Source organism: Pseudomonas sp. GNP012, from assembly GCF_054343835.1.
This window is the reverse complement of the sequence record NZ_JBTGUU010000001.1, coordinates 2842360-2957702: the sequence shown is the minus strand read 5'-3', so window position 1 is coordinate 2957702 and position 115343 is coordinate 2842360. Positions and strand designations below refer to the sequence as shown.

Here is a 115343-nt window from a genome sequence, read left to right as displayed (position 1 = left end):
GGTCGCCTGCATGCGCTCGCTGAACGAGGCGAGGCGTTGCTTCATCGGTTGGTCGGCCAGCAGTTGTTCGAGGGCGCCGGGCAGGGCGGCCAAGGGATCGGCGAAGCGCGGCAGGTAGCGGCCGACGCCGACTTCCTCGGCGCGGGCGGCATTGTCGTGACCGTCCCAGCAATACGGAATGATCAGCGACGGCAAGCCGAAGTACAGCGCCTCGCAGAAGCTGTTGTTGCCGCCGTGATGGATGAACGCATCGCATTCCTTGAGCACGGCCGGCTGGGCAAACCAGCTGTCGAGGTACACGTTGTCCGGCACGGTGGTGTACATGTCGCGGTAGGCACCGACGTTGACCAGGAAGCGATAGGGCAAGGTTTCGATCGTGCTGATCAGGCGCTTCATCATCCCGGTGTCGGCGGCGCCGAGGCTGCCGAAGCTGAGGTAGATCAGCGGTGCGTCGTTGTGCCGGGGAAAGTCGGGGACGATGTAAGGCGCTTCGCGGCGTACGCAGCCGTCGAGGTAGACGTAGCGCTGCGGATCGAGCGGCTGCCGGCGTTCATAGCGCACCGGCGTCGGCGACAGCAGCAGGTTGAGCCAGGGTGAATCGGTGAGGAACTGCCCCGCCGGACAGGGCGCCGTATGGTTGCCCAGGAGAAACTGCGAAAAGCGTTCATGGGCCGGTGCGACAGCTTTCAGGTACTGCCCGGAGTAACGCTCGCAAGCCTCGGTGTCACTGGCCAGGCAGCCGGAGAGGTACGGCGGAACGGCAGCATCCGGCAGTTCGGTCTCGGCGCAGGACACCACCCGCACCCACGGGCAACCGGCGTTGGCGATGGCCGGGAACATCACCACGTTGTCGAGCACGATCACGTCGGGCTTGAGGCGGCCGAGCAGCTGCTGCAAGGGTTTTTCCGCTTCGATGGCGGTGTCGATGATGGCTTCCCAGGCGGGCGCGACGTAGCTGTCGATCTGCGCCAGCGGGGTCTGGTCGAAGTAGGGAATGCTGCGCTCGATGAAGCGTTCCCAGTAGTGCTGGTGTTCCGCCGCCGACAATGGGCTCACTTGCGGAATCGGGTATTCGTCGAAGCCGTACTCGGCGAACAGCCCCTGGAAATGCTCGTGGCAGATGAACACCGGCCTGGCGCCCAGTTCACGCAGCGACTGGGCAATACCAATGCAGTTCAAGGCCGCGCCGAAACTGGCTTCCGGAAACAGGGCGATCAGTTTTTGTTTTTGCATGGCGAGGACGGTCCATGGCGGGTCAGACCCGCCGCTCCTGAAGGTGTTTTTGATGCTGTCTTATTTTCAAAAAAAAATCATCATGTTTTTGCGTGGTGCTTAACGACGCCCGAACAGATGGCTTTGCGGAATGCCCCGGTTAGCGGTTTGCGGTCGTTGCGCGGCGCTCAGGCGCAGGTGCAGGCGCAGCAGGTCGGCGGCGATCTCCATCTGCCCGCGTTCGATCTGCGCGATGATTTGCAGGTGTTCGCGCAGGGCCTCCTGCAGGCGGTGCACGCTGACCGATGGCAGCAGGTTCGGCAAACGGCGCAAGCTTTGATGCTGGAGCAGGGCGTCGCTGATGAAGCGGTTACCGCAGCTCTGGGCCAGCAGTTCATGGAAGCTGATGTCCAGCTCGCGAAACTGCTGCAGATCGAAGTCTTCCACGGGGCGGGCGAGCAGGCTTTGCATGGCGCTGCGCAACAGTGCAAGGCGTTGCGGGTCGGCGTTGAAGCTCGGGCTGAGCAAGGCTTCGGGCTCGAGGATCAGGCGGAATTTCAGGCTTTCTTCGAGGGCGGCCAGGCTGTTCAGTGACGGACGAAACAGCCAGGACTGGCCGGGGCCGCGCTCGATGGCCTGGCTTTCGCTCAGTTGCTGCAGGGCCTTTTGTGCCGCCGGCCGGCCGATGTCGTAGCGGCGCATCAGTTCGCTGATGCTGATGCTGTCGCCCAGGCGCCCGGCCATGCGGTCACGCAGCACCGAGGCAGCCAGTTCTTCTTCCTCGGCCTGGGGCAGGGCGGCGTTGAACGCCTGGCCCGCCGGCGATGCCAGCAATCGGTAGCCCTTGCCGGCTTCGTGGCTCAGCAGGTTTTCTTCCAATAGCACTTTCAGCGCACCGCGAATCAGCGTGCGCGACACCTGGAACGTGCGGGCCAGGGCCTGTTCGGCCACCGGGTCGCCGGCCATCAGGCCGCTTTCCTGGGTGTGCTCGAGGATGCGCCGGGCCAGTTCCAGGTGATTGGTGCGCGGTTTTTTTTCGGCTGTCGTGCTCAAGCGTCTTTTCTCGTTGTGATCCGCTGCGGGACTCAGTTGCCCATCTTATGTCATGCGCTGGCCAGTCGTCAGGCCGTAAAAAAGCGTTGACATCTTTTGATACTGGTCCTAATTTCTAAAAAAAAACACAAGCAATCGTTTCTCGTTTTGCCGTACTGCCTTCGAACACAACAATAAACAATCGTCGGGTGAGTATTTATGAGCAAGCTGAATGATCTTCTGTGCGCGGGATTGGCCGTTTCCCTGGCGATCGCCTCACAGGCTGCAAGTGCGAAAGACATGGTGATTTCCATCTGGGACGGCTACATGGCCCCCGATGCGCTGGAGAAGTTCAAGGCGGCCAGCGGTGTGGACGTCGACAAGGCGCTGCACGCCACCAACGAAGAAATCATGGGCAAGCTGATGGCGTCCGGTGGTGAGGGCTATGACGTGGTGTTCGTCTCCTCGCCCTTCGCCGAAGTCCTGCACAAGCAGGGGCTGCTGGCGGACATCGATCTGGTCAAAGTCCCCAACCTGAAAAACCTCTACCCTGAAGCCACTCACCTGGAATATGACCAGGGCAACCAGTTCTCCGTGCCTTACACCTGGGGCACCACGGGCATCTGCTATCGCTCCGACAAGGTGACGCCGGCGCCGCAGAGCTGGAACGAGCTGCTCAATCCGAGCGATGCCCTCAAAGGCAAGGTGACGATGCTCGCCACCGACCGCTGGATGCTCGGCGCCGGTTTCCTCGCCAGGGGCTGGTCGGTCAACGACAGTGACCCGGCACAAATCGCCGCGGTTCGCGACCAGTTGATCGCCACCAAAAAACGCATTCTGTCCTTCGACGACACCACCTTCTATTCCAAGCTCGCTTCCGGCGAATCGCTGATGGCCCACGCCTGGGACGGCTGGTGCAACTACGGCACCCAGGCCAACGCGGCGATCAAGTTCGTGGTGCCCAAGGAAGGTTCCGACCTGTGGGTGGACACCATGGTGGTGCTCAAGAGTTCGAAGCACCAGGACCAGGCCTTCAAGTTCATCAACTTCATGCTGGCCAAGGAAAACCACGCCTGGGTCGCTGAAAACATCCTCTACAAAGTCCCCAATCAGGCGGCCATGGCCGGGTTGTCCGCGGACCTGCTCAAGCAATACCCCAACCTGACCATCGCCCCCGCCGAGCTGCTGAAAATGGAGCAATTGCGCGACCTGGGCGGCACCACGCAAAAGGCCTACACCCGCGCCGTCACCGAAATCATGGCGGCGCAGAACTAACGCCACGTCGATCCGAGGCATGCCCGGCATGCCTCGCCACGCTCGCAAGCCGCCTCTGTCCTGAGGCGGGAGGATAGGGTTAATGAGTGCTTTGCATGCTGACAGGCGTCTGTCGGCCTGGCTTCTTGCGCCCGGCTTTGGCTGGCTGCTGATGTTCCTGGTGATTCCGTGCCTGCTGGTGCTGGTCTACAGCTTCGTCGAACGCGGTGCCTACGGTGGCATCGACTGGTTGTTCACCTGGGAAAACTATCAGCGCGCGTTCGATCCGCTGTACCTGGGCATCCTGCTCAAGTCGGCGAAAATCGCCGGGCTGGCCACGGTGTTCGCGGTGTTGATCGGCTACCCGGCGGCCTATGCGATTGCCCGGGCGCCACGGCGGCGCCAGGCGGTGTACCTGTTCCTGGTGATGCTGCCGTTCTGGAGCAACTACCTGATCCGCACCTACGCCTGGATCGTCCTGCTCAACCGCGAAGGCCTGATCAACCGCCTGCTGCAAGTGTTCGGCTACAGCGGCGAACCCATCAGCCTGCTGTACACCGAGTCGTCCGTGGTGTTGGGGCTGGTCTACAACTACATCCCCTTTGTGATCCTGGCGATCTTCTCGTCGCTGTCGCGGATCAACAACGAACTGTGGGACGCCTCGAAAGACCTCGGCGCCTCGGGCTGGATGACCTTTCGCCGGATCATCCTGCCGCTGAGCGTGCCGGGGATTGCCGCCGGTGCGGTGTTTGTCTTCGTCCTCAGCATCGGCAACTTCATCACCGCCGACCTGCTGGGTGGCAAGCAGGTGCAGATGGTCGGCAACCTGATCTATTCGCAATTCCTCACGGCGCGGGACTGGCCGTTCGGCGCCGCACTGAGCTTTTTCCTGATCGCGATCATGCTGATCCTGTTGTTCATCCAGGCCCTGGTGGCCCGTCGTGCAGAAGGGGCGCGCTCATGAGTCAGCCACGTTCTGTCAGCACCACCGTGCTGGGTTCGCACCTGGGGCTGGTGTACGCCTTCCTTTATATACCGATCCTGGTGTTGATCCTGCTGTCGTTCAACAAGTCCGGGTTGCCCACTGCCTGGGGCGGCGTGTCGCTGAAGTGGTATGCGGCACTGGCGCACAACACGGCGATCCTGTCGGCGGCGCTCAACACCTTGATCGTCGCCTTGTCGGCGACCTTCATTGCCTGCGTGCTCGGCACGTTCCTCGCGCTGGGCATCGAGTTGCGCCGCAAGGGCAATGACAAGGGCCAGGTGGTCGATACCTTGCTGATGGCGCCGATGATCATTCCCGACATCGTGCTGGCGATTGCGCTGCTGAGCTTCTTCAACCTGCTCAAGGTTGGCCTGGGCCTGCACTCGATCATCATCAGCCACGCAGTGTTCAACATCGCCTTCGTCTGCGCGGTGGTGCGCACGCGGCTCAAGCACTTCGACTATTCGATTCTCGAAGCCTCGATCGACCTCGGTGCGAGCTGGTTCACCACCTTGCGCCGGGTGCTGTTGCCGGTGATCTTCCCCGGCGTGCTGGCCGGTGGATTGCTCTCGTTCACCCTGTCGGTGGACGAATTCATCATCGCCTTTTTCAACTCCGGCTCCGGCCAGGCTTCGACCACGTTGCCCATGCAGATCTACGCCATGATCCGCTTCGGCGTCACCCCGGAAATCAACGCTCTGGCGACGCTGGTGATGCTGGTCAGCATCACCGCGCTGCTGGCTTCGCAGCGTCTCAACAAGGCTCCTCGCACCCATGAATAATTCATCTGCGGTACTGATCCTGGACAAGGTCAGCAAGTCTTATGGCAACGGCCTGGCGGTCAACGAGGTGTCGCTGAGCATCCGCGAGAACGAGTTCTTCGCGCTGCTCGGGCCGTCCGGCTGCGGCAAGACCACGCTGCTGCGCATGCTCGCCGGTTTCGAGACCCCCAGCGGTGGCTGCATCTACCTGGACGGCAATGACATCTCGCCGTTGCCGGCCAACAAGCGTCCGCTGAACCTGATGTTCCAGTCCTATGCGCTGTTCCCCAACATGACCGTGCGCAAGAACATCGCCTACGGCCTGGAAATGGAGCGCCTGCCGGAAAGCGAAATCCGCCGGCGGGTCGATGAAGTGCTGAGCACCGCGCAACTGGGTGAGCTTGCCGAGCGCAAACCCGATCAGCTTTCCGGCGGCCAGCGTCAGCGCGTGGCATTGGCTCGGGCATTGGTCAAACGGCCACGGGTTTTATTGCTCGATGAGCCTTTGGGCGCCCTCGACAAGAAGCTGCGGGAAAAGATGCAGCTGGAACTCAAGCGCCTGCAACACGAGAGCGGCATCACCTTCATCATCGTCACCCACGATCAGGAAGAAGCGCTGGTGATGTCCGACCGCATGGCGGTGCTCGACGGCGGCAAGGTGTGCCAGTGCGGCAGTCCGTCGGAGCTGTACGAGAACCCCAACAGCCGGTTTGTCGCCAACTTCATCGGCGTCAGCAACCTGCTCGAAGGCGTGCGCTCGGGCCAGCACTCGGTGCGCGTGAATGGCCAGGAGTTGAGCGTGGAAACCGACGCGCCGTTGGTGTCCGGCCAGTCCGTCGCCGTGGTGGTGCGCCCCGAACGCCTGCAAGTGCTCACGGAGCAGGGCAGCGATTGCCCGAATCAGGTCAGCGGAAAAATCGTCGAAGTCGCCTACCACGGCCTCGACACCAACCTGCACGTGCAGACAGCCCTCAGCGACAAACCGTTGATCGTGCGCGTGCCGTCCTCACAGTTTGAATTCGCCCATTTTGCAATCGACACGACCATCCGGCTGGGCTGGCAAGCCCGGCATGCCCGCGTATTGACACGCTGAACAATAAAAAGACCAGGCAGGAGCAGCACTCGATGAAACAGAAAGTGATCGCATTCTTTCCCGAAGCCGCCTACGGCCCGGCGCTGAACTCAGTGGGTATCGCCCAGGCCTGTGAAGCCCTGGGCCATAAAGCGGTGTTCCTCACCGACCCGGGCATGAGCGGTGTCTACGCCGGGTATGGTTTCGAGGAGCACATGGTCAACATGTCGGCACCGATGCCGGCCGAAGAGATGGCCCGCTACTGGGTCGACTTCATCAACGGCCACATCCCGAATTTTCGCAAGTCGCCGCTGGAGCAGATCGACAATTACGTCAAGGAATGCTGGGCAGCCATCGTCGAAACCGCCAAGTGGGCGCAAAAGGATCTGCCGGCGGTGCTGGACAAGGTCAAGCCCGACCTGATCTGCGTCGACAACGTGATCCTGTTCCCGGCGATCAAGCAATACGGCAAGCCGTGGGTGCGGATCATTTCCTGCTCGGAAAACGAGATCGAAGACCCGGATATCCCGCCGCACCTGTCGGGCATGAGCATCGATGACAAGGCCGGCCACGCGCAATTTCGCCAGCGCTTCGAGGAAGTGGTGGGGCCGATCCACGAGGACTTCAACCAGTTCCTCCAGGCCCACGGTGAAGCGCCTTATCCGCTGGGGACCTTCTTTGAAGCCTCGCCCTTCATGAACCTGCTGCTGTACCCGGATGCGGTCAAGTTCGACCGCCGCCATCCGCTGCCGGCGGAGCGTTTCCATTACCTGCAAGGCTGCGTGCGTCACGACACGCCGTACGAGATTCCACCGTTCCGTGCCCACAACGACAAGCCGCTGCTGTACGCCAGCTTCGGCAGCCTCGGTTCCGGCGATGTCGAGTTGCTCAAGCGCCTGATCGAGGCGGTGGGCAAGCTGCCTTACCGGGCGTTGTTCAACGTCGGCGAGCACCTGGACGAATACACCGACCTGCCGGACAACGTGCAGATTTCCAACTGGTTCCCTCAGCCGTCGGTGATCGCCCAGGTCGACGCGGTGATCCACCACGGCGGCAACAACAGCTTCACCGAGTGCCTGTTCTTCGGCAAACCGGCGATCGTCATGTCCTACGTCTGGGACGGCCACGACAACGCCATGCGCGCCGAAGAAAGCGGCCACGGTTTCAAGCTCGACCGCTACGAATGGAGCGAAGAGCAGCTCGCAGAAAAACTCCACGCCTGCCTCAACGACGAGGCCATGCGCCAACGCCTGCAGCGCACCAGCGCGCAGATGCAATCTCGCAAAGGACCGCAAGACGCGGCCGCGATTCTCGACAAGGTGCTCAACGATGCCTGATTCATCCACCACGGCGGGTATCACGCCGTACCTCGAAGCCGTCAGCAGCCGCACCGACCTGGTGGACTGGGGCGTGCAGAGCGACGCCGTCGAAGGCGTCTCGCATTCCAGCGGCCGCTTGCTGTTCAAGGGCCCGAACAACAGCCCGGAAACCGGACTGTGGGTGTGCACCCCCGGGCGCTGGCGGTTGTCGATTCCCCGGGACGAGCTGTGCCATTTCATTGCCGGGCACGCCACTTACCGTAACGACAATGGCGAGGTGATCGAAGTGCGCCCGAACACCCTGGTGCTGTTCCCGGCCGGCTGGACCGGTGAATGCGACGTCCGGGAAACCCTGCGCAACGTGTACATGCTGGCTTGAGCCTGACACCGGATTTGAACCTGACACTGACACTGGACCTGACACTGAACCTGTGGCGAGGGAGCTTGCTCCCGTTGGGCAGCGAAGCTGCCCCCCAGCTCTTACCCTGAAAAGCAGGGCCTGCTGCGCAGTCCAGCGGGAGCAAGCTCCCTCGCCACAGGCTTTTTGATCGTTCATTTGAATTGATTTATTGGAGAGCAACACATGACTACCCCGTTTCTGTACGACCCGCTGAGCATCACCGACGTCAAGGATTGGGGCGTGATCCCGACCATGCTCGAAGGTGAATCCCGCGTTTCCGGCGTGGTGCTGCACAAAGGCCCCGAAGGCCAGTCCGAATGCGGCATCTGGATCTGCACCCCGGGCAAATGGTTTTGCCATGTCACCAGCGACGAGTTCTGCCACTTCCTCGAAGGCCGCTGCACGTATGTCCACGAGTCCGGCGAAGTGATCGAGATCAAGCCCGACACCGCCGCCTTCTTCGGCAAGGACTGGAAGGGTGTGTGCACCGTCCACGAGACCATCAAAAAGGTCTACATGATCCGGTGACTGCCATGACTGATGCACTGGCGTCATTGCCAACCCGTGAAGACCAGCGCGCCGCCTTTCTGGCACGCGCCGGTTTCGCCGGGGCCCCGCTGGTGGCCTTGCCGGCGGATGCTTCGACCCGGCGTTATTTCCGCCTGGACGGCGCCGGCCTGTTGCTGATGGATTCGCCACCCCATAGCGAACCCATCGGCCCGTTTGTTCGGATCGCCCGGCAGTTGCAAGGGCTGGGCCTGTCTGCGCCGGCCTTGCTGGAAGTAGATGAAGAGGCGGGGCTGGCGCTGATCGAGGATTTCGGTCACGACACCTACACCCGGCTGCTGTTGGCCGGGCATTCGGAGTCGGCGTTGTATCACCTGGCGGTCGATACGCTGGTGGCCTTGCATCGCGCAGCGCCCGCGGCGGAACTGGCGCCTTATGACGAGCAGCGACTGGCGGACGAGTGCGCGCTGTTTATCGACTGGTACGTGCCGCTGTTGATCGGCAAAGAGGCGGCACAGGGCCGGCGCCATGAGTATCTGGCGTTGTTCGCCGAGGCTTGTGGTGACGTCGCCCAGCGCCGCGAAGCCCTGGTGTTGCGCGACTTTCACGTCGACAACCTGATGCTGCTGCAAGGCCGCGAAGGGGTCGCCGCCTGCGGCTTGCTGGATTTCCAGGACGCCCTGGCCGGGGCGGCGGCCTATGACCTGATGTCGCTGCTCGAGGATGCCCGACGCGATGTGCCCGAGGCGTTGCGTGAGGCACTGATCAGCCATTATCTGTTGCAGCGCCCGGAGCTGGACGCGTTGCGTTTTCTCGAAGACTACCGGCGCCTGGCCGCCCAGCGTCACGCCAAGGTGCTGGGGATTTTCGTGCGCCTGGCCGGCCGCGACGGCAAGCACGGTTACCTGGCGCACCTGCCGCGCACCCTGGGTCTGTTTGTCCGTGCGCTGGACGCGGAGGCCTTTGCACCCCTGCGCCAGTGGCTCGACCGGCACGTGCCGGGCTGGCGAGAAGAACTGCCCGCCACGACCCTGGCGACATTGCGTCAAACCCCTTATCGATTGGTTCAAGGATCATCCCATGGCCACGTTTAACTGCGATTCTGCCTTGCGTTTCATCAACCCCGAGTTCCTGCCGCTGAGCGATGGCCGCGTGCGCCAGGTGCTCGATCCGGCGACCCTGCAACCGGTCGGGCAAGTCGGCGTGTGTGGCGAAGCCGATGTGCAAGCCGCCATCAATGCCGCCACCGCCGCGCAAAAGCAATGGCGCCTGGTGGATGCGAAAAGCCGCGCCGCGCGCCTGCATCAACTGGCCAATGCCATCGAACAGAACCTGGCGTGCAACCGCGAAGTCGCACGCCTGATGACCCTGGAGATGGGCAAGCCGTTTCCCGAGGCCATGGGCGAACTGGCCAACTGCGCGCCGATCTTTCGCTACTACGCGGAAATGGCCCGGGACGATGCCGGCAAGGTCGCCGGCACCACGCAGATCGGTTCCTTCCAGCATGTGCGCTACGAGCCCTATGGCGTCAGCGTGCACATCATGCCGTTCAACTTTCCGATCCTGCTGATGTGCTGGACGGTCGCCGCGTCGCTGGCGGCGGGCAATGCCTGCATCATCAAGCCGGCGGAAGCCACGACCCTGTGCACCCTGAAGTTCATGGAACATTTCAGCGCGTTGTTGCCGGGACTGGTTTCGTGTGTGCCGGGCGATGCGGTGACCGCGCAGTTGCTGGTGCAGTCGGCGCAGACCCACGCGGTGGCCTTCACCGGCAGTGTCGCGGCGGGCAAGGCGGTGGCCGTGGCCTGTGCCGAACGGATGAAGCCTTGCGTCATCGAAGCCGGTGGCAGCGATCCGTTGATCATCTCCAGACATGCACCGCTGGATGTCGCGGCGGCGGGTGCAGTGACGGCTGCATTCCATCTCAGTGGGCAGATCTGCACCTCGGCCGAGCGCTTGTATGTCGTGGACGAGGTGCATGACGAATTTGTCGCGAAGTTCGCTGAACGCACCCGCGCCCTGCGCATCGGCCATGGCCTGGAACGTTCGGAGATCGGGCCGATGGTCAGCGAAGCGGCCCGCAACAAAGTCATGCGCCTGGTCGATGACGCCGTGGCCAAGGGCGCGAAAGTGGTGTGTGGCGGGCGGATTCCACCCCAGCAGACGGTCGGCTGGTTCTATGAGCCGACCATCCTCACCGGCGTGACCGCTGACATGGCGATTCTTCAGGAAGAGTGCTTTGGCCCGGTGGCGGCGATCTGCCGGGTCAGCGATTTCGATGAGGCGGTGCGGCTGGCCAACGACTCGCCATTCGGCCTAGGGGCCTCGCTGTTTTCCACGGACCTGGCCGAAGCCATGGAGGCCGCCGAGCGCCTGGAAGCGGGGATGGTCTGGGTCAACAACCCGCTGATCGACAACGATGCGCTGCCGTTCGGCGGCTGGAAGATGTCCGGCCTTGGGCGTGAACTCGGGCGTCAGGGGCTGGAAGCGTTCCGCCGCTCGAAAATGGTCATCATCGATCACCAGCCGAAGATTCAGGACTGGTGGTATCCGTATGCCGACGATGTGTTCTATCGCGATCCGGCCTGAAACCCGGATGCACACAGGAGGATCGTGATGACCGACAACATGGGCGGGTCGACGCTGGCGGTGATTCTTGCGGCCGGGCAGGGCAAGCGGATGCAGTCGCTGCTGCCCAAGGTCTTGCACCCGGTGGGCAACCGGCCGCTGCTCGGCCATGTGCTGGCGGCGGTGGAGGCTGCCGGTATCGAGCAACGGGCGGTGGTGGTGGTGGGCGCGGGCGGCGGGCAGGTGGCTGAGTACCTGCAGCAAGTCGCACCGACGGCACAGGTGTTTACCCAGCACGAACAAAGGGGCACGGCCCACGCGGTACTTGCCGCCCGGCCGGCCTTGCAGGCGCAGCAACAGGGCTGTGTGTTGGTGCTGTTTGGCGACTCCCCCCTGATCACCCCGCAGACCTTGAATCGCTTGCGCAGGGCGTTGATGAACGGCGCGGCGGTGGCGGTGGCGGGTTTTCACACCCAGCGGCCGGGACCCTACGGGCGGCTGCTGGTGGAGCAGGGGCGGTTGCGGGCGATCCGCGAAGCCAGGGATGCGAGCCCCCAGGAGCTGGACATCAACTTCTGCAATGGCGGCGTCATGGGCCTGCGGGCAGATACCTGCCTGTGGTTGCTGGAGCGTATCGGCAACCGCAACGCCCAGGGCGAGTACTACCTCACCGATGCGGTGTCGCTGGCCAACGAGGCGGGGCTGATGGTGACTGCCGTGGAAGTGGAGGAAACCGACGTGCTCGGGGTCAATGACCGCGAGCAATTGCAGGCCGCCCAACAGCTGTACCAGCAGCGTCGGCAGCGCAGTATCAAGGAGTGCCCCATGGGTGACTATCAACGGTTGTACATCGGCGGTGAGTGGGTTGCCCCGGTTCAACGCGGTGTTTTCGATACGCTCGATCCGAGTGACGAATCGGTGCTGGCGCGGGTTGCCTCTGCCACGTTCGAGGACGTCGACCGGGCGGTGGCGGCCGCGCGTTCGGCGTTTGATGAGGGGGACTGGCCACGCTGGTCGGGCGCGCAACGGGCCGAGGTTCTGCGCCGTATCGCCGAGGGCATTCGCCATCGTCAGGACGAACTGGCCGCCATCGAAGTGCGCGACAACGGCAAGCCATTGCCGGAAGCGTTATGGGACATCGCCGACACTGCCGGTTGCTTCGATTTCTATGCCGGGTTGGCCGAGCAGTCGGATCAACAGGGTGAACAGGCGATCGATGTGCCGGATGCGCGCTTCACGTCATCGGTGATCAAGGAACCGGTCGGTGTGGTCGCGGCGATCATCCCGTGGAATTTCCCGATGCTGATGGCCTCGTGGAAAGTTGCCCCGGCGCTGGCGGCGGGTTGCACCGTAGTGCTCAAACCATCGGAGCTGACCCCGTTGACCGCCCTCGAACTGGCCGGCATCGCCGACAAGGCAGGCCTGCCGGCCGGGGTACTGAACGTGATCACGGGCCTGGGACGCGAGGCGGGCGCGCCGCTGGCCAAACACCCGTATGTCGACAAAGTCGCCTTCACCGGCAGCGTACCGACCGGGCGCAAGATCATGCAGGCGGCTGCCAACGATATCAAAAACATCAGCCTGGAACTGGGCGGCAAATCACCCTTCGTGATCTTCGCCGACAGCGACATCGAAGCCGCCGTGGAGTGGATTCTGTTCGGGATCTTCTGGAACCAGGGCCAGGTCTGTTCAGCCACTTCGCGGGTGCTGGTGGAGCGCGGGTTGTACCCGGCGTTGCTCGAACGCCTGATTGCCGCGACCGAGCAGATTCAGATCGGCCAGGGTTTCGAGGAGGGGGTGAAACTCGGGCCACTGGTCAGTCAGGGGCAACTGGACAAGGTGCTGGCGGCCATTGCAGCCGGTCAGCAAGAGGGCGCTCGTCTGGTGTCGGGCGGTGGGCGGCCGGGCAATCTGGAAAAGGGTTACTACCTGACGCCGGCGATTTTCGCCGATGTCCCCGAAGACAGCTCGGTATGGCGTGAGGAGATCTTCGGACCGGTGGTGTGCCTGCGCGCCTTCGACACGGAAGCCGAAGCGATCCGATTGGCCAATGACTCGCCGTTCGGCCTGGCGGCAGCGGTCATGTCCCGGGATATGCCGCGTTGCGAACGGGTCGCTCGCGAATTTCGCGCCGGTATCGTGTGGGTCAACTGCTCGCAGCCGACCTTCGTCGAAGCGCCGTGGGGCGGCTACAAGCAGAGCGGCATCGGTCGCGAGCTGGGTGAGTGGGGCTACAACAGCTACCTGGAAACCAAGCAGATCACCCGCTACAACGGCGAACCCTGGGGGTGGTACCTGAAGTGAACGCCGGTTGGCAGGTGCCCCGCAGGGGGTATCGGCCACAAAACCCTGTAGGAGCGAGCCTGAACTGGCCTAATGATTTTGGACACTTCAATCGGGCGCTATGATGGCGCCCAAATCTGAGGTGTTTGGATATGCGTAAATCTTATTCCAGTGAGTTCAAACTCAAGGCCGCCAGCATGGTGCTGGACGAGGGCCAGTCAGTTCCCGATGTTTGTGCCAGTTTGGATATTGGCCCTACGGCCTTGCGCCGTTGGGTCGACCAGGTTCGCAAAGAACGCTTGGGTTCGACCCCGTTGGGGGCCAAGGCAATCACCGCCGATCAGCGGGAGATTCAGCAGCTCAAAGCGTTGCTCAGGCAAAAAGACCTGGACATTGAAATCCTAAAAAAGGCCAGTGCTCTCCTGCTTTTGGACTCCAAAGATCATTCTCGCTGATCAATGAGCTGGACGAGCAGTACGGCGTTAACAATTGCTGTCGGGCGTTTGGAGTCACCCGCAGCAGCTTTTACGCCTGGCGTCAGCGCCAGGGCAAGGTGAATCCTGAACGGGAGAAACTTAAGGCCGTGCTGGTCAAGCATCATAAGGAATCCAGAGCGTCCGCCGGGTCTCGCACCCTGTCCAAGGAACTGCAAGCCAAGGGGCACCGTGTCGGGCGCCATATGGCTCGTAGCTTGATGCGCGAAGCCGGTGTTGCCAGTCATCAACGGCGGCGGCACAAGTACAAATCTTCCGGCGTTGAGGCGCTGGTGGCGCCGCATGTGCTCAAGCGCAAGTTTGATGTCACGGCGGTTAACCAAGTGTGGTGCGGCGATGTGACCTACATCAAAGTCGGCACGCGCTGGATGTATTTCGCGGCGGTGCTGGATCTGTTTGCCCGCAGGATCGTGGGCTGGTCGTTTTCGATGATTTCCGATGCCACGCTGACCTGCGAAGCGTTGCGGATGGCGGTCGACCTGCGAGGCCGGCCAAAAGAGGTGCTGTTTCACTCTGACCAGGGCTGCCAATACACCAGTCATAAATTCAGGAAAGAAATGCGCAAACATGGCCTCCTGCAAAGCATGAGTCGCAAAGGTGAGTGCTGGGACAACGCTCCGATGGAGCGTTTCTTTGGAAGCCTCAAGTCAGAGTGGGTACCAGAAGATGGCTACCGCTCGGAACATGAGGCGCGGGTGGATGTGCAGCGTTATGTGATGCGTTACAACAACGTCAGGCTCCATAGCTACAACGACTACCGGTCGCCGGTAGCTATGGAGAAGCTGGCGGCATGAAACCGTAACTGGTGTCCAAAATTAGTTGACCAGTTCAGCCTGCTCGCGATGGTCGTCAACGATAACGCGGGTTGCCGGGTACCCCGCGGCGCTCTCGGGTTTATCGCGAGCAAGCTCGCTCCTACAGATGGCATTGGCCACCGGCGAAAACACAAACCCTGTAGGAGCGAGCTCGCTCGCGATGGTCGTCAACGATAACGCGGGGTTGGCAGGTTCCCCGCGGTGCTTTCGGGTTTATCGCGAGCAAGCTCGCTCCTACAGATGGCATTGGCCGCCGGCGAAAACACAAACCCTGTGGGAGCGAGCTTGCTCGCGATGGTCGTCAACGATAACGCGGGTTGGCAGGTGCCCCGTGGCGCTCTCGGGTTTATCGCGAGCAGGCTCGCTCCTACAGATGGTATTGGCCGCCGGCGAAAACACAAACCCTGTGGGAGCGAGCTTGCTCGCGATGGTCGTCAACGATAACTCGGGTTGGCAGGTGCCCCGCGGCGCTCTCGGGTTTATCGCGAGCAAACTCGCTCCTACAGAAATAGGGCCGCGGATATCCCCACACATGGGTTATTACACCCACCTGACTGGGCCTTTTTCACCAAACTTGCGTCTCGCCTGGCACACCGTTAAACAGCTTGTTCATTAATTTGGACTTTTTCTTGGCCCTCTAGTGATGGCTCATTCGTTGCTTAACCCCTTGGTACCCGCAACAGTTTTCGTCCCGGACATCATGGAGACGGCGGGGCTCGCCTGATTCGGTATGACGCGAGGGGTGAAAAATGAAGCCAGCGACGCCAGCATGCAACGCCATCGCCTTACTGCTCAGGTCAAGCCCGCCCTGCACGATGCTCCTTCCCGGAACACGTCACGGGCTGATAACGCGCTTGCACCCAACGTGCAGACATCATTCAGGTCGCCACCGACGGCCAGCCCAGCCAATTGTTCGCGAGAGCTATTACATGTACGGCGGCAAAGGGAGAACTGGTGATGGCTTCCACGACTAAATCCATTGCTCTAACCACGAAAAGATCGACACACATTTATAAGCAGTTCGCTCAGTTGAGTCTGATGTTTATCGCGTTGCTGATGATGCTGGCGTTGTCCGCCGTACTGACGATGGAGTTGACCCTTTGAGCGCTCTGACCTGTCGATGACGGGTCAGGTCGAATGCAAACGGGTGAGCAAGCCTGTGAATTACCCGGCCTATGGAACTGCACACCATTCGGGCGATCGAATCCTTTACGGGTGAGACGCGCATCGTAATGGTTACGCATTCGCATTGAACGCCCGGTATGGCTGTAAAGCCGGGAGGGCTGCATGGGAAACCGCGCGATGTTCAAGTTCTTTGCGGGCTACCTGTTCGTGTGCGCACTGCTGGCATGGGCGGTGACTCAGGCGTCGCCCTGGATTGCCTCGCACCTGCTGCTCAACTGGATTCTCTAGCGTCGTATCCCCTCAAGCACCGCGATCCGCAGCCTGCTCGATCAGTCGTTGCAACTGCGCGACCAGGCCGGTTCGCTGAACCGGCAACTGACCCCATTCAAGGGAGCCAGTTGCCGACGCTAGCGGGTTAGTGGAACGGAAAGATGTAGTTCATCCAGGCAGCCATGCGCAGGAGGATCTTGCGCATCATCGCGATGTGATGGAAATGCTGGCTGTACAACGCCGCCTGGCCGTAGGCACCACCGGGCATCAGGTCGGCGTACTGGGCATAGTCGGGGTCGGTGATTTCAATGATCACCGGTACCCGGCCGGCCGGTGGTGAACCGGTGAAACCGATCAGCGTGCCCGAAGGTTGAATCTGGCCTTCGGCGATGACCGAAACCACGGTTTTGACCTTGCCTTCGAACACCCTCCCGGGAATGCCGTCAAAAGCGACTTCGGCCTCATCACCCTCGGTCAGGCGCAACAGGCTGTTCTGCCGCATCCACGCCGAGAGGTAATGCCCCTCGGCGGGAATGAACACCATCGAAGGGCGCAGCGGCAATTTGGTCGCCATCATGCCCGGACGCAGCGAAACATGGGTGACGAAGCCTTTGCTCGGTGCGCGCACCGTGGTGTTGTCGAGTTCGTACTGCGCGTTGTCCAGTTGTGCCTTCAGGTCGTCGGTCCGGGCAACCACCATATCCAGTTCCCGTTGAGTGCTGAAATTACGCTTGATCAACTCGGTGATCCGCACACGATCGGCCTGGGCGGCAATCAGCTGTGCCTTGAGGGATTTGACCCGGTACTCGAAAGGCGCGGGGTCGATGCGAAACAGCACATCGCCTTTTTCCAGGGGCTGGTTGGTCTTGACCGGAACGTCGATCACCTGGCCACTGACCACGGGAATCACCGGAACCGATACGAAATAGGAACGCGCCACCTCGGAGTAGGGGTGGTTGTAGTTCATGGTGAAAATCAGCGCGCCGATAATCAAGATCCCGCCCAGCACCGCCGTGGGCACCGTCCATTTGTTCAGGGGGATGCGGAAGATCTTGAAGATGGCAACGCAGAGTGCCGCATACGTCAGTATGAGTAAGAGATCCATGGCTCAAATGCCCTCGCCGAGATTGTCCGTTGGCCGTCTGCTCTGTGCCGTACCCGTTGCTGCCTCGAGGCGCTCGATCCGGTCTTGCAGTTCGGCGACCTGTTGTTCGAGGTGAACCACATGGCTCTTGGGTGAGTGTCCGTCACTGAAACCCCAGCCCCGGTCCTCCCGATAGGCCATCGCCCAGATCCACAGGAACGGCCAGAGCGCGTGCAGGGTGAACAGGCTGACCCAGCCGGTGGCGTGGATTGCATCCTGGTGAGGGTGGTTGCGGTGGACGGCAATTTCATAGGGGATGTCGTGGAGCAGGATGATCCCGTAGAACAAGACGAGCCCGACAAAGATCAGCAGGCCCAGCGCGAAGTAATCAAGCATGAACCACTCCTCTTGAAGCAGGTAACGTGTGCGCATGAGTGTAGCCGTTCAATCTACACTTGACGGGGATGCGGATATCCAGCCCGGGCAACCGGTGCCTGGCCGAAGCGTCGACCGGTATCGTGCAGGCAGCCCAGGGGGAGGTGAATTCATGCCAGGCAATGATCAATTCGAGAGGGCGCCTGTACTTGACCCTGTCGAGCGCATTACCGAGGTGATCTTCGGCCTGCTGATGGCCATGACGTTCACCGGCACCATCAGCGTGGCCACGGCAGACCAGGCCGCCGAACGCACGATGATGATCGCTGCGCTCGGCTGCAATCTCGCCTGGGGACTGGCCGATGCGGTCATGTACCTGTTGCGCGCACTGGTCGAGCGCACGCGCAGGATCAAGCTGTACCTGGCCCTGCGCAATGGCGCGGACGCCGCGGCCGGTCAGGCGCTGGTGGCGCAGGTGTTGCCTTTGCAATTCGCGACGGCGGCCGGCAGCGAGGGCCTGGAGCTGTTGCGCCGACGGCTGCTCGAACAGCCGCCCTTGCCGATCAGGGCCGGCCTCGGCTGGAACGACTTCAGGGGCGCGTTCGGTGTTTTCCTGCTGGTGGTGGGCTCGACCTTTCCGCTGGTGGTGCCGTTCATACTGCTCGACCAGACGGCGCTCGCCATCCGCTTGTCCAACCTGATCGGCCTCGTGGTGCTGTTCATCGCAGGCTGGATGCTCGCCAGATACGCTGGCGCCACGCAGTGGCAGGGAGGGGTGATCATGGCCGCTACGGGAGGTGTGTTGATCCTTGCGATCATTGCGCTGGGCGGCTGATAACGGGACATAATTCAGCACACTAAAGACTCATTCTCATTTACAATCGCCCTTCCATTTACGTCGGGCAGTCCGGTATGGATGTTCTTGCCGCAATCCATCTTTATTTATCCCAGTGGGTCATCGAGCCGGTCACCCGGCAGTTCCTGGGCATTTTCGACTTCAACGGCAGACTCGGTCTATCCTTTCTCTGCATGTCTTACAGCGTTGCTTATTGCCTGTTCCGGTACCGTAAATCCAGGGGTTTGACCGACGCGCGCTCCTTCGTTCAGTTCATCGGCGGCCGCCGGGTTTACCTGCACCGCTCGGCGTTGCTCGACTACCGCTATTACTTCGTACTCGCCATCCTCAAGGTTGCCCTGGTACTCCCCATCGTCGGTCTGGTCGATCCGTACGTGCTGCGCTCGGCGGACTACATCGCCTTCTTCACCCGGCTGTGGGGCGCGCGCACGCAAGTGGAGGAGCACCTGGCGCTGACCCTGCTCTATGGGCTGGGCGTTTTTCTGGTCAAGGATTTCAGCCATTACTGGGGCCATCGCGCGTTTCATTCGCGGTATCTGTGGGCCTTCCACAAAGTCCATCATTCGGCGCCCGTGCTGGTGCCGGCGACGGCCAGTCGCGTGCACTTCCTGGAAGAAGTGGTCGAAAAGCTCACGGACATCATCTGTATCGGCGCCTTTGCCGGTGTCTTCTGGTACGCCTGCGGGGGAGAGATCAGCCGCTATACATTGTTTGGCGTGACCTACATGGTGTTCATCTTCAATTGCCTGGCGGCCAACCTGCGTCACAGCCACGTCTGGTTGTCCTTCGGGCCGGTGCTCGAACGGGTGCTGAGCAGCCCGGCGCAACACCAGATTCATCACAGCGACGCGCCACGACACTTCAACAAGAACTTCGGCATCAACCTGTCGCTGTGGGACTGGATGTTCGGCACGCTGTACGTCACCCGGTCCACGCCCGAGGTCATCGCCTTCGGCACCGGGGAACAGGATCACGAGCGTTACCTGACGATGAAGGGTTTGATCGTCACGCCCTTTGTGGACATCGCCCGCAAACTTCTCTGTGCAAAACGCCCGAAAGCACAGCCTGAAAGCGCATCTGATCCGTATTTTTCGGTGCAATCTGCCTCTGTAACGGATACAGCCACCAGCCCACAATAAATCTCCGGTACGGCAGCACTCGGCGCCCGCTGTACCGCCAATTCATAGTGTGGGAGGCCGCATGGCCAAGATGACGATTTTTCTCGGCGGTTTTCTGCTGTTGACCATTTTGATCGGTATGTTGGCGACGATTCCTCCGGCGTGATCATTCCGGGGCCCTGTTTAATTGCACCCCCCTGGACGCGCGGTCGAGCCATTGGTACATGCTCCACAACCCGTCCAGGCCTCCCGCGTTTTGTGCGTGTTCATCGCTGTACGCTCCTGGTGAAAGGTCGTGAATTAGACTAAACCCGGGTATCGAACGGTGGGAGTGACAAGCGTGGCGGGATTTCGATGGACTCGATGATCACGGCCGCCGCCCAGGCGCTGGCGGCGGGCAATCCGCTGGGGGCACTGGACCGCGTGGCCTTGCGCGACGATGCGCCGGCGCTGGCCCTGCGCGGTATCGCCATGGCGCAACTGGGCGATCTGGTGCGCGCCCGGGCGCTGGTCAAGCGCGCGCACCGAGCCTTTGCGCCCAGGGAAGTGCTGGCCCGTGCCCGATGCGTGGTGGCCGAGGCCGAAATCGCCCTGGCTTCGCGGGATCTCGGCTGGCCGGTCAAGGCGCTCGAGGCAGCGCGGGTCACCCTTGAAAATCACGGTGACCGGGTCAATGCCGCTCATGCGCGGCATCTGCAGATCCGCCGTTTGCTGTTGATCGGCCAGCTCGATGAGGCGCAGCAGTTGCTGGCCAGTCTCGACCCCGGCCCCTTGCCGCCGGCCTTGCGCGCCACCCATGAACTGGTGCTGGCGGGGATCGCCATTCGCCGCCTGCAATCGAACGCGGCACGGGACGCGTTGACGCGAGCCGGGCTGGCTGCCGGTCAGTCGGGGATTGCCGCGCTGATCGCTGAAGTCGAACAGGTTGCGCGCCTGCTCGACGCACCCGCGGCACGCCTGATTGCCCAGGGTGAGGAACGCGCGCTGCTGCTCGATGAAGTCGAAGCCTTGCTCGGTTCAACGTCGCTGGTGGTGGACGCCTGCCGGTATGTTGTGCGGGGCTGCGGCATGTCGGTGTCGCTCGCGACGCGGCCGATCCTGTTCATGCTCGCCCGCGCATTGGCCGAAGCCTGGCCCGCCGATGTTGCGCGGGAAACGCTGATCGCCCGGGCGTTCCGTCTGAAGCTCTCGGATGAGTCCCATCGTGCCCGGCTTCGCGTGGAAATCGGCCGGCTGCGTAAAGCGCTCAAGCCGTTGGCCGGCGTCATCGCGACGCCCCGGGGTTTTGCCTTGCAAACGTCCGTGTGCACGGAGGTGGTGACACTGGCGCAACCGGTCGAGGAAAAATATGCCGCGGTATTTGCCTGCCTCGCCGATGGCGAGTCGTGGTCGAGTTCCGCCCTGGCCCTGGCGCTGGGTACCAGCCAGCGCACGGTGCAGCGTGCGCTCGATACGCTGGCGGAGCAGGGCAAGGTGCAGTGGTTTGGTCGAGGCCGCGCGCGGCGCTGGATGACGCCGCCCGTGCCGGGATTCGCGACAACCTTGTTACTCCCGGCGCCGCTGCCCGGTGGCTAGGATGAACGCCACCAACCCCCGTTGAGGATTGCCAGATGAAACACGCAACTGCTGAAGTCATTCGTGAATATGGCCCGTTTGCCGAGGTCGATCATGTGTGCGGCGTCACCTGGGACGGCGAAAAGGTCTGGTTCGCCAGCAACAGCAAAATCAACGCCCTGGACCCGGAAAGCGGCAAGCTGCTGGGCGCGATCGATGTCGCTGCCCATGCCGGCACCGCGTTCGATGGCAAGCATCTGTTCCAGATCGCCGACGATCGCATCCACAAGATCGACCCTCGCACCGGCCGCGTCCTCTCGACGATTCCGGCCCCCGGCGCCGGCGCTGATTCGGGGCTGACCTGGGCCGAAGGGACGTTGTGGGTGGGCCAGTACCGCGAACGCAAGATCCACCAGATCGACCCCGAGACCGGCAAGATCCTGCGCACCCTCGAATCCAACCGTTTCGTCACCGGCGTGACCTGGGTGCAAGGTTCGCTGTGGCATGGCACCTGGGAGGGCGACGAGAGTGAGTTGCGGCGCATCGACTCGCAAACCGGTGAAGTACTCGAGAGCCTCAGGCTGCCGGAAGGCGTCGGCGTGTCGGGACTGGAGTCCGACGGCGGCGAGCGGTTGTTCTGCGGTGGCGGCGAAAGCGGCAAGGTGAGGGTGGTGCGTCGGCCTTCGTGAAGCACGGATCTGTTTACACCCACTTACCCTGTGGGAGCGGGCTTGCTCGCGAAGGCGGCGTGTCAGACGACATTGATGCTACCTGACACACCGCCTTCGCGAGCAAGCCCGCTCCCACCACTCAGTCCGTCTGTGGATGCTGATCGCTGATCTCGTACCAATCCGCTTTCGAGCCGACGCAAACATGTTTTTGCTTGCGTGTCCGTAGCGGCGTATCCAGCGAGCCGAGGGCAATCGAAACCCACTCGGAAAACGCGCCTGTCGAGTCAGTCCAGAACAGCGAAGATCCGCAGCGGCAACAGAACTGCCGCGTGACACCTTTGGACGATTGATACGCCATCAGCGAGTCAGTGCCGGTCATGATCGACAGCGCCGAGGCGGGCGCGCTCGCGTAGGTCGCAAACGCAGCTCCATGGCTCTTTCGGCACTGGCTGCAATGGCAATGGGTGACAGCTTTCAACTCGCTCGACACGCGAAATTTGACGGCGCCGCAGAGGCAACTGCCTCGGTGAAACTCATCCATGAAATGCCATCTCCTTTTCGATAGTATTTTTCCGTCCTGCCATGTTTTCTGCTGGTCGAAATCGGTCTAAAAGCCCGGTTGGCAATCGTCCCTGTTTTGCTATCCTCAACCTTGTAGGTGAAGACGCAGACTGATGCGCAAAAGGATAGCAAGGAGACGTGGGGCGCGTTCCGAAGGGTACACGGTTAGAAAGATCCCCGCGCTGGGATCCAGCCCTTATGCCGTGTGAAGCAGAAGAGTTCCATTACGGTTTCACGACTCTTTTGTGGGAGGCCTGATAAACCTTGTAAGCCGGAGACCAGCACCGGCCACCTACTTGTACTCACCCACGAAGCCCGCCCAGTGCGGGCTTTTTAATGCCTTGGTTTTTTCACGATGTAGGAGCCGGCTTGCTGGCGATGGTCGTTAACGATAACGCGTGTGAACCGGATAAACGCGGCGCACTGGAGTCCATCGCCAGCAGGCTGGCTCCTACAGTTTCAGCGTGGGCATGGCCCCTTGTGGGAGCTGGCTTGCCAGCGATGGTCGTTAACGATAACGCGTGTGATCTGGATGAACGCGGCGCACTTGAGTCCATCGCCAGCAGGCTGGCTCCTACAGTTTCCCGTCGAGAACCTTTTCTATGCCCGCAAAGTGGGTCTGGCCGGCGGATCAAGGCGCGCCGAACAGCATCGTCCAGTAAACACCGTTGTCGCTGCGGGCGTTGGCGGCGTACGCGGCACCGACCTGGGTGAACATCGGGTTCATCAGGTTGGCGCAGTGCCCGGGACTGGCGAGCCAACCGGCCATGGCCTTGCTCGGCGAACCTTGCCCGGCGGCGATGTTTTCACCGATCTGGCGGCCACGGTAGCCGGCAGCCCTGGCGCGGTCGGCGGGCATGTCACCGTCGCGGTCCTGGTGGGCGAAGTAGTTGCCGTAGGCCATGTCCTTGCTGTGATTTTGTGCTGCGGAACCCAAGGCCGCACTCCAGGACAGCGGCCGCGCGGCGGCGAAGCGCTGGCGACCACACAGGCGCGGCCTGGCCCGGGCCGCGTTGACCTGCGCCAGCAACGCCTGGGCGGCGCTGCGAGGATCGGCGGTTTGCCGGTCGAGCACCGGCCGCGCCAGCACCACTTGCCACTCGCTCCCGGCGCGACTGACGCCGATATCGGCGTATTGGTTGTCGAGCAGTGCGGCGCAGTGTTCGTCCTGGAACATATCGAAGGCTTCTTCGGCGTCCCGTGCACCCACCACGCGGATAGAACGCACCATGGTCGCCTGATAGCCGGAAGCTTTTAACCGATCCCGCAACCCACCGCCATAGCCAACGGGCAAGGCCAGGTTCGATTTGAGCGTCAGGGGTGACAAGCGTTGCGCGGGGCGCCGGTCGCAACGTTGCGGATGGGCGCGGTAGTCGTTGATGGCGTCGACCAGTTGCCGTTGCCCATCGGCGTGGGCGGGGCTTGCAAAAACGGGGAGCAGGGGAAGCAGGCACAGCGAAGAAAAGCGCAAGGCAACGACGGTTTGGCGCATGAACGGACAACTCGAATGAGATGACGACGAAAGGAGTGGGGAAAAACGCAGGGTATGACTGGTGTCTCGACACAAGGTTCACGGCGGACAAGCAGTGCCTGTCATCCCGCCGAGGCGTCCGACGAAGGGTAGGGCGGGGTGCGCTGTTTAAACGGGATCCTGGTGCTCGCTCGGTCGCAGCCTGAAGCGACCATGCACTCGCTGTGCTGGACTTCGCCGCCGCCCAACGCGCCGATCAAGGCCAGGTCCAGTTCGCGGCCCATACTGCGCATCAGCGAGGCCAGGGCTTCGGGGCCGATGATGGCGGCGACTTCATCGATCAGCACGCTGGCCAGTAGCTGATAGTGGCGAGGGGGCTTGTCGAAACGCCGCATCGCCCTGTTGGGTCGCGAAGCGGCCCCAAACCCTGCAATCGCGGTTACTCAGGCAAATGCATTGTTCGGGTTTGCGACTGCTGCGCAGCCGAACGGGGGCGAGCCCCCTCGCCACAAAGACCGGTGTGGCCGTTACAACCCATCCCCCAGCGCCTTTAAGTATTCAGGACTTTCGCTGATCGAGTTATGCCCCGTACCCGGTATCACCTGCAACGACGCCACGCCTTTGGTGAAATGACTCAACAGGCGCTCGGTGCTCGAACGCGGAATCACTTCATCATGCTCGGCGGCAATCAGGCGAGTCGGCACCGTGATGCGGGCGGCGTACTGCCAGGACGGGTATTTGTCCTTCAGCAACCAGCGCACCGGAAACCAGCCAAACTGACGAGCGGCCAGCCCCGCGAGGCTGTTGTAGGGCGTGATCAATACCAATCGTGCGGCCGGGCGCTGGCTGGCAAGGCGCACGGCGACACCCGAGCCCAGGCTGCGTCCGACCACCGCCACATGCGAGTGGCTGGCATACACCTGGTCGAACAAGGTCAAGGCATCGCGGGCGATGGCCTCTTCGGAGGGCGAGCCGGAACTGCCGCCAAAGCCCCGGTAATGCAGCAGATACAGCGCGTAGTCAGGGAACGCCTGGGTGAACCCGGGCAAGTTGCGCGAGACGTCTTCGGCATTGCCGCCAAAGTAGATCAGCGCATTCGGGCCTTGGTGCGGCCGGATGGACACCAGCACCCGTGCGTCGGCGACCGGCAGGGTGAGCAGCGTCCCGGCTGCGCCGACGGCGCGCGGTTGCGGGTAATAGATCAGCGCCCGCTGAAACACGAACAGCGTCACGCACAGCGTCAGGTACAACGCAGCGACGATGACGACGAGCAACACCAGGGTGCGCGACATTCGACTAACGTTAGTGGGCGGCATTGACGGCTCGGTGTTTGAAAGTGGCTGGCGCCGCAGGGCTTTGTGAGTGTAGTCAATCGACCCTGGGCGCGGGTTATCCGCGGTGTCGGTGCAACAGGCCGAACCCGAACGACTGGTGAGAAGCGTTTTATGAGCCATCCTGAGGGTTACACCCGTAGAGCAATACTCACGCTGGCTGCCGGTGCTTCGGCGGTCTTCACGTTCGGTCCGGTGGGCGCGCAACCCGCGCCGTCGACGGGAACAGGAGGCAAGACCATGCAGACTCGCGCCATTCCTTCCAGCAACGAGTCCTTGCCGATCGTAGGCTTGGGCACTTATCGCGGATTCGACGTCGAGCCCTCGCAACCGGCCTACAAGGACTTGCCCGCGGTACTGGATGCGTTGTTCGACAAGGGTGGCAAGCTGATCGACAGCTCGCCGATGTATGGTCGCGCCGAACAGACCACCGGCGAACTGCTGTCGATCCATGAGCCGCGCTCGCCGGCGTTCCTGGCCACCAAGGTGTGGACCCGCGGGCGCGAAGAAGGCATCGCGCAGATGGAACAATCCTTCGCCCTGTTGCAGACCGACCGGATCGACCTGATGCAGATCCACAACCTGCTGGACTGGCAGACGCACTTGCCGACGCTGCGCCACTGGAAAGAACAGGGGCGCATCCGCTACATCGGCATCACCCATTACACCGCGTCGGCCTACGACGAAGTGGAAGCGGTACTCAAGGCCGAGCCTGTGGATTTCCTGCAGATCAACTACGCCCTGGATGATCGCGGCGCCGAGAAACGCTTGCTGCCGTTGTGCCGTGAACGGGGCGTGGCGGTGATCTGCAATCGGCCGTTCGGCGGTGGCGGCCTGCTGGCCAGACTGAAAGGCCAAACGCTGCCAGGCTGGGCGGCGCAAGTCGGGGTCAAGAGCTGGCCGCAACTGGCACTGAAGTTCCTGTTGTCGCATACGGCGGTGACCTGCGTGATTCCGGGCACCGGCAACCCGCGCTACATGGCGGAAAATGCCCGGGCCGGTTTCGGCCCGATGCTGACCGATGCCCAGCGTCAGCAGCTGATTGCGCTGGTGGACTAGCGCAGCCGGCGAGTTGCGCAACCTCTCCTATACTGTCCGCGTCCATGCCGTTGAAAGCGCATTCGTTGCCCTGACGGCGTCCCTGTCCATCACTGCAAGGAGATCGAACATGGCTATCCGCATTGGCGATGAAGCACCGGATTTCACCGCCGAAACCACCGAAGGCACGCTCAATTTTCACCAATGGATCGGCGACGGGTGGGCCATCCTGTTTTCCCACCCCAAGGATTTCACCCCGGTGTGCACCACTGAACTGGGCTACCTGGCCAAACTCAAGCCCGAATTCGACAAGCGCAACACCAAGGTCATCGGCCTCAGCGTCGACCCGGTCAGCGACCACAACCGTTGGGTCGGCGACATCGCCGAGACTCAGGGCTGTGCGGTCAACTATCCGCTGATCGGCGATGAAAACCTGGTGGTGGCCAAGCTTTACGACATGATCCACCCCAATGCCAGCGGCGGCGCGCGCACGGCAGTGGACAACGCCACGGTGCGCTCGGTGTTCATCGTCGGCCCGGACAAGAAGGTCAAGGCCATGCTGATCTACCCGATGAGCGCCGGGCGCAATTTCGATGAAGTGCTGCGTCTGCTCGACTCTCTGCAACTGAATGCCAGGCACACCGTTGCCACGCCAGTGAACTGGCGGCCGGGTGAGGATGTGATCATCCCGACTTCAGTGTCTGATGAAGATGCGAAGAAGAAATACCCGGATGGCTTCAAGACACTGAAGCCGTATTTGCGGACGGTGGCTCAGCCGAAGTAACCTCGGCAGCCCTGAAACCGCCTTCGCGAGCAAGCTCGCGAAGAGGCCGGCCCTGCTGGCCCAGGACTTCAAACCAGATACTTTTTAAACCACCCCAACGTCCGCTCCCACGCCAACTTCGCCGCCGCCTCGTCATAACGCGGCGTCGAGTCGTTGTGGAAACCATGATTGGCGCCCGGATAAATGTAGGCCTCATAGGTCTTGCCCCCGGCCTTCAACGCTTTCTCATAGGCTGGCCAGCCCTCGTTGATCCGCGTATCCAGCTCGCCGTAGTGCAGCATCACCGGTGCCTTGATCCGGGGCACTTCCTCGGCCGTAGGCTGACGACCATAAAACGACACGGCGGCGCCCAGTTCCGGATAGGCCACGGCGGCGGCATTGGTCACGCCACCGCCGTAGCAGAACCCGGTGATGCCGACTTTTCCGGTGGCGGCAGGGTGTTTCATCATCCATTCGACGGCGGCGAAAAAGTCGTTCATCAGCTTTTGCGGGTCGACCGTGGCCTGAAGCTCGCGGCCCTTGTCGTCATTGCCGGGATAACCGCCGACTGAGGTCAGGCCATCCGGGGCCAGGGCGATGAAACCGGCCTTGGCCACACGCCGGGCCACGTCTTCGATGTACGGGTTGAGCCCGCGGTTTTCATGCACGACCACCACCGCCGGCACCTTGCCGGTGGCCTTGGCCGGGCGCACCAGATAAGCCCGTACCTGGCCGTGGCCCTTGGGCGAAGGGTAAGTGACGTACTCGGCAATGATGTCCGGGTCGGTGAACTCGACTTGCTCGGCCAGTGCGTAGTTGGGGCTTAGCGCGGCAAGCAGGGCGCCGGCGGTCATGCTGCCGAAGGTGAACAACGCCGCGCGGTCGAGAAACTCCCGGCGGTTGATCTTGCCGTGGGCGTAGTAGTCGTATAACTCAAGCAGTTGCGGGGAAAAGTCTTTGGCAGTTAGACGGGTCATCGGTGCAACTCCTCTCGGCTGGTTGAACACGAAACCTGTGGGAGCGAGCCTGCTCGCGAAGACGGCGTCAGGTTCAGTATCCAGGTTTCTGACACACCGCTTTCGCGAGCAGGCTCGCTCCCACAGGGGGTAAAGGGTGAGGCTAAAACCTCATTTCAGGCACTGCGCACCGGCTTTCGCCACCTGCGTATCCTGTTCGGCCTTGACGCCTGACACCCCGACAGCCCCAATCACCTGGCCATCGAACACAATCGGCACGCCACCCTCGAGCGAAGTCAGCAGCGGTGCAGACAGGAAAGCGTAGCGTCCACCATTGACCATGTCCTCATAGCTTTTCGATTCGCGCCGCCCGAGGGCTGAGGTGCGGGCCTTTTCGGTGGCGATATACGCACTGCCCGGTGCGCAACCGTCGAGGCGTTCGAGGGCCAGCGGGTGACCGCCGTCATCGACCACCACTATGGTCACCGCCCATTGATTGGCCTGTGCTTCGGCACGGGCGGCGGCAAGGATCTGCTGGACTTCGGTCTGGCTCAGCACGGCTTTGCGGTTCATGGGCATCTCCGGGATTCGGTTAAGGCAGGGCGGCTTCGACCAGTTCGATCCAGTGCCGCACCGGGGTCCGGCCCGCGCCGTCGAGGTGCGACTGGCAGCCGATGTTGGCCGTGACGATGATCTCGGGATGGCCGCTTTCCAGGGCATTGAGCTTGTTGTCGCGCAGTTGTCGCGACAGCTCGGGCTGGGTCAGTGAATAGGTGCCTGCCGAGCCGCAGCACAGGTGCCCGTCGGGCACGGACGTCAGGTTGAAACCGAGTCCGCTCAGCAGCGCTTCCACGGCGCCGCCGAGTTTCTGCCCGTGCTGCAAGGTGCAGGGGCAATGGAAGGCCAGGCGCTGCGAGGCGTGGATCCCGAGTTTTTCCAGTGGCTCGTCGCGCAACACCTCCACCAGGTCCCGGGCCAGTTCGCTGACCTTTTTCGCCTTGTCGGCATAGGCCGGGTCGCTGGCGAGCAGATGGCCGTAGTCCTTGATGAAGGCGCCGCAACCGCTGGCGGTCTGCACAATCGCCTCGGCGCCTTTTTCGATGCCCGGCCACCATGCGTCGATGTTGCGCCGGGCGCGTTCGAGGCCGGCGTCCTGGGCGTCCAGGTGGTAGTCCACGGCACCACAACAACCGGCTTCGCGGGTCGCGATGACGCTGATTCCCAACCGGTCCAGCACCCGCGCCGCCGCGGCATTGGTGTTGGGCGACAGGGCGGGCTGCACGCAGCCTTCGAGCATCAGCACCTGACGCTCGCGCAGGGTCATGGGGCGCGGCTTGGCCGGCGGTGCATGGCGCGGCAATTTGCTTTGCAGGGTGCCCGGCAGCAGTGCGCGGAACACCTGGCCGCCATTGACCAGGCTCTTGAACAGGTCCGGATGCGGCACGGTCTGGCGCAATCCCTCGCGCAACAGGCGCTGCCCGAGCGGGCGCGGCACCGCCGCATCGACCACCGCGCGACCGATGTCCAGCAGGTTGTGGTAGTCGACGCCCGACGGGCAGGTGGTTTCGCAGTTGCGGCACGACAGGCAGCGATCCAGGTGTTGCTGGGTCTTTTGCGTGACGTCATTGCCTTCCAGCACTTGCTTGATCAGGTAGATGCGGCCCCGCGGTCCGTCCAGTTCATCGCCGAGCAATTGATAGGTCGGGCAGGTGGCATTGCAGAAGCCGCAGTGCACGCAGGTGCGCAGGATGCTTTCGGCTTCTGCGGCGCGGGGCAGTTGGCTGGCGCGTTCACTCAGGGTCGTCTGCATGGTTCAAAGCTCCGCGTACAGGCGTCCGGGGTTGAAGATGCCCCGTGGATCGAGCTGTTGTTTCAGGTTGCGGTGATAGCGCATGAGGGCCGGGGGCAGCGGCTGAAACGGGGTGTCGGTGAGGCCGTGGCTGAAGCAGGTGACATGCCCGCCGACTTCATCGACGACCTGGCGGATGAACGCCGCTTCGGCATCGGATTTCAACCAGCGCTGGGCGCCGCCCCAGTCGATCAACTGACGCCCCGGCAGCGACAGGCGCGGTGTGTTGTGCGGCAGTGACAGGCGCCAAAGCGGCTGGTCCTCGTCGAAGAAACTCAAGCGCTGTTCGTTGAGATCTTCCCAGTACGAAGCGTCCAGCCGTTCGCCACCGAGGCGCTCGTGGGCCGCCGCCACTGAACCTTCACCGCCCTCGAGCCGCAGGTGCAGGCGTGTACCGTCGTGACAGGCTGCGCTGATCGGCAACGGTTGCTGGCCCCATTGTGCCAGACGCAGCAAGGCGCGTTCAGGGTCCATTTCCAGGCTGATACTCAGGACTTTCCGGGGTTTTGGCAGCACTTTGAGCGAGACTTCGGCGATCAGCCCGAGGCAGCCGTAACTGCCGGTCATCAGGCGTGACAGGTCGTAGCCGGCGACGTTTTTCATCACCTCGCCACCGAAGCGCAACAGCTTGCCTTGCCCGGTGATGACTCGCGTGCCGAGGACGAAATCGCGCACCGAGCCGGACCACGGGCGCCGCGGGCCGGACAGCCCGCAGGCGATCATGCCGCCGACCGTGGCGCCGTCGCCAAAGGACGGCGGCTCGCAGGGCAGCATCTGTTGCGCGGCATCCAGCGCCTGCGCCAGCTCCGCCAGCGGCGTGCCGCAACGGGCGGTGATCACCAGTTCGGTCGGGTCGTAACTGATGATGCCCCGGTGCGCGCGGGTATCGAGAATTTCCCCGGCCGTGGTGCGGCCAAGAAAACCTTTGCTGTTGGAACCCTGGATGCGCAACGGCGTAGCGTTTTCCAGCGCCTGATTGACCTGTTCCAGGAGCAGTTGGCTGTCATCGAAGTCTGCAGGGCCGTGCATCAGAAACGCTCCAGCTCGGGGAAGGGCAATTGACCGTCATGTATGTGCATGGCGCCGAATTCGGCGCAGCGATGCAGGGTCGGAATGTTCTTGCCGGGGTTGAGCAGGCCGCTCGGGTCGAAGGCGGCTTTGATGGCATGGAACAGGGTCAGCTCATCGCTGTTGAACTGCGCGCACATCTGGTTGATCTTCTCGCGGCCCACACCGTGCTCACCGGTGATGCTGCCGCCGACCTTCACGCACAGCTCCAGAATCTTGCCGCCCAGGTTTTCCGCGCGCTCAAGTTCACCGGGTTGATTGGCGTCGAACAGAATCAACGGATGCATGTTGCCGTCGCCGGCGTGGAATACGTTGGCCACCCGCAGGCCGTATTCGTTCGACAGTTCGGCGATGGCATGCAGCACGCCGGGCAATTCGCGACGGGGGATGGTGCCGTCCATGCAGTAATAATCCGGCGAGAGGCGGCCCACCGCCGGGAAGGCGTTCTTGCGCCCGGCCCAGAAACGCACGCGCTCGGCTTCGTCTTTGGCCTGGCGCACCTCGTTCGCACCGGCCTGCTGCAGTACCTGGCGCACCCGGTCGCAGTCATCCGAGACATCGGCTTCAACACCATCGAGCTCGCACAGCAGAATGGCCTGGGCCTCCACCGGATAACCGGCGTGGATGAAGTCCTCGGCGGCGCGGATGGCCAGGTTGTCCATCATTTCCAGGCCCCCGGGGATGATGCCGGCGGCAATGATGTCGCCGACGGCGCGCCCGGCTTTTTCCACGGAGTCGAACGCCGCCAGCAATACCTTGGCGGTCTGCGGTTTGGGCAGCAGCTTGACCGTGACCTCGGTGATCACCCCGAGCAGGCCTTCGGAGCCGGTGAACAGTGCCAGCAGATCGAAACCGGGGGCGTCGAGGGCGTTGGAGCCCAGGCTCAAATGCTCGCCATCGACCGTGAGGATGTCGACCTTGAGCACGTTGTGCACGGTCAGGCCGTACTTCAGGCAATGCACGCCACCGGCATTTTCCGCGACGTTGCCGCCGATGGAGCAGGCAATTTGCGAGGACGGATCCGGCGCGTAATACAGGCCGAACGGTGCCGCCGCCTGGGAAATCGCCAGATTGCGCACACCCGGCTGAACCCGCGCGGTACGGGCGGCGGGGTCGATGCCCAGGATGTTGTTGAAGCGCGCCATCACCAGCAGCACGCCTTTCTCAAGGGGCAGCGCGCCGCCGGACAAACCGGTGCCGGCGCCACGGGCGACGACCGGGACGTGCAGCTCATGACAGACGCGCAGCACCCCTTGCACTTCGTCGATGTGCCGGGGCAGCACCACCAGCATCGGCGTGGTGCGATAGGCCGACAGTCCATCGCATTCGTAGGGCCTGAGTTCCTCCTGCTGATGCAGGATTTCCAGGCCCGGCAAGCGGCTCTGCAGGGCCTGCAACAGTGCGTGTCTGTCGACGTCGGGCAAGGCGCCGTCAACGCGTTCATCGTAGAGAATGTTCATCGGCGCTCGACACTCGTTTTGTTGATGCGTGAGGTCTGTTTTTGCGGTCCACTGTCTTAATCATTGGCCCGCCAGACTCAGCTGTCCATGTGATCTTTGTCTGCTCGACGGACCAATCATTCAATAAAAACCACCGTCCACTGTGGGAGCGAGCTTGCTCGCGATAGCGGTGTCACGTTCAACAGAGATGTCGACTGTGCCACCGTCATCGCGAGCAAGCCCGCTCCCACAGTTCGATTCAATGTCCGCCCACCACCATATGGCTGAACGGCGCGACGTAGGCCTGCAACGTCACCAGCCCGCCGACCAGAATCGCCAGCACAATCGAGTGGAAGAACACGTAGCGCAGGATTTCCCCTTCATGGCCGTACCAGCGGGTGGCGGTGGAGGCGACCACGATCGACTGGGCGTCGACCATCTTGCCCATGACCCCGCCGGAACTGTTGGCGGCGGCCATCAACACCGGGCTGATTCCCAGTTGCTCGGACGTCACCCGTTGCAGGCCGCCGAACAGCACGTTGGACGCGGTGTCCGAGCCGGTCAGCGCCACGCCGAGCCAGCCGAGCAGGGTGCCGAACATCGGGTAGAAAATGCCCGTCGCGGCGAAGGCCAGGCCCATGGTCGCATCCAGGCCCGAGTAGCGCGTGAGAAAGCCCAGGGCGAGCATCGCCACAATGGTGATCAGCGAGTAACGCACTACCCACAAAGTGCGCAGGTACTGGTGAATCAGTTGCGGGATCGAGTACCCCATCAGCAAGCCGCCGACAATCGCCGCCAGCAGAATGCCGCTGCCGGTGGAGGTGAACCAGGTGAACTTGTACACCGCCTCCTCGGTTTTCGGCGCGGCCACCACGGGCGGGACTTTCTCGATCTGCAAATGCAGGGTGTTGAAGGTCACGACCGGCGCAAACAGCGGGTTGGCTTCGCGCATCGGCTTGCCCTGCGGATCGAGCTTGACGGCACTGGTTTGCGGGTCGATGGCAGGGCGGGTGTCGAAGGTGTTCTTGAAACCCTGGGTGCCCCAGATGAACACGAAGACCGTCAGGATGATCCACGGCATCCACGCCCGCATCACCGCCGGTTTCGCCTCGCTGGCAAAGGTTGCAGTGGGTACGGGCTTTTCGTCGTGCTCGACATCGATCTTCGAGTTGTCGACCCGGCCGGACAGGGCGGCGGAGGTGTGCACGGTGGCCGGTTTCCAGACCTTGAGGAAACCGGTCAGGCAGGCCATGGAAATCAGCGCGGCGATCACATCCACCAGCATGGGCCCGTGATAGTTCGACACGAGGAACTGCGGAATGGCAAAACTGACCCCGGCCACCAGGATCGCCGGCCAGATCTCCAGCATCTTGCGCCAGCCGGCAAAGGCCCAGATCAGCCAGAACGGCACCAGCACCGAGAAGAAGGGCAACTGCCGACCGACCATCATCGACAGCTCCATCTCATCCAGCCCCGTGACCTTGGCCAGGGTGATGATCGGCGTGCCGAGGGCGCCGAATGCCACCGGCGCGGTGTTGGCGATCAGCGCCAGCCCCGAGGCGGCAAGCGGAGAGAAGCCGAGCCCGATGAGAATCGCCCCGGTCACTGCCACCGGCGTACCGAAACCGGCCGCGCCTTCGAAAAACGCACCGAAGCAGAAGGCGATCAGGAGCAATTGCAGACGCCGGTCATCGGTGATGCGCGCCAGGGAGTCTTGCAGCACCTTGAACGAACCGTTCTCGGTGGTCAGGCGGTGCAGGAAGATGATGTTCAACACGATCCAGCCAATCGGCAGCAAACCGTTGGCTGCACCGAACAGCGCCGCGGAACCGGCCATGTTCGCCGGCATGCCGAAGGCGAAGATCGAGATCAGCAAGGCCGAGACCAGGGCGAGCAGCGCCGCCAGGTGCGCCTTGATATGGAAAAACGCGAGGGACGCCAGCATCACCACCACCGGCACAGCCGCCATGAGCGTTGAAAGCACCGGGTTACCGAACGGATCGTAGACTTGCTGCCAGACCATGTTCCACCTCTGCTTTTTATTGTTGGACGTGCAGATCCCCTGGAGGGGAGGTGGCCTTGAGTATAGGAGGCATTGCGCCGCTGTCAGGCCAGGCCCTCCGGTCCAGCGGGGCGGCGCATTCCAGAGGCCTGAGCTAGCATGGCCAGTAGGGTTTGAATCCAGTCAGGGGAGGAATGCAGTCATGACCGAGCGCCATATAGAGCATAAGGAGACGCTATCGAACGGATGCAAAATCAAAGTCACCGCCGAGATATTGAAAGACGGTTCGTTGGGCATGTTTATCGGTGTCTACAAGCCGGACGGCTCGGTCATCGACGAAAACCACGACCCACGGCCGCACATGCTGGACATGGAGGCGGCGATGGATTGGGGAATCGATATTGCGAGGGGCACTGGCAATAGCCAGCGAACGTTGTGAGCGGTTGTGCTGACGTCATCCTTGTGTCTGCGGAAAAGATCGCAGCCTGCGGCAGCTCCTACAGGGTGTACGGCGCTCTTTGTAGGAGCTGCCGAAGGCTGCGATCTTTTCGCTGTTAATGCTTGAACATCACATGCCGCACAACGGTGTAATCCTCCAGCCCATACATGGACATGTCCTTGCCATACCCGGACAACTTCTGACCGCCATGAGGCATTTCGCTGACCAGCATGAAGTGCGTATTGACCCAGGTGCAGCCGTACTGCAAGCGCGCTGACAGGCGATGGGCGCGGCCGACGTCGGCGGTCCACACTGAAGAGGCCAGGCCGTAGTCCGAGTCGTTGGCCCAGCCCAGCACCTGCGCTTCATCGCTGAACCTGGTCACCGACACCACCGGCCCGAACACTTCGCGCCGCACGATTTCGTCATCCTGCTGGGCGTCGGCCAGCACCGTTGGTTCGAAGAAGAAACCATTGCCGTCCACCGCTTTACCGCCGGTGATCAGGCGAATGTGCGGCTGGGCGATGGCGCGTTCGACGAAACCGGCGACGCGGTCGCGGTGTTGTGCGGTGATCAGCGGGCCGAGTTCGGTCGACGGATCGTCCTGCAAGCCGTACTTGATGCTGCTGACGGCGGCACCGAGTTTCTCGACGAATTTCTCGTAGATGCCTTCCTGCGCGTAGATGCGGCAGGCGGCGGTGCAGTCCTGGCCGGCGTTGTAGAACCCGAAGGTGCGGATGCCTTCGACGGCCGCGTCGATGTCGGCGTCGTCGAAGATGATCACCGGGGCCTTGCCGCCCAGTTCCATGTGCATGCGTTTGACGCTGTCGGCGGTGCTGGAAATGATGTTCGAGCCGGTGGCGATCGAACCGGTCAGCGACACCATGCGCACTTTCGGGTGGGTGACCAGCGGGCTGCCGACGCTAGGACCACGGCCGAACACCAGGTTGAGCACGCCGGCCGGGAAGATGTCTGACGCCAGTTCGGCCAGGCGTAGCGCAGTCAGCGGGGTCTGTTCCGACGGTTTGAGCACCACGGTATTACCGGCGGCCAGGGCCGGGGCGATTTTCCAGGCGACCATCATCAGCGGGTAGTTCCACGGCGCGATGGAGGCGATCACGCCCACCGGGTCGCGGCGGATCATCGAGGTGTGGCCCGGCAGGTATTCGCCACCGGCCGAGCCGCTCATGCAGCGGCTGGCGCCGGCAAAGAAGCGGAACACGTCGGCAATCGCCGGGATCTCGTCGTTCAGCGCGGCGCTGTAAGGCTTGCCGCAGTTGTCCGATTCCAGTTTGGCCAGCTCTTCGCCGTGGGCCTCGATGGCATCGGCGAGTTTGAGCAGCAGCAGCGAACGCTCTTTCGGCGGGGTCTGCGACCAGCTGTCGAAGGCGGCGTCGGCGGCACGCACGGCGGCATCGACCTGGGCTTCGCTGGCTTCGTTGATTTCCACCAGCACACGACCCAGCGCAGGGTTGAACACCGGTTGGGCGGGGCCTTCGCCGACTTGCAGTTGGCCGTTGATCAAGAGTTTGGTTTGCATGGCGTTGTCCTCTTCGGAACTGTTGTTTTTTCTCTGTGGAAACCGGCCAAAATGTGGGAGCGGGCTTGCTCGCGAAAGCGGTTTATCAGTCGCCATCATTGTTGAATGTGATGGCCTCTTCGCGAGCAAGCCCGCTCCCACAGGACTCGGTTTCCATATTGGGGATTGAGTTGTCAGTCAGGTGTCACGGCTGTTGCAGCGACGCGCCGGAAACCTTGGCCGCCTTGGTGTTCGGCCTGGAAAACTTCCACGCATCGCCCGCCGGCGCCGTGCCTTTGTCGTAAGGCTTGCCCAGCAGCATGTAGACCAGGCCGGCACCCATTACCACCAGGGTGGTCAGGATCATCGAATAGTTGATGTACCACGGCGCGTCCGGCGAACGTGGCCAGACCATATTGATGATGGCGCACACGCCATAGACCAGCGCGGCGAGGTTCACCCACAGGCCCCAGGCACCGAGGGTGAATTGGCCGTTCGGACGCCAGCCCTTGGCGCGGGCGATCAGGGCAGCCACCACGATCAACTGGAACGCCACATAGATACCAATCGCTGCGAAGCCGACGATGGTCGCCACGGCATCGGCCATGAACATCCCCAGGCAGACGATGGCGGCGGGCACCAGGCCGCTGACCACCAACGCAAACGACGGCACATGGTTAGCCGAGAGGCGTTTGAACAGCGAACTGCCAACGATCATTTCGTCCCGGGCATAGGCGAACAACAGTCGGCTGGCCGCCGCTTGCAGGCTCAACACGCAGGAAATGAACGAGACCATCACCACGGCCATGACCAGGCGCGAGCCCACCGGGCCGAATGCGTTGGCGAGGATGGTGGCGACCGGATCGGTGTCTTCACCGGCCAGCACCTTGGCCATGTCCGGCACCGAGAGAATCAGTGCCAGGCAGGCGAACATCGCCGCCGCGCCACCGATGTAGATGGTCATGCGCATGGCCTTGGGAATGCGCTTGCCCGGGTTCGGGGTTTCCTCGGCCACATCGCCGCAGGCCTCGAAGCCGTAGTACTGGAACAGACCCGCCAGGGACGCCGCGAGGAACGCCGGCAGGTACGAACCGTTGACTTGCAGGTTGAAGGTGTCGAACAGCACGCTGAACGGCTGGTGGCGCTCGAAAATCAACAGGTAGCCGCCCACCAGAATCGCGCCGACCAGTTCGCAGAGGAAACCGAACATCGCCACCCGGGCCAGCAGCTTGGTGCCCACCAGGTTGAGCGCGGTCGAAAGCAGGATGATGCCCAGGGCAATATAGATATTCGCCTCGGGTCCGGGGTGGAAGCCCATCATGATTGCCAGGTACGGTCCGGCACCCACGGCGACGCCGGCGATGGTCGCGCACAGCGCCCAGGCATATACCCAGCCAACCATCCACGCCCAGCGCTTGCCCACCAGGCGACGGGCCCAAGGGTAAACACCACCGGAAATCGGGAACTGCGAAACCACTTCCCCGAAGATCAGGCACACCAGCATTTGCCCGGCGCCGATCAACAGGTACGACCAGAACATCGGCGGGCCGCCGGCAGCCAGGCACAGGCCGAACAGGGTGTAGACGCCGACCACCGGCGACAGGTAGGTAAAGCCCAGGGAGAAGTTCTCCCACAGGCTCATGCTGCGATTGAAATCCGAGCTGTAGCCGAGGGCGCGCAGTTGTTCCGCGTCTTGATCGGCGCTGCTGCTTGCACGCGTGTTGGATGAGCCACTCATTTTATTTCCTCATTATCAATGGCAGTGGATGGCAAGGTGGGCGGGTTGAATCGCCCGTGCCCGTTTCGGGCTTTTTGTTGTAGGTACTGCGCAGATCCAGTGTGGGGGCGAGCGGGCTCGCTCCCACAAAAGCGTGCACTCAAGCCTGTTTGCGCGGCTCGCTGTCACGCCCGTCGTCATACTGCGAAAGCCACGCCACCGCCGCATCGCGGTAGCGGCTGAAGCCCTTGTAGTCGACCAATTGCTGATTCAGGTCGCGCAACACCCGGTGCATGCGCCGGGCCCATGCCGGGTTGGTGGCGATGTCTTCAAGGCTGAGCAGGTAGGTGCGGATCGGGAATACGATCGCGTTGCTGCGGGGCAAGCGGTGCAGCGGTTGTAGCTCGATGCGCAGGTACACCAGCTTGCCGGCGTTTTCGGCGGTCACGAGGGTACGGTCCGGTGCCCATTCCGGCAGGCTTTCGGCCGAGACTTCAAGGCGCGGGTTGACGGTCAGCGACCAGTTCAGGCGACGCACCGGGTGGCCGGTGCGCAGGCGCAGAAGGAACTTGAGGGCACGGTCGAGCATGCCGATTTCCTTCACCAGCGGCACCGGGCCGTGGAATTCTTCCCAGCTCATGCCGAGGTTGAAGCGCAGCGAATAATCGGCGCGCTGGGTGGCGATGCCTGCGCCCCAGTAGAGGGTGCCGTCGCGTTCTTCCTGTAACACCCAGTCGCCCTGGGCCTGGCGGGTCACGTACTCCATCGGCTCATAGGGCAGGGTCGCCGGGTCGCCGAAGGTGAAGTGGTCGTCGATGTTCAGCAGCCGGTTGGTCCAGTGCCACTGCCGGCCTTCACGGGCCAGGCTGAAGTACTGCGGATAGTCGCGGGCGTAGGACTCCATGATCAGTTCGAGCAGGTCCCACTGCGCCTCCATCATGTGCGGCGCCGAGACGTAGTGCATGCCCGGGTCCTTCTCCAGGGTGATGGCGCGATCACGGCATTCGCTGATGTAGTGCTCGTCGATGTCGAACGCGGCACGGAACGCGCCGTCGCCCACCGAGACATGCGGCTCGAGGTTCATCGAGTACATGTAGTCGTCATCGGGAAACGGGAAGGGCGCGCGGGCGATGGTTTCCGGGCGGTTGGCGAAGGTGTAGTCGTCGCGATAGGTTTCGTCGCGGTTGAAGGTGATTGTCATTGTTATGTCTTCCGTCGATCAGAGGTCGATGACCAGGCGATTGCATTCGGCGCGGGATACGCAGGGCATGATTTTCTTGCCGCTGGCCTTGTCTTCGTCGGACAGCCAGTCGTCGGTGTGGAGCAACTCGCCGTCCAGTTCCAGGACGGCGGTTTCGCAGTGGCCACAAGCGCCGCCGCGGCACAGGTAAGGCATGCTGAAACCGGCGGCTTCCACCGCTTCGAGCATGGTCTGGTCAGGCGAGACTTCGATGGTCGTGCCGCTACGGCCGAGGGTGAAGCTGAAGGCCTCGCCGCCGCTGCTTTGCTCAAGGAAACGCTCGTAGTGCACGTGGCTTTCAGTCCAGCCCAGATCGCGGGCACAGGCCAGGGTGGCGTCGATCATGCTGTCCGGGCCACACACGTAGACATGGCTGCCCAGCGGGCGGTCAGCGAGAATCCGGCCGATCTCCATGCGCGATTCCACGCCTTTGCGGTACAGGTGGACCTGCTCGCCAAAGGTCGCCTGCAGCTCCTTGCCCAGTTGCGCATGTTCTTCACCGCGCACGGCGTAATGCAGTTCGAACGGCACGTTGCTCAGGCGCAGTTCTTCCAGTTGGGAAATCACCGGCGTGATACCGACACCGCCGGCAATGAACAGGTGCAGGCGCGCTTGCTTGATCAGCGGGAACAGGTTGACCGGTGGCGTGACCTCGATCAGGTCGCCTTCGTTGACGTTGTCGTGCAGCGCCACCGAACCTCCGCGACCGCTGTCGACGCGGCGCACGGCAATCTGATAACTGCTGGTGTCGTAGGGCGAACTGAGCAGCGAATAGGGGTTGCGCAAGGTCTTGTCCGGATTGGCGACCAGCACCACCACATGGCTGCCACCGGAGAATGCCGGCAGGTGTTCGCCGCTCGGCGAGACCAGGGTGAAGCGCTTGATTTCCGGGGTTACCGATTCGATGCGGGCCACGCGCAGGTTCAGGGTTCCGTTGTTCTGGCTCATGTATCGAGCTCCTCGGCTGGCGGCAATTCTCCCGGTACTTCGGCGTCGGCCTTGACCGCCTGAAACGCCGCCAATCGCCGGGAATAGTGATCGCGCACCACCAGCGTCAGGCTGCAACCGGGGCAGTCATAGACGCGTTGGGTGACGTTTTCGGTGTAGGTGTCGCAGTGCACGCACCACACTCGCCGCACCAGCGTGCCGGAGTGCTCGCGCAGCACTTCATCGCGATTGAGGTCGAAGCGGGTGGCCACTTGCATGGCGCTGCCCAGGAAACTTTCGGAGCCTGCGAGGTACAGTCGGGTGCCCATGTGCGCAGCAGACAGCAGGTCGTTCAGGTCATCGATCAATGCCTGGTTGCTGGCATACGGACGCAGCTCGTGGTCCGGGTAGCGCTGCAGGTCGGTCAGAAAGTCCTGGCCGGAAAACGACTCTTTGGAGTACAGCAAGGTGATGGGGCCATCCAGCCCGGTCATCTCGTCCAGCAAGCGCAACATGGCGCGACCGCCACTGCCTTGACCGGCGATGATGTGCCGCCTGCCTCCCGGCAAGGGTTGCAGCCGGTCATAGACTGGCCGGCTTTTGATCCCGGTGATCAACATTATTATTTTTCCTCCTGGCTACCGGCGCGCCGAATGAACGTCGGCCTTGATGCAAAAGCCCAATAACGATGGGTTGCCGATAGCAGGAGCACAGGTCGTGCCAGTTATTCAAACTGTTGAATTAAAAGGATTTATTTTGGTTTGTTGGTTGGAAGATAGGCAAGAGTAGCCAGGTGTGTAGGCGTTTTTGCAGCAGTCAGGCGAAATCGAACAACCCACAATCCTTGTGGGAGCGAGCCTGCTCGCGAAAGCGCCAGACCTGACGACGCGATGCCGACTGACACTGCCTCTTCGCGAGCAGGCCCGCTCCCACAGGTTTTCCCACAGGGCTGAATGCCGGGCGCATCAATCGCGCTGCAACTTACGGATCAGCGTGCCGATGTCGATGCCCAGATGCTGAGCGGCCTTGCGCTTGCTGCCGCACAAGCCGACCGCCTGGAGGATGACCTGGCGCTCGAACTGTTGAACCTGAAGTTTGAGATTCTGCTCGGGATTGTCTGGCGTGCTGTCGTCGATGACCGACGGTTGCAACCGCTGTGGCGGGCGAGGTGCCTCGAGCAGTTCCGGCGGCAGATGATGTTCCTGCGCTTCATCGTCGGCGAGCACCGCCAGCCGTTCGAAGATGTTCACCAGTTCGCGAATGTTACCCGGGAAGTCGTAGCTCAGCAGGCGTCGGCGGCAACCGGCGGACAGGCTCAGCGAGGGCTCGCGATCACCGTTGATGCGGCTCAGCAGGATATCGATGAGGAAGGGTAAATCATCGCGATGCTGGCGCAGCGGAGGAATTTCCACCGGCAGCACCGCCAGGCGATAGTAAAGGTCGGCGCGGAATTCGCCGGTGCTCACCAGGTGTCGCAAGTCCTTGTTGGTGGCGGCAATGACCTGCACCTGTACGGTTTTGCTCAGGGGCGAGCCGACCGACTGGATCGTGCTGTCTTCGAGAAACTTCAACAGCTTGGCCTGCACGTGCAAGGGAATCTCGCCGATCTCGTCGAGAAACAAGGTGCCGCCCGAAGCCGCCTCGATGTAGCCCTGTTTGCCACCCTGCAACGCACCGGTAAAGGCGCCGCGCTCGTAGCCGAACATCTCCGACTCGAACAGGCTCTCGGGAATGCTGCCACAGTTGACGTGAATGAATGGCCTGTCACCCCAGCCCGCGGCGCGATGGATATGCCGGGCGATGGCGGTCTTGCCGACGCCGGGTTCACCCAGCAACAGCAACCGCGCGCGTCGGCGGAAAGCACGCACGCCGGTATCGGCGATGTTCGACAGCTGGGGTGACAAATGCAGGGCATTGTCCTGTGGGTCTCGCAGCCCCTGGGGCTCCGGCGGACGACTGCCCAGTGTCGGACGTCGTTGTGGCTGAGTGCCGTCGAAGTCTTTCTGGGTGAGCATCCTGAAGGGCTTTTCATAGGCTCCGGTGGGTATGGCGTGGGTGCTGCTGAGCAGCACCCGACCTTCCCGGGAGCGGGTCAGGGCACTGTTGCCGCCGCGATTGAGCGCTGTTTGCAGATCGTCGTAGTTCAAGGCCGAGCGCTGGAAAAACTCGTTTTCGGCCAAGCCTGTCGCTTGCTGCCTGGACAGTCGGTTGACGCGCTCGGCCGCCAGGTTGAGAAAGCGCACCCGGCCTTCGCTATCGGTGACGATCAGCGCCTCGCTGAAGCTGTCGAGCAGGGCGTGCAATGCCGGAGTCTCCAATAAGGCGCTGAGCACTTCGCTACTGACATTGACCGACGAGCGCATGCCCATCTGCATCGTCGGGGGCAGGTTCTTGTCTTTCATGGATGCAGCTCTTCGACGCGGCGCACACCCTGGCGGCTTTCGCGCAGCACGGCGACGCGCCAGGCCACGCCTTCGCGAATCAGGATGCGCGAACAATGCACATTGAAGCTGCGTTCACGACCGCTCAGGTCCGGCAGCGGCAGCGTATGCCAGGTGCGCTCAGGTAGCCCGTTGTCCAGCAACAGGCGTGCGATACCGGCGCCATGGGTGATGCCAAAGGTTTCCTCGAACGCTGCGTTGCGCCATTGCGGTTGCAGGTGTTCATCGATCACCAGCACCGCATCCGGCACCGCGTCGAACACGCGGCGCAAGGCATCGATGCGCTGCTCGGCATCATGCTGCATGCGCAGTTCCTGACTGACGTCGCGGATGCTGCCCCACATGCGCAGCAGGTGACCATTGACGATGGTCGCCCGCACATCGTTCTCGACGTAGGCCGGCGAGCCGTCGTGGCGGCGATCCACCGACAGTGCGCAGTCGACATGGAAGCCGGCCTCGATCAATCGCCTCACGAACTCTTCATTGGCGGGGCTGCGAGGCCAATACAGGCGAACCGGTTGCTGGTTGAAATCGACGTCCGATGGCATCTCGTAGACGTCGGCCATGGCACGGTTGCACAAGCGCCAGTGGGAGTCGTTTTCGAACACCTGGCGGACAATCTCGTCCGGTGAATGGTTGATGTCCACCGCCTCGGCGAACTCGATGCACCAGTACGCGACCTTGGCGCTTTGCAGCATCTGGCTCATCACTTCATTGGCGTTGTGCATTTCCCGCAAACGATGACCCAGGGCGCCTAGCGGAACCTTCAGCAAATGCAAGCGCGCCGGCTGTACCGAGCGCCATTCCAGCAGGCCACAAGCAACCACGTGCAGCAGACCGCCGTTGTGGCGAATCAGGGTCAATTCCAGGCTGGGTACCTGCTCGTCCGCCGGTGGGTTGGCGAACAACGCCTGCAAGGTGCGAACGGAATCGACGTTGAAAATGCGTTCAATCGGTTGATTGAGCAGTTCTTCGGCTGCGTAGCCCAACTGATCGCTGAGGCTGGCTGACAAGTGGACAAGGTGCCCGTCCATGCTCAGGGTGCTGGTCAAGGGGTGCGCTTTATGGGCCAGTAAATTCAGGATGTCCATCGGTCGATCGGCTCGATTTGGCTTAAGGGCGAATACAGGCACTGGCATATCGCGTGCCAACAAAAAAGCCTTCAAACAGTGATGTTTGAAGGCTTCTGGATATTAGATGCTGTGAGAATGCAGCAAAGTGTGCATTTTTGCAGCGTATGGACAAGCTTAGTTCGTGCGCAGCGACGCGGGCTTACCGGTGGTCGCCGTCAGAATCCGAAGACGCGGGCCGAGCTTTTTGCCAGCTCGACATCCAGCAAATGCTCGGCCAGCACGTCATTCAAAAAGCGGAACTGATCATTGAGCCCGACCACTTCGTTACTGAAGTGATGATCGGCTGAAGGGATCAACAGCGCTTCGAACTTCTCGTCGAACAGCAGAGTCAATTCTTTACGTGACTCGAATTTCTGCGCGTAGAAATTGTTGCCGAACAGCGGAAAACGCACGGCGAGGGAGACGGTGTGCATCATGAAGTTTGCTCCTCGCTCAGGACGTACCAGGCAAACACACTCAATGTGAACGCCGTCAGGGCCAGGCAGGTCAGCAGATGGATCAGCATGAGGTTTCCCTCCGATTCGGGGTTTCGTGTTGGCTTGGGATCGATCCTACGCTGACGGCGTTCAAGCGGAAGGCAATCGCGGCGATGGTGAATATCGACGCAAGTGATGGTGGTTTTTGTGCTGTCTGCTCTGGCCCCTTCGCGAGCAAGCCCGCTCCCACAATGTTTTGTGCTTGCCACATGATCCGGGCACGACACGCAACCTGTGGGAGCGGGCTTGCCCGCGAAGAGGGCCCCAAAAGTGCCGCCGGATGTCGGCCATGCACATGCCGCGACCTATACTTGAATCATGGTTTTCGAGTGCTGGACATCCCGCCCGGTGCACACTTCAGGAAGCCGCCATCTTGAACCTGCGTTCGCTGATCATTGCCGTGCTGGTGGTGCTGGCAGGGTGCGCCACGCCGCCCCGTGCGCCAGTGGAAGTGGCGCCGGTCATCGTTCCCGCCAGCACCTGGCAACAGGTGGACCGGGAGATCGTCGCCGCGTCGCAGTCGGCCACCGAACAGACCCGAATCTACGCCCGTGGCGCCATGGAATACTGGCGTACGCGGGTCTATGAACTGACCGAAGAAAATTTCATTCCGTGGTTCAGCAGCTACTGGACCCAGGAATGGCTGTCGATGAAGGTCAGCTGGTACAACATCAGCGCCAAGGGTGAGCAGGATGCCTCGGCCAAGCGCCTGGCGGCGTATCTGCTCGAAGCTTATCAGGAGAAGGTCCTGGCCCCGGTGGCGGCGGAAATCGATCCCGATGCGATTCTTAGCCTGGCAGCGGCGTTCTACGTCGACATCCTCAAGGAAGAGCTGCAGAAAATCTCCACCCGCCATGGGGTGCCGATGGCCCAGCTCAATGGGCGCATCCAGAAAATCCCGGCCATTGCCCTCGGGCCGCCGCCGGCGCGGGACGCCTCGTTGTACCAGATCGTGCACACCGAATCGCTGAACTCATTGCCGGCCTACACCGCGTTGCTTGACAAAGTCCATAAGGCCGGCGGTGACAGGGGCGTGGGTTCGACCGACACCGCGATGGCGCCGGTGGCCAAGCGCGCCAGCCAGCGTATGGAAGCCGAGATGGCCCCGCGCGGGGCCGCCAGTGCCGTGGCCGCCGCCGCGGGGAGACTCGCCGGCGGCTTGATCACCGTCGGTGTGGCGGCCATTCGCGCGATGATTCAGGCCAATGACAGGCCCGACAGCGAGGCGCTGATCCGCAGCAGCCTGGGCAACACCTTCGACAAGGCCTGGATCAAGCTGGTGCAGAACCCGACCACCGGCGTCATGGCCGGCACGCTTTACATGGCGGGGCAGATCGAAGGGAGTCTGGGCGGCGGTGCACAACCGCCGGTCGGTTTGAGTGCCGGCACTGTCGATTGGACGCCGGGGCAACCGACTACCCAGCAGAACACCCCATGATCCAAGGAGAAACACTCATGTCTTATGTCGATGGTTTTATCGCTGCCGTACCCACCGCCAACCGTGGGCAATACCTCAAGCACGCTCAGATCGCCGCCTCGGTCTTCAAGGAAAACGGTGCCTTGAGCGTGGTCGAATGCTGGGGCGAGGACGTGCCGGAAGGCAAGGTCACCTCGTTCCCGATGTCGGTTAAGCTCAAGGAGGGCGAAACCGTTGCCTTCGGCTGGATCATCTGGCCGGACAAGGCCACCCGCAATGCCGGGATGGACAAGATGATGCAGGACCCGCGCATGAAGCCGGAGGTCAATCCGATGCCCTTCGATGGCCAGCGCATGGTGTACGGCGGGTTTGAAGTACTCCTCACGGCTTGATGCCGGACGCGGGATCACTCCGGCGTCGGGGTGATCCTGCAACTCTTGCGCTCGCGGATCTCGTCATCCGTCGGCCGCTCGCGGATGAACTCGAAGCGCGGCTCACCTTCGCTGTAATGCACCAGCCAGCCCCATTCCAGCTGGAGTTCATCCTGGCCTGGCGCGGGCGGTCTGGCCCACCATGGCTCTTTGCTGATGATCTTTCGCATGGTCCCCCCTCCGGTTTTGGGATGCCAGAACTATAACGCGCCTAGAGGACGTTGCCAGAAATCCGCTGGCCGGCAGGCGGGTGTTGAGTACACTCAGACAGTCTTCCCACAAGGAGTGCGGCATGAACGATGAAACCCGCGAGCCGATCAAGCGTCTGTTCTTTGCGCTGGACTGCGCCCCGGCCCAGCGCCGGGAGATCGCCCAGTGGCGCAGCGCGCTGCAGCTGCGCAACGGACGACCGGTGCCGGCGGACAACTTTCACCTGACGCTGAAGTTTTTGGGCGCGGTGGGTGTGGCGCAGATCGCCGAGCTCTGCACCGCAGCGGCGTCCATCCGCACGCCGGGCGAGCGCTTGACGGTGGAGCTTGACCGGCTGGACGTATGGCGCAGGGCGGGGGCGTTGGTGCTCGCGCCACAGCAGGCGCCCCCGGCATTGCTGCGTCTGGTCTATGCCCTGGAACAGGCGATGTTGCCGTTCGGGCTGGAGCAGGCCCCAAGGGAGTATCGCCCGCACCTGACCCTGGCGCGCGATTATCGGGCACCGGTGCCGGAGTCCCCGACCGCGCCGCAATTCTTCCTGCATGCCGAGCGCTTCACCCTGTTCGAATCCCACAAGGGCCGTTATCGGGCGCTGGCTGAATGGCCGTTGATTGATCCATAAAAAAAGGCGCCCGAGGGCGCCAAATTCACCTGAACCGAGGGAGCCAGGTGAGGCCGTTCTACTTGCAGGAGAGGCAGCGGTGGTAAGGCGCTGCGTGAACGGAAAAGGTTTGAACATCCAACACATCAATCTGTGTAGGAGCTGCCGCAGGCTGCGATCTTTTGATTTTGCTCTTCAAGATCAAAAGATCGCAGCCTGCGGCAGCTCCTACAAAAGCGGGTGGGTTACTGGCCGAGTTTCACCTTGGTCCAGCCTCGGGTCATGATCCGCTGGGTGGCGATCGGCTGGTCCGGTACGGCATAGAGCGTGGCCATCACCGCTTCCGACGGGTAGGAACCTGGTTCGTTGCGGATCGCTTCATCGACCAGTGGCGTGGCCGCCGCGTTGGCGTTGCTGTAGCCGATGTTGTTGGTGATGTCGGCGATCACGTCGGGGCGCATCAGGAAGTTCATGAATAGGTACGCGTTCTCGACGTTGGCGGCATCGCGCGGCATCGCGAGCATGTCGTAGAAACTGGCGGCGCCTTCTTTCGGGATGCTGTAGTCGATCTTCACCTTGTCCCCGGCTTCCTGGGCGCGGGCCTTGGCCTGCAGCACGTCGCCGGAGTAACCGACGGCCACGCAGATGTTGCCGTTGGCCAGGTCCGAGATGTATTTCGACGAATGGAAGTACGCCACGTTCGGGCGAATTTTCATGAACAGCGCCTGGGCTTGGGCGATGTGCTGTTTATCCTGATCGTTCACCGGGTAGCCCAGATAGTGCAGGGCGGTCGGGATCATTTCGGTCGGCGAGTCGAGGAAGCTGATGCCGCAGGCCTTGAGCTTCTCGGCGTTTTCCGGTTTGAACAGCAGGTCCCAGGAGTTGGTCGGGGCGTTGGCGCCGAGCACTTCCTTGACCTTGGCCGGGTTGAAGCCGATGCCGATCGAGCCCCACATGTACGGGATTGCGTGAGCGTTGTCGGGATCGCTCGCGGAGGCGTTTTTCAGCAGCACCGGATTGAGGTTGTTCCAGTTCGGCAGCTTCGATTTGTCCAGCGTCTGGTAGACGCCGGCCTTGATCTGCTTGGCCAGGAAACTGTTGGACGGCACGACGATGTCGTAGCCGGATTTGCCCGCCAGCAGGCGAGCTTCGAGGGTTTCGTTGCTGTCGAACACATCGTAGGTCACCTGGATGCCGGTCTCGTCTTCGAACTTCTTGACGGTGTCCGGGCCAATGTAATCCGACCAGTTGTAGACGCGCAGAACCTTGTCATTGGCCTGGGCGCCAGTGGCGATCGCGCCCAATAAGGACAGTGTCAGCAGAGTCCTGCCAAACATTTTCATCGGTACAACTCCATTTCTTTTTTATTCAAGATCACAAAACAGTGAACACAAAACCTGTGGCGAGGGGGCTTTTGTGGCGAGGGGGCTTGCCCCCGTTCGGCTGCGCAGCAGTCGTAAAACCAGCGAGTGCGGTGAAACTGAAACACCGCGGTTTCCGGTTTTGGGGCCGCTTCGCGACCCAACGGGGGCAAGCCCCCTCGCCACAAAAGCCCCCTCGCCACAGTTAATTCAGCAGCGGCTTAGGCGGTGGCCGCCGCCATCTGCTTCTTCGGTTGTTGCCAGGATTCGCTGGCGGTCTGGTCCATGGCTTCCTGGATCGCGCGTTTGCGGGTGGCTTCGGCACGGCGGCTGAAGTACCAGACCATGAAGGTCACGATCGACACGGCCAACAGGATCAGGCTGGCCACGGCGTTGATCTCGGGCTTGACCCCCAGACGTACCGCCGAGAACACTTCCATCGGCAGGGTCGTGGAACCCGGGCCGGAGACGAAGCTCGCCAGCACCAGGTCATCCAGCGACAGGGCGAACGACATCATGCCGCCGGCCGCCAGTGACGGCGCGATCATCGGGATGGTGATCAGGAAAAACACCTTGAACGGTTTCGCCCCCAGGTCCATGGCCGCTTCCTCGATGGACAGGTCGAGCTCGCGAAGGCGGGCGGAGACTACTACCGCAACATAAGCGGCACAAAACGTGGTGTGGGCGATCCAGATCGTCACGATGCCGCGTTCCATCGGCCAGCCGATCAACTGCGCCATGGCTACGAACAGCAGCAACAGCGACAGACCGGTGATCACCTCAGGCATTACCAGCGGCGCGGTAACCAGGCCGCCGAACAGGGTGCGACCCTTGAAGCGGGTAACGCGGGTCAGCACGAACGCGGCCAACGTCCCGAGTGCCACTGCTGCGATAGCGGTGTAGCAGGCGATCTCCAGCGAGCGCACTACCGAACCCATCAGTTGCGAGTTGTCGAGCAAACCGGCGTACCACTTGAACGACCAGCCACCCCACACCGTCACCAGCTTCGAGGCGTTGAACGAGTAGATCACCAGGATCAGCATCGGCAGGTAGATAAACGACAGGCCGAAAATCAGCATGAACTTTGAAAATCCGAAGCGTTTCATCCCCGTGCCTCCATCTCTTTGGCCTGGCTGCGGTTGAACAGCAGAATCGGCACAATCAGGATCAACAGCATCACCACCGCCAGGGCAGACGCCACCGGCCAGTCGCGGTTGTTGAAGAACTCTTGCCACAACACACGGCCGATCATCAGGGTTTCCGGACCGCCCAGCAGTTCCGGAATCACGAACTCACCGACCACCGGAATGAACACCAGCATGCAGCCGGCGATGATGCCGTTCTTGGCCAGCGGCACGGTGATTTTCCAGAAGCTGTTGAAGGTGCTCGAACCCAGGTCCGACGCGGCTTCCAGCAGGCTCTGGTCGTGCTTGACCAGGTTGGCGTACAGCGGCAGCACCATGAACGGCAGGTACGCATACACCACGCCGATGTAAACAGCCATGTTGGTGTTGAGGATCTCGATCGGCTGCGACGTCAGCCCGGTCCACATCAGGAACCCGTTGAGCAGGCCGTTGTTGCTCAGGATGCCCATCCACGCATACACGCGGATCAGGATCGCGGTCCAGGTCGGCATCATGATCAGCAGCATCAGCACGTTCTGCGCTTCCTTGCTGGCCTTGGTGATGGCGTAGGCCATCGGGAAACCGATCACCAGGCACATCAGGGTGCTGAACAGCGCGACCTTCAACGAACCGAGATAAGCCGAGAGGTACAGTTCGTCCTGGCCCAGCAAGGTGTAGTTGCCGATGTTGAGCAACAGCTGGAATTTCTGCTCGGCGAAGGTGTAGATCTCCGAGTAGGGCGGAATGGCCAGGGCCGCTTCCGAGAAGCTGATCTTCATCACCAGGAAGAACGGCAGCATGAAGAACAGGAACAGCCAGATGAACGGAATCCCGATGACGAACTTGCGCCCGCTGGGGACCCACCTGAGGAATTGCTGATTGAAGGTTTTCATGCGCGCAGTACCACGCCGCTGTCGTCTTCCCACCACACGTAGACCTGATCGTCCCAGGTCGGACGTGCACCACGGCGTTCGGCGTTGGCCATGAACGACTGGACGATCTTGCCGCCAGGCAGCTCGACGTAGAACACCGAGTGCCCGCCCAGGTAGGCGATGTCATGCACCTTGCCGCTGGACCAGTTGTAGCGGTTGTCCGGCTTGACGGTGCTGACCAGCATTTTTTCCGGGCGGATCGCGTAGGTGATCGACTTGTCTTGCACTGAGGTGCTGACGCCGTGACCGACGTAGATCTTCTGTTCCAGGTCCGGGCTGTGGATGATCGCGTGACCTTCCAGGTCTTCCACCACGGTGCCTTCGAAAGCGTTCACGTTGCCGATGAATTCGCAGACCATACGGCTGACCGGTGCTTCATAGATGTCGACCGGGCTGCCGATCTGGGCGATCCAGCCCAGGTGCATGATCGCGATGCGCTGGGCCATGGTCATGGCCTCTTCCTGGTCGTGGGTCACCATCACGCAGGTCACGCCCACGCGCTCGATGATCTCTACCAGCTCCAGCTGCATTTGCGAGCGCAGCTTTTTATCCAGGGCGCCCATCGGTTCGTCGAGCAGCAGCAGCTTCGGACGCTTGGCCAGGGAACGGGCCAGGGCCACGCGCTGACGCTGGCCTCCGGACAGTTGGTGCGGCTTGCGCTTTGCGTACTGGGTCATGTGTACCAGGCGCAGCATCTCCTGCACCCGGGCTTCGATCTCGGCCGCTGGCAAACGGTCCTGCTTGAGGCCGAAGGCGATGTTCTGCGCCACCGTCATGTGCGGGAACAAGGCGTAGGACTGGAACATCATGTTGATCGGTCGTTCGTACGGCGGCATGTCGGTGATGTCGACACCGTCGAGCAGAATCCGGCCTTCGGTCGGGCGCTCGAAACCGGCGAGCATGCGCAGCAGGGTCGATTTGCCGGAGCCGGAACCGCCGAGCAGGGCGAAGATTTCACCCTGGTGGATTTCCAGGGACACATCGTCCACTGCGGTGGTTTCGTCGAATTTCTTGGTGACGCGATCGACTTTCACCAGGACCTTTTTCGGTGCCTGGTGACCTTCAATAGCCTTCCTGTAAATGCTGGAGGCGTTTGCCATGTGAAACTCCCAACAGGTTTCAGTCGCCAGGCCAACACGGCCCGGCTTAATAGTGGATTGCAAACCCGTGAAGCCGGTCCGCGCTGATCCCTTGTAGGAGCGAGCCTGCTCGCGATGGTCGCCAACGATGACGCTGGCAGTCTGAATGCCCGCGGTGTCCGGACATCCATCGCGAGCAGGCTCGCTCCTACAGGGGATTGCGTTTCCCGCTCCGGGTTAATTCGGCGCCGCCGTCCTGGCTGCCTGGTAGTACTTGTTGTTATTGCAGTGTGTTGTTTTCGCGAACGGGGCACGCAAAGGCGCCTGCCCGCTCGCGTTGGGCAGTTAATCGTTGAATGTGGGTATCAGTTCGTCAGCGCGAGTGACGCAGCGCCGCCCGTTGCCGGCAGGCTTCGCCGAACGCCTGGAAAATACTCAAGTAAGGCGGGTTGTTCAGAACCTGCCATTCCGGGTGCCATTGCACGCCGAGGGCGAAGGCCTGGCTGTGCTCGACCGAGATCGCTTCGATCAGGCCATCGGGTGCGACGGCTTCGGCGCGCAGGCCGGGCGCGAGGCGGTCGATGCCCTGGCTGTGAATCGAATTAACCTGGAACACCGGTGGCAGGTCCAGCGCTTCGAACACACCACCGGGCTGCACATTCACCGCATGGGCCGCAGCGTATTGCACAGCCAGGTCCGGGTGGTTGGCCTCGCGGTGGTCGAGGAAGCCTGGAAGTTCATGGACTTTCTGATGCAGGCTGCCACCGAACGCCACGTTCATTTCCTGGAAGCCGCGGCAGATGCCGAGCACCGGAACGCCGGCAGCGATGGCTGCGCGGATCAGTGGCAGGGTGGTGCGGTCCCGTTGCGGATCGTGTTCCGTGCCGGGGGCGCTGTCGGGGCCTTGATAGTGGAAGGGTTCCACGTTCGACGGCGAGCCGGTCAGCAACAGACCGTCGAGCTGCGGTAGCAGGTCATCGATTTCGGTCAGGTCGCCCAAGGAAGGAATAACGACAGGCAGCCCCAGCGCCGCAACGCTGACAGCACGCAAGTACTTGTCGCCGCTGATGTGGTAGGGGTGCAGGCCAATCTGTTTGACGCACGCAGTAACGCCGATCAATGGCTTGAATGCCATTTTTATCACCTCGAAGTTTCACACTTGAACGAGCTTTTCTGGAGCTTAGCCTTGTTGATTTTAATTAACAACTCCCATGTAAAAAATTCTAAACGCCGAACGTCCGATCTTCAGGATTTACGCGTGTTTGAGGGCGTATCTGGCACTCTCTTCCTTCTGAGAGGCCCGAAAATAAACGTTGAAAGGCCAGGTGTTCGCTATTGACTTCACTTTGCCTTTCGGATTGACTGGGCTCGTGAAAGGGCGGTGAACATAATAATTAACAGTAAAAAATAGGTGCATCATGTCGGTCCCTCTGCGTACCGTTCAACTCAACGAAGCAAACGCATTCCTTAAGAAATATCCTGAGGTTTTGTACGTCGACCTTCTGATTGCGGATATGAACGGTGTGGTGCGCGGCAAGCGCATCGAGCGCACCAGTCTTCATAAGGTTTACGAGAAAGGCATCAACCTGCCGGCGTCTCTGTTCGCTCTGGACATCAATGGCTCCACGGTGGAAAGCACCGGCCTGGGTCTGGACATCGGCGACTCCGACCGGATCTGCTACCCAATCCCGGGCACCCTGAGCATCGAACCCTGGCAGAAGCGCCCGACTGCGCAACTGCTGATGACCATGCACGAACTCGAAGGCGAGCCATTCTTCGCCGACCCGCGTGAAGTGCTGGCCAATGTCGTGCGCAAGTTCGACGACATGGGCCTGACCATCTGCGCCGCGTTCGAACTGGAGTTCTACCTGATCGACCAGGACAACGTGAACGGTCGTCCGCAATCGCCGCGTTCGCCGGTTTCCGGCAAGCGTCCGATGTCGACCCAGGTGTACCTGATCGACGACCTCGACGAATACGTCGATTGCCTGCAAGACATCCTCGAAGGCGCGAAAGAGCAGGGCATCCCGGCTGACGCGATCGTCAAGGAAAGCGCCCCGGCGCAATTCGAAGTCAACCTGCATCACGTGGCTGATCCGATCAAGGCCTGCGACTACGCGGTCCTGCTCAAGCGTCTGGTGAAGAACATCGCCTACGACCACGAGATGGACACCACCTTCATGGCCAAGCCGTATCCGGGCCAGGCGGGCAACGGTCTGCACGTGCACATTTCGATTCTCGACAAAGAAGGCAACAACATCTTTGCCAGCGAGGATCCCGAGCAGAACGCCGCGCTGCGTCACGCGATCGGCGGTGTGCTCGAGACCCTGCCGGCGCAGATGGCGTTCCTCTGCCCGAACGTCAACTCGTACCGTCGTTTTGGCGCGCAGTTCTATGTACCGAACTCGCCGAGCTGGGGCATCGACAACCGCACCGTGGCCGTGCGCGTACCGACCGGCTCGAAGGACGCCGTGCGCATCGAACACCGCGTGGCCGGTGCCGACGCCAACCCGTACCTGCTGATGGCCTCGGTATTGGCCGGCGTGCACCACGGCCTGACCAACCAGATCGAGCCGGGCGCCCCGGTGGAAGGCAACAGCTACGAGCAGAACGAGCAGAGCCTGCCGAACAATCTGCGCGACGCCCTGCGCGAGCTGGACGACAGCGAAGTCATGGCGCGCTACATCGACCCGATGTACATCGACGTGTTCGTGGCGTGCAAGGAAAGCGAGCTGGCCGAGTTCGAGAACTCCATCTCCGACCTTGAGTACAACTGGTACTTGCACACCGTTTAACGGCCTCGTGGATGGGTGGTGTACACAGAGTCTGTGACACCACCAGTCCCCTGTGGGAGCGAGCTTGCTCGCGATGAGGCCGTCACATTCAACATTAATAGTGACTGTTGCACCGCTATCGCGAGCAAGCTCGCTCCCACAGGTACTGCGGCAATCTGATCCATGACCGAATGGCATCAGTCCGACGATCACTTATCGAGTCACAACCATGACAAACACTCGCAGCGATTGGGAGCAACGCTTCCAGTCCCTAACAATCGAAGGTCGTGCCTTCATTGACGGCCAATACTGCGCGGCCGCCAGTGGCGCCACGTTCGAATGCATCAGCCCCGTGGACGGCCGCTTCCTGGCGAACGTCGCCAGCACCGACGAAGCCGACGCCAATGCGGCAGTCACTGTCGCACGCCGCACCTTCGAATCCGGTGTGTGGGCCAACCTGGCCCCGGCCGAGCGCAAGCGCATCCTGATCCGTTTCGCCGACCTGATCCTGGCGAACCAGGAAGAACTGGCCCTGCTCGAAACCCTCGACATGGGCAAGCCGATCAGCGATTCCATGAGCATCGACATTCCGGCGACCGCCAATGCGATCCGCTGGACCGCCGAAGCCATCGACAAGATCTACGACGAAGTCGCCGCCACGCCCCACGATCAGTTGGGCCTGGTGACGCGCGAAGCGGCCGGTGTGGTCGCGGCCATCGTGCCGTGGAACTTCCCGCTGATCATGGCCAGCTGGAAATTCGCCCCGGCCCTGGCGATGGGCAATTCGTTCATCCTCAAGCCTTCGGAAAAGTCGCCGCTGACCGCGATCCGCATCGCGCAGCTGGCACTCGATGCCGGCATCCCGAAAGGCGTGTTCAACGTCCTGCCGGGCTACGGCCACACCGTGGGCAAGGCGCTGGCGTTGCACATGGATGTCGACGTGCTGGCCTTCACTGGCTCCACGGCGATTGCCAAGCAGCTGATGATCTACGCCGGGCAAAGCAACATGAAACGCGTCTGGGCCGAAGCCGGGGGCAAGAGCGCGAACGTGGTGTTCGCCGATGCACCGGATCTGCGCGCGGCAGCACAGGCAGCGGCCAGCGCCATCGCCTTCAACCAGGGCGAAGTCTGCACCGCCGGTTCGCGCCTGCTGGTGGAGCGTTCGATTCGCGAGCAGTTCATTCCATTGTTGGTGGAAGCCTTGCAAGCCTGGAAGCCGGGCCACGCACTCGATCCTGCGACCACCGTTGGCGCGGTCGTCGACCAGCGCCAACTGGACAACGTGCTGCGCTACATCGCCATCGGCAAGGAGCAGGGCGCCGAACTGATCGCCGGCGGCAGCCGCACCCTCGAAGACACCGGTGGCCAGTACGTGCAGCCGACGATTTTCGACGGCGTGACCAACGCCATGACCATCGCCCGGGAAGAGATCTTCGGCCCGGTGCTGTCGGTCATCACCTTCGACACTGCTGAAGAAGCCCTGGCGATTGCCAACGACAGCATCTTCGGTCTGGCCGCCGGCGTCTGGACCCGCAACCTGAGCAAGGCCCACACCTTCGCCCGTGGCCTGCGTGCTGGCAGCGTCTGGGTCAACCAGTACGACGGCGGCGACATGACCGCGCCGTTCGGCGGGTACAAGCAGTCGGGTAACGGTCGGGACAAATCGCTGCACGCGTTCGACAAGTACACCGAGCTCAAAGCGACCTGGATCAAGCTCTAACAACAATAAAGCGGCGGTCGCCGGCAACCTGCGGCGGCCATCGGAGAAATTTATGAAACACAGCTCTAGCAATCAACAGCATGTAAACAGCTACTACGCCGCCACCCGCAACTTCACCGGCGATTTCCCGGTGCTGGAAGGGGCGGTGGACTGTGACGTCTGCGTGATCGGCGCCGGCTACACCGGCCTGTCCTCGGCACTGTTCCTCGCCGAAGCGGGCTACAGCGTGACCGTGCTCGAAGCGGCCAAAGTCGGCTTCGGCGCCAGTGGTCGCAACGGCGGCCAACTGGTCAACTCCTATAGCCGCGACGTCGATGTCATCGAAGAGCGCTACGGCGACAAGACCGCCGAAGTGCTCGGCAGCATGATTTTCGAAGGCGCCGACATCATTCGTCAGCGCATACAGCACTACGACATCCAGTGCGATTACCGTCCCGGCGGCATCTTCGCGGCGATGAACAAGAAGCAACTCAAGGGCCTGGCCGAGCAGAAGAAAAGCTGGGAGCGCTACGGCAACAAGAACCTGACACTGCTTGGCGAAGCCGACATCAAGCGCGAAGTGGGTTCCGATGCCTACGTCGGCGGCCTGCTGGACATGCAGGGCGGCCACATTCACCCGCTGAACCTGGCCCTCGGTGAAGCCTCGGCAATCATCGGCCTGGGCGGCAAGATCTACGAGCAATCGGCGGCGGTGGAAATCACCTACGGCGAGCCGATCACCGTGCGCACTGCCAAGGGCGTGGTGAAGGCCAAGTACCTGCTGATCGCGGGTAACGCCTACCTGCCGCAAGGCCTGGACAACCGCGTGACCAGCAAGAGCATGCCGTGCGGTTCGCAAATCGTCGTCACCGAGCCGTTGTCGGAAAAGCAGGCCCGCAGCCTGATCAAGAACAACTACTGCGTCGAAGACTGCAACTACCTGCTCGACTACTACCGCCTGACCGCGGACAACCGCCTGCTGTACGGCGGTGGCGTGGTCTACGGTGCGCGCGAACCGAATGACATCGAGCAACTGATCCGCCCGAAAATCCTCAAGACCTTCCCGCAATTGAAGGACGTGAAGATCGACTACCGCTGGACCGGCAACTTCCTGCTGACCATGTCGCGCATGCCGCAATTCGGCCGTATCGAGAAAAACGCCTACTACATGCAGGGCTACAGCGGCCACGGCGTGACCTGTTCGCACCTGGCCGGCAAACTGATCTCGGAAATGATCCGTGGCGACGCCGAACGTTTCGACGCGTTTGCCTCCTTGCCGCACATGCCGATGATCGGCGGGCGCACCTTCTCGGCACCACTGACCGCCTTGGGCGCCGTGTACTACTCGCTGCGCGACCGTTTCGGCATCTAAGCTTTACCTCGCCGGCGGCATCTCCCTAAAGGTGCCGCCGGTTTTTTTAATCCCGGAAATACCGCGGTCCCCTGTGGGAGCGGGCTTGCTCGCGAAGAGGCCATATCAGCCAAAACAGATGTCGCCTGACACACCGCTTTCGCGAGCAAGCCCGCTCCCACAGGTTGTGCAACTTCATGGCAAATGGCTATTTTTCCACCCGTTTATCGAACCTGCTGAGCATTACCAACAAACGTGATTTAATAGCCGCCTTTCACGTTTCCGGGACCGGAAAACGGCGTGATCCGCGCCTGTACTCCACCCATCCATTATCCCTGTAGGAGCGAGCTTGCTCGCGAAAGCGGGTTGGCACATAAGGCTGTCATGGACACGGGCTCACGACTCAAATTAGTACGCGAAAGCTACAAACTGTCCCAGCGCGAGCTGGCCCGGCGTAGCGGCGTCACCAATGCAACCATCTCCCTGATCGAACAGAATCGGGTCAGTCCCTCCGTCAGCTCCCTGAAGAAATTGCTGGAGGGCATCCCCATGTCCCTGGCCGACTTCTTCACCTTCGATCAGCCACCGCGCGAACACCAGTACGTCTTCCGCGCCAACGAACAGCCCGACCTCGGCCGCCACGGCCTGCGCCTGCTGCTGATCGGCGCGTCCGTACCGAGCCGGCAGATGCGCCTGCTGCGCGAGCAATACGCACCGGGCGCAAGCTCCGGCGAAGAGCCGATCGTGCATTCCGAAGGCGAGGAGTGCGGGCTGGTGACACGGGGTACGGTTGAGTTGACCGTGGATGGCCAGGTGAGTGTGCTGAACGCCGGGGATGGCTATTACTTCCCGACGACCTTACCGCACAGGTTTCGCAATATCGGGGCGGATGAGGCGGAGATTATCAGCGCGAATACGCCGGCGAACTTCTGATTACGATGAGGCCTGATTCGGCTGCTGGCTGAAACAGCATAGACGTGGTTGATAAATAATCCGATGCCCAATCAGGCATCGGATTATTTATGTGCCCAAAGATCACGCAATTAGGCTTGATTGAGCGTTTTGACGCCGCTCTTTCATGGCGTCACGGACCTGCACTGGTTGCGCAGGTCGTCGTTATGGATATTTTCGCAACCATTGCCACTTTGCTTGGCCCGGCAATAGTTACGCTGGTCATCGTCCTTGATATTTTCGCAACCACTGCCGCCGCCTGTCTCCGCCCGGCAAGCATTTCTCATGTCGTCGTTTTTGATATTTTCGCAACCATTGCCACTTTGCTTGGCCCGGCAATAATTACGTCGGTCATCGTCCTTGATATTTTCGCAACCACTGCCGCCTGTCTCTGCCCGGCAAGCATTTCTCATGTCGTCGTTTTTGATATTTTCGCATCCGTTGCCACTTTGCTGGGCCCTGCAATAGTTGCGCTGGTCATCGTCTTTGATGTTTTCGCACCCGGCATACGCGTACCCGCTCAGCATCAACAACATCGCAATGATTAGTCTCATTACACACTTCCTTGAGGGGCCAGGGAGCAGCCTGGCGCTGGTCGATCCAGAATGATTTGCTACTGCGCGCCATCATATCGACATCAGCTTGTAGGAAAGTTCCGAGACGGAAAAATTCGGCTCAAGAAGGCGCAAGGGATGAGGGCCGCTTCGCAGCCCGGCGGGAGCAAGCGCCCTCGCCAAAAAGGGGCAAGTCCTACAAGTTTTTCGGACGTCAAGATTGAACGTTCGTCGGATGGCGGGTTGCTACCATCGCAATTGCCTGCCGATATCAACACGGCTGCTAAGCTTGGTCGTTGCAGTGCCCGAGCGCCGATCCTGCTCACGCTGCGAGGGTAATCACGGAGTGCGACATCCATTCCTGTCGGCAACCTGCACGGAGGCAGGCGATGGTGATCATGAGCATGACCGATTCGACGGCGGCGGGGGTTCCCGAGCCGCTCGATCGGGAAGAAATCGAGCGGGTGCTGGCGCTGTTGCTGGTCAGCCCGTTGTTTGCCAAATCCAGGCGCATGGGCAGTCTGTTGCGCTTTCTGGTCGAGCACGACCTTCAGGCTTGTAAAACGCCGCTGACCGAACACGCGATCGGCATCGCGGTGTTTCGTCGTGACCCGGCAGTGTATTGCACCGGCGACGATCCGGTGGTGCGGGTGCAGGTGGGGCGCTTGCGGCGCAAGCTCGCAGCGCATTACGCCGGCAACGGCCAGCAGGACCCGGTGCGCTTCAGCATTCCACCCGGGTGTTATCGCTTGACCTATCAGCGGCTGCGGCCCAAGGGCGTCGGCACTCGCCATCCTGTGGTCCAGATCCAGCCGTTTACCTGCCTCACCCGCGATGGTAATGACTTTGCCCGAGGCTTGTGCGAGGAGTTGAGTTGCCGACTGTTCGAGTCGTTCGAGCAGGCGCAGACCCGGACCAATCATGTGTTGATGCGGGTGGCACGCAACAGTGAGCCAGTACCGGACTTCAAGCGTGGCGGGCGTTACAGCTATTGCCTGGAAGGCAGCGTGCGGGTCGAGCCTTCGCGGGTGCGCGCGTCATTGCGCCTGGTGGATGTGGCGCAGGGGCGGATTCGCTGGTCGGCGCAGTTCGATCGTGACCGACCCTATGGCATCGCCACCCAGGAGGACCTCGCGCAGTCGATCTGTCGCTCGCTGACGGGCTACTTCGCCACGGCGGGTAAAGAGAAGTGAAAGGGCAACCGCAAGGTTGCCCTGGCATGACGGTTACACGGTTTTCCACTGACCGCCTTCGTAAAGGCGACCTGCGGTGTTATCGAACGTCAGGTCGATTTCGATCGCCTTGGAGCGTGAGGTACTGAACATGGTGCTCGTCTGTACGTTCTGTTCGAACCACACGAGGATGGTTTCCACCGGCGTCAGCACGGTTTCACCGGTGACCACCTGATCCACCGCAACGTAAATGGGCGTGCTGACCTGATTGCCATCAATGCCGGTAGAGAGCTGGTTGATACCCGGATGGATGGGGGCGTAGTCGTTTACAAAGGTCATGGAAATGCTCGGCCCCCCGGTAACCGCCGAACTCAGCAGACCGTGCTCATCGAGTGTCGATGTTTGCCCCAGGCCGATATTGACGATGTTGGTCGAGACTTTGACCTGCACATTTGCCTTGAACAAGTTGGACGCAAACAGCTGATATTGAGGCGTCCAGCTGAACTCGTTGTTGCTCAGGTAAGCGTCATAGGACTGCCAGACCACGTTGTAGTCGGCGTCACCCACCTTCTTGGCAAAGCACAGCTTGTAGCCGGACTTCTTCAGCTGCGTCAGGTCGCCGGCGGCGATTTCGATGGTGACGGTTTTTTGCGAAGCCGCCAGGGCCGACCTCAGTACCCGGCCGTAATCCGACGCCTTCAGTTGCGTTGCACCCATGATCGACTTGACGGCTTCTTGCACATCATTGTGAAGCTGCTGGCTCTGTTGGCTGACAGCGATTGACTTGCTCATGGTTTCCCTCTTCCTTGGTGGTGTGTTGGGCAAACAATGGCTGCTGACGCTTGGCGCTGCAGTCCATTGACGATGTCACTCTAGGGTCGAGGGGCAGGGCGGCTAAGTGTCTTGGTGTTACAAGCGGGTATCGGGGTTGTATCAGGGGCCGGGTCAGCGGGGCAGCCGATCGGCCGCCCCGCCTTGACCTCAGGCAGCCCGGGCATCGGCCCAGACGAAGTTCCAGCTGGTGCGTTTGCCCTTGGCAATCTCGATCAGCTTGTTCTCGTACACCGTGTGGTTGACCACGCCGGTGTAGGTCAGGGTGCGGGCGGCATTGGTCCCGGTGACCTCGCCCGGCGTGCCGCCCGACTCGACCATGGCTTTTTTCATGTCGGCATCCGACGGGGCGCTGCTCTGGTTTTTTTCCACTTTGACGAAACTCATGATTCACCTCTTCCGTGATGGGGGGATCGGTGCCGGCGCGGACCGACAAGTCGACGACCCTGTTCTACACCGACGGCCATACTCTATTGGCCCGTTCGGTGGCGCAGAAGTGACAACTGCGGCGCTGAGGTAACAATCGGGAAACAGCGCCATGCATTGAAGTATCTGCGATGTATCACGCGTGGACTTACATCGAAGAAGATTGCTTCTCGATAAACCCGCGAATCGCCGCAATCGTCTGCGTCGATGCTTCCTCCATCAGCCAATGCCCAGTTCCCGGAATCAGCACTTCCATGCGCCGGGGCGGGCGTCGAGTTTGGCGCCCGGTGACCTGATGGAACCAACTCCGTCAATGGCGTCTAAAATTAAGGGAATATTCCCGCCACGAAGGAACGACTCATGATCAAGTCTCGATCGTTGATTGCAGCAATCACCTGCCTGGCCCTGGTCGGCGGCTCAGTGACTGCGCTGGCTGATCCAGGTAACGGCCAGGGCAACAACAAGGCCAACCATGGCAGCCAGGGCAACCAGGGCAACCAGGGCAACAAGAACAAGGGTTCCGGCGGCGGGGACTGGAGTCATGGTCCCAGCATCAATCGCAGCAGCGTGCTCGAGATCATTGGCGCCAATACGGGTTACTGGAGCCCCGGGCCTGCCTTGCCACCGGGTATTCAAAAGAACCTTGCCCGAGGCAAGCCACTTCCACCCGGCATTGCCAAAAAGCTGGATGGCCGACTGGTCGGCAGATTGCCCCACTATGACGGTTACGAGTGGCAGCAAGTCGGCACGGATTTGATCCTGGTCGCGCTGGCCACCGGGCTCGTTTATGAAATTCTCAACGGTGTGTTCGATTGATGTGTGAAGGGACTTCCAGCCACCTGTCGTGACGCTTGAACTGTTTGAGGGATATCGCGTCATACGTCACGCGATATCAACCACCTACGGAAGCAATCATGCTTTTCAAAAACAAGAGTCTCGTTGCTGTAATGTCATGCGCCATGATGCTTGCAGCCGCCCCATTGCTGCCTGATGGCCTGTCGATCATGGGTTCCGCCTACGCGAAGGACGGCGGTGGTGGTGGCGGTGGAAACGGTGGCGGCGGTGGCGGCGGTGGAAACGGCGGTGGTAATGGCGGCGGAAACGGTGGCGGCCACGGCGGCGGCATGGGTGGCGGACACGCCGGCACAGGCCACTCCGGCAGTAACGGCCGCGGCAACGGGCTGGACAGCGACCATGCCGGCAAATCCGTGCGCGACCATGGCCTGAGCGGGAACCACTACGGTAGTGAGCGCAACGATGACAACGGTCATGGCACCACGACCTCAGGCATCGCCAACTCCAAGGACACTCGCGGTATCTCCAAGGCCAGGGCTATTTCGGCCTCGACGCCGGGTGAACACAACACCAAAGGCTTGAGTAAAGCCGGGATGTCGACCTCGAAAAAAACCCATTGAGTTCACAGCAGTAGCGAGCAGTTTCAGAAAAGCCAAAAACCCGCTGAAAAGCGGGTTTTTTGCGTCTGGCATTTGATCGCCGAACAACGTTGCGTCGCACGTTCTCTACCCGTCCTGTCATGGGTTTTCGGCACTGAAGTTGGCCGCACACCGGGCCATGCACGGACAGAAAACGAGCCATCCGGACACATCGCGCAGTGATTAGCGTTTGCAGGCGATTTGTCATGTTCAGCGTCAATTCAATGTAGATATTGGTCAGCCCAACGTGATTCCAATGAGGCTGTCCTGTGTTCCAACGACTTGTGTGTTCGCTGTCTGTTTTGAGCCTGTCCATCGCTGCCGCCCAGGCGGCCGAGACAGTCCCCCTCAACACGCCACGCCTGAAAAGCATCGACAATTTCCGCGATGTCGCCGGTCTCACCACGGCATACACCACAGCCAACGACGGCACGATGCGTGGCGGGGTGTTTTACCGCTCCAACGCGTTGACGCCTTCGGCGGTGGATCTGGCGACCCTCAACGGCCTTGGCATCAAGGCGGTCTACGACCTGCGCACGCCCACCGAGATCGCCGCCACGCCCGACACGATGCTCACGGGCGCGACCTACACCAACATCGACATCATCGGCGGCTCCACGTCTGGCGCGAACGTCACCAACGTCGCGTTCCACAGCGCCGCCGAAGCCACCGCGATGATGCAGGACACCAACCGTGACTTCGTCAGGAACGCGGGGATGCGCAGCGAGTTCAACCAGTTGTTCAATGAACTGGCCACGGTCGACGGTGCCGCGCTGTTCCATTGCACCGCCGGCAAGGACCGCACGGGCTGGACTGCCGCTGTGCTGCAAAGCATCGCCGGGGTCGACGATGCCACCATCATGAGCAACTACCTGGCGACCAACGACTACACCGCCGAGCGCATCAGGGCGACCCTGGCGGCGTTGCCACCGAGCCTGGCGACCATCTATGGGCCGCTGATCGGTGTGGAGGCCGGTTACCTGCAAGCCGGGCTGGACCAGGTAACCGCGCAATACGGCACCATGGACAACTACCTCAAGCAAGGCCTGGGCCTGTCCCAGGAAACCATCTACGTGCTGCGCGGCAAGATGGTGTTCTACAACAGCTTGCCTGGCGCAGCGGACCTGGTGGGCAACGCTGCGGCCGGCGCGCAGTTGTTGCAACAACTGCAGAACAGCAACCTGTCAGGCACCTACAGCGCCTACAACTACTACCTGCAATCGGCCATCGATGCGCGCAGCCTCGGCGGCGTCGAGTCTACCGTTGGCGGCCAGGTGCATGCCGACGCTGCCAGCTACCTGCTGCGCCAGGGCGCGATGATCGATCAGGCTGCTGCGCCTTTCACCAGTGGCACCGACCTCAAGACCGGGCAATATCGTCTGTGGAGCACCGCCCTGGCGGGGTATCTGGGCACCGACGGCTCCTCTCAGGCCTCCAGCAGCAACGAGCATAGCCAGGGCATGATGATTGGCCTGACCCAACGCTTTTCCGAACAGCTCAGCGCCCATGCCGGCTTCGGCTACAGCCGCGGCAATGTCGGTGGCGCAGGTGGCGAGGCCGATACCGACCTGACCTTCTTCAGCGTCGGTGCCCGCTTTGCACCGAACGGTCTGGAGCGCGGCCTGTTTGTGGATGCCGATGCCAGCGCCGGTTATCTCGATTACGAGAGCAAGCGAGAGCTCGGCGGCGGCCTGGGCACGGCCAAGGGCGACAGCCATGGCAACCTCACCGGTGCGACCCTGGCCGTGGGCTACCGGGTTCCGGTGAACGGCGTGACCCTCGAGCCAAGCCTCGGTGTGCGGATCAGCCACGTCAATCTGTCAGGCTTCCAGGAAAAAGGCAGCGAGCTGGCGCTGGACGTCGATGGTATCCACGAGACCCGCAAGAGCGCGGTGGCCAATCTCAACGCATCCTTTGCACCGGTCAGCCTGGGCGCCTGGCAACTGGTGCCGGGGGTGCAAGTGGGCTACGAGCATGTGCTGGGCGACCCTGAAGTCGACAGCGAAGGGCACCTGCTGGGCCTGGACATCGAGCAGCAGGCCGCCTTCGACAACCGTGACCAGTTCACCGGTGGCGTCAACGTCATGGCCAACCTTGGTCCGTGGAGCGTGGGGGCGGAAATCGGCGCCAGCGGTGGCGGCGACAGCCATGGCTTCAATGGCGGGCTGAAGGCCAGCTATCTGTTCTGACGATCAGTCAAGGCAAGCTGTGGGAGATGGCTTGCGATAGTGATCTGACAGGCACATTGATATTGAGTCTTGCGGCCCCTTCGCGGGCAAGCCCGCTCCCACAGGTTGTGTGTCGTGCCCGGATCATGTGGCAAGCACAAAACATTGTGGGAGCGGGCTTGCCCGCGAAGAGGCCATGTCAGTCGACAGGGATGTTGAATGTCACTCCGCCTTCGCGAGCGCTCCCGCTAATCCCTCAATGGGTCGCCATCGGCCGCGCTCGCACACCCTTTCTCACGTCTGCGGGACTGATGCCGTAGGCACTCTGGAAATACTGGCAAAACCGCCCGACGTTGCTGAAGCCGTATTGCAAGGCGACGTCTGTCACCGACGGCGCCGCCCCCTGGGACAGCGCGGCAAAGGCGCGCTCCAGGCGTACCTGGCGCTGATAGGCAACGATCGAAGTACCCATGAAGCGCTGAAAACCTTCCTGCAAGGCGCGCAGGCTGACATGGGTCAGTTGCGCCAGCTCCGAACCACTGGCCAGGTGCTCGGGGTGCGCCTGGATGTACTCGACGGCCAGCTTCACATGCCGCGGCGCTATCAGTGGAGAGGGGCGCCGGAGGGCTTCGGTGAAGTTGTGCGGCCAGGTTTCGAGCACCGCATCGACCAGCATTTCGCGAAGGCGCGAAGGCATCAGCGAACCGCTGTTGATCAGCAGGTCGAACTCGCTGCCCGTGGCCAGTTCGATCAATGCCCGGATGCCCTGCAAGGCCGATGCCTTCAGATCCACCACCGGTTCGAAATGCACCTTTTGCAGAATGGGTTTGCCCAGCAGTGTCGACAGGCGCTCGGTGATCAGCCGACGGCTGATCGAAATCCCGTGCTGTGCGTGGTTATCGACAAAGCGCGCCGAGCGGACCTCGGCCTTGTCGATCGCCAGGCCGATCTGCGCGAAACCTACCGACTCGGTGACGTGGTTGAAGATGATCTTGCCGGCGGTAGGAATGACGAAAGTGATTTCATCAAGGGGTGCGGGAAAGTCCACCGTGAAGTCGCCGCGATAGTGCATGCGCCGAAAACTGACACCTTCGTGCCGGCCGTAGACCCCGCCGATGATGATGTTTTTCGGCGGTGGCGGGGAGTCGGCATACAGGTTGCCGAACAGGTTCGAGAACAACGCGCCAAAGTCGTCGCAGCTCATGTCGTTGGACCTGATGATGATTTGCTTGCGCGTCGTGCTTGCGTACACCTGAAGTGTCACCTTGAGCGGAGGGGCAAAGCCCTGGTACAGGAAACTGGCGATCGGAGATCGAGCGGATGCGGTTCGGGAAAGCGTCAGGACGTTATCAGTGAGTAATGACAGGTTTGTTACTGGTTGTTGCTGCGAGCCCCGTTTCCGTTCACCCGACGCCACCGCTCGCACCGGACAACCGGTGGCACGAGCGGTACCGGGGCGTGGGCTGGTCGGCACTGGCCAGGGCTATTTCACCGGCTCTGTCGCCTTGATGTCCCCGCAAAAGATATCGACGTTGCCATCGGTCGCAGCCGTTCGCACGACCACCGAATATTTGCCGTCAACCAGGGTTTGCAACGGCACGGGCGCGGTTCGGGTAAAAGACCAGCCGCGTATGGGTTGACGTTCGGTGTTGACGGTGTCGTTCATCGCGTAGGCGACTGACCCGGGTTGCTCGCAGGTGCCGTTATTGATGAACGAATAAAGGCGCAGGGGCAGGGTGACCCCGCTTGGAGCACCGCTGATGAAGAAACTGAGCCCGGTTTTCTTGTCCCAGTCGGTCAAGGTGACGGTGCCGATCTGACCGGCGTTTTGCCGGGTGGCGACCAGGTTGAGGTTCACGCCGTGGTGCGAGGAAGTGGCGCAGCCGAAAAGGCTTGCCGCCACCATGAGTGCTGCCAGAGAGGTCTTGAGCTTCATTGCCAAACTCCTGAGTTGAAGAACTGCAATGGGGGAATTAGCGGGTATAGCTCATTTATCGCCCTCATGACGTCGTCCATATAAGGCTTTCCATTTTTGCGCGCAGAGGGTAGGGCGTCTGTCTCCTTCTCCAGTCATGTGGCGGCGTAGCCGTGCAAACCGGCTACATTTGTAGTCGAGCCTGCGCGGATTGCCTGCTGCCACGCGCGCTTCGATGCCGATGAAGGTCTGCAGTGGTTACGCGTGCAGTTAAAGGATTGTGCGGTCAGTTGAGCCCACTCATCATCCGCACGGACGATTTGTGACTGGAGTGACTGATGAATCAACAAGGCAGCGATCCGCAAGCGCGCAACCCTGGCATTCCACAGCGGGGTAGCGTGCGCAGCCTGTTGATCCCGGAGTGGCTCGACTGTTATCGGCCGGACTGGCTACGGGGCGATGTGGTCGCCGGGCTGACGGCAGCGGCCGTGGTCATTCCCAAGGCGCTGGCGTACGCCACGATTGCCGGCCTGCCGGTGCAGGTCGGGCTGTACACGGTGCTGGTGCCGATGGTGATCTATGCCGTGCTCGGCACATCGCGTCCGCTCAGTGTCAGCACCACGACCACCCTGGCCATTCTCGCTGGCTCCGCACTGGGCCAGATCAGCCCCGATGGCGATGCGGCGACCCTGCTCGCCGGCTCCGCCACGCTGGCCCTGATGGTGGGGGCGATCCTGATCGTCGCGGGGTTGCTGCGCCTGGGGTTCGTCGCCAATTTCATTTCCGAACCGGTGCTGGTGGGTTTCAAGGCCGGCATCGGCGTGGTCATCGTGCTCGACCAGCTACCCAAGCTGCTGGGCACCCACATCGATAAAGGTGGCTTCCTGCACAACCTGGTGGCTTCGGTTCAGAGCATCCCTCATGCCTCGCTGCCGACCGCGGCGGTCGGGGTATTCATGATACTGCTGCTGGTTGGCATGAAGCGCTTTACGCCGCGATTGCCCGCGCCCTTGATTGCGGTGGCGCTGGGCATACTCGGCATGAGCCTGCTTGGCCTGGAGAGTTTTGGCGTGTCCGCCGTTGGTGTGGTGCCGATCGGGTTGCCCGCACCGACCCTGCCGCTTTGGTCATTGGCCGAAACCCTGTGGCCTTCGGCGATGGGTATCGCGCTAATGAGTTTCACCGAAACCATTGCCGCGGGACGCGCGTTCGCCCGCAGTGACGAGCCTGCCCCACAACCGAATCGGGAGCTGCTGGCCACTGGCGTTGCCAACATAGGCGGTGCGTTTCTCGGGGCCATGGTCGCGGGTGGCGGGACCACGCAAACGGCGGTCAACCGCCTGGCCGGTGCCCGCTCGCAACTGGCCGCACTGATTACCGCTGCACTGGCATTGGGTACTTGCCTGCTGCTGGCACCGCTCATTGGCCTGATGCCCAATGCCACGCTCGCCGCCGTGGTGATCGTGTATTCGGTGGGCCTGATCGAGCCGGCGGAGTTTCGCGAAATCCTGTCGGTTCGCCGTACCGAATTCGCCTGGGCCGTGGTGGCCATGATCGGCGTGATGCTGCTGGGCACGCTGCAAGGGATCGTCGTGGCGATCATCGTCTCGTTGCTGGCCCTGGCCTATCAGCTCTCGGACCCGCCCGTGCATGTTCTGGCACGCAAGCCCGGCACCAACGTCTATCGACCGCAAGCCACCGGCAACGCAGATGACGAACAGTTTGACGGGCTGCTGTTGCTCAGGCCCGAGGGGCGGGTGTTCTTCGCCAATGCCGAGCGCATCGCCGAGAAAATCCGGCCGCTGATCGATGCGGCGACACCCAGGGTCGTGGTCCTGGACCTGCGCAGCGTGTTCGACCTGGAATACACGGCCCTGAAAATGCTCACCAGCGCCGAGCAGCGCATGAGCGAGAAAGGCATTTCACTGTGGCTGGTAGGTATGAGCCCCAGTGTATGGGACATGGTCATCAAGGCACCCTTGGGCCATACGCTGGGTGAGGCACGCATGTTCCTGAACCTGGAACTGGCGGTTGAACATTACCAGCGCAATCGGCGTTGAATGAGTGCGGCCGGGTGCATCCCGGACGCTGTGTGACGCATTGAAGGAGATTACGGGCATGGCAAAGAAGAAGACGGCAACGAAGAGCAAGCCGGTTGAAAGCGGCAAGCTCAAGAACAAGGTCTATCTCGAGGAGCTGGCGCGGCTGCATGTCGAGATGGTCAAGCTGCAGGAGTGGGTACAGCACTCGGGCGCCAAGGTCTGCATCGTCTTCGAGGGCCGTGATGGCGCCGGCAAGGGCGGGACCATCAAGGCACTGACCGAACGGGTCAGCCCGCGGGTGTTCCGGGTGATCGCGTTGCCGGCACCGACCGATCGGGAAAAAAGCCAGATGTATGTGCAACGCTATCTGCCGCACATGCCGGCGGCCGGTGAAGTGGTGATCTTCGATCGCAGTTGGTACAACCGCGCCGGTGTCGAGCGGGTCATGGGGTTTTGCACCGAAGAGCAGGTGCGCTCATTTCTCACCGTGGCGCCGCGGGTCGAGCATGCACTGGTCGAATCGGGCATCATCCTGATCAAATACTGGCTTGAAGTGAGCCCGGAGGAGCAGACCCGACGCCTCAAGGCGCGCATCACCGACGGGCGCAAGATCTGGAAGCTGTCACCGATGGACCTCAAGTCCTATAACCGCTGGTACGACTACTCACGTGCCCGGGACGACATGTTCGAGGCCACCGACACCGAGTTCGCCCCGTGGCGGGTCGCCAACTCCAATGACAAGCGGCGGGCGCGACTGAACATCATCAGTGATGTGCTCAGCAGCATTCCGTATGAGGAAGTACCGCGGGCGAAAGTGAAACTGCCCAAGCGCCAAAGTCCCGGTAACTATCGGGATCCGAACTATCCGTTCAAGTACATCGCGGAAAAATTCTAGAATCCCGCAGCACTGTGCTGCCCGTGCCCGGTCTTCAAGACCCGGGCACGGCAGTCGTGAAATCGCCTCCCCGCTTTTCCGGAATTAACCGACCATCCGCTGTCTCAACGGCCATGCCGCGCCGCAATCAAAACACGCCAATAATCTTCGAGTAGGAAATTTCCTTAGTTGTGTGGGAAATGGCTATTTAGAGGGAAGGTAAATTCTGAGTGCGATGTAAGGCGCATCTAAATATTAATTTGGCGGTTGGAATGTCTTTGTAAGATAGTTCACTATTACATCTGATAGTGTTTGAGTATTTGTTTCCGTAGTTGCGGTTGCCTTTGAAAGGGCTCATCTTTCGCTGCCGAAGCAAGCTTGCATGTCACGTCCGCTTATGTAATTGCGTATTGTCGACTCAACTCCTGAGTTCGATTATGTCATTGAATTTTTGTAACGCTTTATGTTGTTACAAATATCCAGGGAGATTTTATGGCTTCTGGTAGTTTCCAAAACGAAGTGCCCAAGACACGGGTCAACATCAAGCTCGATTTGCATACGGGCGATGCACAGAAAAAGGTCGAATTGCCGCTCAAGTTGATGGTGATGGGCGACTACAGTAACGGCAAGGAGCAGCGGCCGTTGTCCGAGAGAAGCAAAGTCGCCATCGACAAGAATAATTTCGATAGCGTGCTGGCCGAGTTTTCTCCCGAGGTCAAGCTGGCGGTGGCCAATACCTTGGCGGAGGATGCCGGCGAAGCGGCGGTCAACCTGGGTTTCCGGAGCATGAAGGATTTCGAGCCGGAACAAGTGGCTCGGCAAATTCCGCAACTGCGCGCACTGCTGGCTATGCGTAACCTGCTGCGCGACCTCAAGTCCAACCTGTTGGACAATGCCACGTTCCGTCAGGAACTGGAGCGTATTCTCATGGACGAGGCACTGAGTGACGAACTGCGAGGTGAGTTGGCGGCACTGACTCCGGAACACATTCGTTAATTCACCTCGGCTCGTTTAAAGGGAAGTTTAAAAATGTCTATCGAACATTCTCAAGCGCAATCGCGTGGCACTATAGTGTTGCCTGAAGAAAACCAAGGCGTATATGGCGCGTTGTTTGGCAAGATCAATCTCAACCCGGTAAAAGTGCTGGGCGAAATCGAAGTGTTTCAAGGTTCCGAGGCGCTGTCGGACGTTTCTGCCGATGAGCGAGTGACTGCCGCTGTCAGTGTTTTCTTGAATTTGATCAAACAGTCTTCGCGCAAAGTCCGGCGTCTGGACAAGACACTGCTGGATGAACATATTGCGTCGCTGGATGCACAAATCAGCCGCCAACTGGACGCCGTGATGCATCACCCGGATTTCCAGCGGGTGGAGTCCACCTGGCGTGGTGTGAAATCGTTGATCGATCAGACCGATTTTCGCCAGAACGTGCGCATCGAATTGCTCGATATCAGCAAGGATCACCTGGTCCAGGATTTCGAGGATGCGCCGGAGATCGCGCAAAGTGGCCTGTATGTGCATACCTACACCCAGGAGTACGACACCCCGGGTGGTGAGCCGATCGCCGCTGCCATTTCCAACTTCGAGTTCGACCGCAGCCCGCAGGACATTGCCTTGCTGCGCAATATTTCCAAAGTCTCGGCAGCCGCGCACATGCCCTTCATCGGCTCCGTCGGCCCGGCCTTTTTTGGCAAGCACTCGATGGAAGAAGTCGCCGCCATCAAGGACATCGGCAACTACTTTGACCGTGCCGAATACATCAAGTGGAAAGCGTTCCGCGACAGCGACGATGCCCGCTATATCGGCTTGCTCATGCCCCGCGTGCTGGGCCGTCTGCCGTATGGCCCGGACACGGTTCCGGTGCGCAGTTTCAACTACATCGAAAGCGTCAAGGGACCGGACCACGACAAATACCTCTGGACCAACGCCTCGTTTGCCTTCGCTGCCAACATGGTCAAGAGCTTCATCGCCAACGGCTGGTGCGTGCAGATCCGCGGTCCGCAGTCTGGCGGCGCGGTCACCGACTTGCCGATCCACTTGTACGATCTGGGCACTGGCAATCAGGTGAAGATCCCTTCGGAAGTGATGATTCCTGAGACGCGCGAGTTCGAGTTCGCCAACCTCGGTTTCATCCCGCTCTCGTACTACAAGAACCGTGACTACGCGTGCTTCTTCTCGGCCAACTCCACGCAGAAACCGGCGCTATACGATACCCCGGAGGCCACCGCCAATAGCCGGATCAATGCGCGCCTGCCCTACATCTTCCTGCTGTCACGCATTGCCCATTACCTGAAGCTGATCCAGCGCGAAAACATCGGCACCACCAAGGACCGCCGATTGCTGGAGCTGGAGCTGAACAAGTGGGTCAGCGGGCTGGTCACCGAGATGAACGATCCGGGCGACTCGCTGCAGGCTTCGCACCCGTTGCGGGCTGGCCGGGTCACCGTCGAAGACATCGAGGACAACCCGGGTTTCTTCCGCGTCAAGTTGTATGCCGTGCCGCATTTCCAGGTGGAAGGCATGGACGTCAACCTGTCGCTGGTTTCGCAGATGCCCAAGGCGAAAGCCTGAGTCCTGTGCAAACCCAACCCATTGCGTAGGGATTCGACCTCATGAAAATCGACCGCCCCTTGTGGGCCGCGGGGGCATTGCTGTCCCCGCAGCAATTCCAGCAGCAGGCGCGCTGGGAAGCCTGGGCCAACGAGCGCCTGGCTCGTCTGTCCCTGGTGCACCCCTGGGGCGTCCAGGACGTCGCGTTTGACCTGCAAGCACTGCGCCTGGGCAAGCTCAAGGCCACTCGCCTGAGCCTGCGCATGCCTGACGGCACCTTGATCGACACTGACCATGTCGATCGACTGCCCCTGGGGCTGGAGCTGTCGCGCCTGCTGTCCGACGATACCCAGGCGGCGACCTTGCTCCTGGCCTTGCCACTGGAACAGGCCAATGGCAACAACTGCCTGTTCGACGCCGACAAGGCCGATCGACCCACCCGTTATCGTCAGGACTGGCGTCAGGTGCAGGACATTTACGCCGATGAAGTGCAATCGGTCGGCGTACTGGAACACGTGCTGAGCCTGCGCTTCGATCACGACGAGAACGGCGATTACCTGACCTGCCCGATCGCGCGCCTGGTGCGTGACGGGCAGGGCGCCTGGAGCCTTGATCCTGACTATGTGCCGCCGCTGCTCAGTTTCGCGGCCCACCCGGGTCTGTTGACGCAACTGGATAACCTGTTGACCCAGTTGTCCTCCAAGCGTCAGCGGCTGATGGGCATGCGCCGTGAGAGCAACCAGCGAATGGCTGACTTCGCCGTGGCCGACGTGTCGTTGTTCTGGTTGCTCAATGCTTTGAACACCTACCAGCCGGTATTGGCCGATCTCAAGGCCTGGCCGGCGCGACATCCCGAGCAGGTCTATCTGGAGCTGACAAAACTGGCCGGCAGTCTGCTGACCTTTTCCCTCGAACACGATGTCGAGCAGATTCCGCCTTACCGCCACGAACACCTGGAAAGCGTGTTCCCGCCGCTGTTGCGCATGATCTCCACGTTGCTGGAGGCCAGCCTGCCTTCTCGCGTCATCGCCCTGACACTCGAGCAGAGCGCAGCCAACCGTTGGCAGGTCCGACTTGACGACGCCCGTTTGCGCGAGCCCGACAGCGCCGACTTCTATCTGTCGGTGCGTTGCCGCTTGCCTGCGGTGCAATTGCAGAGTCAGTTCCCGCAACTGTGCAAGATCGGCACACCGGACGAAGTCGATCAGCTGGTCAACGCCGCCCTCGATGGCGTGCCGTTGCAGTCCCTCAGTCACGTACCGGCGGCCATCCCCCTGCGCCTGGAAAACCAGTACTTCGCCCTGGATCTCAACCATGCCAAGGGACAAGCCATTCGGGATCAGGGCATCTGTGCCCTGTACGTCCCGAGCACCCTGGCCGAAGTGAAACTTGAACTGTTCGCGGTACTACGTGCATGAACCTGATCGAAGCGAAAAAACCGGCCGCCATGACGGTCGACATCGACGCGTTGTTGCAAGACAGCTACCTGCTGGTGGTCGAGTTGCGGCAAGGGGCCTCCGCGCAAAGCAGCGATGAGGTCAAGGCGCTTTGCGTAAAGCAGGTCGAGCACGTTCGCCAGCGGCTCATGGATGCCGGCCTGGCCCAACGCAGCATCGACCATATCAGCCACGCTCAATGTGCGCTGCTGGATGAAACCATGCTCAACCGCACCGATAACGATGCCCATTCCCGGTGGGCCAGTGAACCCTTGCAAGCGAAGTTTTTCAATCGCCACCAGGCCGGGGAGTTCCTGTACGAGGACATGCGCGAGGTGCTGCGCGAACCGGCGCCGGACCTTCAGGTACTGACGACCTTCCAGCGGGTTTTGACCCTGGGTTTTCGCGGCCGTTATCGCGATGACAATGACCCCGAGCGTGAACAACTGCTGGCCGAGCTGAAAGCCCGGGTCGCACCGCTGAAGCTGCGTCAGACATTAACTGGCCCCCTCATCGCCAGCCATGGCGCAATGGCGCTGCGCTGGTTGCGCTCACCGCTGGTCAACGTCCTGGCTGTCGGTCTGTTGCTGGCCGGTGTCTGGTACGGCCTCGACCAGCTGTTGGGTGGTCTGGTTGCGACGCTGTTGGCCGCGCAAGCCTGAGGTGGAGCCCATGACGCTCAAACTCAAACAAGGCCTCTGGCTGTGGGCGGGGGCACTGGCCCTGATGCTGCTGGCCATTATCCCGTTTGGCGGATGGGGCCGTGCCGCCGTGGCCCTGATCGTTGTCGGTTGCGTTGCGCTCGCCTGTGTCCGGGCCGCGCGTCAACGGCAATTGCCCGGCTCGCTCGACCACCTGGCGTTGCCACCGGCTGCGTATCGTCATCCGGTGGTACTGGTGTGTGGTGATGGCCTGGCCGGGCTGTTTGGTGAAGCGTGCAACGACCAGCCGGCGTTGCGCATGACCGAGCAGGGCTGTTACCTGCGGGTCTCTAGTGCGGAACAACTGCCCGGGGTGACTGACAGTGTCCTGGCCTTGCGTCCCGAGTGGGCCGGGCAGCTCTGCGTGATGTTCATTGTCAACCCGGGCGAGCACACCGATGCCGCGGTGTTGGCCGGGCACGTGCGTACGTTCAATTACCAGGCCGGGCTGATTCGTCAGCGTGGTATTGCACTGCCGCTGATGCTCGTCAGCTACCTGCAATCATCGGCGAGCAGGGGGGCCTGGTTCAGTTGGGAAGCCGGGCAGGGCACCTGCAACATTCGTGAAGGGGGGGCGTGCCTTGGCCCCGACGACTGGTATCGGCTGCCCGCTGAACATGCAACCCACACTCGGCGGTTGCAGGCCAGCGTCCAGCTCAACAGTGCTGCTGCCTGGCTGGATGAATATGTCCTGGCGCACTTCGCCAGCCGTGAAGGTCGCCATCCTGCCGGCTTGCCGCTGGTTCGCGCCAGCACCTTGGTACCGACACTGCCCGGGATGATGACCGGCAATCTGTGGGGGCAATGGCTGCGGGGCAAGACCGGGCTGAGGGACGCCGATGCACAGGTACAAGCGCCGGATGCGTCGCTGCCGTTCCCTGATCCTTTACTGAATCTGCTGCCGGCACAGGCTCGACGTTTACCAATACGTCGCGCCAGCGTGATTGCGCTGTGGCTGTTCGCGGCTGCCGCCGTTGTCGCCCTGACCAGCTCGGCCTGGCAGAACACCCTGCTGCTGCGTCAGGTCAGCGATGACCTGCGGCGTTATGCGTCCATTGCCCCGACGGAGCGTCGCGATCAACCCGAATTTGCCCAACGGGAAGAAGCGTTGAACGTGCTGCGCGAGGACGCGGTGCGCCTCGACAGTTACTACCGCCGGGGCGAGCCCCTGGCGCTGGGCCTTGGCCTGTATCGCGGTGAGCAATTGCGCGCAGGGTTGCTGTCGACCATCGCCAACCACAGGCAACCGTCGACGAGCCCGATGCCAGCACGCGCGGCGCGAACCGTGCGCCTGGACAGCCTGTCGCTGTTCAGCAGCGCCAGTGCCCGACTCAAGCCGGAATCGACCAGGGTGCTGATCGACGCCCTGGTCGGCATCAAGGCCCAACCTGGCTGGCTGATCGTCATCGCCGGGCACACCGATGCCGTGGGCAGCGACGAACACAATCTGCAGTTATCCCGCGCCCGTGCGGCAGCGGTACGTGACTGGATGCAACGCATGGGCGGCATCCCCGACAGCTGTTTCGCGGTGCAGGGCTTTGGCAAGAGCCAGCCGATCGCGAGCAATGACACCGAGGCGGGGCGTCAGGCCAACCGTCGCGTCGATATCCGTCTGGTGCCGGAAGTGGGGGCCTGCGCGCATCCCACGACCGGGGCAGACGTACAACCCCCTGTCGCAAACGCGGCATCTGTGTACTGAAAAAAGGAGCTTCACATGGCAGTCCCCATTTACCTGTGGCTGAAAGATGACGGCGGCGCGGACCTCAAGGGGTCAGTGACCGTGGACAAACGCGAAGGCAGTATCGAGGTGGTCGCTCAGGACCACAGCGTGTACATCCCCACCGACAACAACACCGGCAAATTGACCGGTACACGGATCCATACCCCATTCCAGTTCACCAAGGAAGTCGATGCCTCCAGCCCGTACCTGTACAGGGCAGTAGCCACTGGCGAGACCCTCAGCAGTGCTGAGTTCAAGTGGTATCGCATCGACGATGCCGGCCAGGAAGTCGAGTACTTCAACACCACACTGGAGAAGGTCAAAGTGGTGAAAGTCGCCCCGAAAATGCACGACGTCAAAGACCCGGACAAAGAGAAGCACAACCATCTGGAACAGATTGAGTTGCGCTACGAGAAGATCACCTGGACCTACAAGGACGGCAACATCAGTCACTCCGATTCCTGGAACGAACGCTAGACCGCGTAACCCCGGACGGCCAGCAGGCAGGCCCTGCCTGCTGGTTTCGGTGTGCTGGGCTGAGCGTCCGTTCGCGGACGTTCACCCCAGCCCATCTCGCCCCTTTTCATTGCCACAACCGACCACAGGCTGGACTTCCAGCACAAGGATGTTTCCCCATGTCCCATCACTCCACGCGCCTGCTTCGCCGCCTCAATCCCTACTGCGCCCAGGCGCTCAGCGCGGCGGCTTCGTTGTGTCAAAGCCGTGCCCATGAGCGGATCAGTATCGAGCACTGGCTGCTCAAGTTGCTGGAGCAAGGCGAGGGCGACCTGACCCTCATTGCGCGCCGCCATGAGTGGGACATGGATGCGCTTTGGCGCGGTTTGCTCGACCACCTCGACAGGCTGCCGCGCAGCGTACAGGGCAAGCCGCAGTTGTGCGGCAAGTTACAGAAACTCATCGAGAACGCCTGGCTGCGCGCATCGCTGGAGGGCAACGACAACCTGCGTTCGGCACACCTGCTCGGCGCATTGCTGGAGCGTCCGGACCTACTGGCTTGCGAAGCGGTCTGGTCAATACTGGGCCTCAGCGAAGTCCAGTTGCAGCAGGTGTTTGCCTTGCTCGACCAACACTCCGAGGAACGCCCGCAGGTACAACAGCAAAGCGCGTTGGACCCGCTCCCGGCGACGCAGCTCGCCGACGGTGCCGGGCACGATGCCTTGCAAGCGGTACTGGACAGATTCACCCAGGACATCACAGCCAAGGCGAAGTCCGGGCAGATCGACCCGGTGTTCGGGCGTGACGATGAAATCCGCCAGGTCATCGACATCCTCAGCCGGCGGCGCAAGAACAACCCGATCCTCGTCGGCGAGCCCGGCGTCGGCAAGACCGCGCTGGTCGAAGGCCTGGCCCTGCGCATCGCCGACGGCAACGTACCGGACAGCCTCAAGGCGGTCAGCGTGCGCACCCTCGACCTGGGTCTGCTGCAAGCGGGCGCCGGGGTCAAGGGCGAGTTCGAGCAACGCCTGAAAAATGTCATCGACGCTGTGCAGCAGTCGGCCAACCCGGTGCTGCTGTTCATCGACGAAGCCCACACCCTGATCGGCGCCGGTAACCAGGCCGGTGGGGCGGATGCCGCGAACCTGCTCAAGCCCGCCTTGGCCCGTGGTGAATTGCGCACCATCGCCGCGACCACCTGGAGCGAATACAAACAGTACTTCGAACGTGATGCCGCGCTGGAGCGGCGTTTTCAGATGGTCAAGGTCGACGAGCCTGACGACGCCAGTGCCTGCCTGATGCTGCGCGGTCTCAAGGCGCGCTATGCCAGCCATCACGGCGTGCACATTCAGGATGCGGCGGTGCAGGCCGCCGTCAACCTGTCGCGGCGTTATCTCACCGGCCGCCATTTGCCGGACAAGGCCGTCGACCTGCTCGACACCGCCAGCGCGCGGGTGCGCATGAGCCTCGACTGCGAGCCCCAGGCACTGGTGCGGCTCAAGGCCCGGCATGCCGCGCTGGAGCTGGAGCGGCGCGCACTGGAACAGGATGTGCAACTCAATGGCAGCGACTTGAGCGAACGATTGACGCTGATCGCCGGGCAGCAGGTCGAGATGCAACAACAGCAGGACGACTTGCTGTGCCAGTACCGCTATGAACTTGACCTGACCCGACAATTGCTCGATGCGCGTCAGGCCGAACCGGCCCGCAGCGACCTCTGCGCGAAACTGCAGGAGCAATTGCTGCGGGCCCAGGGCAGCCAGCCAATGCTGTCCCTGGACGTCGATGCACGCAGTGTTGCGGAAGTCATCGCCGACTGGACCGGCGTGCCCCTGGGCAGTTTGCTCAAGGACGAACAAGCCAGCCTGCTGACTCTGGAATGGCAACTCGGCGAGCGGGTGATTGGCCAGGAATCTGCCCTCGGTGCCTTGGCCCAGCGCCTGCGCGCAGCCAAGACCGGCTTGACCGAAGAGCAGGCGCCGTTGGGGGTATTCCTGTTGGTGGGCACCAGCGGCGTCGGCAAGACCGAAACCGCCCTGGCGCTGGCGGACTGCCTGTTCGGCGGCGAAAAATCCCTGATCACCCTCAACCTGTCCGAGTACCAGGAGGCCCACACCGTCAGCCAGCTCAAGGGCTCGCCACCGGGTTACGTCGGTTACGGCCAGGGCGGCGTGCTCACCGAAGCGGTGCGCCAGCGGCCCTACAGCGTGGTGTTGCTGGATGAGGTGGAGAAGGCTCACCGCGACGTGCTCAATCTGTTCTATCAAGTGTTCGACCGTGGCTTCATGCGCGATGGCGAAGGGCGCGAAATCGACTTCCGCAACACCGTCATCCTGATGACCTCCAACCTCGGCAGTGATGAGCTGCAAAACGGTCTGCGCGAACAGCCCGAAGCCAGCGACAGCGACTTGCACGAATGGCTGCGACCGCTGCTGCGCGAGCACTTCCAGCCGGCGTTGCTCGCCCGCTTCCAGACCCTGATCTACCGCCCGCTGCTGGCCGACGCGCTCAAGCATATCGTCGCCCTGAAACTTGCCAAGGTCGCCAGTCGCCTGCACAGCCATTACGGCCTGGCCTGCGTGATTGAGGATGGCCTGCACGATGCATTGGTCGCCGCCTGCCTGCTGCCCGACACCGGTGCGCGCAACATCGACAGCCTGCTCAACCAGCAGATTCTGCCGGTCCTCAGCCAACAGCTGCTGCAGCGTCAGGCCGCCAAATACAAAACCCTTGGCGTGACCCTGGGCTTTAATGAAGAGGAGGGCATCACGCTGCAATTCACCGACGGACCTTCAGTCGTTGCACCTGAGGGCCGAGCATGAACCCTGTCTTCGGCCACAACCGCCACACACTCAAGATCGACAAACTCGACACCCACCTCGACGTCCTCGCCTTCGAGGGCCATGAGCACCTTAGCCAACCCTACCTCTACCGCATCGAATTCACCGCCAGCGACCTCGACATCGGCGCGGAAAAATTCATCGGCCAGTACGCCGAGTTCAGCCTGTACGACGCACCGTCCAACGTGCCCGTGTTCGACTGGGAAGTGCCCAGACCGCCCAAGCCCCTGCGCACCGTCTATGGCCGCATTACCGCCTGCCAGCGCCTGTCCGGCTCAATCGACGAAGCCCGCTACGAAGTCACCCTGCAACCGCGCCTGGCCCTGCTCGATCGCGGCCAGCAGACGCGGATCTATCAGCACCAGTCCGTGCCGGACATCGTCAAAAGCATTCTGCGCGACCGCCACGGTCTCGACACCGGGCACTTTCGCTTCAACCTCAAGCGCGAATACCCGCCGCGCGAGCAGGTGATGCAGTACCAGGAAAGCGACCTGGCTTTCATCAGCCGGATCCTGGCCGACGTCGGCATCTGGTACCGCTGCATCCAGCACGAAGAGCTCGCCTTCGACGTCGTCGAGTTCTGCGACGACCAGCGCTGCTACCAGTTCGACGTCGAGCTGCCGCTGCGCTCACCGTCGGGCTTCAGCAACAGCGAGCAGGACAGCGTCTGGGCCCTGAAAACCCGCCACCGGGTGGTGGAACAGCAGGTCAGCGTACGCGCCTATCACCCCGACGACAGCCGTGCCTACCTCGACGGCGAGGTCGACCAGACCCGCGGCGAGCCCGCCACCCACGGTGTGGCCACAACCCGCGGCGTCGCCGACAACACCTACGGCGACGCCTACCACTACGCCGAACCCTACCGCGTGCTCGGCAAGTCCCACCTGCGCGACGAAGACCTGCAAAGCGAAAGCGGCTTTTTCTATGCGCGCCTGCGCCACGAACGCTACCTCAACAACCAGACCCACCTCAGCGGCACCAGCAGCAGCGCCACCCTGGCCCCGGGGCAGGTCCTGACCGTCAGCGGCGACGCACCGAAGGCCTTCGCCTCCCGGGTGGTGATCACAAAGATCACCACGCGCGCCGCCCGCGACCGCAGCCTGACCTGCGATTTCGAAGCCATGCCCTACGCCTTGCGCCTGTGCTTTCGCCCAGAAGTACCGCCCAAACCACAAATCGCCGGCACCCTGCCAGCGCGCATCACCCACCCCCAGAGCAACCCCCTGTACACCGAAATCGACATGCAAGGGCGTTACCGGGTCAAATTCCTCTTCGACCGCGACACCTGGCCCGCCGGCCGCGAAAGCAAATGGCTGCGCCAGGCCCGCGCCTACGCCGGCGACACCTACGGCCTGCACCTGCCGCTGATCGCCGGCACCGAAGTGGCCATCGCCTTCGAACAGGGCGACCCGGACAAACCCTACATCGCCCATGCCCTGCACGACGACCAGCACCCCGACCTGGTGACCCAGCGCAACGACCACCGCAACGTGCTGCGTACGCCGGCCAACAACAAGTTGCGCATGGACGACACGCGGGGGCAGGAGCACGTCAAGCTCGGCACCGAGTATGGCGGCAAGAGCCAACTCAACCTCGGGCATCTGGTGGATGGCCAGCGGAAGAAACGTGGGGAAGGGTTTGAACTGCGTACGGATGATTGGGGCGCCATTCGTGGCGGCAAGGGCCTTTTCATCAGCGCGGACAAACAGGAGAAAGCCCAAGGTGCGCAACTCGACATGGAGGCTGCCGTCGCACAATTGGAAAGTGCCTTGTCGCTGGCGCGCTCCCTGGCCGATGCGGCTCGCGCGGCCAAAGCTACTCCCGGCGACACCGCCAGCCAGCAACGGCTCACCCAAGCCCTCGAAGGCTTGAAGCAGCCTGGTCTGTTGCTGCATGCCCCGGCAGGTATAGGCGTAGTCAGTCCTGAGGCGGTGAGCCTGTCCTCCGGTAGCGAAAGCGTGAGCGCCGTTGCCGCGCACAACGTCGACCTCAGCGCCGGGCAGAACATCACCGCCACCGCCGAGGACGGAATCAGCCTGCTCGCACACAGCGCGGACATGCAGCTCAAGGCGGCCAAGGGCAACATCGATTTGCATGCTTTGGAGGGCCTCTTGCACGCCCTGGCCAAGGGCGACATCAAGATCGAGAGCGTGGATGGCCGAGTCCACATCCGCGCTGAAAAAGAGCTGATATTGGAATGCGGAGGGGTCTTTGTCCGCTTGAAAGACGGCGACCTCGATCAGGGCGCCCCCGGCAATATCTATCAACGGGCCAAGCATGTGCAAAAGCTTGGCAGCGCCAGGCTGGATACGCCGGCAACACCGTTACCCGGAGGTTACTCCGGGGAATACGTTCTGAGAGATGAGAGCCAGGCACCGCTGGCGTTTACCCGCTACCGGATCACTACTGAACAGGGCGAGGTGTTCACCGGCGTAACCGACAAGGAAGGGCGAACCATGAGCGCTCATACCTTATTGCCGGGCGGGCTGAAGATTGAGTTTCCGAACACCACCTCGTATGACGAACAACTTCGACTGCTTGGCCCGAATGGCGAATTGGCAAGCAACATCAAGTACTCGGCCACATTGGCTGACGGCCGAATCCTCAATGGCGTGACTGATGAGCAAGGTTACACGCAGCGGTTGGTGACCGAGAAGCCGACGCAGATCACCCAATTGCTGCTGTTTCCACCAGAGGGGGCGCAACCGCTTTGTTGCGCGGCGCAAAATGCCCAGGCGCCAATGCAGGTTGACCTGACCTCCAGTGATGTTTCAACCAACGATACGGATGTTGGCCACTCGACAAAAGATGTTCCCCTGCCCAAAGGCAAGAAGCGTTCCTTGACGTCTGGCGAAATCGCCATGGCCCGAACTGTCTTTAAAGATGCGGTCAATTACAGCAAGGTCAAAGTACATCACGGCGGATGGTGGTTGTTTGTCGGGTTTCAGAACACGGCGGTGACGCCGAATGGGGAGATGTATTTTCCGGAAAGTACTGAACTTTACAAAGATGACTTTTATCATTCAGATGACCACAGAGATAAGGCGCTGTTCATGCATGAAATGACTCATGTTTGGCAGTACCAACTGGGTTATCCAGTCAAAAAAGCCGGCCTGACTGTGTCCAGTCGGGGGGCGGAAGCCTATAAGTATACTTTGAGTAAATCTAAAAAGTTGTCCGATTACAATATGGAGCAGCAAGGTGAGATTATTTCAGATTACTACATGATAAGTATTGAGGGTAAGCCGGGTAGTGTCTGGAATAGAAGCAATGCTGGGATGAGTGAGGGATTGCTTGTGACCACTCTTGAGAATTTTTTTGCAAATCCATTAGATAAATCAAATCTTCCGGGATAGGTTTGTATATATGAATTTTTATAGGTTGATAGTTGCTCTGCTGTTCGGTGTGGTTGGTTTTTCAGCGTTTGCGACCCCCTTGGGTCGCACGGAATATGGTGTATTGGAATCGGTTAATGGGAATCCGGCTATATGCTTGCCATCTGATGCGAAGCGTTCGTTTTCGGTTGGGTGGGCTGTTATTTCCGAAAGCTACGTGTCGCAAGGAGGTTTTTGGGCGGTGGCACTTAAGTCAAATGCGAGTCCATTGATATTAAGGTCGGGTGAGTGCTTTATATATGGTTCTGCGCCAGTTGGATATGAACTGGAGCGTTTTGGCTTAAGCGAGCGCCAACTAAAATTTGAGGAAAATAGAACTTATGTATTTCGAATAACCGATGCTTCTGGATCGAACGATGTTTATAGGGTGTCGTTTTGTATTTGGAGAAAAAATGATGGTGGCTTCGAGTTCTTTGAGTACACCTATTTGCCAGGCGGGGCGATGGTTATTCCATTCTGCGATGCCAAAAAAAATATGCGCACACCTGACTGATTTTCTAGCGTCCAGCTAACAGGACAGGTTCGTTCTTTGAAATGGGACCGCAATCAGTGGCTGAAACTATATAACTATTCATGAAATGGACAATATGAACGACACCCTCCACCGTACGGACACATTGGGCAGCTGCAAGACTGTGATCTGTGGCAAACAGAAAATGCACTGGATCGAGTTCCAGATGCTCGATGAACAGGGCGAGCCCCTGGCGAACCTGCCCTATCGCGCGTGCAACGAGGCGACCCGCAGCGACTTCATTCCGGAGTACAAGGGCCGCACCGATGCTGAGGGGGTGATCCGCCTGGACGGCCTGCACCCGTTGGCCATCACCTTGCTGATAGACGCCGAACTCTTGGCCGAGCTACTGCAAAATCGCCGCCTGCGTGCCCAGCGAGCGGAACCCGAGCGCCCCGGCTTTGCTGATCCCCTGCCCAAAGGCAAGAAGCGTTCCTTGACGTCTGGCGAAATCGCCATGGCCAGGAGCGTGTTTAAAGATGCCGTCAACTACAGCAAGGTCAGAGTACATCACGGCGGATGGTGGTTGTTTGTCGGGTTTCAGAACACGGCGGTGACGCCGAATGGGGAGATGTATTTTCCGGAAAGTACCAAGCTTTATCGAGATGACTTCTCGGAAACATCGAGAGGTCGCGATAAAGCGTTGTTTATGCACGAGATGACCCATGTATGGCAATACCAGATGGGTTATCCGGTCAAGAAAGCCGGCATGACAGTAACTAGTCAAGGTGCAAAGGCGTATCAATACTCCCTATCTTCGAGTGAGCTACTCTCGAATTACAATATGGAGCAGCAAGGAGAAATAATCTCTGACTATTATATGATTTGTCTGGTGCAAGATTCCGAAGGCGTCTGGAATTCAAGCAATAAATATAATGACCCTGACCTGTTAGCGTCTGTATTGCGACATTTCTTGGCTGATCCATCTGACAGAAAAAATCTTCCGGGTCGAGGTTAGTCATGAAAAAAACGGTGCGATTTAGTCTTGGATTAATGTTCTTTTAAAGTTTGGCTCAATCCACCCCTTGGGGGTTGCCTGGGAACGCTGTTATTGCTTCTGAATATGGGCGATTATTAATTTGTGTTCCGCAAGAAATATCAGAAACTGTGGGGGTAAATTCTATATCTGTATCCGAAAGTAAACCCTTGGTCGTTAGAGGGTTAACGATGTGGCAGTTGGAACTTGAAAAAACTGGGGAGGCCATGTTGCTCGAACCAGGTGGCTGCATTTTTTATGGGGCAAGTCCATCCGGGTATCAACCTGTGGTAGATGCAAAGCCCTTGAGTATTGGGGGTGTTTATTACACGAGAATCAATATAAACGTTACGAATCCAACACTACAAAGTATCTTGTTCTTCGATGCGGTTTTTTGTGTGGCCAAGAAAAATAACGACGGGCCTTTGTATCTGCAATACATATATGATCAAGCCGGAAAGGAAGTCAGGCCTTCACTTTGTCTGGTGTCGGGTGAAGGGAAATGAAAATAAAAATAAAGTGGCTTTACTGGTTTTGGGGTGCAATGGATCTTTTTTATATTGTCCGGTTTGGCTATCTCAATATTTCCCAAGGCAAGTTGCCGTTTTATAGCGATGTTCAATCCTATGTTCAGTTAAGGGCGGAGCATGGGTTGACTTCGGATGCTCTCTTTTTGCTGTCGATTTTTCTGAATGTCTCGATAGTTGTTTCAATGGGCTTGTTTTTCGTGGGTTCGCGAACAGTTTCGTATCTGGTTTACGTTCAATTACCACTTCGGTTATTGCTTGTTGTGCCTTCGCTATCGATTTTTTTATGGCTTTCGAAAGCTGCAGGCGCAACGTCAGTTATATGGTTGATTAGCCTGCTGTTGTTTTCTGAGGTTGTTAAATTGTTTTCCATTTTGTTTAGGAAAAAATGGTGTGTTTAGTTGTTTTGTGCAGATCAATTGCTGGCGACTTGCGGCGGTTTCAGAATAAATAACTAACAGCATTAAAGGACTGACATGAACGATAGGTTGCACCGTACGGACACACTGGGCTCCTGCAAGACTGTGATCTGCGGTAAACAGAAAATGCACTGGATCGAGTTCCAGTTGCTCGATGAACAGGGAGAGCCCCTAGCGAACCTGCCTTTTCGCGCGCTGAACGAGGCGACCCGCAGCGACTTCATTCCGGAGTACAAGGGCCGCACCGATACCGAGGGGGTGATCCGCCTGGACGGCCTGCACCCGTTGGCCATCACCTTGCTGATAGACGCCGAACTCTTGGCCGAGCTACTGCAAAATCGCCGCCTGCGTGCCGAGCGAGCTGAACCCGCGCGCCCCGGCTTCGCTGATCGTACGCCGCTGTATGGTCCGCAGCGTTCGGGCTTCTCGCCCATCGAACAGCAGGCGGTCGCGGCCGGTCATGACTATCACTACCTGCGCATCGGCCAATTGTGCGATCGACTGCCTAATTTCGATCCACCGCTGGCCGATCCCAGGCAGCCCCCGGCCTACCATTTTCCAGACCCGAAGTTTGGCGGGTTTACGATCGGCGACGATCAGCTCGATCGCCGGCATGTGCTGGAAGTCTGCCCGTTGCGCGCCTGGTCGCTGACCTTGCATCACCAGGCGGAGTACAGCCTGGTCAATGCTTACAACTTGTCGCTGATGAGCATTTTGGCCTACAGCCGAGCCGAGCCGGGGAACTTCGGTTCGACTGAGGAGTTTTTTCTGCAGCAGTGCCTGGACCTGTCGCGTACCCCTTCGGTGTGGGACGACCGCCAAAACCTGCTCTGCGTGGTGACCGATGTTCCGTTCGATCAACGCTATAGCCAGGCGCTGATGCTGGACACGAAAAAGGCCGAGCCGCCGGAAGGGGACACCCAGCTTTTTTATGCCGTCAATGCCACCCAGGTGCTGGTGGCCTGGCGGGGCACGGAGATGGACCGGCGCGCCGATCTGATTACTGACGCGACTTTCCGCCCGGTAAAACCGGAAGTGCAGGGCCTGTGTGAGCCTAAGGTGCCCTGTGCCGATCTGACCCCGGAGGGCAGTGTGCATTTGGGGTTTCGCGATGCGTTCGAACTGGCCAGCAGGGTTTATGCCAAGGTGCTGGGCGAGACGATTCTCGATGAGTCTTTTGACAAAGAACTGTTTATTTGCGGCCACAGCCTCGGCGGCGCCCTCGGTCTGGTCCATGCTGCCTCCCTGAAAGAGCGAAATCCACTGCTGTACACCTACGGCATGCCACGCACCTTCACCCTCAAGGCGGTACAGGGCCTCAGTGAGATCGTGCATTTCCGTCATGTCAACGACATCGACCCAATCCCCAGTGTGCCACCCGAAGCAGCGTTGGATAACTACCTGTACGACCTCTATGGCCCCCTGGGCACTACTCTGGGATTCACCTGGTCGATGCTGCAGTTGACTGCCAGCCAGCTGTTTCGGCATGGCGACCCCTTCTGCCACCACGGCGAAATCGCCATGTTTTTCAGGGCCGAACAGCACACCCTCCAGCGAGGCTCGTCGTACCCCGCCTATCGAAACAAGGACGGGCTAGGCGCGCCTTACCACACCACCATCGCCTTTCGCCTGTCGGAAAAGGTCAAGTTTTACCTGGTCCCAAGCCTGAGCCCTGACGACGACCAGCAGGCCGAGCAGGCGCAACAGCGCCTCACCTCCTCGTTGACATCCGAAAGCCGAGCGAGGTTTTTCCCGCCCTTCAGCAATCCCAAGGCAGGCCGGGTCGTGGGCTTAGGCAACCATTTGATGGGCAATTACCAGCCGTACATCTACGGCCAGTTGCTGGAGGCAATCAACTCAGAGCGCTCGCCGTTGTTGAAGCGGCAACTGGATCGACAGAGTTTCGAAAAGCAGATCAAGGACAACTACGCAAGCCTTGTCGAAGACGAGCTGGAACGCAACAAGGTATTCCTCGATTTGCAGAGTCGTCTTGGCGAAACCCTGCGGGTGACGCATCAGGCCGATGGGGGGGCCGAGGCGTTGCAACGCTTCGACGCCGCGGCCGACCCGAGCGCCTGTTATGAAAGTGCCCACTGTTGAGTACGGCAAGCGCCGTCGAGGATCCGACCATGAACAAGAAGATGTCCGTAGCGTTACTCAGCCTGTTCGTCAGCCTTAGTGGTTGTGCCAAGGATCGAAGCCTGGCGCCACCAGCGGATAGCGAACAGATGACCATCACCGTGAAAGTACCCCAGGAGCTCGAAACGGAAACCCTGGAAGTGATGTACCGCTCGGCTGTGTGCAAGAACATCACCCACGGGGCGAGTGGCCAGCGCATCGAGTTGGAGGGTTATCACGGTATTGATGTGCAATTGCAGCGTCTGGGGGCGAGTGATCTGTACCAGGCCAAGTTGCCGATCGATGGCGGTGGTGCGTGTCAGTGGCATCTGAGCAACGTGATGTTTGGTGTCGCCTATCGCAATCCCGAGCGCTTTGGCGAGAACGTTACTTATGGCGCAGGCGGGGGAGTGGTAGTGATGTTTGACCATAATCGTCCCTCCAGAAGTTCTGGATTACCGATCCAAGTAGATGGCGATTTGACGATCAAGAAGGACTATTACCCCTGGATGAGTGAGACTTTTATTGGGGGGCATAGAACGAACATTAGCTTGTTAGGCGAGGGACAATATTACTACTTGAGTTACCAAGCGCTCCAAGCGCGCGGCGTGTATTTCGAACCCATCCTGCACTCCGATTTTCTGGTTACCTCAGTGGGGCCAAAGGTGAAAAAAGAAGGTAACTATGCAGTTTTTACCTATCCGGATGCCAGCACAGAATCTATAGCTCGCGCTAAACCGGATTTTCGCCGGTTACAAGCCATCCGGCTGGCGGCGGAGACTAAAAAATGAACCTCGCTTCACTTGGCAAGCACAACCCCTTTGAACTGGCACTCAAACCGGTCTTCGTCGACTTGCAAAGTCGTCTCGGCGGTAACTTCCACGTAACGCAACAAACGTATGGCGGTACCGAACGGATACTACGAAAGAGCTCACTGTCGAGTACGGCCCGCGCCGTCAAGGATCCGACCAAGATCAAGAAAATGCCCGTAGCGCTACTGAGTCTGTTTGTGAGCCTCAGTGGTTGCGCCATGGATCGAAGCCTGTCGCCACCACCAGATAGCGAACAGATGACCATCACGGTGAAAGTACCCCAGGAACTCGAAACGGAAACCCTGGAAGTGATGTACCGCTCGGCGGTGTGCAAGCACATCACCCATGGGGCGAGCGGCGAGCGCATCGAGTTGGAGGGGTATCACGGCATTGACGTGCAATTGCAACGTCTGGGTGCGAGTGATCTCTACCAGGCCAAGTTGCCGATCGATGGCGGTGGTGCGTGTCAGTGGCATCTGAGCAACGTGATGTTTGGAGTCGCCTATCGCAATCCCGAGCGCTTTGGCGAGAACGTGACTTACGGTGCAGGCGGGGGCGTGGTGGTGATGTTTGACCACAACCGGCCATCCCTGAGCTCTGGGTTACCCATAAAAGTCGATGGCGATTTGACGATCAGGAAGGACTATTACCCCTGGGTAAAAGAGAGCTTTTTAGGGGGATACAGTAAACGGGTCAGTCTGGCGGGTGAGGGCGATATTTATGTGATGTATCAGGCCTTGCAAGCCCGGCAGGTGTACTTCGAACCCGTCCTGCATTCTGGCTTTCTGGTCCAGTCGGAGGGTACCAAGGTACATAAAATAGGCAGTTTCATAAAATTCTCTTATCCAGATGGTACGACCGTGGCCGACGGTCGTTCCCAGCCAGATTTCCGCAAATTGCAAGCGATCCGTCAGGCAGCGGAGAGCAAACAGTGAGCCTCGGTTTTCTTGCCCTGAACACCCCCTTCGAACTGGCGTGCAACCGGGTATTCCTCGACTTGCAGAATCGTCTCGGCGAAACCTTGCGGGTAACGCAACAGGCCGATGGCGGTGTCGAAGCGTTGCATCGCTTCGACACCGTGGCCGACCCGAGCGCCTGCTACGAAAGAGCCCACTGTTGAGCCTGTCCGATGTCGTCAAGGAACCGACCATGATCAAGAAAATGCCCATCGCGATATTCAGCCTGTGCGTCAGCCTCAGTGGTTGCGCCATGGATCGAAGCCTGTCGCCACCACCGGATAGCGAACAGATGACCATCACGGTGAAAGTACCCCAGGAGCTCGAAACGGAAACCCTGGAAGTGATGTACCGCTCGGCGGTGTGCAAGAACATCACCCATGGCGCGAGCGGCCAGCGCATCGAGTTGGAGGGTTATCACGGTATTGATGTGCAATTGCAGCGTCTGGGGGCGAGTGATCTGTACCAGGCCAGGTTGCCGATCGATGGCGGTGGTGCGTGTCAGTGGCATCTGAGCAACGTGATGTTTGGAGTCGCCTATCGCAATCCCGAGCGCTTTGGCGAGAACGTGACTTACGGTGCAGGCGGGGGCGTGGTGGTGATGTTTGACCATAATCGACCCTCCCTGAGCTCTGGGTTACCCATTAAAGTCGATGGCGATTTGACGATCAGGAAGGACTATTACCCTTGGGTAAAAGAGAGCTTTTTAGGGGGATACAGTAAACGGGTCAGTCTGGCGGGTGAGGGCGATATTTATGTGATGTATCAGGCCCTGCAAGCTCGTCAGGTGTATTTCGAACCCATCCTGCATTCCGGCTTTCTGGTCACCTCTGTGCAGCCAAAGGTGAAGAAGAAAGGCAATCACACCAGCTTCACCTATCCCGATGGCAGCGTCGTGACGGATGGTCGCTCAAGACCGGATTTCCGCAAATTGCAAGCCCTCCGCCAGGCAGCGGAGAACAAACAGTGAGCTTCGTTTTTTCCTGCCAAGTACACCCCCTTCGAACTGGCACGCAACCGGGTGTTCCTCGACTTACAGAGTCGTCTCGGCGAAACCTTGCGGGTGACGCAACAGGCCGATGGCGGCGCCGAGGCGTTGCAACGCTTCGACGCCTTGGCCAACCCGAGCGCCTTCTACGAAAGAGCCCATACCTCAAAAAACTGAGCGCACCTCTCGTTCACAACATTCGACTGATGGAGTTTGACTTTATGTCTCAGGGATTTGTTCTGCTGGGTGACAAGACCACACACGATGGAGAAGTGATATCCGCTTCGTCCACCACATTTGTTCATGGCAAGCCCGTGGCGTTGGTGGGGGATGAGGTCAGTTGTCCAGCCCATGGCACCAATCCCATCGTTGAGGGCTGTTCTGACTGCTGGGAAGATGGCCGGGCAATGGTAGTCGATGGCTGTCGCAGTGAATGCGGATGCCAGGTGATTTCCAGCGCGCCTGACTGTGGGGTGGGTTGAGCCATGGGCTGGGATAGAAAGGCACCCTTTGTGGTGCAAGCTCCGGTGCCGCCGATGCTGGGTCGTTGGGTACTGGCGGCCGTCGTCGCGGTGGTGGTGGGTGTGCTGTTGTTTCTGTTGCACGCCTCAATTCAGTTAGCGCAACTGCAGGCGATCAATGTCTGGTTATTGTCTGGCTCGCCACTGCTGGTCTGGGTTTTGCTGTTCGGTTCCCGTGCCTATTTCTACGGTGGGGCGCTGAGCCAGCATCAATTTCTCGAGGAGGAGGCAGTCAATGCGCAACTGGCCTGGCAAGACTGGGCGCAACGATATCTGGCCGTGCATACCAGTTGTGTGCTGCTGCCGGATCAGGTGTCTGCCAGTGGGCTGCAAGTTCGGCGAGATTTGCCACTGCGCACAGGACAAGCCAGACGTATAGCAGCTCTGCCTGAGCAGGGCGATCGCGCGCAGGCGGGGCTGCAGATGTTGTTGCCAGTGCTCGGTCCGGCCTTGCAGGCCTTGCCTGCTGAACAGGCGTTGCGAGTCACGCTGTTGAGTGACATCGAGCCCGATCACTACGCTGCATTGCTCGACGTCTGGCAGCAGTGGCAAACCGCCCATCTCAAGCAACCTGCAACGGTCACCCTGACCAATAAATTGTCGTGCCAATGGATCGACGACACGCTGAAGTCTGCCACCGCAGCCCTCGATTTGATTTTGGTAATGCAGGTAAACGGCGGGGAGGCGTATTCCGATGGGCTGGCGGCCTTGTTGTTATGCCCGGACCAGTTGGCCGTTGCCTGGGACCTTCCTGTGCAAGGTGGCTTGTTGCGCCCGATGCCTTTGGACGTCGCCACCTTGAACAGCGAGCTGGAGTTGTTCCAGCAAACCCAGACGATGGCGCTTCAGGCGACGGGTGTGTTGGCGGACAGCGCTGACTGGCGGCCGCTGACCGGCAATGTTTTTGCCACTATCGGTGGTCAGGCAGCCTCCTTGAGTGCGCAGCAGCTGTGGGTTCAGGAGCACCTGTGCGGACTGCCCGGACCCTTTGGTCATTGGTTGGCAACCGCCTTCGGGTTGGAAATGGTTCGACACCAGCGGCAGGCAGTGCTGCTGCTCGCCAAAGAAGAGTCACGGTATTGGATCAGCACCGTTAGTGCGGGAGAGGTGGCATGAAAGCATGGAGTAACCCATGGAGTCGCGCGGGTGCGGCGGTGTGGATCAGCGTACTGGTGGTAGCCCTGGGATGGTTGATACAGGCCTATGGTGAACGGATGGGGCTGGTGGAAAACCATCACCGAATGCTCGCTTTCTTGTTGATCGTACTTATTGCGGCTATCGCTCAGCTTGCCCCCCGGTTGTTGATGCAGTTGAAACAGCGAAGTCATCGCGATCAGGGACAGGTAGACAAAGTGCTCCCACGGGCGGACGCGGGTTTGATACTGCCTAAGTGTACTGAATTTGATAGCTCCAGATTGTATGCGTACTTGCGCCGCAATTATGGCTCGCTGTGGCACCGCAAAGTGCGCCTCCTGCTCGTCGTCGGCGAACCTCAGCAGATCAAGGCCATCGCCCCCGGCCTGGGCACCGACCATTGGCTGGAAGGCGAGGGCACCGTGCTGCTGTGGGGTGGCAGTGTGCAGCAAGAACTGGACGACAAGGTGATCGCCCAGTTCCGCCGCCTGACCCGCTGGCGTCCCCTCGACGGCGTGATTTGGGCGTTGAACGCCGAGCAAAGTGCCGACGGCTATCATATGGGTAAAGGCGCGCAGCACCTTCAAGACCTCGCTCGTAGGCTGGGCTGGTCACTCTCGCTGCACCTGTGGCAGGTTTGCGCCAGTCACTGGTTGCAGGAGAAACGCCCGAGCCAGGCGGTGGGCTGCGCACTGTCATCTCGCCTTACCGCCACAGAACTGGAAACGTCGCTGCGCAGTCTACTGGGCCCCATGCGCCAGGAAGGCTGGGCGCAGATGAACCTGACGATGGCGCATGACTTTCTGGTGCGTCTTGCGCGGGACCTGGAGGTCGAAGGCTTGTCACGCTGGCGTAAGGCACTGACGCCGTGGTTTGGCAGTTCCAGGCAGGATGTACCGTTGCGCGGCCTGTGGTTCAGTCTGCCGTTGTCCAATACAACGCAGAACAAGGAAGAGCACTTCTGGCCCATGGACCCTGCCTGGCAAGGCGTGCTCGGCGAGCCAAAACAACCAAGCCGGCGCTTGGGCTGGAGCGCGCCGCGCGTCGCTTATGGGCTGGCATTGGGCCTGGCCGTGGTCTGGGGCACCGGTCTGTTGCTGTCTTTCGTCAGCAACCGTGTGCAGATTGCCCAGGTGCACACCACGCTGTCCGCGCTGGAGCAATCGGCCCCAGGCGACGCGCAACTGCAAGCGCTGCACGAACTTGTGCGCGAGCTCGGGCGCCTGGATTACCGCGCCGAGCACGGCACTCCGTGGTATCAGCGCTTCGGCCTGAATCAAAACGATGCGTTGCTGGCCGCGCTGTGGCCGCGTTACGTCGAGGCCAATCAGCGCTTGCTGCGCGACCCGGCAGTGGCCCACTTGCAGGCGCGGCTCGACGCGCTGGTCAAACTGCCGCCGGACAGCCCCGAACGCAGCAAGCGTGCCGGTGTGGCCTACGCGCAACTCAAGGCCTACCTGATGCTGGCGCGCCCGGAAAAAACCGATCCGGCGTTCCTGGCCCAGGTCCTGAGCGACGCCGAGCCGCAACGCGCCGGGTTCTCGCCGGGGCTCTGGCAAGGACTGGCCCCCACCTTGTGGCAGTTCTACGCGCAGCAACTGGCGCGCCATCCGCAATGGCGCATCGAAGCCGACCCCCGGCTGGTGGCCCAGGCCCGCCAAGTACTGCTCGGCCAACTCGGCCAGCGCAATGGCGAAGCCAGCCTGTACCAGAGCGTCCTCGACGGCGCGGCCAATCATGCGCCGGCGTTGAATCTGCAGCAGATGGTCGGCGACACCGAGGCGGCGGCGCTGTTTAGCACGTCGGCCGAAGTGCCGGGCGTGTTCACTCGCCAGGCCTGGGAGGGCCAGGTGCGGCCGGCCATCGCCGCCATCGCCGAGGCCCGTCGCGAGGAGATCGATTGGGTGCTCAGCGACAATCCCGCCAGTCTCGCCGTCGAATTGAGCCCGGAGCAACTGCGCGAGCGCCTGACCGAACGTTACTTCCAGGATTACGCCAACGCCTGGCTGGACTTTCTCAACCACCTGCGCTGGCAACCGGTCGACAGCCTGGGCGAGGTGATCGATCAACTGGCGCTGATGAGCGATGTGCGCCAGTCGCCGCTGATCGCGCTGATGAACACCTTGGCCTGGCAGGGGCAGGCCGGCACGCGCGGCCAGGCCCTGGGCGATTCGTTGATCAAGTCGGCGCAGAAACTGATCGCCCAGGACAGCGTGCCGCCGATCGAGCAGTCGCTCGACGGTCCGGGCGGTCCGCTGGACGCCACCTTCGGGCCGCTGCTGAGCTTGCTGGGCAAGGACGCCGAGCGTAACAACGACAGCGAGCGCCTGAGCCTGCAAGCTTTCCTCAACCGGGTCACGCGGGTGCGCCTGAAGCTGCAGCAAGTGAGCAACGCACCGAACCCGCAGGCCATGACTCAGGCCCTGGCGCAGAGCGTGTTCCAGGGGCATAGCGTCGACCTCACCGACACCCGGGCCTACGGCAGCCTGCTCGCCGCCAGCCTCGGCGCCGAGTGGGACGGGATCGGCCAAACCCTGTTCGTGCAGCCGCTGGAGCAGGCCTGGCAACGGGTGCTGCAACCCTCGACGGCGGGCCTCAACAGCCAGTGGCAGCGGGCGATCGTCAAGGACTGGCACGGCGCTTTCGCCGGTCGCTACCCCTTCGCCGCCACCAGCAGCGATGCCTCGCTGCCGATGCTCGGGCAGATGATCCGCGCCGACTCCGGGCGCATCGAACAGTTCCTGCAACAGCAACTGGGCGGCGTGCTGCGAAAGGAGGGCAGCCGCTGGGTGGCCGATGCCCGGCACAGCCAGGGTCTGCACTTCAACCCGAAGTTCCTGACGGCGATCAACCAGCTCAGCCACCTCGCCGACGTGCTCTACACCGATGGCGGCATGGGCCTGAGCTTCGAGCTGCGCGGCAAGCCGGTGCGCGACGTGGTGCAGACCACTTTCATCCTCAACGGCGAAAAGCATGAGTACTTCAACCAGAAGGAACGCTGGCAGCGCTTCAGCTGGCCGGGCTTCAGCCAGCATCCGGGCACGCGTTTGTTGTGGATCAGTGTGCTGGCCAATGAACGGCTGTTCGGCGACTACGAAGGCACCTGGGGCCTGATCCGCCTGCTGGAACAAGCGAAAGTCACCGCGCTGAACGACACCGACAGCCAGTACCGCGTGCAGCTCAGGGCACCTGATGGCCTCGACCTGACCTGGCACCTGCGCACCGAACTGGGCGCAGGGCCGCTGGCGCTGCTCAAGTTGCGCGGCTTTGAATTGCCGGCGCAGATTTTTCTCGGCGAAGGCACTCAAGCGCAGCCTTATGCGCAGAATGGAAGTTACCCATGAGCCTGCTCAAACTGATCACCCGTTGCCTCGGCGAACGTGACCCGCTGGCCCTTGCCCGTACCCAGGCCGACTGTTGGCAATCCTGGTTGCAGCCCATCAGCGCGCAGTCGCCGGTCGGTGAAGACCCGGGTTATGACGATGACTTCCAGCGCATGCGCGAAGAGGTCAACAAGCTCTCCGGCGCGAACGTCGACGAGGTGATTCAGCTGGCGGAGAAGTTGCTCGGCCAGCGCTGCAAGGATCTGCGCGTCGCCACTTACTACCTGTGGGCACGCCTGCAGAAGGACGGTGAGACGGGGTTGGCCGATGGCCTTGGTTTATTGGCGGCGCTGGTTGAGCGGTACGCCGGCGATGTGCTTCCCGTGAGGGCCAACAGCCGCAAGATGGCCCTGGAGTGGTTGACCGGCGGCAAGGTGCTGGACAGCCTGTCGCTGTACCCGGAGGTGGTCAAGACCGAGGCGGAACGCACGGTGGCGGCGCTGGCCTGGCTTGAACATGGGTTGCAAGCCTGGCCCGAGGATCAGCGGCCGCAGCTGGATGCGTTGCATGGGGCGTTGTCGGCGCGCCTGGCGCAGTCTGGTGGGGTCGATGCGGTGGTGCCGCAACACAGCGCCAGCCACGAGTCCGTCGGCCAGGCCAGCGCGCCGGACAGCCTGGCCATCAAGTCCGGGCGCGACCTGCTGGACAGCGGTCGGAAGCTGGCCGACTACCTGCGTGACCAGCCCCTGGGCTGGCTGGCGGCGCACCGCCTGATGAAGAGTTTGCGCTGGGATACCTTGCACGAGCCGCCGCTACAGGACGCCAGCGGCACGACGCGTATTTCACCGCCCAGGGGAGAATCCAGGGCGAAACTCAAGCGCTTGTATCAGCAACAGAACTGGAGCGAATTGCTTGTTCAGGTCGAATGGATATTCGCCGAGGGGGTCAACCATTTCTGGCTGGACCTGCAGTGGTACCTGGTCCAGGCCCTGAGCAAACTACCGGCGCCTCACGACGGCTGGGCCGACATCGTCAAGCGCGACCTGGGTATGTTCCTCGAGCGGCTGCCGGGCCTGGAGGCGCTGGGGTGGAACGACGGTACACCGTTCGCCGACGAGACCACCCGTGAATGGATCGCTCAGCACGTAAGCGCGCAACAGTCGCGCCAGCTCCTGCCCGCAGCGGCCCCGGCAGCGGTCATGGCCGATGGCGAGATTCTGTCCCTGGAAAGCGAGGCGCTGGCCCAGGCCGACAGCGACGGCGTCGAACATGCACTGGCCTGGCTGGCCGCGCGCCCGGACATTCACAGCGGTCGCCAGCGCTGGCTGCTGCGCCTGCTGATGGCGCGGGTGGCCGAGCAATGTGGCAAGAACGACCTGGCCCTGCACCTGCTCGGTGAACTGGATGCCACGGCCGAGCGCCAGGCCTTGGCGGACTGGGAGCCGGAATTGAATTTCGAGGTCAAGGCCCGCCTGCTCAAGCTGACCCGCCTGAAAGCGCAGCGCAACGATGCCGACAAGCCGGCCCTGGCCAGGCGCATGGAGACGTTGCTGGCGGCGCTGGTTGCCATCGATCCGGTACGCGCCGCCGTACTGTGCGGTTGAACCCCATTTATCAGGATTATTTACAGCATGGACAATCTGACACTGCGTTATTACGACGCCGAGATGCGCTACCTGCGCGAAGCCGGGCAGGAGTTTGCGCAAGCGTTTCCCGACCGCGCGGCGCAGTTGAACCTGGACAAACCCGGCGCCCGCGATCCCTATGTGGAGCGTCTGTTCGAGGGCTTCGCTTTCTTGATGGGGCGCCTGCGCGAAAAGCTCGACGACGACTTGCCGGAGTTGACCGAAGGCCTGGTCAGCCTGTTGTGGCCCCATTACCTGCGCACCATTCCCTCGCTGTCGATCGTGGAGTTCCAGGTGGAACTGGCACAGCTCAGGCGCAGCGAGCTGATCGCCGCCGGGCAGGAGGTGCTCTCGCAACCCATCGGGCCGCAGCGTACCGTATGCCGTTACACCACCACCCAGGACCTGCGGCTGCAACCCATCGAATTGCAATCCTTGCGCCTGGCCCATGAGCCCGACGGCCGCTCGCTGCTGCGCCTGCGGTTTGCCTGCGCAACGGCGATCGACTGGAGCCAGATCGACCTCAGCCGCGTGCCGATGTACCTGAACGCCGATGCCCCTCTGGCCAGCGCGCTGCATCAGGCCCTGACCCTGCATGCCCAGGCGTTGTATGTGCGTCTGCCGGGCGAGGCGCAACGAGTTGCACTGGCAGGTCATTTCGCACCCAAGGGCTTTGCCGACGAGGACCGTTTGTGGCCAAAGGGCGACAGCGCGTTCAGTGGGTATCAGTTGCTGCTGGAGTATTTCACCTTCCGCGAGAAGTTCATGTTCGTCACGCTCCATGGCCTGGAACAGGTGAGCATCACACCGGGCATGCCCTGGTTCGAGCTGGAGGTGGTCCTGCGCGAGTCGTGGCCGCAGGCATTCAACCTGAGCGCCGAACACCTTCGCCTGCATGCGGTACCGGTGATCAATCTGTTCACCCTGGAAGCCGATCCGATGCCGCTGGATCCATTGCAAACCGACTACCTGTTGCGTCCCATGCGCCTGCAGGACGGTCACACGGAAATTTACTCGGTGGACCGGGTCACCGCATCGAAGAACACCGAGCGTCTGGACTATGTGCCGTTCAGCAGTTTTCGTCACAAGGGCGGAATGTTGCGCGACGAGGCGCCCGAGCGTTACTTCCATACCCGCCTCAAGCGAGGCGCCAATGGCCTGCACGATACCTGGCTGATTCTCGGGGGCGACGGCTTCGATCAGGATCGCTTGCAGGGCAGCCAGAGCCTGTCCCTGCAACTGACCGGGACCCACGGCCTGCTGCCACGCAAGGCGCTGCAAAGCACCCTGCTTGATGGGCTGGTCAACACCGCCGTGAGCGGCTTGCGCGTGCGCAATCTGAGCGCCCCGACCTTGCCGTGTTATCCGCCGAACCGCGATCGTTTCCACTGGCGGGTACTCAGCCACCTGGGCTCCAACTTCCTGCCGATGCTCGATAACGCCGAAGTGCTGCGCGGCACCCTGGCGCTGTACGACTGGACCGGCAGCGAACTGAACCGCCGTCGCCTGGCGGCCATCGTCGAAGTCAGGCACCACCTGGTGCAGCGGTTCGAAAAGGGCTTTCTGCTGCGCGGCGTGGACATCGAAGTGACCCTCGACGCCCATGGCTTTTGCGGCGAGGGCGACATCAGCCTGTTCGGCGAAATGCTCCATCGCTTCTTCGCGCTGTACGCCGACATTCACCTGTTCAACCAGCTCACGCTGATCCTTCAACCTACTGGAAAGTGCCTGCGATGGAACGAGAACCACAGTCAGCGTATTCCCGGCTGAAAGCCTGCGGATTGCTCGAAGTGCTGGAGGGGCGGGTGGCCGAGGCCAGTCTGTATCGGTTCTGCCAGCTGCTGGAGCAAGCCCTGCCAGGCCATCCACCGCTGGGCAGCACCAGCCATCCGGCAGACGACCCGGTACGGTTTCGCCCGGACCCCGGCATGGGCTTTCCCGCCGGTGAGCTGAAGTGCATCGAGATCGATGACCGGCAGCCGCTGCGTCCGGCGACGGTGCGTACGCGGCTGTTGGGCTTGTACGGCGTGGATTCGCCATTGCCGACGGCTTTTGTCGACGACATTGCCCAGCGCCGCGACGGGCATGAGGCGCTTGAGGCGTTTCTGGATATTTTCAACCACCGGATCTTCACCCAGTTCTATCGGATCTGGCGCAAGTATTCCTACCCGGCCACCTTCGAAGCCGGCGGCAGTGATGCGACGTCGCAGTGTCTGCTGGGTCTGGTCGGTCTTGGCATTCCCGGCACGGCCAAGCGCATTGCCACGCCGGTTTCGCGGTTTCTCGCGCTGCTTAGTGTGATGCGCATGCCCACCCGCAACGCCGAGGGCATCACCGCTCTGGTGTCGCTGCTGGCTCCAGAGACCCGGGCCAGGATCACGCCGCACTGGCCACAGAGAATCCCCCTGGCCCATCCGGCGAGTCTGTCCGCGAGTCGTCCGGTCAGCCTGTCCCAGGGCACGCCGCTGGGGAGCAGCGGATTCGACGCCAACAGCCAGCTGCACTTGGCGCTGTTCACCAGGGACCGGGACGAAGCACGGGGCTGGTTGCCCGATGGCCAGTTGTATAACGATCTGCTGGTGTTGCTGCGGGTCTACCTGGGCTGGCGCTGCACCGCCAGGCTGCAGTTGTCGCTGCCGGTGCGCAGCTTGCCGCAACCGGTGCTGGGGCGGGCGCCGATCCGCCTGGGCATGACCGGCATGCTGGGTTCGGGCAGTGACACCTGGCAGGGCGCGGAACACGACACCATCACCATCAATCTGGGCCGCTACCAGGGCCTGTCGAAAAACACTCGGAACAGGGAAGCACAGCATGTCGCGTACCGTTGGTAATTCATTGATCCTGACGACGCTGGCGGTAGTGCTCGCCGGCTGTGGTGTCACTCAGACTGTCTCGGAAGGCACGGCATCTGCCACCCGCTCGATTTTCTACAAACAGGTGAAAGACTTGCGCCTGGATTTCAGTGCCCGCACGGCCATCAACACTGATGTTGCGGACATGAATGCGATGTCGGTCCCGACGCTGGTGCGGGTCTATCAACTGAGCGACAGCAAGGCGCTGCAGAGGGCTTCCTACGACAGCCTGCTCGGTGGCGACGAGCAGGCGCTGGCCGGCAATTTGCTCGATACCCGGGCGCTGGTGATCAAGCCTGGCGAGGGCGCGAAACTGGATGTGCCGCTGGACAAGGACGCGCGGTTCGTCACGGTGGTCGCGCTGTTTCGTAACCCCGATGTGCAGATGAATACCTGGCGCCTGACCTTGAACCGCGACGATCTCGACCCGGACCGGGCACGGGTCATCGAGCTTGGGGACAACCAATTGACCTTGCGCGCATTGGCCCGGGACTGACCATGTCTGACCTCAATCCATCGCTTTACGAAACACTGCTGCAGAACTTCGACGGTGACCTGGACCTGTATCAAGTCAATGAAGAGGACCAGCACACGCTGTCGGTACTGGACAACCTGCAACGCATCCTCAACAGCCGGGCCGGAACACTCGCGCACCTGCCCGATTACGGTCTTCCCGACATGGGCCAGATCCTCCAGGGCCTACCGGGCTCGGCGCACGTGTTGATGAGAGCCATGCAGGACACCCTGAGCAAGTACGAACCGCGTCTGGCGACCTTGCACATCGAGTTGCTCGAGCAAGCTTTGCCAGGTCATCTGGACTACAGCCTCGACGTGCTGCTCAAAAGCGGCCGGCAGGTGACCTTCGGTACCACACTGGCAGCGGAGGGCAAAGTCCTGGTGCGCCATCTGAAACGACAGCAATGGCTGTCGAAATCCTGAACTTATAAAGCAACGGAGGCTGACGGTGCTATTTGAAATGCGTATTCGACTGGGCGGTGATCCGCGCGGTCATGGTGAGTTTATTGCGCTGCGCGAAGAGCTGGCGAAGTTGAGTCATCCGGCCTGTCCCGATGTAGATTGGGCGAGAGTGGAGCAGTGGTGCCTGGCACTGTTCGAACACAACGGCGCAGACCTGCAGACGGCCGCCGCGTTTGCCCTGGCGCGCAGCCAGCGGCATGGCGTGGAAGGCATGACCCAGGGGGTGACGCTGATCGAAACCCTGTGCGGCCAGTGGGCGGCCTGTTGGCCACCCATGGCGTCGGTGCGCCTGGATATCCTCGTCTGGCTGTGCGTGCAGTGGCAGGCGTTGTTGCGCAATCTGGCGCCGGGAACACAACACTTCCCCGAGTTGCTTCAACTGGACAGCGGGCTGGCGCGTCTGCAGCAGCGCCTGGAGCTGCAGGCACAAGCGCCGGTGGTGGCCCTGCATGCCTTGCGCCAGCAGATCGAGAGCCTGATCCGGCGCATGCAGCGCAGCAGCGTTGTGGTCGGCACGCTATCGCCGCCTGCAAGGGAGCCGGCGCCGGCTGTGATGATGCCCGTGGTGATATTGCCGCCCAACCCCTTGCCCATGCCTGAAATGCCGCCGGCGAAGCGTCCCCTGGCCCGGTGGCTTTGCGCTGCAGCCGTTGTGACGGGCCTGGTCAGCGGAGCCTGGTGGCTGGGCTCGACCGGCGTCGCCGAGCAACGCCTGGCGCATCTATTGCAGCCGCCGCCGACTATTGTCGGGCCTGTGCGCCTGGACAGCCTGTCGCTGTTCGACGCTGGTAGCGCCGAGCTTAAGCCGGGCTCGACCAAGATCCTGATCGGCGCCCTGGTCGACATCAAGGCCCAGCCCGGTTGGCTGATCGTCATTGGCGGACATACCGATGGCCGTGGAAACCCGCAGGACAATCTCCTGCTCTCCCACGCGCGAGCTTCTGCCGTTCGTGACTGGATGCAACGCATGGGCGACATCCCCGACAGTTGCTTTGCGGTCCAGGGCTTTGCCGCCAGCCAGCCGGTCACCAGCAATGACAGCGAGTCCGGGCGCGCGGCCAACCGACGCGTCGAAATCAGCCTGCTGCCCCAGGCGGGCGCCTGTGGCCAGGAAACGCCGGGGGAGCGTGCTGCGCAAGCCTGAGGTGAATGCAAAACCAGGCGCTGACGCAGACCCGGGTCTGCAACAGCGCCTGCCCGGGGATCAAGCCTTGATCACATACCCATACGCCCGGGTACGACCGCCTTCCTGCTTCAGGTACACCCCTTGCAACTCCGGCGTGAAGCCGGGCAAGCGGTTGATGCCTTCCTCCAGCGCCAGGAAGTATTTCAACACCGCGCCCCCCCAGATTTCACCCGGCACCACGCAAAGCACGCCCGGCGGGTAAGGCAATGCGCCCTCGGCGGCAATGCGCCCGTCGGCATCGGCCAGCGCCACCAGTTCGACGTTGCCGCGGATGTACTCGATTTGCGCTTGCTGCGGGTTCATGGCCTTTTTCGGGAAGTGCTCCTTGCGGAACATGTCCTTCTGCAACTGCTGCACGTTGTGGTGGCGATACAGGTCGTGCATTTCCTGGCAGAGCTGGCGAATGCTGTAGTTGCGATAGCGTTCCTGATGCTGCGCGTAGATGGCCGGCAGTACCCGGCTCATCGGCGCGTCATCGCTGATGAAGCGTTCGAAGCGGGCGATCTGGGCGGCCAGGTGGGTCATCTTCGCCCAGTCTTCGGCCGGGGTGAGCAGGAACAGGATCGAGTTGAGGTCGCACTTTTCCGGGACGATGCCGTTCTCGCGCAGGAAGTTGGCGAGGATGCCGGCGTGAATACCGAAGTCGGTGTAGCTGCCGTCCACCGGGTCGATGCCCGGCGTGGTGAACAGCAATTTGCACGGGTCGATGAAGTACTGCTTCTCGGCGTAGCCGGCAAAGGCGTGCCAACGGTCCTTGGGATGGAACTCGAAGAAACGGATGTCGTTGGCGATGTCTTCCGTTGGGTAGTCTTCCCAGGCGCGCCCTTCGATGGTGTCCGGCACGAACGGGCGGACCATGGTGCAGGCTTCGAGGATCAGCTTGCGCGCTTCGATGCCGAACTTCACGCAGTCTTCCCACAGGCGCAGGCCGCTGCGGCCGGAGTGGATGCGGGCATTCACATCCAGCGAGGCGAACAGTGGGTAGAAGGGGCTGGTGGAGGCCTGGGCCATGAAGGCGTTGTTCAGCCGGTGGTGGTTGCAATAGCGGGCCTGGCCCTTGATGTGCCGGTCTTTCTTGTGCACCTGGGAGGCCTGGGAAAAACCGGCCTGCTGTTTGTGCACCGATTGGGTGACGAAGATGCCGGGGTCGTTTTCGTTCAGGTCGAGCAACAGCGGTGAGCAGTCTTTCATCATCGGAATGAACTGCTCGTAGCCGACCCACGCCGAGTCGAACAGGATGTAGTCACACAGCTTGCCGATGCGGTCGACCACTTGCCGGGCGTTGTACACGGTGCCGTCATAGGTGCCCAACTGAATGATCGCCAGGCGGAACGGTCGAGGCAGCTGGGCCTTGTCCGGGGCGACTTCGGCAATCAGCTCGCGCAGGTAGCCTTCGTCGAAACAGTGGGCGTCGATGCCGCCGATGAAGCCGTAGGGGTTGCGCGCGGTTTCCAGATACACAGGCGTGGCCCCGGCCTGCAGCAGCGCGCCCTGGTGGTTGGACTTGTGGTTGTTGCGGTCGAACAGCACCAGGTCGCCCGGGGTCAGCAGGGCGTTGGTCACCACCTTGTTCGACGCCGAGGTGCCGTTGAGCACGAAGTAGGTCTTGTCGGCGTTGAACACTTGCGCGGCGTGTTTCTGCGCCAGCAGCGCCGGGCCTTCGTGGATCAGCAGGTCACCGAGCTTGACGTCGGCATTGCACATGTCGGCGCGAAACAGCGTCTCGCCGAAGAAGTCGAAAAACTGCCGGCCGGCCGGGTGCTTGCGAAAGAACTGGCCGCCCTGGTGACCGGGGCAGGCGAAGGTCGCGTTGGCGGCCTCGGTGTACTTCTTCAGTGAGTCGAAGAATGGCGGCAGCAGGCTGTCTTCATAGGCTCGGGCCGCTGTTTCCAGTTGGTTGCCATGGTACTCGGCGTTGGCGCGGGTGAGATCGAAAATGCCGTTCACCTGCAGCAGCACGTCCGTCAGGTGCTTATAGACTTCCCGGGGACGGTTGGCTGAATCCGGCGAGGCCACCAGGAAAATCGGAATGTCGAAACCGGTGCGCTGAATGGCACCCAGGGCGCCGGCCATGACGTCATTCACAGACACCACCGCCACGGCGACGTTGGTGAAATCGGTCTGGCTGAGCGCTACCACTTCCCGAGCGTTCTTGAAGCTTGCGGCGGCGCCATCGCTGGCGGCTATTTTCAGGGGTTTCATCGTGGCGTCTCCATGCGGGCACTCAATTGTCCGCAACTTTTTAAGAGATCAATTTCCGGGGGCGCCTTCCAGTACCCGCTGATCGGAAATCGTGTCACCACTGGTTATAGAGCATATTCCTGATCTGTCAGCCTTTTATCGCGACCTTGCACATCTTGACGCCTCACGACCTGTCGGTCAGGCGTGTACCAGCGCAATGGTGAACGAGACCACGATCATGCACGCAAAGGCAAAATTGATATTCATGAGGTTTCCATCCAGGACATGAGTGACGGCGCCATCTTGAACAGCTAAGGGGAAAATAAAAAATTCGCTGTAATGATTTGAAAGATCGAAAAAAATGATACCGGGCGGGTTCGTTGTTTTTGCCGGGGGTTGCGGATACTCTCGTGCAACACGCAGTTACACGCATAAACGGGCAAAAACATGCAAGACAACCATTCTGCGACGGAACTGCCGTCAGTGCGCCGGCAAAAAATCCTGTTGATCCTCGAGCGTGACGGCAAGGTCATGGCTTCGGAATTGAGCCAGCATTTCGCGGTGTCCGAAGACACCATCCGCCGCGATCTGGCGGAACTGGCCAGCGCCGGCCTGGTGCAGCGGGTGCACGGCGGGGCGTTGCCGCGGCCCAAAGACACGGGCAAGGACTATTTCACCCGGATCAGCGAAACCGATGAGGTGAAAACCCATCTGGCGCAACTGGCTGCACAACGGGTGCAGGACGGTCAGATCGTGGTGTTCGACTCGGGCACCACCACCTTGCAGATCGCACGTTCGCTACCGACGGACATCGCCATCACCGCGATCACGGCGTCGCCGATGACGGCTATTACCCTGTCCGAATACAAAGGCATCAAGGTGATCCTGGCCGGGGGCCAGCTGAGCCCGGCGACGATGTCGGCCAGCGGCCACGAAACCTTGCGGCTGCTGGCGGGCATCAAGGCCGATCTGCTGTTTACCGGGGTCTGCGCGATTCACCCGCAGGTGGGCTTGAGCTCACTGCATTTTGATGAAGTGCCGGTGAAGCAGGCGATGCTCGATTGTGCGTCCCATGTGATTGCCGTCACCACCGCCGATAAGCTGGGCGCGGTGGAGCCCTTTGTCGTCGCGCCTTGCAACCGAGTGCACACGCTGATCACCGAGCGGCATGTGGCGTCTGGCAATGTCGAGGACTACCGGGTGTTGGGGATTGAGGTGGAGCAGGCTTGAGCTTTTTTTGCTGGCAGATGTGTTGAATGTGCCGGCCTCTTCGCGGGCAAGCCCGCTCCCACAAGGGTTGTTTGTCGGCCTCTAAATTTGTGGTCGACATAAATCCCTGTGGGAGCGGGCTTGCCCGCGAAGAGGCCAGCACAAACAACATCCATGTTGAATGTATTGGCCAATAACCTCAGCGCAATCGCTCAAGCATCTGGTAGTACCACATCCCGGCAGCCAGCATCGGGTTGCCCAGCAGGTCGCCCATGGGCACGCGGATGTGCTGGCAGGCGGCGAAGGTGTCGAACTGCCCCATTTGGCCTGTGATCGCGCGGCCCATGATTTCACCCATGATGTGGGTGGTGGCGATGCCGTGGCCGGAGTAGCCCTGGCAGTACCAGACGTTGTCCGACAGCTTGCCCAGTTGCGGGATGCGGTTGATCACGATGCCCATCGCGCAGCTCCACTGGTAATCGATGGCCACGCCTTTGAGCGCCGGGAAGGTCTGCTCGATGCACGGGCGCAACTCGGCGGCGATGTCCCGTGAATCCTTGCCGCTGTAGTTGGCGCCGCCACCGAACAACAGGCGACCGTCAGCGGTGAGGCGGTAGTAATCGAGCACGAAGCGGCAGTCGTAGACCGCCAGGTCTTCGGGGTTGATCTGCCTGGCCAGATCGCCCAGCGGCGCGGTGGTGACGATGCCGCCCATGGCCGGGAAAATCTTGCCCTTGAGCTTGCCCGGCTCCAGCTTGTGGTAGACGTCGCCGGCCAGCAGTACCTGATTGGCTTCGATGTGCCCGTGGGCGGTGCGTACGCCAGGGCTCTTGTGAAGGCCATCGCCATGGATGATCTCCAGCACTTCGCTGTTTTCGAAGATCAACGCACCCAGGCTTTCGGCGGCGCGGGCCTCGCCAATGCACAGGTTGAGCGGGTGCAGGTGCATGTTGCGGGTGTTCTTGATCGCGCCGTGGTAGAGGTCGCTTTGCAGCAGGTCGCGCACCTGGCTGCGGTCGAGCAGGCTGACTTCATCGCCCATGCCACGGCGCACCGCCTCGTCGTAATCCTTGCGCAAGCCGCCCATGTGCGCGGGTTTGTACGCGGCGTGCAGGTGGCCGTGCTTGAGGTCGCAGGCGATGCCGTATTTTTCCACGCGCTGCCGGATGATCTGGTGCCCGCGCCAGCGCAGGTTCCAGATGAAGTCGTCGACCTCATCGCCGATGGTGCGGCGCATCTGTTTGCGCATGGCTTCATCGCCCGACAGGCTACCGGTGACCTGGCCGCCGTTGCGCCCGGTGGCGCCCCAGCCGATTTTGTGGCTTTCGACGATGGCGACCTTCAGGCCTTTTTCCGCCAGCTCGACGGCGGTGGCCACGCCGGTGAAGCCGCCGCCGATGATCACCACGTCAACCTTGTGCCGGCCTTGCAGCGTCGGGTAATCGGTGTCCTGGTTGAGGGTGGCGGTGTAGTAGGAATTGCAACGTTGAGTCATGTCGGTGTCCACGCAAATTTGGGAGAACCCAATGCCAGCCAGTCGAAGTGCGCAACCTGTGGGAGCGAGCCTGCTCGCGAATGCGGAGTGTCATTCGACATATACGGTGAATGACACTCCGCATTCGCGAGCAGGCTCGCTCCCACAGGTATTGCATACGCTGAGCAAATGTAGGGATAGCGAAGGAGGGGGCTCGCCGATCAGGCGAGCGGGGCGCTATCCGGCGGACGTGCGGAGTGACGCAACTTGGAACGGCGCAGGGCCATGGGCAGGTTGACGATGCGCTTCATGCAATGCCGTCCGCGGCCAGCAGCGAGGTGGCCTGGATCGAAATATTCAGCAGTGACGGCAAGGTACGCATGGCGCAGGTTTCCGGCGGCGGAAATCGTCGGTGGCGAGTGGAACAAGCCATCCGGGGATGGCTGGATACTAGGGAGGATTAGCGCGCGTGTAAATAATTGATTCAGAACATCAGGTGCACCACCAGCCCGATCAACCCGCAGCCGATCAGCACCTCGATCACTCCGCGCTTGAACCGCAGCAAGGCAATGCCCGCCACGATGGCGATCAGCAGCGAAGGCCAGTCCAGTCGTCCTTCGAAGCCTTTGGGCCACAGCACGTGATAGGCAAAGAAGCACGCCAGATTGAGAATCACGCCTACCACGGCGGCCGTAATGGCCGTCAGCGGCGCGGTGAAGGTGAGTTCGTTATGCGTCGATTCCACCAATGGTCCGCCGGCGAGGATGAACAGGAACGAAGGCAGGAAGGTGAACCAGGTCACCAGCGTGGCGGCCACGGCGCCGGCGACAAAGGCTTGATCCGGGCCGAAGACCTGCTGCACGTAGGCACCGATGAAGCCGACGAAGGCGACAACCATGATCAAGGGGCCTGGAGTGGTTTCACCGAGCGCCAGGCCGTCGATCATCTGCGTCGGCGTCAGCCATCCGTAGTGACCGACCGCGCCCTGGTACACATACGGCAGCACCGCGTAAGCACCGCCAAAGGTCAGCAGCGCAGCCTTGGTGAAGAACCAGGCCATCTGGGTCAGCGTGCCTTCCCAGCCGAACAGGGCGGTGAGCGTGGCCATGGGCAGTGTCCACAAGATCGCACCGATCACCGCCAGACGCGCCAGTTTCAAACCGTTGAACCGGGCGTGTTCAGGAGACGGGGTGTCGTCGTCGATCACAGCCGGGCCGTAGGATTTTTTCGCCGCGCTGTGGCCACCGGTCCTGAATTTTTCCGGTGCCAGTCGTCCGCCGAAGTAACCGATGATCGCCGCCCCGAGCACGATCAACGGAAACGGCAGGTTGATCACGAAGATGGCCACGAAGGACGCAGCGGCGATGCCCCATAACCAGCCATTCTTCAGCGCCCGCGAGCCGATCCGGTGAGCCGCCTGCACCACGATGGCCGTGACCGCCGGCTTGATCCCGTAAAACAGTCCGGCGACCACGGGCACGTCACCAAAGGCGATGTACACCCAGGACAGCGCGATCAGGATGAACAGCGACGGCAGCACAAACAGCACGCCGGCGATCACGCCGCCCCAGGTCCGGTGCATCAGCCAGCCGATGTAGGTCGCCAACTGCTGAGCCTCGGGGCCGGGCAGCAACATGCAGTAGTTGAGGGCGTGCAGAAAGCGCCGTTCGGAGATCCAGCGCCGGCGTTCGACCAGTTCCTGATGCATGATCGAAATCTGCCCGGCCGGCCCGCCGAAACTGATGAAACCAAGCTTGAGCCAGAACAGGAAGGCTTCGCGCAGGCTGATGGTCCGGGGCTGGGGCACAGCCTGTTGCGTGATCGGGGAGGGCGTGGAGCTCAAGCGCGGGTTCCTTGTGCAGGGAAACGTTGAGCCCGTGACTGTAGCTATGCCGGAACGCGTTGCATAGCCGCCTCTTGTGGCGTATCTGCCCAGCGCTCGACAGCGGATCGGTCGCTGTCCCGGGCATCGACCCAGCGTGCGCCGCCCGCCACGTCTTCGCGCTTCCAGAACGGCGCGTCGGTTTTCAGGTAGTCCATGATGAACGCACAGGCCTCGAAAGCGGCCTGGCGATGCGGGCTGCTGACGCCGACAAACACGATCGGCTCACTGATCGACAACGGGCCGATCCGATGCACGATCTGCACGGCCCGCAGTGGCCATCGGGCCCGGGCGTTGTCGATGATCTTCTGCAGCGAGCGTTCGGTCATGCCCGGGTAGTGCTCCAGAAACAACCCGGCGACCGCCTCACCCTGATTGATGTCGCGCACGTAGCCGACGAAGTTGACCACGGCCCCTACGCCCGGATCGTTGGCCTGCAGGCTGGCGATCAACTGAGTGACGTCGAACACTTCACGCTGGACCCGAACCGTCATGTCTCAGCCCCCGGTGACTGGTGGAAAAAAGGCGATCTCGTCAAAGTCCTCGATCACCCGGTCCGGGTGGCACAGCTCCTGGTTCAGTGCGCACATCAGGTTGTTTTCACCGAGCACCTGGCTCCACAACTCGCCGCGAGCCATCAGCAAGCGGCGCACGTCTTCGATGGTCTTGAGGCTGTCGGTCAGGGGCAGTTTTTCACCGCCCAGGTTGAGCTGCTCGCGGTAACGGGCGAAGTAATTGATCAGGATCATTGTGCGTCCTCGAACTTGAAATGACCGGAGCGGCCTCCCTGTTTACTCAGCAGGCGGATGTCGTCGATGACCATGCCCCGGTCCACGGCCTTGCACATGTCGTAGAGGGTCAGGGCTGCCACACTGACCGCAGTCAGGGCTTCGAGCTCGACCCCGGTCTGGCCCTCGACGCGGCAGGTGCCGAGGATCTTCACGCTGTCCGGTGTGCAGGCCTTGAGTTCGACATGGATCGAACTGAGCAGCAGGGTGTGGCACAGCGGGATCAGCTCATGGGTTTTTTTCGCCGCCATGATGCCGGCGATCCGCGCCACGGCAAATACGTCGCCCTTGGGGTGGCCGTCGCTTTGAATCAGCTTCAGGGTTTGCGGGCGCATCCGCACCCAGGCCTGGGCCTGGGCTTCACGCTGCGTCGGGGTTTTTTCGCTGACATCGACCATGTTGGCGCGACCCTGGTTGTCGAGGTGGGTCAGGCCGTTGGGCGATGCATTTGAAATGTCTGTCATGGGAGGTTCCTGCGCTTACCAGCGCGGTGATCAGGTGAAGGCATCATGCCGGGCTGTAAATGCGTGGCGCGTTGCGGTGGGGGACGTGAATCAGGTTGAGGCGATGCTTGAGCGCCCATTGCACGGTCAGGGCGGTGGGCGCCGACAGGCTGACCAGCGTACCGAGCCTGGCCCTGACGGCCTTGTGGATCAGCTCCAGGCTGCAACGGCTGGTGACCACGGTGAAGCCCCTGCCGCTGTCGATGCCGGCGTGTTGCAGGGCGCCGATCAGCTTGTCCAGCGCGTTGTGGCGGCCAATGTCTTCGCGGCAGATCAGCGCGTTGCCGTTGCTGTCGAAGTACAGCGCTGCGTGCAGGGCGCCGCTGCTGCGGGCCATTTGCTGAGCCTGTTCGATGCGGTGGCGGATGTCGATGAAGTGCTCGGCGGGCGGCAGGGCAACCGGCTCGAGAATCTCCAGTTTTGGCAGGGCCTGCTCCAGCGCTTGCACGCCGCACAGTCCGCAGCCACTGGTACCCGCCATTTGCCGACGATGGTTCTTCAGCGCCCAGAACGCGCGGCTGGAGATCTGCACGTCGGCTTGAACGGCGTGGTCGAAGTGGGTCAGGCGCAGGTCGTAGATTTCACGCGGGTCCCGAACGATGTCGTTGCTGACGCTGAAACCGCGGATGAAATCTTCGAGGTTGCCCGGCGACACCATCATCACGGCCTGGCTCAAACCGTTGTAGGTGATTGCCAATGCGATCTCTGCGGCCAGTGCAGCCTGACAGACTGATGCGCCGTTGTCGTATTCGCGAAAGTTCACACTCAAGGGTTTGGGGGCGGGTGCGTTAGTGTCGCTTCGACAATCGGCTTGTTCAACTTTGCACAACATGAAAAGAACCTCGAAGCGCTGAATTAAGTTCAGGCTACGGGTAACTTTTCAAAGCGTCCAATCGCTTGTTCCGATGCACCGATTGGTGATGTCTATCACGGCGGGCAAACATCTATGGTTCGGTTTTATAAAACCGACAGTTGCTCAGTGGGTCCGGTTGAATAACGTTCGTGCTTCGGCGAAACACTTCTCGGCAATCGCCGAACGTGGCTCGGTTTTGCGCATCACCAGGCCCAGGGGCGCGAGCACGCTGGCATCGGGCAATTCGATGAACGACAGGTGTTCGATGGGCTCTTCCAGACCACTGTCCAGCGGCATGATGGCGCAGCAGAAACCTTCGTGGATCGCCTGCAGCAACTGGTAGGTCGAGTCGCTTTCCAGGATCGGCTGCGGGTCCAGTCCGCGGCTGCGAAAGCTCAGGTCGATGGATTTGCGGTAGTGCATGCCGTTGCTGAGCATCCCCAGCGGCAGTTCGGCGGCGTCCTCCCAGCTCATTTGCGTGCCGTCGAAATGGAAGTGGCGGGTGTCGTACAGCAGGCCGACGCGGGTCTCGCCGATCTCGAAAAACTCGAAATAGCTCGGGTTGACGTGGTCGAGGTAGCACACGCCCAGGTCCAGCTGATTGTTGCCCAGGCCCTCGATGATCTGGTCGGAACTCAGGGACGACAGGCTGTACTTGAGCTCGGGAAAGCTGCGGGACAGGCCCTGGATGTAGGTGACCGGGTTGAAGCTGCTGAGCGGCACCAGCCCCAGGCGCAGGTTACCCACGAGCTGGCCCCGGCACGCGGCGGCCTCGGCGAAGAGCCCGTCGTGGGCGGCCAGCAGGGTTCTGGCCCAGGCCAGTACACGCTCGCCGGCCTCGGTAAAACCTTCGAAACGCTGGCCCCGGGTGACCAGCACCAGGTCCAGTTCATCCTCCAGGTTGCGCAGGCGCATCGACAGGGTTGGCTGGGTGATGTGGCAGCGCGCGGCCGCCTGGCCGAAGTGGCGGGTTTGCTCCAGGGCGATCAGGAACTTGAGTTGTTTGATGTCCATGACGGCACCTGCTGGCGGGGGAGTGAAGGGTTAAGTATTGACGCGGGTGTGCAAGACACAAGGCAAGGCGGAAAACGTGAGGTGCGGACGATCTCATTGTCTTTGGCGTGCGTCCAATCACTGTTGTTTAAGGGGTTATCGACGGGCTCTATCAATGATGTTTTTTCAGGTCTTTTTATATTGATAGAGCGCCTCGATAGTCTGGTTGGTTATAGTGATTAGACACGGCTTGTTTTATAGAATTAGTCTCCGGGAGTCATTTAACTTAGCTATCTAATTCATGCCTGCCGGAGAACCCCATGAGCGTCAAACCGGATGCCTTGTTTATACCCTTGAATATTGCCGTACTGACGGTCAGCGATACCCGCGAATATGCCAATGACACTTCCGGCCAATTACTCGTCAGCCGTTTGCTGGAAGCCGGCCACACCCTCAGCGAGCGCAACCTGCTCAAGGATGACCTGTACAAGATCCGCGCACAGGTGGCGAACTGGATCGCCGACGACGGCATCCAGGTGGTGCTGATCACGGGCGGCACCGGGTTCACCGGCCGCGACAGCACCCCCGAGGCAGTGGCCTGCTTGCTGGATAAACAGATCGATGGCTTCGGTGAGCTGTTCCGGGCGATTTCGATCCTCGACATCGGTACTTCCACGGTGCAGAGCCGGGCGCTGGCCGGGCTGGCCAATGGCACGCTGGTCTGCTGCCTGCCGGGTTCCACGGGCGCCTGCCGCACCGCGTGGGAAGGCATCCTTGCCGAGCAGCTCGACGCGCGCCACCGGCCGTGCAATTTCGTACCGCACCTCAAGCCTGTGCAAGCCTGCGGGACGCGCGGATGAGCGCTTCACCCTTGATGCCGGTAGAGGACGCCATCGACCGTTTACTGACAATGGCCGAGGCGCAGTGGATTGAAGACAGCGAAGCCGTGCCGCTCAGCGCCGCGCGGCAACGGGTATTGGCCAATGACTTGCTCGCGACCCTGGATCTGCCGCCGTGGCCCAACAGCGCCATGGACGGCTATGCCCTGAATGTCGAGGGTTGGGGCGGGGAGCCGCTGGCCGTGTCGCAGCAGGTGTTTGCCGGTCAGGCACCCGAAGCCCTGGCACCGGGAACCTGCGCGCGCATCTTCACCGGCGCCCCGGTTCCGCCGGGTGCCGACTGCGTGGAGATGCAGGAGAACACGCAGGTACTGGATGACGGACGTATCCGCTTCAAGCAGCCCCTGAGCGCCGGCAGCAACATCCGCCCGCAAGGCCAGGAGAACCGCGTCGGCGATGTGCTGCTGCGCGCCGGAAAGCGTCTCGGTCCGTTCGAACTGGCGGTCGCGGCGGCGCAGGGCTGCACCCATGTGCAGGTGGTGCGCCGACCACGGGTGGCGTTGCTGTCCACCGGCGATGAACTGGTCGAGCCGGGCAATCCCCTCAAGCCCGGCAGCATCTACAACAGCAACCGGACATTGTTGAGTCATTGGTTGAATGCGTTGGGTTGTGAGGTCATCGATGCCGGCATTCTTCCCGACGAGCCACGCCAGACGCGGCTCAGGCTCGAACAGTTGCAACACACGGCAGACCTGATGCTCAGCACGGGCGGTGTGTCCGCCGGTGACGCCGACTGCCTCGGCCAGGTGTTGCGCGAGTGCGGCAAGCCGTTGCTGTGGAAACTCTCGATCAAACCCGGCAAGCCATTGACCGTGGGCCACTTCGGCCGCGTGCCGGTGATTGGCCTGCCGGGTAATCCGACATCGGCGTTGGTCACTTTCGGCCTGCTGGCCCGGGCTTATCTGTTGCGGATTCAGGGCGTGGAAGAGGTCGAGCCGTTGAGCTTCCCGGTCAACGTCGGCTTTGCCTGGCCCAAACCCGGAAGCCGCCGCGAATACCTGCGGGCGAAACTCGAAGACGGTCGAGCGGTGTTGTATCCGAACCAGAGCTCAGGCGTGTTGCTGGGCGCATCCTGGGCCGATGGACTGGTGGAAGTGCCGGAAGGTTGCACCCTGGAAATGGGCGACACGGCGCGGTTCATACCCTTCAGCGAACTGTTCTGACACTGCCCCCTTGTGGGAGCGAGCCTGCCCGCGAAGAGGCCGGCATATCCAACAGAGATGTTGGCAGACAGACCGCCTTCGCGAGCAAGCCCGCTCCCACAGTTTTGATCTTCAGTGAACGCCAATCCCGTGGCTACCCACAATCCCTGTGGGAGCGGGCTTGCCCGCGAAGAGGCCGGCACATTCAACAGAAATGTCGGCAGACAGACCGCCTTCGCGAGCAAGCCCGCTCCCACAGTTTTGATCTTCAGTGAACGCCAATCCCGCGGCAGGCCACAATCCCTGTGGGAGCGAGCCTGCTCGCGAAGAGGCCGGCACATTCAACACAGATGTCGGCAGACAGACCGCCTTCGCGAGCAAGCTCGCTCCCACAGTTTTGATCTTCAGTGAACGCCAATCCCGTGGCTACCCACAATCCCTGTGGGAGCGGGCTTGCCCGCGAAGAGGTCGGCACATTCAACAGAGATGTTGGCAGACAGACCGCCTTCGCGAGCAAGCCCGCTCCCACAGTTTTGATCTTCAGTGAACGCCAATCCCAAGGCTACCCACAATCCCTGTGGGAGCGGGCTTGCCCGCGAAGAGGCCGGCATATCCAACAGAGATGTGGGCAGACAGACCGCCTTCGCGAGCAGGCTCGCTCCCACAGTTTTGATCTTCAGTGAACGCCAATCCCACGGCTACCCACAATCCCTGTGGGAGCGGGCTTGCCCGCGAAGAGGCCGGTACATCCAACAGAGATGTCGGCAGACAGACCGCCTTCGCGAGCAAGCCCGCTCCCACAGTTTTGATCTTCAGTGAACGCCAATCCCACGGCTACCCACAATACCTGTGGGAGCGGGCTTGCCCGCGAAGAGGCCGGCATATCCAACAGAGATGTCGGCAGACAGACCGCTATCTACAGGTCTTGTGTGTTTCCTGAAAATCAGTTCAACACAAAATCCACCGGCTCCAGCTGCGGCGGCAACTCCGTCACGCCCAGTGCCGCCAGCACATCGCGCTCGATGTTGCGCACGATGGCGTCGGTGGGCAGGTCGTTTTCGTCGCGGCCGAAGGGGTCTTCCAGTTCGTCGGCAATCGCATCCAGGCCGAAAAAGGTGTAGCTGACAATCGCGGTGAAGATCGGTGTCAGCCAGCCCAGGGGTTCGGCCATGGCAAACGGCAGGAGGATGCAGAACAGGTAGATGGTGCGGTGCAGCAGCAGGGTGTAGGGAAACGGCAGCGGGGTGTGCTTGATCCGCTCACAGACCGCCTGGGCGTGGGTCAGGCCGGCCAGGTGGTTGGCCATGAGCGTGTAGCGCCAGTCGTTGATCGCACCGGACTCGTTGAGTGTCGAGCACTGCTGACCGACCTGCATCAGGATCTGCCCGCTGATGTCCGTGGTGTTGCCCTTGGGCATCGGGTGCAGCCAGTCGCCACTGGCGGTCAGTTCGTTTTCCTGGCGCAGCCGCGCGTTGAGGGCATGGGCGAAGCCGCACAGGTTGCTGAGGATCGTATGGCGCTCATCCGTGTCCTTGATCACCAGGGTTTCACGAATCATCGAGCGGACTTCGACTATCACATCGCCCCACGCCTTGCGCGCTTCATACCAGCGGTCGTAGCAGGCGTTGTTGCGAAAGCTCATGAAGATCGACAACGACAAGCCCAGCAGCGTGAAGGGCGTTGCGCTGACCTTGGAAAAGTAGCTGGGATGCAAGGTTTCGATGAGCACGATGGCCGAGGCGAGCAACGTCACCATCAGGCTGCGCCAGGCAATGCGCTTGGCAATCGAACCCTTGAGGGACGTCAGCACGCCGATCAGGTTGGGTTTGGGTCTCACGATCATGGGGTTCAGCCGCCCGTCATGCTCATGAAGCGAATGACCTGGACATCGTCGTTCACTTCGAAATTGTGTCGATAAGGCTTGAGTT

The 115343-nt window shown here is 61.3% G+C and carries 104 protein-coding genes and 2 pseudogenes (2 of these 106 only partly in view); 64 read left to right on the top strand and 42 right to left on the bottom strand.

What is annotated here, in order from left to right; all coding sequences use genetic code 11:
- Positions 1–1233 carry the 5' portion of a nucleotide disphospho-sugar-binding domain-containing protein gene (locus ACXX83_RS13165; protein WP_458548700.1) on the bottom strand. Its footprint begins 42 nt before the window's first position, so only the first 1233 of its 1275 coding nucleotides appear in the window; it begins with the start codon at positions 1231–1233; its stop codon lies off the left edge, out of view.
- Between the two features lie 99 nt (positions 1234–1332).
- On the bottom strand, positions 1333–2265 hold the full coding sequence (locus ACXX83_RS13160; RefSeq protein ID WP_458548699.1) for a GntR family transcriptional regulator: 933 nt from the start codon (positions 2263–2265) through the stop codon (positions 1333–1335).
- Between the two features lie 198 nt (positions 2266–2463).
- Between ACXX83_RS13160 and ACXX83_RS13155 the strand changes: the two genes are divergently transcribed.
- The 14 genes and pseudogenes from ACXX83_RS13155 to ACXX83_RS13090 all read left to right on the top strand — a co-directional run bounded on the left by ACXX83_RS13155 (position 2464) and on the right by ACXX83_RS13090 (position 16115).
- Positions 2464–3519 carry a polyamine ABC transporter substrate-binding protein gene (locus ACXX83_RS13155; RefSeq protein WP_458548698.1) on the top strand — a complete coding sequence of 352 codons (1056 nt, stop codon included), beginning with the start codon at positions 2464–2466 and terminating at the stop codon, positions 3517–3519.
- An 82-nt stretch (positions 3520–3601) separates the two neighbouring features.
- A complete protein-coding gene (locus ACXX83_RS13150; RefSeq protein ID WP_007987087.1) occupies positions 3602–4462 on the top strand; it encodes an ABC transporter permease in 861 nt (286 codons plus the stop codon).
- The gene (locus tag ACXX83_RS13145) at positions 4459–5265 is read left to right on the top strand and encodes an ABC transporter permease (protein WP_458374400.1); all 807 of its coding nucleotides are present in this window, start codon (positions 4459–4461) and stop codon (positions 5263–5265) included. Before ACXX83_RS13150 ends, ACXX83_RS13145 begins: the two co-directional genes overlap by 4 nt.
- A complete protein-coding gene (locus tag ACXX83_RS13140) occupies positions 5258–6337 on the top strand; it encodes an ABC transporter ATP-binding protein (protein WP_007976116.1) in 1080 nt (359 codons plus the stop codon). Before ACXX83_RS13145 ends, ACXX83_RS13140 begins: the two co-directional genes overlap by 8 nt.
- A 32-nt stretch (positions 6338–6369) precedes the next feature.
- Positions 6370–7653 carry a nucleotide disphospho-sugar-binding domain-containing protein gene (locus tag ACXX83_RS13135; protein WP_458374401.1) on the top strand — a complete coding sequence of 428 codons (1284 nt, stop codon included), beginning with the start codon at positions 6370–6372 and terminating at the stop codon, positions 7651–7653.
- Positions 7646–8014, top strand: coding sequence for a cupin domain-containing protein (locus ACXX83_RS13130; protein ID WP_053161121.1), 369 nt, complete (start codon positions 7646–7648; stop codon positions 8012–8014). The genes ACXX83_RS13135 and ACXX83_RS13130 overlap by 8 nt, the downstream gene beginning before the upstream one ends.
- 204 nt (positions 8015–8218) lie before the next feature.
- Positions 8219–8563 (top strand): cupin domain-containing protein, encoded by a 345-nt coding sequence (locus ACXX83_RS13125; protein WP_007976122.1) that lies wholly within the window; start codon positions 8219–8221, stop codon positions 8561–8563.
- Positions 8564–8568: 5 nt separating this feature from the next.
- Positions 8569–9636, top strand: a complete 1068-nt coding sequence (locus ACXX83_RS13120; protein ID WP_458548697.1) for an aminoglycoside phosphotransferase family protein — start codon at positions 8569–8571, stop codon at positions 9634–9636.
- Positions 9623–11131 (top strand): aldehyde dehydrogenase family protein, encoded by a 1509-nt coding sequence (locus ACXX83_RS13115; RefSeq protein WP_458548696.1) that lies wholly within the window; start codon positions 9623–9625, stop codon positions 11129–11131. The genes ACXX83_RS13120 and ACXX83_RS13115 overlap by 14 nt, the downstream gene beginning before the upstream one ends.
- Positions 11132–11158: 27 nt before the next feature.
- Positions 11159–11641: pseudogene (locus ACXX83_RS13110) on the top strand (NTP transferase domain-containing protein); the annotation flags it as partial.
- A gap of 294 nt (positions 11642–11935) precedes the next feature.
- The gene (locus tag ACXX83_RS13105; RefSeq protein WP_458550199.1) at positions 11936–13414 is read left to right on the top strand and encodes an aldehyde dehydrogenase family protein; all 1479 of its coding nucleotides are present in this window, start codon (positions 11936–11938) and stop codon (positions 13412–13414) included.
- A 131-nt stretch (positions 13415–13545) separates the two neighbouring features.
- Positions 13546–13848 (top strand): transposase, encoded by a 303-nt coding sequence (locus ACXX83_RS13100; protein ID WP_458548453.1) that lies wholly within the window; start codon positions 13546–13548, stop codon positions 13846–13848.
- Positions 13845–14681 (top strand): IS3 family transposase, encoded by an 837-nt coding sequence (locus ACXX83_RS13095; RefSeq protein WP_371916226.1) that lies wholly within the window; start codon positions 13845–13847, stop codon positions 14679–14681. Before ACXX83_RS13100 ends, ACXX83_RS13095 begins: the two co-directional genes overlap by 4 nt.
- Before the next feature lie 1308 nt (positions 14682–15989).
- Positions 15990–16115 carry a hypothetical protein gene (locus tag ACXX83_RS13090; protein WP_263986893.1) on the top strand — a complete coding sequence of 42 codons (126 nt, stop codon included), beginning with the start codon at positions 15990–15992 and terminating at the stop codon, positions 16113–16115.
- 127 nt (positions 16116–16242) lie between these two features.
- Here the strand turns inward: ACXX83_RS13090 and ACXX83_RS13085 are convergent, their stop codons facing one another.
- Positions 16243–17202, bottom strand: coding sequence for an HlyD family secretion protein (locus tag ACXX83_RS13085; RefSeq protein ID WP_126046197.1), 960 nt, complete (start codon positions 17200–17202; stop codon positions 16243–16245).
- Positions 17203–17205: 3 nt separating this feature from the next.
- Positions 17206–17577 carry a DUF3302 domain-containing protein gene (locus ACXX83_RS13080; RefSeq protein WP_217835550.1) on the bottom strand — a complete coding sequence of 124 codons (372 nt, stop codon included), beginning with the start codon at positions 17575–17577 and terminating at the stop codon, positions 17206–17208.
- Between the two features lie 151 nt (positions 17578–17728).
- Between ACXX83_RS13080 and ACXX83_RS13075 the strand changes: the two genes are divergently transcribed.
- The 4 genes from ACXX83_RS13075 (at position 17729) to ACXX83_RS13060 (ending at position 21773) form a co-directional block, all read left to right on the top strand.
- Complete coding sequence (locus ACXX83_RS13075) at positions 17729–18391, top strand: hypothetical protein (RefSeq protein ID WP_458548695.1); 663 nt, start codon at positions 17729–17731, stop codon at positions 18389–18391.
- A 77-nt stretch (positions 18392–18468) separates the two neighbouring features.
- A complete protein-coding gene (locus tag ACXX83_RS13070) occupies positions 18469–19551 on the top strand; it encodes a sterol desaturase family protein (RefSeq protein ID WP_458548694.1) in 1083 nt (360 codons plus the stop codon).
- Between the two features lie 333 nt (positions 19552–19884).
- Positions 19885–21105 carry a helix-turn-helix domain-containing protein gene (locus ACXX83_RS13065; RefSeq protein ID WP_458548693.1) on the top strand — a complete coding sequence of 407 codons (1221 nt, stop codon included), beginning with the start codon at positions 19885–19887 and terminating at the stop codon, positions 21103–21105.
- A 35-nt stretch (positions 21106–21140) separates the two neighbouring features.
- Positions 21141–21773, top strand: a complete 633-nt coding sequence (locus ACXX83_RS13060; protein WP_458548692.1) for a Vgb family protein — start codon at positions 21141–21143, stop codon at positions 21771–21773.
- Positions 21774–21894: 121 nt separating this feature from the next.
- Here the strand turns inward: ACXX83_RS13060 and ACXX83_RS13055 are convergent, their stop codons facing one another.
- The 4 genes and pseudogenes from ACXX83_RS13055 to ACXX83_RS13040 form a co-directional block, all read right to left on the bottom strand.
- The gene (locus ACXX83_RS13055) at positions 21895–22296 is read right to left on the bottom strand and encodes a GFA family protein (protein ID WP_458548691.1); all 402 of its coding nucleotides are present in this window, start codon (positions 22294–22296) and stop codon (positions 21895–21897) included.
- 651 nt (positions 22297–22947) lie between these two features.
- Positions 22948–23808 (bottom strand): CAP domain-containing protein, encoded by an 861-nt coding sequence (locus tag ACXX83_RS13050; RefSeq protein ID WP_458548690.1) that lies wholly within the window; start codon positions 23806–23808, stop codon positions 22948–22950.
- A 101-nt stretch (positions 23809–23909) separates the two neighbouring features.
- Positions 23910–24197: pseudogene (locus ACXX83_RS13045) on the bottom strand (hypothetical protein); the annotation flags it as partial.
- Positions 24198–24314: 117 nt separating this feature from the next.
- The gene (locus ACXX83_RS13040) at positions 24315–25103 is read right to left on the bottom strand and encodes an alpha/beta hydrolase (protein ID WP_458548689.1); all 789 of its coding nucleotides are present in this window, start codon (positions 25101–25103) and stop codon (positions 24315–24317) included.
- 129 nt (positions 25104–25232) lie between these two features.
- Between ACXX83_RS13040 and ACXX83_RS13035 the strand changes: the two genes are divergently transcribed.
- Both ACXX83_RS13035 and ACXX83_RS13030 read left to right on the top strand, forming a co-directional pair.
- Positions 25233–26177: an aldo/keto reductase gene (locus tag ACXX83_RS13035; RefSeq protein WP_458548688.1), complete on the top strand. Its 945-nt coding sequence runs from the start codon at positions 25233–25235 to the stop codon at positions 26175–26177.
- A gap of 109 nt (positions 26178–26286) precedes the next feature.
- Positions 26287–26940 (top strand): peroxiredoxin, encoded by a 654-nt coding sequence (locus ACXX83_RS13030; protein WP_007975239.1) that lies wholly within the window; start codon positions 26287–26289, stop codon positions 26938–26940.
- 68 nt (positions 26941–27008) lie between these two features.
- Here ACXX83_RS13030 and yghX read toward each other — a convergent pair whose 3' ends face one another.
- From yghX to ACXX83_RS13000, 6 genes are all read right to left on the bottom strand, one after another.
- Positions 27009–27896 carry a YghX family hydrolase gene (gene yghX / locus ACXX83_RS13025; protein ID WP_458548687.1) on the bottom strand — a complete coding sequence of 296 codons (888 nt, stop codon included), beginning with the start codon at positions 27894–27896 and terminating at the stop codon, positions 27009–27011.
- A 150-nt stretch (positions 27897–28046) separates the two neighbouring features.
- Positions 28047–28448 carry a heme-binding protein gene (locus ACXX83_RS13020; protein WP_458548686.1) on the bottom strand — a complete coding sequence of 134 codons (402 nt, stop codon included), beginning with the start codon at positions 28446–28448 and terminating at the stop codon, positions 28047–28049.
- A gap of 19 nt (positions 28449–28467) precedes the next feature.
- Positions 28468–29685, bottom strand: a complete 1218-nt coding sequence (gene glcF / locus ACXX83_RS13015) for a glycolate oxidase subunit GlcF (protein ID WP_458548685.1) — start codon at positions 29683–29685, stop codon at positions 28468–28470.
- Between the two features lie 3 nt (positions 29686–29688).
- Complete coding sequence (gene glcE / locus ACXX83_RS13010) at positions 29689–30753, bottom strand: glycolate oxidase subunit GlcE (protein ID WP_458548684.1); 1065 nt, start codon at positions 30751–30753, stop codon at positions 29689–29691.
- The gene (glcD, locus tag ACXX83_RS13005; RefSeq protein ID WP_458548683.1) at positions 30753–32252 is read right to left on the bottom strand and encodes a glycolate oxidase subunit GlcD; all 1500 of its coding nucleotides are present in this window, start codon (positions 32250–32252) and stop codon (positions 30753–30755) included. Before glcD ends, glcE begins: the two co-directional genes overlap by 1 nt.
- Positions 32253–32490: 238 nt before the next feature.
- Positions 32491–34254 (bottom strand): L-lactate permease, encoded by a 1764-nt coding sequence (locus ACXX83_RS13000; protein ID WP_407801896.1) that lies wholly within the window; start codon positions 34252–34254, stop codon positions 32491–32493.
- A 181-nt stretch (positions 34255–34435) separates the two neighbouring features.
- Between ACXX83_RS13000 and ACXX83_RS12995 the strand changes: the two genes are divergently transcribed.
- Positions 34436–34672 (top strand): hypothetical protein, encoded by a 237-nt coding sequence (locus ACXX83_RS12995; protein ID WP_007975246.1) that lies wholly within the window; start codon positions 34436–34438, stop codon positions 34670–34672.
- Positions 34673–34787: 115 nt separating this feature from the next.
- Here ACXX83_RS12995 and ACXX83_RS12990 read toward each other — a convergent pair whose 3' ends face one another.
- The 8 genes from ACXX83_RS12990 to ACXX83_RS12955 form a co-directional block, all read right to left on the bottom strand.
- The gene (locus ACXX83_RS12990) at positions 34788–36212 is read right to left on the bottom strand and encodes a gamma-aminobutyraldehyde dehydrogenase (protein ID WP_217837338.1); all 1425 of its coding nucleotides are present in this window, start codon (positions 36210–36212) and stop codon (positions 34788–34790) included.
- Between the two features lie 184 nt (positions 36213–36396).
- Entirely contained in the window at positions 36397–37929 is a 1533-nt protein-coding gene (locus ACXX83_RS12985; RefSeq protein ID WP_458548682.1) for an APC family permease, read from the bottom strand.
- Between the two features lie 139 nt (positions 37930–38068).
- Positions 38069–39109, bottom strand: a complete 1041-nt coding sequence (locus tag ACXX83_RS12980) for a heme-dependent oxidative N-demethylase family protein (protein WP_458548681.1) — start codon at positions 39107–39109, stop codon at positions 38069–38071.
- Positions 39110–39127: 18 nt separating this feature from the next.
- Positions 39128–40096 carry a PDR/VanB family oxidoreductase gene (locus tag ACXX83_RS12975; RefSeq protein WP_458548680.1) on the bottom strand — a complete coding sequence of 323 codons (969 nt, stop codon included), beginning with the start codon at positions 40094–40096 and terminating at the stop codon, positions 39128–39130.
- Complete coding sequence (locus ACXX83_RS12970) at positions 40093–40695, bottom strand: dimethylamine monooxygenase subunit DmmA family protein (protein WP_217835528.1); 603 nt, start codon at positions 40693–40695, stop codon at positions 40093–40095. Before ACXX83_RS12970 ends, ACXX83_RS12975 begins: the two co-directional genes overlap by 4 nt.
- 345 nt (positions 40696–41040) lie before the next feature.
- Positions 41041–42477, bottom strand: a complete 1437-nt coding sequence (locus ACXX83_RS12965) for a sigma-54 interaction domain-containing protein (protein WP_458548679.1) — start codon at positions 42475–42477, stop codon at positions 41041–41043.
- Positions 42474–43607, bottom strand: a complete 1134-nt coding sequence (locus tag ACXX83_RS12960; protein WP_458548678.1) for a PAS domain-containing protein — start codon at positions 43605–43607, stop codon at positions 42474–42476. The genes ACXX83_RS12965 and ACXX83_RS12960 overlap by 4 nt, the downstream gene beginning before the upstream one ends.
- Before the next feature lie 197 nt (positions 43608–43804).
- The gene (locus ACXX83_RS12955) at positions 43805–44065 is read right to left on the bottom strand and encodes a hypothetical protein (protein ID WP_217835525.1); all 261 of its coding nucleotides are present in this window, start codon (positions 44063–44065) and stop codon (positions 43805–43807) included.
- A gap of 433 nt (positions 44066–44498) precedes the next feature.
- Here ACXX83_RS12955 and ACXX83_RS12950 point away from each other — a divergent pair, with 433 nt between their 5' ends.
- The gene (locus ACXX83_RS12950; RefSeq protein ID WP_015095589.1) at positions 44499–45563 is read left to right on the top strand and encodes a hypothetical protein; all 1065 of its coding nucleotides are present in this window, start codon (positions 44499–44501) and stop codon (positions 45561–45563) included.
- 17 nt (positions 45564–45580) lie between these two features.
- Entirely contained in the window at positions 45581–45934 is a 354-nt protein-coding gene (locus ACXX83_RS12945; RefSeq protein ID WP_458548677.1) for a DUF1428 domain-containing protein, read from the top strand.
- A 14-nt stretch (positions 45935–45948) separates the two neighbouring features.
- On the opposite strand, the gene ACXX83_RS12940 is transcribed toward ACXX83_RS12945, so the two are convergent.
- Positions 45949–46143: a hypothetical protein gene (locus ACXX83_RS12940; protein WP_458548676.1), complete on the bottom strand. Its 195-nt coding sequence runs from the start codon at positions 46141–46143 to the stop codon at positions 45949–45951.
- Positions 46144–46265: 122 nt separating this feature from the next.
- Here ACXX83_RS12940 and thpR point away from each other — a divergent pair, with 122 nt between their 5' ends.
- A complete protein-coding gene (gene thpR / locus ACXX83_RS12935) occupies positions 46266–46805 on the top strand; it encodes an RNA 2',3'-cyclic phosphodiesterase (RefSeq protein WP_458548675.1) in 540 nt (179 codons plus the stop codon).
- A gap of 224 nt (positions 46806–47029) precedes the next feature.
- Here the strand turns inward: thpR and ACXX83_RS12930 are convergent, their stop codons facing one another.
- From ACXX83_RS12930 to ACXX83_RS12910, 5 genes are all read right to left on the bottom strand, one after another.
- The gene (locus ACXX83_RS12930) at positions 47030–48127 is read right to left on the bottom strand and encodes a polyamine ABC transporter substrate-binding protein (protein WP_458548674.1); all 1098 of its coding nucleotides are present in this window, start codon (positions 48125–48127) and stop codon (positions 47030–47032) included.
- 239 nt (positions 48128–48366) lie between these two features.
- The gene (locus tag ACXX83_RS12925; protein ID WP_015095584.1) at positions 48367–49251 is read right to left on the bottom strand and encodes an ABC transporter permease subunit; all 885 of its coding nucleotides are present in this window, start codon (positions 49249–49251) and stop codon (positions 48367–48369) included.
- Positions 49248–50162, bottom strand: coding sequence for an ABC transporter permease subunit (locus ACXX83_RS12920; protein WP_095967787.1), 915 nt, complete (start codon positions 50160–50162; stop codon positions 49248–49250). The genes ACXX83_RS12925 and ACXX83_RS12920 overlap by 4 nt, the downstream gene beginning before the upstream one ends.
- On the bottom strand, positions 50159–51301 hold the full coding sequence (gene potA, locus ACXX83_RS12915) for a polyamine ABC transporter ATP-binding protein (RefSeq protein ID WP_095967786.1): 1143 nt from the start codon (positions 51299–51301) through the stop codon (positions 50159–50161). The genes ACXX83_RS12920 and potA overlap by 4 nt, the downstream gene beginning before the upstream one ends.
- Before the next feature lie 352 nt (positions 51302–51653).
- Complete coding sequence (locus ACXX83_RS12910; protein ID WP_458548673.1) at positions 51654–52415, bottom strand: gamma-glutamyl-gamma-aminobutyrate hydrolase family protein; 762 nt, start codon at positions 52413–52415, stop codon at positions 51654–51656.
- Positions 52416–52698: 283 nt separating this feature from the next.
- On the opposite strand from ACXX83_RS12910, the gene ACXX83_RS12905 reads away from it, so the two are divergent.
- From ACXX83_RS12905 to ACXX83_RS12880, 6 genes are all read left to right on the top strand, one after another.
- A complete protein-coding gene (locus ACXX83_RS12905) occupies positions 52699–54075 on the top strand; it encodes a glutamine synthetase family protein (protein WP_007975260.1) in 1377 nt (458 codons plus the stop codon).
- Positions 54076–54283: 208 nt separating this feature from the next.
- Positions 54284–55774, top strand: a complete 1491-nt coding sequence (locus ACXX83_RS12900; protein WP_217835518.1) for an aldehyde dehydrogenase — start codon at positions 54284–54286, stop codon at positions 55772–55774.
- Between the two features lie 52 nt (positions 55775–55826).
- Positions 55827–57125, top strand: coding sequence for an NAD(P)/FAD-dependent oxidoreductase (locus tag ACXX83_RS12895; RefSeq protein WP_015095579.1), 1299 nt, complete (start codon positions 55827–55829; stop codon positions 57123–57125).
- A gap of 363 nt (positions 57126–57488) precedes the next feature.
- Entirely contained in the window at positions 57489–58037 is a 549-nt protein-coding gene (locus tag ACXX83_RS12890) for a cupin domain-containing protein (RefSeq protein WP_007975263.1), read from the top strand.
- 89 nt (positions 58038–58126) lie between these two features.
- On the top strand, positions 58127–58603 hold the full coding sequence (locus ACXX83_RS12885) for a hypothetical protein (protein WP_458548672.1): 477 nt from the start codon (positions 58127–58129) through the stop codon (positions 58601–58603).
- 395 nt (positions 58604–58998) lie between these two features.
- Positions 58999–59802 (top strand): hypothetical protein, encoded by an 804-nt coding sequence (locus ACXX83_RS12880; RefSeq protein WP_458548671.1) that lies wholly within the window; start codon positions 58999–59001, stop codon positions 59800–59802.
- A 33-nt stretch (positions 59803–59835) separates the two neighbouring features.
- Here the strand turns inward: ACXX83_RS12880 and ACXX83_RS12875 are convergent, their stop codons facing one another.
- Positions 59836–60573 carry a hypothetical protein gene (locus ACXX83_RS12875; RefSeq protein WP_015095576.1) on the bottom strand — a complete coding sequence of 246 codons (738 nt, stop codon included), beginning with the start codon at positions 60571–60573 and terminating at the stop codon, positions 59836–59838.
- Between the two features lie 189 nt (positions 60574–60762).
- A complete protein-coding gene (locus tag ACXX83_RS12870) occupies positions 60763–60999 on the bottom strand; it encodes a hypothetical protein (protein ID WP_015095575.1) in 237 nt (78 codons plus the stop codon).
- 399 nt (positions 61000–61398) lie between these two features.
- Here ACXX83_RS12870 and ACXX83_RS12865 point away from each other — a divergent pair, with 399 nt between their 5' ends.
- The 3 genes from ACXX83_RS12865 (at position 61399) to ACXX83_RS12855 (ending at position 64660) form a co-directional block, all read left to right on the top strand.
- Positions 61399–61854 carry an anti-virulence regulator CigR family protein gene (locus ACXX83_RS12865; RefSeq protein ID WP_458548670.1) on the top strand — a complete coding sequence of 152 codons (456 nt, stop codon included), beginning with the start codon at positions 61399–61401 and terminating at the stop codon, positions 61852–61854.
- Between the two features lie 98 nt (positions 61855–61952).
- Positions 61953–62453: a hypothetical protein gene (locus ACXX83_RS12860; RefSeq protein WP_458548669.1), complete on the top strand. Its 501-nt coding sequence runs from the start codon at positions 61953–61955 to the stop codon at positions 62451–62453.
- Between the two features lie 287 nt (positions 62454–62740).
- Positions 62741–64660 carry a tyrosine-protein phosphatase gene (locus ACXX83_RS12855; protein ID WP_458548668.1) on the top strand — a complete coding sequence of 640 codons (1920 nt, stop codon included), beginning with the start codon at positions 62741–62743 and terminating at the stop codon, positions 64658–64660.
- Positions 64661–64895: 235 nt separating this feature from the next.
- Here the strand turns inward: ACXX83_RS12855 and ACXX83_RS12850 are convergent, their stop codons facing one another.
- Positions 64896–65843, bottom strand: coding sequence for an AraC family transcriptional regulator (locus ACXX83_RS12850; RefSeq protein ID WP_458548667.1), 948 nt, complete (start codon positions 65841–65843; stop codon positions 64896–64898).
- A 279-nt stretch (positions 65844–66122) separates the two neighbouring features.
- A complete protein-coding gene (locus ACXX83_RS12845) occupies positions 66123–66575 on the bottom strand; it encodes a hypothetical protein (RefSeq protein WP_458548666.1) in 453 nt (150 codons plus the stop codon).
- 317 nt (positions 66576–66892) lie between these two features.
- Here ACXX83_RS12845 and ACXX83_RS12840 point away from each other — a divergent pair, with 317 nt between their 5' ends.
- From ACXX83_RS12840 to ACXX83_RS12705, 28 genes are all read left to right on the top strand, one after another.
- On the top strand, positions 66893–68614 hold the full coding sequence (locus ACXX83_RS12840) for a SulP family inorganic anion transporter (RefSeq protein ID WP_458548665.1): 1722 nt from the start codon (positions 66893–66895) through the stop codon (positions 68612–68614).
- Positions 68615–68672: 58 nt separating this feature from the next.
- The gene (gene ppk2 / locus ACXX83_RS12835; protein ID WP_015095568.1) at positions 68673–69491 is read left to right on the top strand and encodes a polyphosphate kinase 2; all 819 of its coding nucleotides are present in this window, start codon (positions 68673–68675) and stop codon (positions 69489–69491) included.
- Between the two features lie 471 nt (positions 69492–69962).
- Positions 69963–70466, top strand: a complete 504-nt coding sequence (gene tssB / locus ACXX83_RS12830) for a type VI secretion system contractile sheath small subunit (RefSeq protein WP_217835505.1) — start codon at positions 69963–69965, stop codon at positions 70464–70466.
- Between the two features lie 33 nt (positions 70467–70499).
- Positions 70500–72038, top strand: a complete 1539-nt coding sequence (gene tssC, locus ACXX83_RS12825) for a type VI secretion system contractile sheath large subunit (protein WP_458548664.1) — start codon at positions 70500–70502, stop codon at positions 72036–72038.
- A 41-nt stretch (positions 72039–72079) separates the two neighbouring features.
- A complete protein-coding gene (gene tssK, locus ACXX83_RS12820) occupies positions 72080–73435 on the top strand; it encodes a type VI secretion system baseplate subunit TssK (RefSeq protein ID WP_458548663.1) in 1356 nt (451 codons plus the stop codon).
- Positions 73432–74115 (top strand): type VI secretion system protein TssL, short form, encoded by a 684-nt coding sequence (gene tssL, locus ACXX83_RS12815; protein WP_458548662.1) that lies wholly within the window; start codon positions 73432–73434, stop codon positions 74113–74115. The genes tssK and tssL overlap by 4 nt, the downstream gene beginning before the upstream one ends.
- A gap of 10 nt (positions 74116–74125) precedes the next feature.
- Positions 74126–75853, top strand: coding sequence for an OmpA family protein (locus tag ACXX83_RS12810; protein ID WP_458548661.1), 1728 nt, complete (start codon positions 74126–74128; stop codon positions 75851–75853).
- A gap of 15 nt (positions 75854–75868) precedes the next feature.
- Positions 75869–76351, top strand: coding sequence for an Hcp family type VI secretion system effector (locus ACXX83_RS12805; RefSeq protein WP_458548660.1), 483 nt, complete (start codon positions 75869–75871; stop codon positions 76349–76351).
- A 158-nt stretch (positions 76352–76509) separates the two neighbouring features.
- A complete protein-coding gene (gene tssH / locus ACXX83_RS12800; protein WP_458548659.1) occupies positions 76510–79152 on the top strand; it encodes a type VI secretion system ATPase TssH in 2643 nt (880 codons plus the stop codon).
- The gene (locus tag ACXX83_RS12795; protein WP_458548658.1) at positions 79149–82526 is read left to right on the top strand and encodes a type VI secretion system Vgr family protein; all 3378 of its coding nucleotides are present in this window, start codon (positions 79149–79151) and stop codon (positions 82524–82526) included. Before tssH ends, ACXX83_RS12795 begins: the two co-directional genes overlap by 4 nt.
- 10 nt (positions 82527–82536) lie before the next feature.
- Positions 82537–83058: a hypothetical protein gene (locus ACXX83_RS12790; protein ID WP_458548657.1), complete on the top strand. Its 522-nt coding sequence runs from the start codon at positions 82537–82539 to the stop codon at positions 83056–83058.
- 94 nt (positions 83059–83152) lie between these two features.
- On the top strand, positions 83153–84034 hold the full coding sequence (locus ACXX83_RS12785) for a hypothetical protein (protein ID WP_458548656.1): 882 nt from the start codon (positions 83153–83155) through the stop codon (positions 84032–84034).
- 209 nt (positions 84035–84243) lie between these two features.
- Entirely contained in the window at positions 84244–84558 is a 315-nt protein-coding gene (locus tag ACXX83_RS12780) for a hypothetical protein (protein ID WP_458548655.1), read from the top strand.
- Positions 84555–84980, top strand: coding sequence for a hypothetical protein (locus ACXX83_RS12775; RefSeq protein WP_458548654.1), 426 nt, complete (start codon positions 84555–84557; stop codon positions 84978–84980). The genes ACXX83_RS12780 and ACXX83_RS12775 overlap by 4 nt, the downstream gene beginning before the upstream one ends.
- Before the next feature lie 75 nt (positions 84981–85055).
- Entirely contained in the window at positions 85056–87098 is a 2043-nt protein-coding gene (locus tag ACXX83_RS12770) for a lipase family protein (protein ID WP_458548653.1), read from the top strand.
- Between the two features lie 29 nt (positions 87099–87127).
- Positions 87128–87907: a hypothetical protein gene (locus ACXX83_RS12765; RefSeq protein WP_458548652.1), complete on the top strand. Its 780-nt coding sequence runs from the start codon at positions 87128–87130 to the stop codon at positions 87905–87907.
- Entirely contained in the window at positions 87904–88863 is a 960-nt protein-coding gene (locus ACXX83_RS12760) for a hypothetical protein (RefSeq protein WP_458548651.1), read from the top strand. Before ACXX83_RS12765 ends, ACXX83_RS12760 begins: the two co-directional genes overlap by 4 nt.
- Positions 88860–89048, top strand: a complete 189-nt coding sequence (locus ACXX83_RS12755) for a hypothetical protein (RefSeq protein WP_458548650.1) — start codon at positions 88860–88862, stop codon at positions 89046–89048. Before ACXX83_RS12760 ends, ACXX83_RS12755 begins: the two co-directional genes overlap by 4 nt.
- The gene (locus ACXX83_RS12750; RefSeq protein ID WP_458548649.1) at positions 89045–89854 is read left to right on the top strand and encodes a hypothetical protein; all 810 of its coding nucleotides are present in this window, start codon (positions 89045–89047) and stop codon (positions 89852–89854) included. Before ACXX83_RS12755 ends, ACXX83_RS12750 begins: the two co-directional genes overlap by 4 nt.
- A gap of 224 nt (positions 89855–90078) precedes the next feature.
- Positions 90079–90354 carry a PAAR domain-containing protein gene (locus tag ACXX83_RS12745; protein ID WP_458548648.1) on the top strand — a complete coding sequence of 92 codons (276 nt, stop codon included), beginning with the start codon at positions 90079–90081 and terminating at the stop codon, positions 90352–90354.
- A 3-nt stretch (positions 90355–90357) separates the two neighbouring features.
- The gene (locus ACXX83_RS12740; protein WP_502317720.1) at positions 90358–91509 is read left to right on the top strand and encodes a KPHS_23130 family T6SS system protein; all 1152 of its coding nucleotides are present in this window, start codon (positions 90358–90360) and stop codon (positions 91507–91509) included.
- Entirely contained in the window at positions 91506–94871 is a 3366-nt protein-coding gene (locus ACXX83_RS12735) for an ImcF-related family protein (RefSeq protein ID WP_458548646.1), read from the top strand. The genes ACXX83_RS12740 and ACXX83_RS12735 overlap by 4 nt, the downstream gene beginning before the upstream one ends.
- Positions 94868–96454, top strand: a complete 1587-nt coding sequence (gene tssA, locus ACXX83_RS12730) for a type VI secretion system protein TssA (protein ID WP_429389284.1) — start codon at positions 94868–94870, stop codon at positions 96452–96454. Before ACXX83_RS12735 ends, tssA begins: the two co-directional genes overlap by 4 nt.
- A gap of 27 nt (positions 96455–96481) precedes the next feature.
- On the top strand, positions 96482–98245 hold the full coding sequence (gene tssF, locus ACXX83_RS12725) for a type VI secretion system baseplate subunit TssF (RefSeq protein ID WP_458548645.1): 1764 nt from the start codon (positions 96482–96484) through the stop codon (positions 98243–98245).
- Positions 98209–99306: a type VI secretion system baseplate subunit TssG gene (tssG, locus tag ACXX83_RS12720; protein WP_458548644.1), complete on the top strand. Its 1098-nt coding sequence runs from the start codon at positions 98209–98211 to the stop codon at positions 99304–99306. The genes tssF and tssG overlap by 37 nt, the downstream gene beginning before the upstream one ends.
- Entirely contained in the window at positions 99287–99823 is a 537-nt protein-coding gene (tssJ, locus tag ACXX83_RS12715) for a type VI secretion system lipoprotein TssJ (RefSeq protein ID WP_015095550.1), read from the top strand. Before tssG ends, tssJ begins: the two co-directional genes overlap by 20 nt.
- A 2-nt stretch (positions 99824–99825) precedes the next feature.
- Positions 99826–100266, top strand: a complete 441-nt coding sequence (gene tssE, locus ACXX83_RS12710; RefSeq protein WP_015095549.1) for a type VI secretion system baseplate subunit TssE — start codon at positions 99826–99828, stop codon at positions 100264–100266.
- Between the two features lie 37 nt (positions 100267–100303).
- Complete coding sequence (locus ACXX83_RS12705; protein ID WP_458548643.1) at positions 100304–101449, top strand: OmpA family protein; 1146 nt, start codon at positions 100304–100306, stop codon at positions 101447–101449.
- Between the two features lie 60 nt (positions 101450–101509).
- On the opposite strand, the gene speF is transcribed toward ACXX83_RS12705, so the two are convergent.
- The gene (speF, locus tag ACXX83_RS12700; RefSeq protein ID WP_458548642.1) at positions 101510–103693 is read right to left on the bottom strand and encodes an ornithine decarboxylase SpeF; all 2184 of its coding nucleotides are present in this window, start codon (positions 103691–103693) and stop codon (positions 101510–101512) included.
- A gap of 426 nt (positions 103694–104119) precedes the next feature.
- On the opposite strand from speF, the gene ACXX83_RS12695 reads away from it, so the two are divergent.
- Positions 104120–104902, top strand: a complete 783-nt coding sequence (locus ACXX83_RS12695; protein WP_458548641.1) for a DeoR/GlpR family DNA-binding transcription regulator — start codon at positions 104120–104122, stop codon at positions 104900–104902.
- Positions 104903–105080: 178 nt separating this feature from the next.
- On the opposite strand, the gene ACXX83_RS12690 is transcribed toward ACXX83_RS12695, so the two are convergent.
- From ACXX83_RS12690 to ACXX83_RS12660, 7 genes are all read right to left on the bottom strand, one after another.
- A complete protein-coding gene (locus ACXX83_RS12690) occupies positions 105081–106376 on the bottom strand; it encodes an NAD(P)/FAD-dependent oxidoreductase (RefSeq protein WP_458548640.1) in 1296 nt (431 codons plus the stop codon).
- Between the two features lie 463 nt (positions 106377–106839).
- Positions 106840–108198: a chromate efflux transporter gene (gene chrA, locus ACXX83_RS12685; RefSeq protein ID WP_458548639.1), complete on the bottom strand. Its 1359-nt coding sequence runs from the start codon at positions 108196–108198 to the stop codon at positions 106840–106842.
- Positions 108199–108242: 44 nt separating this feature from the next.
- The gene (gene moaE / locus ACXX83_RS12680; RefSeq protein ID WP_458548638.1) at positions 108243–108731 is read right to left on the bottom strand and encodes a molybdopterin synthase catalytic subunit MoaE; all 489 of its coding nucleotides are present in this window, start codon (positions 108729–108731) and stop codon (positions 108243–108245) included.
- Positions 108732–108734: 3 nt separating this feature from the next.
- Entirely contained in the window at positions 108735–108986 is a 252-nt protein-coding gene (gene moaD, locus ACXX83_RS12675) for a molybdopterin converting factor subunit 1 (RefSeq protein ID WP_116265157.1), read from the bottom strand.
- On the bottom strand, positions 108983–109489 hold the full coding sequence (gene moaC, locus ACXX83_RS12670; protein ID WP_102701244.1) for a cyclic pyranopterin monophosphate synthase MoaC: 507 nt from the start codon (positions 109487–109489) through the stop codon (positions 108983–108985). Before moaC ends, moaD begins: the two co-directional genes overlap by 4 nt.
- Positions 109490–109532: 43 nt before the next feature.
- Positions 109533–110360 carry a formate dehydrogenase accessory sulfurtransferase FdhD gene (fdhD, locus tag ACXX83_RS12665; RefSeq protein ID WP_458548637.1) on the bottom strand — a complete coding sequence of 276 codons (828 nt, stop codon included), beginning with the start codon at positions 110358–110360 and terminating at the stop codon, positions 109533–109535.
- A 144-nt stretch (positions 110361–110504) separates the two neighbouring features.
- Positions 110505–111395 (bottom strand): LysR family transcriptional regulator, encoded by an 891-nt coding sequence (locus tag ACXX83_RS12660; RefSeq protein WP_126046152.1) that lies wholly within the window; start codon positions 111393–111395, stop codon positions 110505–110507.
- A gap of 299 nt (positions 111396–111694) precedes the next feature.
- Between ACXX83_RS12660 and moaB the strand changes: the two genes are divergently transcribed.
- Together moaB and ACXX83_RS12650 are read left to right on the top strand one after the other, a co-directional pair.
- A complete protein-coding gene (gene moaB, locus ACXX83_RS12655) occupies positions 111695–112234 on the top strand; it encodes a molybdenum cofactor biosynthesis protein B (RefSeq protein ID WP_007976036.1) in 540 nt (179 codons plus the stop codon).
- Positions 112231–113436, top strand: a complete 1206-nt coding sequence (locus ACXX83_RS12650) for a molybdopterin molybdotransferase MoeA (protein ID WP_458548636.1) — start codon at positions 112231–112233, stop codon at positions 113434–113436. The genes moaB and ACXX83_RS12650 overlap by 4 nt, the downstream gene beginning before the upstream one ends.
- A gap of 922 nt (positions 113437–114358) precedes the next feature.
- Here the strand turns inward: ACXX83_RS12650 and ACXX83_RS12645 are convergent.
- Together ACXX83_RS12645 and moaA are read right to left on the bottom strand one after the other, a co-directional pair.
- A complete protein-coding gene (locus ACXX83_RS12645; protein ID WP_458548635.1) occupies positions 114359–115258 on the bottom strand; it encodes a bestrophin family protein in 900 nt (299 codons plus the stop codon).
- A gap of 5 nt (positions 115259–115263) precedes the next feature.
- Positions 115264–115343, bottom strand: the 3' portion of a protein-coding gene (gene moaA, locus ACXX83_RS12640) for a GTP 3',8-cyclase MoaA (protein ID WP_458548634.1). It continues 919 nt past the right edge of the window; the window shows 80 of its 999 coding nt (coding positions 920–999); its start codon lies beyond the right edge, outside the window — the gene reads right to left on this strand; it ends in the stop codon at positions 115264–115266.

Bases quoted from the DNA above. Each gene is read 5' to 3' on its own strand.
- ACXX83_RS13155 (WP_458548698.1), top strand. From the start codon at position 2,464: ATGAGCAAGCTGAATGATCTTCTGTGCGCGGGATTGGCCGTTTCCCTG.
- ACXX83_RS13150 (WP_007987087.1), top strand. From the start codon at position 3,602: ATGAGTGCTTTGCATGCTGACAGGCGTCTGTCGGCCTGGCTTCTTGCG.
- ACXX83_RS13145 (WP_458374400.1), top strand. From the start codon at position 4,459: ATGAGTCAGCCACGTTCTGTCAGCACCACCGTGCTGGGTTCGCACCTG.
- ACXX83_RS13140 (WP_007976116.1), top strand. From the start codon at position 5,258: ATGAATAATTCATCTGCGGTACTGATCCTGGACAAGGTCAGCAAGTCT.
- ACXX83_RS13135 (WP_458374401.1), top strand. From the start codon at position 6,370: ATGAAACAGAAAGTGATCGCATTCTTTCCCGAAGCCGCCTACGGCCCG.
- ACXX83_RS13130 (WP_053161121.1), top strand. From the start codon at position 7,646: ATGCCTGATTCATCCACCACGGCGGGTATCACGCCGTACCTCGAAGCC.
- ACXX83_RS13125 (WP_007976122.1), top strand. From the start codon at position 8,219: ATGACTACCCCGTTTCTGTACGACCCGCTGAGCATCACCGACGTCAAG.
- ACXX83_RS13120 (WP_458548697.1), top strand. From the start codon at position 8,569: ATGACTGATGCACTGGCGTCATTGCCAACCCGTGAAGACCAGCGCGCC.
- ACXX83_RS13115 (WP_458548696.1), top strand. From the start codon at position 9,623: ATGGCCACGTTTAACTGCGATTCTGCCTTGCGTTTCATCAACCCCGAG.
- ACXX83_RS13105 (WP_458550199.1), top strand. From the start codon at position 11,936: ATGGGTGACTATCAACGGTTGTACATCGGCGGTGAGTGGGTTGCCCCG.
- ACXX83_RS13100 (WP_458548453.1), top strand. From the start codon at position 13,546: ATGCGTAAATCTTATTCCAGTGAGTTCAAACTCAAGGCCGCCAGCATG.
- ACXX83_RS13090 (WP_263986893.1), top strand. From the start codon at position 15,990: ATGGGAAACCGCGCGATGTTCAAGTTCTTTGCGGGCTACCTGTTCGTG.
- ACXX83_RS13085 (WP_126046197.1), bottom strand. From the start codon at position 17,202: ATGGATCTCTTACTCATACTGACGTATGCGGCACTCTGCGTTGCCATC.
- ACXX83_RS13080 (WP_217835550.1), bottom strand. From the start codon at position 17,577: ATGCTTGATTACTTCGCGCTGGGCCTGCTGATCTTTGTCGGGCTCGTC.
- ACXX83_RS13075 (WP_458548695.1), top strand. From the start codon at position 17,729: ATGCCAGGCAATGATCAATTCGAGAGGGCGCCTGTACTTGACCCTGTC.
- ACXX83_RS13070 (WP_458548694.1), top strand. From the start codon at position 18,469: ATGGATGTTCTTGCCGCAATCCATCTTTATTTATCCCAGTGGGTCATC.
- ACXX83_RS13065 (WP_458548693.1), top strand. From the start codon at position 19,885: ATGGACTCGATGATCACGGCCGCCGCCCAGGCGCTGGCGGCGGGCAAT.
- ACXX83_RS13060 (WP_458548692.1), top strand. From the start codon at position 21,141: ATGAAACACGCAACTGCTGAAGTCATTCGTGAATATGGCCCGTTTGCC.
- ACXX83_RS13055 (WP_458548691.1), bottom strand. From the start codon at position 22,296: ATGGATGAGTTTCACCGAGGCAGTTGCCTCTGCGGCGCCGTCAAATTT.
- ACXX83_RS13050 (WP_458548690.1), bottom strand. From the start codon at position 23,808: ATGCGCCAAACCGTCGTTGCCTTGCGCTTTTCTTCGCTGTGCCTGCTT.
- ACXX83_RS13040 (WP_458548689.1), bottom strand. From the start codon at position 25,103: ATGCCGCCCACTAACGTTAGTCGAATGTCGCGCACCCTGGTGTTGCTC.
- ACXX83_RS13035 (WP_458548688.1), top strand. From the start codon at position 25,233: ATGAGCCATCCTGAGGGTTACACCCGTAGAGCAATACTCACGCTGGCT.
- ACXX83_RS13030 (WP_007975239.1), top strand. From the start codon at position 26,287: ATGGCTATCCGCATTGGCGATGAAGCACCGGATTTCACCGCCGAAACC.
- yghX (WP_458548687.1), bottom strand. From the start codon at position 27,896: ATGACCCGTCTAACTGCCAAAGACTTTTCCCCGCAACTGCTTGAGTTA.
- ACXX83_RS13020 (WP_458548686.1), bottom strand. From the start codon at position 28,448: ATGAACCGCAAAGCCGTGCTGAGCCAGACCGAAGTCCAGCAGATCCTT.
- glcF (WP_458548685.1), bottom strand. From the start codon at position 29,685: ATGCAGACGACCCTGAGTGAACGCGCCAGCCAACTGCCCCGCGCCGCA.
- glcE (WP_458548684.1), bottom strand. From the start codon at position 30,753: ATGCACGGCCCTGCAGACTTCGATGACAGCCAACTGCTCCTGGAACAG.
- glcD (WP_458548683.1), bottom strand. From the start codon at position 32,252: ATGAACATTCTCTACGATGAACGCGTTGACGGCGCCTTGCCCGACGTC.
- ACXX83_RS13000 (WP_407801896.1), bottom strand. From the start codon at position 34,254: ATGGTCTGGCAGCAAGTCTACGATCCGTTCGGTAACCCGGTGCTTTCA.
- ACXX83_RS12995 (WP_007975246.1), top strand. From the start codon at position 34,436: ATGACCGAGCGCCATATAGAGCATAAGGAGACGCTATCGAACGGATGC.
- ACXX83_RS12990 (WP_217837338.1), bottom strand. From the start codon at position 36,212: ATGCAAACCAAACTCTTGATCAACGGCCAACTGCAAGTCGGCGAAGGC.
- ACXX83_RS12985 (WP_458548682.1), bottom strand. From the start codon at position 37,929: ATGAGTGGCTCATCCAACACGCGTGCAAGCAGCAGCGCCGATCAAGAC.
- ACXX83_RS12980 (WP_458548681.1), bottom strand. From the start codon at position 39,109: ATGACAATCACCTTCAACCGCGACGAAACCTATCGCGACGACTACACC.
- ACXX83_RS12975 (WP_458548680.1), bottom strand. From the start codon at position 40,096: ATGAGCCAGAACAACGGAACCCTGAACCTGCGCGTGGCCCGCATCGAA.
- ACXX83_RS12970 (WP_217835528.1), bottom strand. From the start codon at position 40,695: ATGTTGATCACCGGGATCAAAAGCCGGCCAGTCTATGACCGGCTGCAA.
- ACXX83_RS12965 (WP_458548679.1), bottom strand. From the start codon at position 42,477: ATGAAAGACAAGAACCTGCCCCCGACGATGCAGATGGGCATGCGCTCG.
- ACXX83_RS12960 (WP_458548678.1), bottom strand. From the start codon at position 43,607: ATGGACATCCTGAATTTACTGGCCCATAAAGCGCACCCCTTGACCAGC.
- ACXX83_RS12955 (WP_217835525.1), bottom strand. From the start codon at position 44,065: ATGATGCACACCGTCTCCCTCGCCGTGCGTTTTCCGCTGTTCGGCAAC.
- ACXX83_RS12945 (WP_458548677.1), top strand. From the start codon at position 45,581: ATGTCTTATGTCGATGGTTTTATCGCTGCCGTACCCACCGCCAACCGT.
- ACXX83_RS12940 (WP_458548676.1), bottom strand. From the start codon at position 46,143: ATGCGAAAGATCATCAGCAAAGAGCCATGGTGGGCCAGACCGCCCGCG.
- thpR (WP_458548675.1), top strand. From the start codon at position 46,266: ATGAACGATGAAACCCGCGAGCCGATCAAGCGTCTGTTCTTTGCGCTG.
- ACXX83_RS12930 (WP_458548674.1), bottom strand. From the start codon at position 48,127: ATGAAAATGTTTGGCAGGACTCTGCTGACACTGTCCTTATTGGGCGCG.
- ACXX83_RS12925 (WP_015095584.1), bottom strand. From the start codon at position 49,251: ATGAAACGCTTCGGATTTTCAAAGTTCATGCTGATTTTCGGCCTGTCG.
- ACXX83_RS12920 (WP_095967787.1), bottom strand. From the start codon at position 50,162: ATGAAAACCTTCAATCAGCAATTCCTCAGGTGGGTCCCCAGCGGGCGC.
- potA (WP_095967786.1), bottom strand. From the start codon at position 51,301: ATGGCAAACGCCTCCAGCATTTACAGGAAGGCTATTGAAGGTCACCAG.
- ACXX83_RS12910 (WP_458548673.1), bottom strand. From the start codon at position 52,415: ATGGCATTCAAGCCATTGATCGGCGTTACTGCGTGCGTCAAACAGATT.
- ACXX83_RS12905 (WP_007975260.1), top strand. From the start codon at position 52,699: ATGTCGGTCCCTCTGCGTACCGTTCAACTCAACGAAGCAAACGCATTC.
- ACXX83_RS12900 (WP_217835518.1), top strand. From the start codon at position 54,284: ATGACAAACACTCGCAGCGATTGGGAGCAACGCTTCCAGTCCCTAACA.
- ACXX83_RS12895 (WP_015095579.1), top strand. From the start codon at position 55,827: ATGAAACACAGCTCTAGCAATCAACAGCATGTAAACAGCTACTACGCC.
- ACXX83_RS12890 (WP_007975263.1), top strand. From the start codon at position 57,489: ATGGACACGGGCTCACGACTCAAATTAGTACGCGAAAGCTACAAACTG.
- ACXX83_RS12885 (WP_458548672.1), top strand. From the start codon at position 58,127: ATGTGCCCAAAGATCACGCAATTAGGCTTGATTGAGCGTTTTGACGCC.
- ACXX83_RS12880 (WP_458548671.1), top strand. From the start codon at position 58,999: ATGGTGATCATGAGCATGACCGATTCGACGGCGGCGGGGGTTCCCGAG.
- ACXX83_RS12875 (WP_015095576.1), bottom strand. From the start codon at position 60,573: ATGAGCAAGTCAATCGCTGTCAGCCAACAGAGCCAGCAGCTTCACAAT.
- ACXX83_RS12870 (WP_015095575.1), bottom strand. From the start codon at position 60,999: ATGAGTTTCGTCAAAGTGGAAAAAAACCAGAGCAGCGCCCCGTCGGAT.
- ACXX83_RS12865 (WP_458548670.1), top strand. From the start codon at position 61,399: ATGATCAAGTCTCGATCGTTGATTGCAGCAATCACCTGCCTGGCCCTG.
- ACXX83_RS12860 (WP_458548669.1), top strand. From the start codon at position 61,953: ATGCTTTTCAAAAACAAGAGTCTCGTTGCTGTAATGTCATGCGCCATG.
- ACXX83_RS12850 (WP_458548667.1), bottom strand. From the start codon at position 65,843: ATGAGCTGCGACGACTTTGGCGCGTTGTTCTCGAACCTGTTCGGCAAC.
- ACXX83_RS12845 (WP_458548666.1), bottom strand. From the start codon at position 66,575: ATGAAGCTCAAGACCTCTCTGGCAGCACTCATGGTGGCGGCAAGCCTT.
- ACXX83_RS12840 (WP_458548665.1), top strand. From the start codon at position 66,893: ATGAATCAACAAGGCAGCGATCCGCAAGCGCGCAACCCTGGCATTCCA.
- ppk2 (WP_015095568.1), top strand. From the start codon at position 68,673: ATGGCAAAGAAGAAGACGGCAACGAAGAGCAAGCCGGTTGAAAGCGGC.
- tssB (WP_217835505.1), top strand. From the start codon at position 69,963: ATGGCTTCTGGTAGTTTCCAAAACGAAGTGCCCAAGACACGGGTCAAC.
- tssC (WP_458548664.1), top strand. From the start codon at position 70,500: ATGTCTATCGAACATTCTCAAGCGCAATCGCGTGGCACTATAGTGTTG.
- tssK (WP_458548663.1), top strand. From the start codon at position 72,080: ATGAAAATCGACCGCCCCTTGTGGGCCGCGGGGGCATTGCTGTCCCCG.
- tssL (WP_458548662.1), top strand. From the start codon at position 73,432: ATGAACCTGATCGAAGCGAAAAAACCGGCCGCCATGACGGTCGACATC.
- ACXX83_RS12810 (WP_458548661.1), top strand. From the start codon at position 74,126: ATGACGCTCAAACTCAAACAAGGCCTCTGGCTGTGGGCGGGGGCACTG.
- ACXX83_RS12805 (WP_458548660.1), top strand. From the start codon at position 75,869: ATGGCAGTCCCCATTTACCTGTGGCTGAAAGATGACGGCGGCGCGGAC.
- tssH (WP_458548659.1), top strand. From the start codon at position 76,510: ATGTCCCATCACTCCACGCGCCTGCTTCGCCGCCTCAATCCCTACTGC.
- ACXX83_RS12795 (WP_458548658.1), top strand. From the start codon at position 79,149: ATGAACCCTGTCTTCGGCCACAACCGCCACACACTCAAGATCGACAAA.
- ACXX83_RS12790 (WP_458548657.1), top strand. From the start codon at position 82,537: ATGAATTTTTATAGGTTGATAGTTGCTCTGCTGTTCGGTGTGGTTGGT.
- ACXX83_RS12785 (WP_458548656.1), top strand. From the start codon at position 83,153: ATGAACGACACCCTCCACCGTACGGACACATTGGGCAGCTGCAAGACT.
- ACXX83_RS12780 (WP_458548655.1), top strand. From the start codon at position 84,244: ATGTGGCAGTTGGAACTTGAAAAAACTGGGGAGGCCATGTTGCTCGAA.
- ACXX83_RS12775 (WP_458548654.1), top strand. From the start codon at position 84,555: ATGAAAATAAAAATAAAGTGGCTTTACTGGTTTTGGGGTGCAATGGAT.
- ACXX83_RS12770 (WP_458548653.1), top strand. From the start codon at position 85,056: ATGAACGATAGGTTGCACCGTACGGACACACTGGGCTCCTGCAAGACT.
- ACXX83_RS12765 (WP_458548652.1), top strand. From the start codon at position 87,128: ATGAACAAGAAGATGTCCGTAGCGTTACTCAGCCTGTTCGTCAGCCTT.
- ACXX83_RS12760 (WP_458548651.1), top strand. From the start codon at position 87,904: ATGAACCTCGCTTCACTTGGCAAGCACAACCCCTTTGAACTGGCACTC.
- ACXX83_RS12745 (WP_458548648.1), top strand. From the start codon at position 90,079: ATGGAGTTTGACTTTATGTCTCAGGGATTTGTTCTGCTGGGTGACAAG.
- ACXX83_RS12740 (WP_502317720.1), top strand. From the start codon at position 90,358: ATGGGCTGGGATAGAAAGGCACCCTTTGTGGTGCAAGCTCCGGTGCCG.
- ACXX83_RS12735 (WP_458548646.1), top strand. From the start codon at position 91,506: ATGAAAGCATGGAGTAACCCATGGAGTCGCGCGGGTGCGGCGGTGTGG.
- tssA (WP_429389284.1), top strand. From the start codon at position 94,868: ATGAGCCTGCTCAAACTGATCACCCGTTGCCTCGGCGAACGTGACCCG.
- tssF (WP_458548645.1), top strand. From the start codon at position 96,482: ATGGACAATCTGACACTGCGTTATTACGACGCCGAGATGCGCTACCTG.
- tssG (WP_458548644.1), top strand. From the start codon at position 98,209: ATGGAACGAGAACCACAGTCAGCGTATTCCCGGCTGAAAGCCTGCGGA.
- tssJ (WP_015095550.1), top strand. From the start codon at position 99,287: ATGTCGCGTACCGTTGGTAATTCATTGATCCTGACGACGCTGGCGGTA.
- tssE (WP_015095549.1), top strand. From the start codon at position 99,826: ATGTCTGACCTCAATCCATCGCTTTACGAAACACTGCTGCAGAACTTC.
- ACXX83_RS12705 (WP_458548643.1), top strand. From the start codon at position 100,304: ATGCGTATTCGACTGGGCGGTGATCCGCGCGGTCATGGTGAGTTTATT.
- speF (WP_458548642.1), bottom strand. From the start codon at position 103,693: ATGAAACCCCTGAAAATAGCCGCCAGCGATGGCGCCGCCGCAAGCTTC.
- ACXX83_RS12695 (WP_458548641.1), top strand. From the start codon at position 104,120: ATGCAAGACAACCATTCTGCGACGGAACTGCCGTCAGTGCGCCGGCAA.
- ACXX83_RS12690 (WP_458548640.1), bottom strand. From the start codon at position 106,376: ATGACTCAACGTTGCAATTCCTACTACACCGCCACCCTCAACCAGGAC.
- moaE (WP_458548638.1), bottom strand. From the start codon at position 108,731: ATGACGGTTCGGGTCCAGCGTGAAGTGTTCGACGTCACTCAGTTGATC.
- moaD (WP_116265157.1), bottom strand. From the start codon at position 108,986: ATGATCCTGATCAATTACTTCGCCCGTTACCGCGAGCAGCTCAACCTG.
- moaC (WP_102701244.1), bottom strand. From the start codon at position 109,489: ATGACAGACATTTCAAATGCATCGCCCAACGGCCTGACCCACCTCGAC.
- fdhD (WP_458548637.1), bottom strand. From the start codon at position 110,360: ATGTTGTGCAAAGTTGAACAAGCCGATTGTCGAAGCGACACTAACGCA.
- ACXX83_RS12660 (WP_126046152.1), bottom strand. From the start codon at position 111,395: ATGGACATCAAACAACTCAAGTTCCTGATCGCCCTGGAGCAAACCCGC.
- moaB (WP_007976036.1), top strand. From the start codon at position 111,695: ATGAGCGTCAAACCGGATGCCTTGTTTATACCCTTGAATATTGCCGTA.
- ACXX83_RS12650 (WP_458548636.1), top strand. From the start codon at position 112,231: ATGAGCGCTTCACCCTTGATGCCGGTAGAGGACGCCATCGACCGTTTA.
- ACXX83_RS12645 (WP_458548635.1), bottom strand. From the start codon at position 115,258: ATGATCGTGAGACCCAAACCCAACCTGATCGGCGTGCTGACGTCCCTC.